This is a genomic window from Bilophila sp. T19-St14 (genome assembly GCF_059728385.1).
This window is the reverse complement of record NZ_BAAGFT010000001.1, coordinates 1037734-1152700: the sequence shown is the minus strand read 5'-3', so window position 1 is coordinate 1152700 and position 114967 is coordinate 1037734. Positions and strand designations below refer to the sequence as shown.

At 55.4% G+C, this 114967-nt stretch carries 99 protein-coding genes, 2 tRNA genes and 1 pseudogene (2 of these 102 running past the window's edge); 59 read left to right on the top strand and 43 right to left on the bottom strand.

The window, feature by feature from the left end:
* The 4 genes from AC6I1V_RS05090 to AC6I1V_RS05075 all read left to right on the top strand — a co-directional run.
* Positions 1-2222 carry the 3' portion of a phage tail tape measure C-terminal domain-containing protein gene (locus tag AC6I1V_RS05090; protein ID WP_497736916.1) on the top strand. It extends 769 nt beyond the left edge of the window, so 2222 of the gene's 2991 nt are visible here — the last part of the coding sequence; the start codon falls outside the window, past its left edge; the stop codon is at positions 2220-2222.
* Between the two features lie 2 nt (positions 2223-2224).
* A complete protein-coding gene (locus tag AC6I1V_RS05085; RefSeq protein WP_497736915.1) occupies positions 2225-4423 on the top strand; it encodes a pyocin knob domain-containing protein in 2199 nt (732 codons plus the stop codon).
* 168 nt (positions 4424-4591) lie between these two features.
* Positions 4592-5194: a phage tail protein gene (locus AC6I1V_RS05080; RefSeq protein WP_497736914.1), complete on the top strand. Its 603-nt coding sequence runs from the start codon at positions 4592-4594 to the stop codon at positions 5192-5194.
* A 312-nt stretch (positions 5195-5506) separates the two neighbouring features.
* On the top strand, positions 5507-6529 hold the full coding sequence (locus AC6I1V_RS05075) for a threonine aldolase family protein (RefSeq protein ID WP_337431551.1): 1023 nt from the start codon (positions 5507-5509) through the stop codon (positions 6527-6529).
* A 914-nt stretch (positions 6530-7443) separates the two neighbouring features.
* Here AC6I1V_RS05075 and AC6I1V_RS05070 read toward each other — a convergent pair.
* The gene (locus AC6I1V_RS05070; RefSeq protein ID WP_486854865.1) at positions 7444-8097 is read right to left on the bottom strand and encodes a YigZ family protein; all 654 of its coding nucleotides are present in this window, start codon (positions 8095-8097) and stop codon (positions 7444-7446) included.
* Between the two features lie 213 nt (positions 8098-8310).
* Between AC6I1V_RS05070 and AC6I1V_RS05065 the strand changes: the two genes are divergently transcribed.
* Positions 8311-8799, top strand: a complete 489-nt coding sequence (locus AC6I1V_RS05065) for a rubrerythrin family protein (protein ID WP_302552509.1) — start codon at positions 8311-8313, stop codon at positions 8797-8799.
* Between the two features lie 1056 nt (positions 8800-9855).
* On the opposite strand, the gene phoU is transcribed toward AC6I1V_RS05065, so the two are convergent.
* From phoU to AC6I1V_RS05045, 4 genes are all read right to left on the bottom strand, one after another.
* Positions 9856-10542: a phosphate signaling complex protein PhoU gene (gene phoU / locus AC6I1V_RS05060; RefSeq protein ID WP_308771537.1), complete on the bottom strand. Its 687-nt coding sequence runs from the start codon at positions 10540-10542 to the stop codon at positions 9856-9858.
* 54 nt (positions 10543-10596) lie between these two features.
* Complete coding sequence (pstB, locus tag AC6I1V_RS05055) at positions 10597-11340, bottom strand: phosphate ABC transporter ATP-binding protein PstB (RefSeq protein WP_308771540.1); 744 nt, start codon at positions 11338-11340, stop codon at positions 10597-10599.
* Between the two features lie 269 nt (positions 11341-11609).
* Positions 11610-13421 (bottom strand): sensor histidine kinase, encoded by a 1812-nt coding sequence (locus AC6I1V_RS05050; RefSeq protein ID WP_486854842.1) that lies wholly within the window; start codon positions 13419-13421, stop codon positions 11610-11612.
* Between the two features lies 1 nt (position 13422).
* Complete coding sequence (locus tag AC6I1V_RS05045) at positions 13423-14109, bottom strand: response regulator (RefSeq protein WP_302552512.1); 687 nt, start codon at positions 14107-14109, stop codon at positions 13423-13425.
* 213 nt (positions 14110-14322) lie between these two features.
* Between AC6I1V_RS05045 and AC6I1V_RS05040 the strand changes: the two genes are divergently transcribed.
* From AC6I1V_RS05040 to pstA, 3 genes are all read left to right on the top strand, one after another.
* Positions 14323-15150 (top strand): phosphate ABC transporter substrate-binding protein, encoded by an 828-nt coding sequence (locus AC6I1V_RS05040; RefSeq protein WP_486854841.1) that lies wholly within the window; start codon positions 14323-14325, stop codon positions 15148-15150.
* 200 nt (positions 15151-15350) lie between these two features.
* The gene (gene pstC / locus AC6I1V_RS05035; RefSeq protein WP_302552514.1) at positions 15351-16238 is read left to right on the top strand and encodes a phosphate ABC transporter permease subunit PstC; all 888 of its coding nucleotides are present in this window, start codon (positions 15351-15353) and stop codon (positions 16236-16238) included.
* A gap of 67 nt (positions 16239-16305) precedes the next feature.
* On the top strand, positions 16306-17124 hold the full coding sequence (gene pstA / locus AC6I1V_RS05030) for a phosphate ABC transporter permease PstA (protein WP_337430367.1): 819 nt from the start codon (positions 16306-16308) through the stop codon (positions 17122-17124).
* Between the two features lie 1227 nt (positions 17125-18351).
* Here the strand turns inward: pstA and AC6I1V_RS05025 are convergent.
* On the bottom strand, positions 18352-20952 hold the full coding sequence (locus AC6I1V_RS05025; RefSeq protein ID WP_486854970.1) for a TIGR03960 family B12-binding radical SAM protein: 2601 nt from the start codon (positions 20950-20952) through the stop codon (positions 18352-18354).
* A gap of 105 nt (positions 20953-21057) precedes the next feature.
* Positions 21058-21378 (bottom strand): hypothetical protein, encoded by a 321-nt coding sequence (locus AC6I1V_RS05020; protein WP_302554600.1) that lies wholly within the window; start codon positions 21376-21378, stop codon positions 21058-21060.
* Between the two features lie 206 nt (positions 21379-21584).
* On the opposite strand from AC6I1V_RS05020, the gene rnc reads away from it, so the two are divergent.
* On the top strand, positions 21585-22286 hold the full coding sequence (rnc, locus tag AC6I1V_RS05015; RefSeq protein ID WP_302554601.1) for a ribonuclease III: 702 nt from the start codon (positions 21585-21587) through the stop codon (positions 22284-22286).
* Between the two features lie 1570 nt (positions 22287-23856).
* Here rnc and AC6I1V_RS05010 read toward each other — a convergent pair.
* The 8 genes from AC6I1V_RS05010 to lptE all read right to left on the bottom strand — a co-directional run bounded on the left by AC6I1V_RS05010 (position 23857) and on the right by lptE (position 29568).
* Positions 23857-24537 (bottom strand): energy-coupling factor ABC transporter ATP-binding protein, encoded by a 681-nt coding sequence (locus tag AC6I1V_RS05010; RefSeq protein WP_497736913.1) that lies wholly within the window; start codon positions 24535-24537, stop codon positions 23857-23859.
* Positions 24534-25229, bottom strand: a complete 696-nt coding sequence (locus AC6I1V_RS05005; protein ID WP_486855076.1) for an ABC transporter permease — start codon at positions 25227-25229, stop codon at positions 24534-24536. The genes AC6I1V_RS05010 and AC6I1V_RS05005 overlap by 4 nt, the downstream gene beginning before the upstream one ends.
* Before the next feature lie 18 nt (positions 25230-25247).
* On the bottom strand, positions 25248-25724 hold the full coding sequence (locus AC6I1V_RS05000) for a hypothetical protein (RefSeq protein ID WP_302553280.1): 477 nt from the start codon (positions 25722-25724) through the stop codon (positions 25248-25250).
* Positions 25725-25782: 58 nt separating this feature from the next.
* Positions 25783-26076, bottom strand: a complete 294-nt coding sequence (locus tag AC6I1V_RS04995) for a hypothetical protein (protein ID WP_497736912.1) — start codon at positions 26074-26076, stop codon at positions 25783-25785.
* Positions 26077-26144: 68 nt separating this feature from the next.
* A complete protein-coding gene (gene purN / locus AC6I1V_RS04990; RefSeq protein WP_482333448.1) occupies positions 26145-26825 on the bottom strand; it encodes a phosphoribosylglycinamide formyltransferase in 681 nt (226 codons plus the stop codon).
* 2 nt (positions 26826-26827) lie between these two features.
* Positions 26828-28354 carry a uroporphyrinogen-III C-methyltransferase gene (gene cobA, locus AC6I1V_RS04985; RefSeq protein ID WP_486850873.1) on the bottom strand — a complete coding sequence of 509 codons (1527 nt, stop codon included), beginning with the start codon at positions 28352-28354 and terminating at the stop codon, positions 26828-26830.
* A gap of 197 nt (positions 28355-28551) precedes the next feature.
* A complete protein-coding gene (locus tag AC6I1V_RS04980) occupies positions 28552-28881 on the bottom strand; it encodes a hypothetical protein (RefSeq protein WP_302553283.1) in 330 nt (109 codons plus the stop codon).
* Positions 28882-28983: 102 nt separating this feature from the next.
* Complete coding sequence (gene lptE, locus AC6I1V_RS04975) at positions 28984-29568, bottom strand: LPS assembly lipoprotein LptE (protein ID WP_308770887.1); 585 nt, start codon at positions 29566-29568, stop codon at positions 28984-28986.
* A 292-nt stretch (positions 29569-29860) separates the two neighbouring features.
* Between lptE and serS the strand changes: the two genes are divergently transcribed.
* From serS to AC6I1V_RS04960, 3 genes are all read left to right on the top strand, one after another.
* Positions 29861-31135: a serine--tRNA ligase gene (serS, locus tag AC6I1V_RS04970; protein WP_337431624.1), complete on the top strand. Its 1275-nt coding sequence runs from the start codon at positions 29861-29863 to the stop codon at positions 31133-31135.
* A gap of 150 nt (positions 31136-31285) precedes the next feature.
* Complete coding sequence (der, locus tag AC6I1V_RS04965; protein WP_302553286.1) at positions 31286-32644, top strand: ribosome biogenesis GTPase Der; 1359 nt, start codon at positions 31286-31288, stop codon at positions 32642-32644.
* A gap of 492 nt (positions 32645-33136) precedes the next feature.
* Positions 33137-33289 carry a hypothetical protein gene (locus tag AC6I1V_RS04960; RefSeq protein WP_486854774.1) on the top strand — a complete coding sequence of 51 codons (153 nt, stop codon included), beginning with the start codon at positions 33137-33139 and terminating at the stop codon, positions 33287-33289.
* 667 nt (positions 33290-33956) lie between these two features.
* On the opposite strand, the gene aroL is transcribed toward AC6I1V_RS04960, so the two are convergent.
* Positions 33957-34469 (bottom strand): shikimate kinase AroL, encoded by a 513-nt coding sequence (gene aroL / locus AC6I1V_RS04955; RefSeq protein ID WP_497736911.1) that lies wholly within the window; start codon positions 34467-34469, stop codon positions 33957-33959.
* A gap of 324 nt (positions 34470-34793) precedes the next feature.
* On the opposite strand from aroL, the gene AC6I1V_RS04950 reads away from it, so the two are divergent.
* A complete protein-coding gene (locus AC6I1V_RS04950) occupies positions 34794-35537 on the top strand; it encodes a basic amino acid ABC transporter substrate-binding protein (RefSeq protein WP_337431626.1) in 744 nt (247 codons plus the stop codon).
* A gap of 194 nt (positions 35538-35731) precedes the next feature.
* Positions 35732-36190 (top strand): IS200/IS605 family transposase, encoded by a 459-nt coding sequence (tnpA, locus tag AC6I1V_RS04945; protein ID WP_486849651.1) that lies wholly within the window; start codon positions 35732-35734, stop codon positions 36188-36190.
* Positions 36191-36634: 444 nt separating this feature from the next.
* On the opposite strand, the gene AC6I1V_RS04940 is transcribed toward tnpA, so the two are convergent.
* Positions 36635-37150: a nitroreductase family protein gene (locus tag AC6I1V_RS04940; protein WP_486854896.1), complete on the bottom strand. Its 516-nt coding sequence runs from the start codon at positions 37148-37150 to the stop codon at positions 36635-36637.
* A gap of 667 nt (positions 37151-37817) precedes the next feature.
* Here AC6I1V_RS04940 and AC6I1V_RS04935 point away from each other — a divergent pair.
* Together AC6I1V_RS04935 and AC6I1V_RS04930 are read left to right on the top strand one after the other, a co-directional pair.
* Positions 37818-39203 (top strand): FAD-linked oxidase C-terminal domain-containing protein, encoded by a 1386-nt coding sequence (locus tag AC6I1V_RS04935; RefSeq protein ID WP_302553290.1) that lies wholly within the window; start codon positions 37818-37820, stop codon positions 39201-39203.
* A 72-nt stretch (positions 39204-39275) separates the two neighbouring features.
* The gene (locus AC6I1V_RS04930) at positions 39276-40571 is read left to right on the top strand and encodes a heterodisulfide reductase-related iron-sulfur binding cluster (protein ID WP_302553291.1); all 1296 of its coding nucleotides are present in this window, start codon (positions 39276-39278) and stop codon (positions 40569-40571) included.
* Positions 40572-41087: 516 nt separating this feature from the next.
* Here the strand turns inward: AC6I1V_RS04930 and AC6I1V_RS04925 are convergent.
* From AC6I1V_RS04925 to AC6I1V_RS04915, 3 genes are read right to left on the bottom strand one after another with little or no spacing between them, the layout of a single operon-like run.
* Complete coding sequence (locus tag AC6I1V_RS04925; RefSeq protein WP_486855070.1) at positions 41088-41429, bottom strand: hypothetical protein; 342 nt, start codon at positions 41427-41429, stop codon at positions 41088-41090.
* On the bottom strand, positions 41426-42754 hold the full coding sequence (locus tag AC6I1V_RS04920; RefSeq protein WP_479859310.1) for a sensor histidine kinase: 1329 nt from the start codon (positions 42752-42754) through the stop codon (positions 41426-41428). The genes AC6I1V_RS04925 and AC6I1V_RS04920 overlap by 4 nt, the downstream gene beginning before the upstream one ends.
* Positions 42754-43458, bottom strand: coding sequence for a response regulator (locus AC6I1V_RS04915; protein WP_486855069.1), 705 nt, complete (start codon positions 43456-43458; stop codon positions 42754-42756). Before AC6I1V_RS04915 ends, AC6I1V_RS04920 begins: the two co-directional genes overlap by 1 nt.
* 341 nt (positions 43459-43799) lie before the next feature.
* On the opposite strand from AC6I1V_RS04915, the gene AC6I1V_RS04910 reads away from it, so the two are divergent.
* The 4 genes from AC6I1V_RS04910 to AC6I1V_RS04895 all read left to right on the top strand — a co-directional run bounded on the left by AC6I1V_RS04910 (position 43800) and on the right by AC6I1V_RS04895 (position 48377).
* A complete protein-coding gene (locus tag AC6I1V_RS04910; protein ID WP_486854943.1) occupies positions 43800-45848 on the top strand; it encodes a TonB-dependent receptor domain-containing protein in 2049 nt (682 codons plus the stop codon).
* Between the two features lie 107 nt (positions 45849-45955).
* Positions 45956-46210: a hypothetical protein gene (locus tag AC6I1V_RS04905; protein WP_302554236.1), complete on the top strand. Its 255-nt coding sequence runs from the start codon at positions 45956-45958 to the stop codon at positions 46208-46210.
* Positions 46207-48051 (top strand): PepSY-associated TM helix domain-containing protein, encoded by a 1845-nt coding sequence (locus AC6I1V_RS04900; protein ID WP_486854944.1) that lies wholly within the window; start codon positions 46207-46209, stop codon positions 48049-48051. The genes AC6I1V_RS04905 and AC6I1V_RS04900 overlap by 4 nt, the downstream gene beginning before the upstream one ends.
* The gene (locus AC6I1V_RS04895; protein ID WP_486854945.1) at positions 48048-48377 is read left to right on the top strand and encodes a DUF3325 family protein; all 330 of its coding nucleotides are present in this window, start codon (positions 48048-48050) and stop codon (positions 48375-48377) included. The genes AC6I1V_RS04900 and AC6I1V_RS04895 overlap by 4 nt, the downstream gene beginning before the upstream one ends.
* Positions 48378-49701: 1324 nt before the next feature.
* Here the strand turns inward: AC6I1V_RS04895 and AC6I1V_RS04890 are convergent.
* From AC6I1V_RS04890 to AC6I1V_RS04870, 5 genes are all read right to left on the bottom strand, one after another.
* A complete protein-coding gene (locus AC6I1V_RS04890) occupies positions 49702-49923 on the bottom strand; it encodes a hypothetical protein (protein WP_302553836.1) in 222 nt (73 codons plus the stop codon).
* Between the two features lie 83 nt (positions 49924-50006).
* Positions 50007-50948, bottom strand: a complete 942-nt coding sequence (locus tag AC6I1V_RS04885) for a YitT family protein (protein WP_479858737.1) — start codon at positions 50946-50948, stop codon at positions 50007-50009.
* Between the two features lie 28 nt (positions 50949-50976).
* Complete coding sequence (locus AC6I1V_RS04880; protein ID WP_302553840.1) at positions 50977-51750, bottom strand: amino acid ABC transporter ATP-binding protein; 774 nt, start codon at positions 51748-51750, stop codon at positions 50977-50979.
* Positions 51751-51775: 25 nt separating this feature from the next.
* On the bottom strand, positions 51776-52480 hold the full coding sequence (locus AC6I1V_RS04875) for an amino acid ABC transporter permease (RefSeq protein ID WP_302553842.1): 705 nt from the start codon (positions 52478-52480) through the stop codon (positions 51776-51778).
* A gap of 80 nt (positions 52481-52560) precedes the next feature.
* Positions 52561-53415: a transporter substrate-binding domain-containing protein gene (locus tag AC6I1V_RS04870; protein ID WP_302553844.1), complete on the bottom strand. Its 855-nt coding sequence runs from the start codon at positions 53413-53415 to the stop codon at positions 52561-52563.
* 629 nt (positions 53416-54044) lie between these two features.
* Here AC6I1V_RS04870 and kdpA point away from each other — a divergent pair.
* From kdpA to kdpC, 3 genes are all read left to right on the top strand, one after another.
* Positions 54045-55736: a potassium-transporting ATPase subunit KdpA gene (gene kdpA / locus AC6I1V_RS04865; RefSeq protein ID WP_337431447.1), complete on the top strand. Its 1692-nt coding sequence runs from the start codon at positions 54045-54047 to the stop codon at positions 55734-55736.
* 30 nt (positions 55737-55766) lie between these two features.
* On the top strand, positions 55767-57830 hold the full coding sequence (gene kdpB / locus AC6I1V_RS04860) for a potassium-transporting ATPase subunit KdpB (RefSeq protein ID WP_302553848.1): 2064 nt from the start codon (positions 55767-55769) through the stop codon (positions 57828-57830).
* A gap of 94 nt (positions 57831-57924) precedes the next feature.
* Entirely contained in the window at positions 57925-58512 is a 588-nt protein-coding gene (gene kdpC, locus AC6I1V_RS04855; protein ID WP_486854215.1) for a potassium-transporting ATPase subunit KdpC, read from the top strand.
* Positions 58513-60180: 1668 nt separating this feature from the next.
* Here the strand turns inward: kdpC and AC6I1V_RS04850 are convergent.
* Complete coding sequence (locus AC6I1V_RS04850; RefSeq protein ID WP_486854216.1) at positions 60181-60786, bottom strand: recombinase family protein; 606 nt, start codon at positions 60784-60786, stop codon at positions 60181-60183.
* A gap of 49 nt (positions 60787-60835) precedes the next feature.
* Between AC6I1V_RS04850 and AC6I1V_RS04845 the strand changes: the two genes are divergently transcribed.
* Positions 60836-61357, top strand: a complete 522-nt coding sequence (locus AC6I1V_RS04845; RefSeq protein WP_486854217.1) for a hypothetical protein — start codon at positions 60836-60838, stop codon at positions 61355-61357.
* A gap of 83 nt (positions 61358-61440) precedes the next feature.
* On the opposite strand, the gene AC6I1V_RS04840 is transcribed toward AC6I1V_RS04845, so the two are convergent.
* The 3 genes from AC6I1V_RS04840 to AC6I1V_RS04830 form a co-directional block, all read right to left on the bottom strand.
* A complete protein-coding gene (locus AC6I1V_RS04840; RefSeq protein ID WP_486854218.1) occupies positions 61441-61773 on the bottom strand; it encodes a hypothetical protein in 333 nt (110 codons plus the stop codon).
* Between the two features lie 922 nt (positions 61774-62695).
* The gene (locus AC6I1V_RS04835; protein WP_497736910.1) at positions 62696-62995 is read right to left on the bottom strand and encodes a hypothetical protein; all 300 of its coding nucleotides are present in this window, start codon (positions 62993-62995) and stop codon (positions 62696-62698) included.
* Between the two features lie 137 nt (positions 62996-63132).
* A complete protein-coding gene (locus AC6I1V_RS04830) occupies positions 63133-63957 on the bottom strand; it encodes a hypothetical protein (RefSeq protein ID WP_497736909.1) in 825 nt (274 codons plus the stop codon).
* Between the two features lie 388 nt (positions 63958-64345).
* Here AC6I1V_RS04830 and pheS point away from each other — a divergent pair, with 388 nt between their 5' ends.
* The 13 genes from pheS (at position 64346) to AC6I1V_RS04765 (ending at position 76178) form a co-directional block, all read left to right on the top strand.
* Positions 64346-65383 (top strand): phenylalanine--tRNA ligase subunit alpha, encoded by a 1038-nt coding sequence (gene pheS, locus AC6I1V_RS04825; protein WP_308772189.1) that lies wholly within the window; start codon positions 64346-64348, stop codon positions 65381-65383.
* A 173-nt stretch (positions 65384-65556) separates the two neighbouring features.
* Positions 65557-67956, top strand: a complete 2400-nt coding sequence (pheT, locus tag AC6I1V_RS04820) for a phenylalanine--tRNA ligase subunit beta (protein WP_486854220.1) — start codon at positions 65557-65559, stop codon at positions 67954-67956.
* 77 nt (positions 67957-68033) lie between these two features.
* Positions 68034-68384, top strand: a complete 351-nt coding sequence (locus tag AC6I1V_RS04815) for a MerR family transcriptional regulator (RefSeq protein ID WP_486854221.1) — start codon at positions 68034-68036, stop codon at positions 68382-68384.
* Between the two features lie 6 nt (positions 68385-68390).
* The gene (gene rpe, locus AC6I1V_RS04810) at positions 68391-69062 is read left to right on the top strand and encodes a ribulose-phosphate 3-epimerase (protein ID WP_302551934.1); all 672 of its coding nucleotides are present in this window, start codon (positions 68391-68393) and stop codon (positions 69060-69062) included.
* A 17-nt stretch (positions 69063-69079) separates the two neighbouring features.
* Positions 69080-71074 (top strand): transketolase, encoded by a 1995-nt coding sequence (gene tkt / locus AC6I1V_RS04805; protein ID WP_486854222.1) that lies wholly within the window; start codon positions 69080-69082, stop codon positions 71072-71074.
* Positions 71075-71404: 330 nt separating this feature from the next.
* Complete coding sequence (trmD, locus tag AC6I1V_RS04800) at positions 71405-72706, top strand: tRNA (guanosine(37)-N1)-methyltransferase TrmD (protein ID WP_486854386.1); 1302 nt, start codon at positions 71405-71407, stop codon at positions 72704-72706.
* A gap of 176 nt (positions 72707-72882) precedes the next feature.
* Positions 72883-73230, top strand: a complete 348-nt coding sequence (rplS, locus tag AC6I1V_RS04795) for a 50S ribosomal protein L19 (protein ID WP_005029482.1) — start codon at positions 72883-72885, stop codon at positions 73228-73230.
* Between the two features lie 133 nt (positions 73231-73363).
* Positions 73364-74077, top strand: coding sequence for a ribonuclease HII (gene rnhB / locus AC6I1V_RS04790; protein WP_302551937.1), 714 nt, complete (start codon positions 73364-73366; stop codon positions 74075-74077).
* Positions 74074-74475 carry a YraN family protein gene (locus AC6I1V_RS04785; RefSeq protein WP_302551938.1) on the top strand — a complete coding sequence of 134 codons (402 nt, stop codon included), beginning with the start codon at positions 74074-74076 and terminating at the stop codon, positions 74473-74475. Before rnhB ends, AC6I1V_RS04785 begins: the two co-directional genes overlap by 4 nt.
* On the top strand, positions 74417-75250 hold the full coding sequence (gene rsmI, locus AC6I1V_RS04780; protein WP_486854387.1) for a 16S rRNA (cytidine(1402)-2'-O)-methyltransferase: 834 nt from the start codon (positions 74417-74419) through the stop codon (positions 75248-75250). Before AC6I1V_RS04785 ends, rsmI begins: the two co-directional genes overlap by 59 nt.
* Before the next feature lie 3 nt (positions 75251-75253).
* Positions 75254-75715, top strand: coding sequence for an SsrA-binding protein SmpB (smpB, locus tag AC6I1V_RS04775; RefSeq protein WP_486854388.1), 462 nt, complete (start codon positions 75254-75256; stop codon positions 75713-75715).
* Between the two features lie 75 nt (positions 75716-75790).
* Entirely contained in the window at positions 75791-75979 is a 189-nt protein-coding gene (locus AC6I1V_RS04770) for a hypothetical protein (protein ID WP_486854389.1), read from the top strand.
* 123 nt (positions 75980-76102) lie between these two features.
* A tRNA-Ala gene (locus AC6I1V_RS04765) sits at positions 76103-76178 on the top strand.
* 313 nt (positions 76179-76491) lie between these two features.
* Here AC6I1V_RS04765 and AC6I1V_RS04760 read toward each other — a convergent pair.
* Complete coding sequence (locus AC6I1V_RS04760) at positions 76492-77718, bottom strand: MFS transporter (RefSeq protein WP_486854390.1); 1227 nt, start codon at positions 77716-77718, stop codon at positions 76492-76494.
* 163 nt (positions 77719-77881) lie between these two features.
* On the opposite strand from AC6I1V_RS04760, the gene AC6I1V_RS04755 reads away from it, so the two are divergent.
* Positions 77882-78346, top strand: coding sequence for a MarR family winged helix-turn-helix transcriptional regulator (locus tag AC6I1V_RS04755; protein WP_308771509.1), 465 nt, complete (start codon positions 77882-77884; stop codon positions 78344-78346).
* An 880-nt stretch (positions 78347-79226) separates the two neighbouring features.
* Here AC6I1V_RS04755 and AC6I1V_RS04750 read toward each other — a convergent pair.
* Positions 79227-79397, bottom strand: coding sequence for a hypothetical protein (locus tag AC6I1V_RS04750; protein WP_308771431.1), 171 nt, complete (start codon positions 79395-79397; stop codon positions 79227-79229).
* A gap of 222 nt (positions 79398-79619) precedes the next feature.
* Between AC6I1V_RS04750 and AC6I1V_RS04745 the strand changes: the two genes are divergently transcribed.
* From AC6I1V_RS04745 to AC6I1V_RS04675, 15 genes are all read left to right on the top strand, one after another.
* Positions 79620-80069: a universal stress protein gene (locus tag AC6I1V_RS04745; protein WP_486854391.1), complete on the top strand. Its 450-nt coding sequence runs from the start codon at positions 79620-79622 to the stop codon at positions 80067-80069.
* Positions 80070-80553: 484 nt separating this feature from the next.
* Positions 80554-81042 carry a PaaI family thioesterase gene (locus AC6I1V_RS04740; RefSeq protein WP_486854392.1) on the top strand — a complete coding sequence of 163 codons (489 nt, stop codon included), beginning with the start codon at positions 80554-80556 and terminating at the stop codon, positions 81040-81042.
* Positions 81043-81104: 62 nt separating this feature from the next.
* On the top strand, positions 81105-81578 hold the full coding sequence (locus AC6I1V_RS04735) for an NfeD family protein (protein ID WP_302551947.1): 474 nt from the start codon (positions 81105-81107) through the stop codon (positions 81576-81578).
* Between the two features lie 23 nt (positions 81579-81601).
* Positions 81602-82534, top strand: a complete 933-nt coding sequence (locus AC6I1V_RS04730) for an SPFH domain-containing protein (RefSeq protein ID WP_479860054.1) — start codon at positions 81602-81604, stop codon at positions 82532-82534.
* Positions 82535-82805: 271 nt separating this feature from the next.
* Positions 82806-83477, top strand: a complete 672-nt coding sequence (ric, locus tag AC6I1V_RS04725) for an iron-sulfur cluster repair di-iron protein (protein ID WP_486854393.1) — start codon at positions 82806-82808, stop codon at positions 83475-83477.
* 216 nt (positions 83478-83693) lie between these two features.
* Positions 83694-83780, top strand: a tRNA-Leu gene (locus AC6I1V_RS04720).
* 265 nt (positions 83781-84045) lie between these two features.
* Entirely contained in the window at positions 84046-85245 is a 1200-nt protein-coding gene (locus AC6I1V_RS04715) for an integrase arm-type DNA-binding domain-containing protein (RefSeq protein ID WP_178639886.1), read from the top strand.
* A 14-nt stretch (positions 85246-85259) separates the two neighbouring features.
* Entirely contained in the window at positions 85260-85448 is a 189-nt protein-coding gene (locus AC6I1V_RS04710; protein ID WP_178639885.1) for a hypothetical protein, read from the top strand.
* A 204-nt stretch (positions 85449-85652) separates the two neighbouring features.
* Complete coding sequence (locus AC6I1V_RS04705) at positions 85653-85898, top strand: hypothetical protein (protein ID WP_178639884.1); 246 nt, start codon at positions 85653-85655, stop codon at positions 85896-85898.
* A complete protein-coding gene (locus AC6I1V_RS04700; RefSeq protein WP_178639883.1) occupies positions 85895-86269 on the top strand; it encodes a type II toxin-antitoxin system death-on-curing family toxin in 375 nt (124 codons plus the stop codon). Before AC6I1V_RS04705 ends, AC6I1V_RS04700 begins: the two co-directional genes overlap by 4 nt.
* A gap of 138 nt (positions 86270-86407) precedes the next feature.
* Positions 86408-87028 carry a hypothetical protein gene (locus AC6I1V_RS04695; protein WP_497736745.1) on the top strand — a complete coding sequence of 207 codons (621 nt, stop codon included), beginning with the start codon at positions 86408-86410 and terminating at the stop codon, positions 87026-87028.
* A gap of 159 nt (positions 87029-87187) precedes the next feature.
* On the top strand, positions 87188-87406 hold the full coding sequence (locus AC6I1V_RS04690; RefSeq protein ID WP_178639881.1) for a helix-turn-helix transcriptional regulator: 219 nt from the start codon (positions 87188-87190) through the stop codon (positions 87404-87406).
* A 33-nt stretch (positions 87407-87439) separates the two neighbouring features.
* The gene (locus AC6I1V_RS04685; protein WP_178639880.1) at positions 87440-90076 is read left to right on the top strand and encodes a DUF927 domain-containing protein; all 2637 of its coding nucleotides are present in this window, start codon (positions 87440-87442) and stop codon (positions 90074-90076) included.
* A gap of 188 nt (positions 90077-90264) precedes the next feature.
* Positions 90265-91512, top strand: a complete 1248-nt coding sequence (gene mobV / locus AC6I1V_RS04680) for a MobV family relaxase (RefSeq protein WP_178639879.1) — start codon at positions 90265-90267, stop codon at positions 91510-91512.
* Between the two features lie 144 nt (positions 91513-91656).
* Positions 91657-92010, top strand: a complete 354-nt coding sequence (locus AC6I1V_RS04675; RefSeq protein ID WP_178640919.1) for a protein MobC — start codon at positions 91657-91659, stop codon at positions 92008-92010.
* 259 nt (positions 92011-92269) lie between these two features.
* Here the strand turns inward: AC6I1V_RS04675 and AC6I1V_RS04670 are convergent, their stop codons facing one another.
* The 8 genes from AC6I1V_RS04670 to AC6I1V_RS04635 all read right to left on the bottom strand — a co-directional run bounded on the left by AC6I1V_RS04670 (position 92270) and on the right by AC6I1V_RS04635 (position 104876).
* The gene (locus AC6I1V_RS04670; protein ID WP_178640916.1) at positions 92270-95086 is read right to left on the bottom strand and encodes a DUF499 family protein; all 2817 of its coding nucleotides are present in this window, start codon (positions 95084-95086) and stop codon (positions 92270-92272) included.
* Positions 95077-95610, bottom strand: a complete 534-nt coding sequence (locus tag AC6I1V_RS04665; RefSeq protein WP_178640913.1) for a hypothetical protein — start codon at positions 95608-95610, stop codon at positions 95077-95079. Before AC6I1V_RS04665 ends, AC6I1V_RS04670 begins: the two co-directional genes overlap by 10 nt.
* Position 95611: 1 nt before the next feature.
* Positions 95612-96649: an AAA family ATPase gene (locus tag AC6I1V_RS04660; protein ID WP_178640910.1), complete on the bottom strand. Its 1038-nt coding sequence runs from the start codon at positions 96647-96649 to the stop codon at positions 95612-95614.
* 8 nt (positions 96650-96657) lie between these two features.
* Positions 96658-99540 (bottom strand): DUF8807 domain-containing protein, encoded by a 2883-nt coding sequence (locus tag AC6I1V_RS04655; RefSeq protein WP_178640907.1) that lies wholly within the window; start codon positions 99538-99540, stop codon positions 96658-96660.
* Between the two features lie 3 nt (positions 99541-99543).
* Positions 99544-99873 (bottom strand): AAA family ATPase, encoded by a 330-nt coding sequence (locus AC6I1V_RS04650; protein WP_178640904.1) that lies wholly within the window; start codon positions 99871-99873, stop codon positions 99544-99546.
* 3 nt (positions 99874-99876) lie between these two features.
* Positions 99877-103371, bottom strand: a complete 3495-nt coding sequence (locus AC6I1V_RS04645; RefSeq protein WP_497736749.1) for a helicase-related protein — start codon at positions 103369-103371, stop codon at positions 99877-99879.
* Positions 103372-103480: 109 nt separating this feature from the next.
* Positions 103481-104581, bottom strand: a complete 1101-nt coding sequence (locus AC6I1V_RS04640) for a Fic family protein (RefSeq protein WP_497736751.1) — start codon at positions 104579-104581, stop codon at positions 103481-103483.
* A gap of 61 nt (positions 104582-104642) precedes the next feature.
* Positions 104643-104876 (bottom strand): antitoxin VbhA family protein, encoded by a 234-nt coding sequence (locus tag AC6I1V_RS04635; protein ID WP_178640898.1) that lies wholly within the window; start codon positions 104874-104876, stop codon positions 104643-104645.
* Between the two features lie 433 nt (positions 104877-105309).
* Between AC6I1V_RS04635 and AC6I1V_RS04630 the strand changes: the two genes are divergently transcribed.
* The 5 genes from AC6I1V_RS04630 to AC6I1V_RS04610 all read left to right on the top strand — a co-directional run bounded on the left by AC6I1V_RS04630 (position 105310) and on the right by AC6I1V_RS04610 (position 108992).
* Positions 105310-106458, top strand: coding sequence for a tyrosine-type recombinase/integrase (locus AC6I1V_RS04630; protein WP_486854394.1), 1149 nt, complete (start codon positions 105310-105312; stop codon positions 106456-106458).
* A gap of 173 nt (positions 106459-106631) precedes the next feature.
* Positions 106632-107180, top strand: coding sequence for a GNAT family N-acetyltransferase (locus AC6I1V_RS04625; RefSeq protein ID WP_486854395.1), 549 nt, complete (start codon positions 106632-106634; stop codon positions 107178-107180).
* A 342-nt stretch (positions 107181-107522) separates the two neighbouring features.
* A complete protein-coding gene (locus AC6I1V_RS04620; protein ID WP_486854396.1) occupies positions 107523-107732 on the top strand; it encodes a helix-turn-helix transcriptional regulator in 210 nt (69 codons plus the stop codon).
* On the top strand, positions 107725-108630 hold the full coding sequence (locus AC6I1V_RS04615; RefSeq protein ID WP_486854397.1) for a toprim domain-containing protein: 906 nt from the start codon (positions 107725-107727) through the stop codon (positions 108628-108630). Before AC6I1V_RS04620 ends, AC6I1V_RS04615 begins: the two co-directional genes overlap by 8 nt.
* Positions 108631-108809: 179 nt before the next feature.
* Positions 108810-108992, top strand: a complete 183-nt coding sequence (locus AC6I1V_RS04610) for a hypothetical protein (protein ID WP_486854398.1) — start codon at positions 108810-108812, stop codon at positions 108990-108992.
* 641 nt (positions 108993-109633) lie between these two features.
* Here the strand turns inward: AC6I1V_RS04610 and AC6I1V_RS04605 are convergent.
* Positions 109634-109879, bottom strand: a complete 246-nt coding sequence (locus tag AC6I1V_RS04605) for a hypothetical protein (RefSeq protein WP_337432085.1) — start codon at positions 109877-109879, stop codon at positions 109634-109636.
* Between the two features lie 72 nt (positions 109880-109951).
* Positions 109952-110218: pseudogene (locus AC6I1V_RS04600) on the bottom strand (phospholipase D-like domain-containing protein); the annotation flags it as partial.
* 365 nt (positions 110219-110583) lie between these two features.
* Here AC6I1V_RS04600 and AC6I1V_RS04595 point away from each other — a divergent pair.
* On the top strand, positions 110584-110829 hold the full coding sequence (locus AC6I1V_RS04595; RefSeq protein ID WP_486854399.1) for a helix-turn-helix domain-containing protein: 246 nt from the start codon (positions 110584-110586) through the stop codon (positions 110827-110829).
* Positions 110830-112278: 1449 nt separating this feature from the next.
* Here the strand turns inward: AC6I1V_RS04595 and AC6I1V_RS04590 are convergent.
* Entirely contained in the window at positions 112279-114369 is a 2091-nt protein-coding gene (locus AC6I1V_RS04590; RefSeq protein WP_497736908.1) for a GmrSD restriction endonuclease domain-containing protein, read from the bottom strand.
* Between the two features lie 75 nt (positions 114370-114444).
* Positions 114445-114967, bottom strand: partial view of a hypothetical protein gene (locus AC6I1V_RS04585; RefSeq protein ID WP_497736907.1) — the 3' portion only. Its footprint extends 41 nt past the window's final position; only the last 523 of its 564 coding nucleotides appear in the window; its start codon lies beyond the right edge, outside the window; the stop codon is at positions 114445-114447.

Genomic DNA, 114967 nt, shown 5'->3' with positions numbered 1-114967 from the left:
GTCTGACGAGTAACCTCGAAGAATATATACAATTTATTTCCCGTGGTGCAGGGGAGGGGCTCTTCGAGAACTTAAAGCAGGCTGTCCGTGAGATTCAGAAGACTCTTGTTACGACCAATGCAAAAACTGGATATGCCGAAATTTCTGGTGACGTTAAAAATCTCGTTGCCGCCTATAAAGAGCTGAACAATTTCATAGGGGAGCGGCTTTTATCTGCGACTCGTTCTTTTTTAAATGCACTGAAAGAACTCAACGATCCTGAACAGCTTAACCAATTGAAAGAGACTCTTTCAAATATATGGGATACAGCAGGTGATATTGGTAGCCGTTTGACCTCTATTATCGGTTGGATAGGAGATGTTGCGGTTAAAGCAGCAGATGGCTGGAACCGTTTACCTGAACCCATCCGTGAAGTAGGGTTGATTACTGCGATCCTAGCTGGCCCAAAAGGTATTGCCGCTGTAGGAGGATTGACTTCACTTTATTCATCTTTCTCCAATTCTCTTTTGGCAATTGAGCTTGTTCAAGCTGGAATTATCGATAATCAGGATGTGATGTTTAAAAATAGCGAAGAGCTTGCAGAATATCTTGATAATCTTCGGGAGCATCCTGAAAAATTATATGAAAAAGAAGCCGAACTCAATAGAGCCATTATTGAAACAGAACAGCAACTAAAGTCGATTTCAGATTATGGAAACCCTTTTATGGAGGTGTATTCTGGTGCTGATGCTCTTCAATCTCGGCTTAGTAGTTTAAACTCCCAATTGAGTACGCTACGAGAATTTTTGGGAACTAATAAAAAGGCAGTACAAATAGAGGAGACTGGGGGAACTCCATACATTCCCAAAAAAGAAATTAAAAATAAACCCAATACAGGTAATAATAAGGCGCTCACTGAAAGTCAAAAAAATCGTATTGAATCTGCAAGAAGAGCCCTTGAAGGATATCGAGCCGAGATTGAACGTCTTAAAGGCAGCGGAGATGATTTCGGAATCAACCTGAATAAAAAACTTGTCGAAATTGCAAAAAATGCCAAGAACGCCGGGCTTTCCATGTCGGAAATGAAGGCGCTCCAAGACGAATATTCTCAAGCAGCTATTGCCAAGCACTATGAGGACATTGCTAAGGCTATTCAAGATGTAGATCTCCAAATTGCCAATATGCGCGGCGATACAGCAAAAGCGCAGATGATGGAACTGAGCAGACAATCTGAGGAATTAAGAAAACGCTTAATTGCCTTGGGGGAAGCGCCAGACCGGGTTGCCGCTAAGGTTGAAGAGTTCAGAAAAGCCTTTAACTTACAATCTCAGATCAAAGACGCTCAGGCAGCAGCCGATTTTTATAAAGAGCTTGCTGAATTATCTGGTGATTATGGGCGGTCTCAGGAATACACCAATACTCTTTTGGCATTGCAGGCCGATAACCTTGTTCGGAATGTAGGCATTACCAGAGAACTTGCTGATGAATGGCTGCGGCTCCAGAAAATCCAGAACAGCCGGGAAGCATGGGCCGGGGCCTATCGTGCAACACAGCAATACTTCTCAGAGGCTACTAACCTCGCGCAAGGGTTTGAGAATGTTACGACAAACGCCTTTTCCGGCATGGAAGACGCGATAGTGGAATTCGCTTCTACCGGGAAGCTATCCTTCTCGGACATGGTGAATTCCATGATTTCCGATCTTATCCGTCTGACGGTGCGGGCTAACATTACCGGGCCATTGGCTGGTGCATTGGGCAGTGGCCTGACGAGTTTGTTCAGTCTTGGAGGTGGCGCTGCCACGGCGTCGGTTATGGATAACCCCATCTCAAGCGGCTGGGCAAATTCCTTTATAGGCAGGAATTCATTCGCTGCTGGCGGGGTTTTCTTCGGCGGCGACCTTTCATCATACCGGAACGGCATCGTTTCCAGTCCGACATTCTTCACCCATGATCGGCATATTTCCCGTTACGCCAAGGGTGCTGGCCTCATGGGCGAGGCCGGGCCGGAGGCCGTCATGCCGCTCGCGCGGATGTCTGGCGGGTATTTGGGCGTTCGGGCGGAAACGGGTACTTCCCCACAGAACATCAACATCACCGTCGAGCTTGAAAACCGTTCAGGGCAACCGCTCCAGGCGTCTCAGGGGGCCGCGCGTTTCGACGGGCGGAAATGGGTGGTGGGCGTCGTCATCGATGCTTACCAGAACAACGAGATGAACATGCGTAACGTGCTCAACATGAGGTAGTCATGGATTACTGGCCGTCATATATACCGAAACCTTCTTCGCTTTCGGAAAGCGTCGATGATCCGTACATCGAGGCCACATCCGAGACCGGCGACGATGCGGCCCGCGTCCGTTATTCGAAAGAGCGGCAAGGGCCGACGAAACTGACGTGGAAGATCATGCGTCTTGGCGATTTTGTGGCCCTCAAGCAATTCTACGCCGACCACCGGGCCATTGAGTTCCTTTGGCTGCACCCCTCCCGTGGGCTGACATACAAGACGCGGTTCGTGTCTTCCCCTATTTCGTCTTCTGAGGATGGAAAGTCTCCGTTTGTGGCGCAGGTTGAGGTCACGCTGCAAATCGTTGAGCTTGCGCCGACCGAACAAGAGCAACCGTCCGTATCCGATCTCATGGATACAATTAATGCGGGGGCTGATAAGGCGGTTCAGGCGGCGATTGACGCGGAACAGGCTCGTGACGATGCGAAGGACTACGCCAAAAAGGCCGCCGCAAGCGCAAAGGAAGCGGCTGATACGGCGGCAGAGATACCCGCCGCCGTGGAAGCGGGCATCGAACGCATTGAGGAGGCGGGGGCGGCACAGGTTGAAGCCGTCAATTCAGCCGGGACTACCCAAGTATCCAAGGTAAACAGCGCCGGGACGAAGCAGACTACAGCCGTCAATTCAGCCGGGACGGCACAGGTATCAAAGGTGAATAGTGCCGGGACGGCACAGGTTAAAGCCGTGGAAGACGCCGGAAGTGAGCAAATAGCGGCGGTTAAGAGCGAGGGGAAAGCTCAGACGGCTGCTGCAAAAAAACAGGCCGATGCGGCAGCAGCATCCGCTGAGGAGGCGGCCGAACGGCTGGCAGAGTTCAAGGATCTTGGCGCTGCGGCAAAGACGCTCGCCGCAGGCTCGAAGGCTACGGCCAGTTTCGATTCGTCAACAGGCATCCTCACCATCGGTGTCCCAGAAGGAAAAAAAGGGGATAAAGGCGATCCCGGAACATTTCTTAAAGACGGGGTGACAGTTATCGCCAATGCCTCTGGAGAAGCTGTAGCGAAAGACCTGGCAATCGGCGGTGATGCGTCGGATCTGGCTTCTGACCGTGGGCAGATTGGCAATATTCCTACGACACGCATCGCGGATTTAAATACTTTTTTGGAATCTGGCGTTTACCGGGTAAAGTGGGGTGATGATAATAATCCCGGCTTGAATACACCTCCAGGCACCGCCGTCAATGGTATAGTCTATGTTGCTTCATGTAAGAATGCCGTCGGTAAAATCATGGAATGTCGTCAGATTGTATACCGGTTAGGTACGCCGGGTAGTAATGACTGGAATATTTTCACTCGTGAGATGATGTCGGGCGGTACGTGGTCGCCGTGGCGTTGGATATTGACGGACGTTTCTCTTGGCGATGGGCTCTATTTCACCAATGGAAAGGTATCAGTCCCGAACTACGAAGGTGCGACGGCATCGACCGCCGGGACGAGCGGCCTTGTACCACCCGCAGCCGCCGGACAGCAGGAAAGCTTTTTGACCGGAGGCGGGGAGTACAAGCCAGCGCTCACGAAGATTTCGGACAGCGTGAACTTGGCGGACTCGAAGACGGCGGCGTCCACTAAGTCTGTAAAAACAGTGTACGACAGCTTGGAAGCCTTACGCCTCTCTTTCCTCGGCGTCCCGCGCTACTGGCGCTCGACGACCCTCCCTGAGAACCATGTCTGGGCGAACGGAGACCTTGTCCTGTTCTCCGACTGGCCTGAACTGAAAAAAGTCTATGATGACGGTGGATTTGCCGGGATGCTGCTCGCTTATAATGCCGACAGTGCAACCATAGCAGCAAACCTTGGCAAGTGGCGTCCCAATGCGGCTAAACCCACGGGATTATATGTCCCTAAGCTGGACGGCCAGTTTTTCCGAGCTTGCACGGGCGCGGGACAAGCTGGTGAGACTGTCACGGATAAAGGACGACACATTTCCGGCACATGGGTGACCGGATGGAATTCGGCGTTCATACCGACAATCGGAACGGGAGGCGCGGTCTATACAATCTCATCCCAAGCGAATGAACCCGTCTACAGTTCAAATATAAAAGTAAGCCGGCCTTTTAATGTAGGATTCGATTCAGCCCTTGTATGGGATGAACATGATGGAGATGAGTTCGTACCGGCCCACGTACATATCCCTTTGATTCTATACATGGGACGGACTGCCTAAATAGAGTATAACATGGAATCCATTTTGTTCAGCAACATAGCCATATCTATGTACATGCGCACGGAACTCATCTGTCTCCCAACTCCCGGCCTCTCTAGCCGTAACAGTAGGCCCCCAAGCTCGGAAAGGCTTCTTTTAAAGCATAACCAACAATAAAAGGAATAAGATATGACCATGCCTCAAATGTATATGTACGATTTGAATACCGGAGAATACACAGGCTGCCGTGATGCAACTCTGCGCCCGAACGGTGAACCAATTCTTGATGCCACCGGCGCGACGCCTGTTGCTCCACCCACCGCTATTCCCGATGGATGCATTGCCCGTTGGAATGGCAATGCGTGGGAGACGGTGGAAGATCACCGCCAACATATGGATGAACGCGGTCGTAAAAAGGGTGGGACGCCGTACTGGCTTCCCGGTGATACGTGGCGTTCAGAGCCCCGGTATATGGAGGAGCTTGGGCCGCTCCCGGAAAGCGCATTGCTTGAGCGCCCGGAGCGTCCGCTCGACGAATATAAGGCAGATAAGCGCCGGGAAATCGCTGCGGGCCATACGGCGGCGTTGACGGCAACCCTGACTATGCCCGCCGAATCCCCGTCCGCGGCGGAAGTGGCGACGGGAGCAGCGCTTTTCGCTGTTGACGACGCCGAGGGGCTTGCCGACGTGCAGACGATCTTGATCGCGAGGAGGGACGAGTTGCTGGCGGCTGTAGAAGCGGCACAACGCCGAGAAACGGTCTCGGAGATCGTGGTCTCTTACCCGGTCTAGCGGTGAAATTTATGCAGAGGCAGGGGGGAGTTATGCAATAATAGGTAACTTATAATTCTACGGCGGGAAGCTGTACCTCGCCAAAGCCGACATGCCCGCCTGTGTCTGGACTCCCGATACAGCCGGACTCTGGCAGTGGGAAGAAGTGCAGGCGTGAGCGTCATGAATACCTTTACCGGAGTGAAGCGATGACGAAACTTTCCCAACTTATCGAGCGCAACCGTCGACATTCAGAATCGCCCTACATCCTGCTTCTGGAGGCCGCATTGCCCATGCCTTTCCAAAGTCCATTTGCCTAAAGGAGGCTGTGAGATGGATTGCACTTTTGCCAGCGACAATACCAGCGGCGTACACCCGAAAGTGATGGAAGCCCTGAACAAGGCCAATGTGGGCGCGGCGGAACCTTACGGAGACGACCCGTGGACTGCCGAAGCCGAGGGCTGTTTCAAGGCGCTGTTCGGCGATGACGTCGACGTGTTCCTTGTCCCGCTCGGTACGGGCGCGAACGTGCTTGGGTTCAACCGTATGATACGCTCGTGGCACTCCGTTCTGTGCAGCGACATGGCCCACACGCACACCTCGGAAAGCGGGGCTGTGGAAGCTATCGTGGGCTGCAAGATGACCCCCATCCCCTCCGTTCACGGCAAGATTTCCGCAGGGGCCCTTTCCGCATATCTGACGGATATGGGCAGCCCGCACCACAACCAGCCCGGCTTGGTGGCGCTCACGCAGTCCACTGAAGTGGCTACGGTGTACACGCCGGAAGAGATCAAGGCCATTGTCGATGTGGCGCACGCGAACGGCTTGTACGTGCACATGGACGGTGCGCGCATCGCCAACGCTGCGGTTGCGCTCGGCTGTGACGTGCGTTCCTTCACCAAGGATCTCGGCGTGGATATGATGTCGTTCGGCGGTACGAAGAACGGCATGATGATGGCTGAATCCGTCGTTGTCTTCAATAAGGATTTCGTGCGGGATTTCGTGACCCTCCGCAAGCAGAACCTTCAGCTTGCCTCCAAGATGCGGTTCCTTGCGGCCCAGTACATCGCGTATTTCAAGGACGGGCTGTGGTTGGAAAACGCCCGGCACGCCAACAATATGGCCCGCCTGCTTGCGGATCTCATTTCCGGTATGCCGCATGTGGAGCTGGCCCATCCCGTGGAAGGCAACGGCGTGTTCGCCAATATGAAGCCTGAGCATATAGCCGCACTGCAGCGGCAGTATTTGTTCTATGAGGTTGATCCGTCCGCGCATACCGTGCGCTGGATGCTCAGCTTCAATACTTCCGAAGAGCAGGTTCGTGCGTTCGCCAAGGCAATCGGCGCATTGGCATAGAATCCGTTTCTGGAGCCGTGCGGAAAGCCTTTCGGAGATGTTCGGAAGGCTTTTTTTGCGGGAAAAGAACCTTTGTGCGAGGCGGTACGGGAACCCAATGCCTGATCCCGTCGCCGGGGAGAAAAGACCCCCGCGCGAGGCGGCTCGATTGTGATCGCCGGTACTGCGCCGGAAGAGAAAAGCCTTGCAAGGAATCAGGGAAAATCGCCTTGAAAACGCATGGAGCTTTGGGGGGAGTTTTTTCTGGAAAAATGCCCTTTCCGCAAAGCTGCCGGTGCGGGGCCGCTTCCCCTTCCATTGCCAAAGGCTGTCGCGTTTATGGAAGCCCTGTCTCAGCCCCTTGGTGAGGCCTTGTCAGAGCAGTTGTTCCACCTTAGGGCCTGTTCATGCAAAACGAGAATAAACATTAAACATAATTTTTACAGATTGTTATCCATATTTTGAGCATGCTGCATTTTTCTTGGCTCTGTTATAGTTTGTGGTTGTTTCATCTCCACAGTGCGGTAAAAATACAGCCTTTTTCTCCGGTTTTCCCCTTGGCGGGATCCACGGCTAAGGCATTTTTCCGATTATCCCTTTGGAGCTTCAAGGAAAAAAGCATCAACCATTTTCTATAACACAGCCTTTTTCTTCAGCCCTCTTCAATCATGGGAAAAATCTAGCACCGTGTGAACACGCCCTAACACAATATTAAAAAATAGGCTCCGACATATACTATGTGGTTGTGTTATCTTCACAGTATGATGAAACTACGGACATTTTCTCCATCTTTTCCGTCGATGGACGTCATGCTTGGGGCCTTTTATTAGTCATTCCTTTGGGCTTTCAAGAAATAAAGCATCAACCGCTTCCCATGACATGGTTTTGGGGAGCTGGATGCCGTCCTGAGCGGTATGTTTTTGCACAAAGCTATGCTAGGGTATTTCCGGCGCAGCTGCGTCGTCGTCAAGCCGGGTGACGAGCACAGCCCCGTCCGTGAGTTCCGTCAACGCGGCTTCGAGGGCAGGGATGTTCTGATCGGGGAGCAGGAGTTCGTAGGTGGCGTCCACGCCGAAGTTTTCCGAGGCGACTGTGGCCCGATAGTCCGGCAACAGGCGGCGGAAGACCGTAATATGGGGATAGTCGAGGACTACCTCAAGGCGCGCGGGGATCATATGCTCGCGTGTGGGCAGGCTTTCCAAGCCCAGTTTGACCATACCCTGATATGCCCTGACGAGGCCTCCCGTGCCGAGCTTGATGCCGCCGAAGTAGCGGGTTACGACCGCGGAAAGCTCGCCGACCCCGCCGTGCAGCAGCATGGTGAGCATGGGGCGGCCCGCCGTGCCGTGCGGTTCGCCGTCGTCGCTGTAGCCGACCTTGCTGGTTTGGCCGGGCGCTCCGGCGGCGTAAGCCCAGCAGTTGTGGGTCGCGTCGGGGAATTCCTGCTTGATCCGCTCAATGAAGGCTTTTGCCGCCTCTGGGGTCGGCGTATGGGCAAGGCTGACGATGAACCGGCTGCGGCGGATGATCTCTTCGCAGCGGTGCATGGCTTCCGGGGCGAGATCCGGGATGAAATAGGAGACAGACATGGAAATAAGGTGTAGCGTCTGATGGGCGGCGGGTCAAGCTCGCGTCCGTCTTCACCGTATTTCTTGCACTTTTTACAGGGGGATATTTTTTTCTGGAAAAAGTACAGATAAGGCTTTACAAGAGGGCTGGATTCTTATAAACAGGAATCGTTCCTGATTGAGAACCCAAGCAACACATTCCACATAACCTCATCATCCTCAAAGGAGACTCCCATGAGCAAGACCGACAAGAATCTGATGGACGCTTTCGCTGGTGAATCTCAGGCTAACCGCAAGTACCTCGCTTTCGCCAAGCAGGCTGACAAGGAAGGCCTGCCTCAGGTTGCCAAGCTGTTCCGCGCCGCCGCCGAAGCTGAAACCATCCACGCCCATGCCCACCTCCGCAATGCCGGAAAGATCGGCGACACCACCGCCAACCTCAAGGCCGCCATCGAAGGCGAAACCTACGAATTCACCAAGATGTATCCCGACATGATCGCCGACGCCAAGGAAGAAGGCCAGGATCGCATCGCCAAGTACTTCGATATGGTCAACAAGGTTGAAGAAGTGCACGCCAACCTCTACAAGAAGGCCCTTGCCGATCCTTCCTCCATCACCGGCGATTTCTATGTCTGTACCGTGTGCGGCTACACGCAGGAAGGCCCCTGTGACAAGTGCCCCATCTGTGGCGCCGTGGCCGCCGCTTTCGCCAAGATCGACTAGTTCCTGCACCTTAATGGAGTGGGCCGGAACTGTTTTTTAAACAGCTTCGGCCCGCTTCAAAGCATTTGGGCTGAAAAGGTGAGCTGACGGAACGCCGTTACGCAAGCCCGTCAAGTACACCCAACCCAGCCGCAAAAGGGCATCTCTCCCGCAAGGAAGAGATGCCCTTTCTCATATCTGTGTCGCAGGAAACGGTTGATGTTTTCTTGAGGCTCCAGTGGATAACCAATAGCCTGTCTCAACTGGAGCGTTTTCACGTTGAAAATGTCCTTTCGGCTGTGGGAAGCAGGCGGTCGATGCGAAGGCATACGCACGATGCATTTGTGCTGTTCAATGCCGGAACGGACGTGTCTTAAACTTTGGCTGTGTTTAAGTTTGTGGTTGATACAAGATTCCAACTGGAAAGGAAGAGTTCTTTGGAAATTATCTGGAGGTCTCGCAACAATTCTTCAAAACTGGATTTCATGTAATGAACAAAAAATGAGAGAGGCCCACATCACCAGACGTGGAATGAACTTTTATCTATTGATTTTCATTGAAAAAAATCATCAACCGTAAAATTGAACACAGCCTAAACTTTAACATGGGAAAAATGTTAACGTTCCTTTGCCCTATGGAGCCCCGCCAACGGACAAACCGGAGAAAAGGATTGGCTGTGCTATAGAAAACGGTTGGTGTTTTTTTCCTTGAAGTTCCAAAGGATTAACCGAGTAAAATGCCTTATCCGTGTATCCCGCCAAGGGGAAAACCGGAGGAAAAGGCTGTATTTTCACCGCACTGTGGAGATGAAACAACCTCATACTATAACAGAGCCAAAGGATTTTCCCGCCATAGTGTGGGGCTGAAACAGCCAAATCCTATGGCGGGATTATTCCCGCCTTTGGCATTTCGCCAACTGAAACGTCAAGAACCAGCCGCCATGACGGGGCCAAAGGGGAAAGCTGGGAAGAGGGATTCGATAAGGGCAAAAGTCTTTGAAAAAGGAGGGGAGGGGGCTTGGGGGAGGGGAGGGAAAAACTTTCTCCAGAAAGTTTTTCCCTCCCCTCCCCCGAATCCCTATTTCTCCCCATCCTGCGGCAACGTCCTGCGGTGCTTGAGGCTGACGCCCTCGACCATAAAATAGGCGTGCTCGGCGATGTTCTCGGCGCGGCGGCAAACGCGATCCAAGGCACGGGTGATCAGCACGATGTGCATGGACTCCCACGGCTCAAGCGTGCGGTCGCCGACGGCCTGCATGAGCTTCTGGAAAATGTTCACCATCATCTGCGCGGTTTCATCATCGTAGCGGCTGACGGCAAGGGCGCTGGGGGCGTCGCCGTTCTGGAAGGCGAGCAGGGCATTGTGGAGCATGGCGCTCGTACGGGTGCACAGCGCCCTGAGATCCTTTTCCACAATGGAGGGGACGGGCTTGTCCGAGAGCGTGACCTGCTCGGCGACGACGACGGATTCATCCCCGATGCGCTCCAGATCCAACACCATGCGCACGACGCTCATAAGGAAGCGCAGATCGCGGGCAACGGGCTGCGTGCGGGCGAGGATGTTGAGCGTGGCTTCATCGATCTCGTTTTCAAGGTCGTCAATATCCGTATCTCCGTCGAGCACGGCGGCGGCGCGGGGAAGATCGTGATTCAACACCGCGATGGCGGCATCGTCGAGGGCCTGCTGCGTCTTGCTCCCCATGATGAGGAGTTTGGCGCGCAGGTTGTCCAAAAGCTGCTGCGTGTAGTGTTCCTGATAGGCCATAAGGCGTCTCCTTGGCGGAATGTGTTCCGCATGTGCGTAATTGGGGCGGGCGGCTTACCCGAAGCGCCCGGTGATGTAGTCCTCGGTCTGCTTCAGTGAGGGGTTGGTGAAAATCTTCTCCGTCAGATCGCACTCGATCAGCTTGCCCATATAGAAAAAGGCGGTGCGGTCGGAGACGCGGGCGGCCTGCTGCATGCTGTGGGTGACGATGACGATGCTGAGCTGGCTCTTGAGCTCGTGGATGCCTTCCTCGATGCGCTGCGTGGCGATGGGGTCGAGGGCGCTGGCGGGTTCGTCCATGAGCAGGACTTCCGGCTCCACGGCAAGGGCGCGGGCGATGCACAGGCGCTGCTGCTGGCCGCCGGAGAGCCCAAGCGCCGAGGTGTGCAGGCGATCCTTCACCTCTTCAAAGATGGCGGCGCGGCGGAGGCTTTCCTCCACCTTGTCGGCGATGAGCGATTCGTCGCGCTCGCCGTTGACGCGCAGGCCGTAGGCCACGTTCTCAAAAATGGTCTTCGGAAACGGCGTCGGCTTCTGGAAGACCATACCCACGCGGCGGCGCAGGTTCACCACGTCGAAGCCGGGGGCGTTGATGTCTTCCTTGTCCAGCGTGAGCAGCCCTTCGGTACGCGTGCCGGGGATAAGGTCATTCATGCGGTTGAGGCAGCGGAGGAACGTGCTCTTGCCGCATCCCGACGGGCCGATGAGGGCCGTGACCTGTTTTTCGGGAAACTCAAGGCTGATGTCGAAGAGCGCCTGGGAACTGCCGTAGAAAAAGTTGACGTTCCGGGCCGCCATTTTGGGCTCCCCGGAAGGTTTCGGAGCCTGGGCGCTGTCGAGGGTGACGGACGGTTCTATGGATTGGGGCATGGTTTTCTCCATGAGTACGCTCACAAATGCCTATGTTGCTCCCCGCCGGTGATGCCGGACGGGGTTTTTTAGTCAAAAAGGGGCCGTGTCCCGTTTGGGGCCGGAAGGCTTGCGGGGCGGTTTTCCGTTCTTTGAATCTGTGCCGTCTGGGGAAGGGCTGCGGGGTTCGGGCCCCTTCTTGGGGAAGGGGCGCTTCGTCACGTCCTTTTTTCCGTTTCCCCAGAGAGGGGAAGCGTGAATTGCAGGCAGCCGCCGGGGCCGGGTTCCGCCCAGATCCGCCCGCCGTGGCGCTCGACGATGTGCTTGCAGATGGCAAGGCCGAGCCCGGTGGAGGCGGGGCTACTGCGGTGCTTCTCCACCCTGTAGAAGCGCTCGAACACGCGGGCGATGTCCGCCTGCGGGATGCCGGGCCCGTCGTCGCGTATCGTGAACAGCGCTTCCGGCAGCCCGTTGCCGTCGAGGTGCTTCCCGCCGGAAACCCTGATGGTGGAGCCTTCAGGGGCGTAGCGGCAGGCGTTTTCGATAAGGTTGCGGAAAACCTGCCCGATGAAGTGGGGATCGGCCCGCACGGCAAGGGCGGGATCGATGTCGGTTTCCAGCTTCAGGCCGTGCGGGGCGGTCTGCGGCTGGCAGGCCGTGGTCACGTCGGAAAGGAGGCCCGCGGCCCTCACCGTTTCCATTTCCATAGGCACCGCGCCGCTCTCGATGCGCGAGAGCTTGAGCAGGTCTTCCACCATCGTCCCCATATGCTGGGCGTTGCGGAGGATGGTTTCCGCAAACTTGGCGCAGATGGAGGGATCTTCGGCGGCGGAATCCCGGAGCGTTTCGGCGTAGCCCGCGATGGCCGTCAAGGGCGTGCGCAGCTCATGGGAGACGTTGGCGACGAATTCCTTCCGTACCCGCATGAGCCGGGCCATTTCGCTGATGTCGTGGAAGACCGCCACGGCGAGCACGTCATGGATGGCTTCGCGGGGCCTGATGAACTGCACGCTCAGGATCATGTCCGGGCGGGGCTCCACTTCCAGCGTGATGAGCCGGGGCTTGTCCTGGGGCGCGGAAAGCAGCTCGTCGAGGGCCTGCTGGATTTCCGCCGCGGGGATGACCTCCACGGGGAACTTGCCTTCCGCGTCCTTGGCCTGCGGGAACAGGCGTACGAGGGCGGGGTTGACCAGCCGGATGCGCCCTTTTTCGCCGATGACGAGCACGCCTTCGTTCATCACGTCGAGGATGGTTTTGAGCTGCGCCTTGTTCTCCGCGATGGTGCGCAAGTGTTCCTCGGTACGGTCGGCCATTTCGTTGACGGCACGGGCCAGCCGCCGGAATTCCCTGCCGGGCAGGATATGGAGACGGCGGCGGCTGCCCTGCCCGGCGGGACCTGTGGCGATGCTTTCCACGACCCGGATCATCTCCTTGAGCGAGCGTTCCAGATGCGTCGAGAGCCCGTAGGCGAAGAGCAGGGCGATCAGCGTCGCCAGCCCGACGATGGCGAGCCACTGGCGTTCCGACTGGGCGATGCGTTCTTCCACGTGCTTGAGCGGCACGGCGACCCGGATGAAGCCGTCCGGCAGGCTTCCGGCGGCGGGGAAGGGGAGGGCCGCATAGACCAGATCCGTATCCAGCGTATTGCTGTGGCGGATGCTGACCCCGAAGCCTTCCCGGACGGCGGCCCCGATTTCTTGGCGATCCGCGTGGTTGTCGAGGTCGTTCAGGCTGATTTGTTCGGAGTCGGATTCCGCAAGGACGGTTCCGTCCGCGCCGATGAAGGTGATGCGGATGCCGAGCTCCGTGCCGATCCGGTCAAAGGCGGCGGAGAGCCCCCGTACGCCGTCCGGGGCCGCTTCCATCTGCATGCGGATGAGCGCGGCTTCGCGCCGGGCATTGCGGATGGTCTCGTCTATGCCGTCTTCCTTGATGTTTTTGCGGACATACAGCCCCGGGAGCACCAGCGTCATGACAATGACGGCCAAGAAGCAGAGGAAGAGGCGTGTCCTGAACTTGGTGTCGCGCATGTTACTCCTTGCAGCGGTAGCCTACGCCGCGCACTGTTTCGATGATTTCGGCCGCGTCCCCGAGCTTGTTGCGCAGGCGGCGGATGTGGGTGTCCACCGTACGGGCGTAGCCTTCAAACTGATAGCCCCAAACCGCCGCGAGCAGTTCTTCGCGCGTGCGGACGCGCCCGGCGTTGCGCAGCAGATCCTCTATGAGGCGGAACTCCGTAGCCGTAAGCTCGACCTCATGGCCGAGCACCGTGACCTTATGGGCGGCGGGATCGACGCTGACCCCGTGGCGCGTGAGCACCGGGTTGCTTTCCACCATGACCTGGCGCCGCAGGATGGCGCGGATGCGGAGCAGCAGTTCCCGGATGTTGAAGGGCTTGACCACATAGTCGTCCGCCCCCAGCTCGAAGCCGAGGATGCGATCCACGTCTTCTCCGCGCGCGGTCAGCATGATGATGGGGATGCGCACCGTGCCGGCGTCGCGTTCGAGTTCGCGGCAGACCGCAAGCCCGTCCATTTTCGGCAGCATGAGGTCAAGCAGGATGAGATCCGGCTTGCGGGAGCGGGCCAGATCCAACCCTTCCTTGCCGTCCGCTGCCTGAACGGTGGCGTAGCCTTCCTTTTCCAGATTGTAGGCGAGCAGTTCGCGGATGTCCTGCTCGTCCTCGACGATGAGAATGGTGGCTGATTCGCTGATCATGGTTGATTCCTTAGTTGCAGTCTCGCTGAATGGTTCTAGTTGCGGCGGGTGACGGGAACATGAAGCGATTGTGACAATTCCGTGGCGATAAATCTTTCTTCGTCACCTGCGTTTCGGTTTTCCGTCATCGTTTTGACACGAAGCCGCCCTATTTTCCAGCTTGTCCGGGCGGTCGTCCCGGCCGTTCGTTGCAAACCGAAAAAAACGGAGTTCATGCAGATGAAACGCATTGTTTTGGCTTCCCTTCTAGCCCTGTCCTGCCTTCTGCCCGCCCAGGCGAAGGCCGCCGACGAAATCGTCGTCAACGGTTCCACCACCGTGCTGCCCATCATGCAGAAGGTGTCCGAAGCCTATATGGCGGCCAACCCCAACGTGCAGATTGCGCTTTCCGGCGGCGGCTCCGGCAACGGCATCAAGGCCCTGCTCGACGGGCTGGCCAACATCGCCATGTCTTCCCGCGACATCAAGGGCAGTGAAAAGGAACTGGCCGCCAAGAAGGGCATCAACCCCGTCCGTACCGCCGTTGCGGTCGATGCGCTCGTTCCGGTCGTGAATCCCAAGAACCCGATCACCGAACTCAGCCTGAGCCAGCTCAAGGACATCTATACCGGCAAGATCACCAACTGGAAGGAAGTGGGCGGCGCCGACGCCAACATTGTGGTCGTGTCCCGCGATACGTCCTCCGGCACCTACGAAACGTGGGAAGAGCTGGTCATGAAGAAGGCCAAGGTCATGCCCAAGGCCCTGCTTCAGGCTTCCAACGGCGCGGTCGAACAGGTTGTCGCCAAGAACCCCAACGCCATCGGCTACGTGGGCCTCGGCTACCTCGCCCCGAGCATCAAGGGCCTGCACATCGGCAAGGTTGCGGCTTCCGCCGAAACCGCGCTTTCCAAGGAATGGCCCCTCAGCCGCGAACTGTATGTGTTCACCAACGGCAAGCCCTCCGGCGCTTCCGGTGCGCTCATAAAGTACATCCTCGACCCCGCCAAGGGCCAGAAGGCCGTGAAGGAAGTCGGTTTCGTGCCGCTGGCGAAGAAGTAGGCCCAGTGGGGAGGAGCCTGAAAAAGGCCCTTCCCCTCTTCCTTTCTCAGCGGGTTACGGCTGGGGAAGGAAGGGTTGCGTGAAGCCAAGAAGAACAGCATGGCGGCTCCTTGATAAGGAAAAGGGGCCCCTGAGCCGCAGCGGACACGCAGCGGCGAGCGGCGCGGAACACAGCGCCCCAGAAGAGAAACGGAGACTCCATGTCCAGAGAACTGAAGGAAAAATCGATCCGGTGGCTGCTGACGGGCGTGGCCTTTGTATCGCTTCTCTCCCTAGCCTGCATCATGCTCTTTCTGTTTATGGAAGGGCTGCCGCTGTTTGCGGACTATCCCCTGTGGGATTTCCTGACGGGCCACTTGTGGTATCCCACGTCCGAGCCGCCGGAATTCGGCATCTTCCCCCTGATTGTGGGTTCGCTGGCGGTAACGGCGTTGGCGTCGTGCATCGCCGTGCCGCTCGGCATCATGACGGCGGCTTATCTGGCGGAGATCGCGGACAGCCGGACGCGGCGCATCGTCAAGCCGTTCATCGAACTGCTGGCGGCGCTGCCCTCGGTCGTCATCGGCTTTTTCGGCATGGTCATCGTCGCCCCGTTCCTGCAGGACTGGTTCGGGGCTGATACCGGCCTCAATCTGCTGAACGCCTCGCTTATGCTGGCGTTCATGAGCGTGCCGACCATCTGTTCCGTGGCCGAGGATGCGTTGTTCGCGGTTCCCCGCACGCTGCGCGAGGCGTCGCTGGCCCTTGGCGCAACCCGCTGGGAAACGCTGATCCGCGTGGTCATCCCCTCCGCGCTGTCCGGCATCGGCACCGCCGTCATGCTCGGCATGTCGCGGGCCATCGGTGAAACCATGGTCGTGCTGATGGTTGCCGGGGGCGCGGCCATCATACCGCTCTCGATTTTCGACCCCGTGCGCCCCATGCCCGCTTCCATCGCCGCTGAAATGGCTGAGGCGCCTTTCCGGGGTGATCACTACTTCGCCTTGTTCGCCACGGGCATTGTGCTGTTCCTGTTTACGCTCCTGTTCAACATGCTGGCGTTCCGCATCGCGGAAAAGCACAAGCAAACCGGTTCCTCCGGCCTGTAAGGGATATGCCATGACGACGATCACCTTTCACAGCGACAATGCGTCGCGCCAGCGGCGGGAGGCAATGATGTTTGGCCTGCTGCGCGTTGCGGCGGGCATCAATATTCTGGCCTTGGTCGGCGTGTGCGTGTTCCTGCTCTGGAACGGGAGCCCGGCGATAAGCTGGGAGTTCCTGACCGAGCCCCCGCGCCGGATGATGACCGCCGGGGGCGTCTGGCCCTGCATCGTGGGGACGTTCCTGCTGGCTTTCGGGGCCATGCTGATAGCATTCCCGCTGGGCGTGGCCTCAGCCGTGTATCTGCATGAATATGGCGGGAAAGGGCGGTATACCCGTTACCTGCGGCTCGGCATCAGCAACCTTGCGGGCGTGCCTTCCGTGGTGTTCGGGCTGTTCGGGCTGGCGTTCTTCGTGACCTTTCTCGGCATGGGGGTGAGCCTGCTTGCCGGCGTGCTGACGCTGGCGGTGCTGACCCTGCCGGTCATCATCAACACGACGGAAGAGGCGTTGAGGCAGGTTCCGGACGCTTGGCGCGAGGCATCCCTAGCCCTCGGCGCAACCCAGAGCCAGACCATCGCCCGCGTAGTCCTGCCCGCCGCCGTCCCCGGCATGTTGACCGGGGCCATTCTCGGCTTGGCCCGCGCTGCCGGTGAAACTGCGGCGATCATGTTCACCGCCGCCGTATTTTACACGCCGAAGATGCCCGATTCCGTTTTCAGTGCGGTCATGTCCCTCCCGTACCATATGTATGTGCTTGCCACAGCCGGGACGGAAATCGAGAAAACCCGTCCCCTCCAGTACGGGACTGCGCTGATACTGCTTGTCCTCGTCCTCGGCATGAACCTCATCGCCATCATCATCCGCGACCGCATGCAGCGGAAGCGGTAGGAGTGTGAAGCTGTAGCATGAAGCAGCATTGGGGAGGGGGAGGAGAAACTTTCTTCAGAAAGTTTCTCCTCCCCCTCCCCAAACCCCACCCCCTTCTCTTCAAAGACTTTCGTGTTTATCGAATCCCTATTCGTGGTTTTCCCGGCGCCGACTGTTGGGTGAAAGAGGCTTTGGGCAGATTGTTTGCACTTCTGAAAAGCCCCTGTCATCGGAAATAAGAGTTTTATTTTTAGGTTGTGTCATAGAAAACGATTGATGCTTTATTTTCTTGAAATTCTGAGAGAATAACCAATAAAATCCCCCAATCACAGAGCCCACCAGCGGAAAATTGGAGAAAAAGCATATATTTTTGATATCTTGCTGAAACAAAACAACCATGTACTATGACACAGCCTAAGAATTTTATTTTTAGGCTGTGTCATAGTACATGGTTGATGCTTTATTTCTTGAAATTTCAAGGGAATAACCAATAAAGTGTCCCAATTATGGAGTCCGTCAGCGAAAAAATTGGAGAAAAAGTCTCTATTTTCAGCATACTGCTGAAATAAAACAACCATATGCTATGGTAGAGCCTATTTTTATAGTGCATTGAAAAAGGCTCTGTTATAGTATTGGGTTGTTTTGTTTTTATAACACTGTTAAAATACAGCCTTTTCCAAGTTTTCCCCTTGGCGGGAACCACGGCTAAGGCATTTTGTCGGTTATTCCTTTGGAGCTTCAAGGAAAAAAGCATCAACCGTTTTCTATAAAACGGCCTTGAAAAACATGGACTTTTTTCTTTTTATGTTGTGTGTCGGCGGCCTCTATGACTGAGGCATTTTTTGTTTCTGGATCTGTTGGAACTTCAGGAAAGAAAATATTAGCAAAGAAAGCATCATCCGTTTCCTATACACAGCCTTCTTTTTGATGAACTTCAAGAGGGAAAAGATCAGTATTTAGTTGTTTGTTATGACGGATGTTTTAAAAAAAGAAACATCATAATAGTATGTGGTTGTTTTTACCTCCACTGTATGGTGAAAATACAGTTTTTTTAGTTTTTCGCTGATGGATTTTATCTAGTTGGAGTATTTGGTATTTTATTGGTTATTCATCTGGAATTTCGAGAAAGAAAGCATCAGCATTCCCTATGGCACAGCCAAAAGAAAAGGACACCTTATTGAGGGTGTCCTTTTGTGGTTCAAGGGGGTGGCTAAGGCCACATTTGTGAGAAGGCCGCCGTGTCGTTTTTTATCCGAACATCTGCGAGAGCTTCATGATTTTCAGTTGATGCGGTTCGGCCCAAGGCGTAATGGCACGGGCGAGCGTCATGGGGGAGATGTAGGTTTCAGACCAGTCGGTCACAAGATAAAGTGTTCCGTGCTCATCCCATTCGATGACCTGAAAGAGCGGGCGGATGTCCGCCGTACGGGGGCCTTTCTTGGTTTCGCGGGTGAACATAAAGGAATCCGTGGCCGTGAAATCGTCCCACGCTTCCATAAACAGCCGTTTGTCGGCTTCCGGGCCCACAAAGCGCAGGGAGAAGGTTTCCTGTACGGAGCCCACGGACTTGTCGTTGACCGGAATTTCTTCCAGCCTGTCGAGGCGCATCCCCCGGAGCATCCGGGGCGCAAGGCGTTCCATGACTTCCTTGGCGGAAAGCGGTTCGCGCAGGACGATGGAGAACCATTCCGCCTGGCTTTCCACGCCCACGGGCAGGGCGCGCCCGAAGGAGATGAGGGGCAGGGGATGGAAGCCCTGCGAAAACGCCATCGGCAGCCCTGCGCGGCGCATGGCGCGTTCAAGCAGGGATTGCAGTTCAAGCTGGCTGATGTAGGCGGCTTCCGCTTCCTTGGTATGCCAGACGCGGTAGCGCACGGCTTTGACGGCCAGCGCGGAGTTGATCGCGGGCGGTTCGGTCGCCTTGGGCGGCTTCGGCGGCATGAGCAGGCGGCCGTTCTCGTCGAGATTCGGCTGATGTTCGAGCTGGTCGCGCTGTTTGAAGTTCAGGCTGTTGTGGTGCGTGCCTTCTTCAAGCCCCGGCGTGCGGGGAAGCAGGGATTTCCCCGCCGCGGTATCGCAGGCCCCGCAGTGGCGGCAGGCCGCATAGCGGCAGTCTTCCGAAATCTTCCCTTCAAAGGCGCGGCGGCGTTCGCGCAGCAGGAACTCGCGGGACACCCCCGCATTGAGATGATCCCACGGCAGGGGCGCGTCGAGGGCGCGGGCCCCGGTGAATTCCTCGGCGCTCAGGCCGCATTCGGCAAGGGATTCCAGCCACGGATCGATGCTGAAGTTTTCCACCCAGCTTGAGAAGATCGCCCCCCTGCGGTACGCCTTTTCCACAACGTCGGCGATGCGGCGGTCGGCGCGGGACAGGATGCCTTCGAGGAAACTCATTTCCGGCTCATGCCAGCGCAGTTTCAGGCATTTTTCGGCCCTGAAAGCGTCGCGCAGATATTGGATGCGCTCGCGCACCTGCTCCAGCGTGATCTGCGGCTCCCACTGGAAGGGCGTGTGTGATTTGGGCACGAACGGCGAGATGGCCGCCGTGACCTGCAGGCGCGGCATCCCCCGCCCTGCGGCGTCGCGGGCCTTGCGGCACAGGTCTACGATGGCTTCAATATCTTCCTGCGTTTCACCGGGCAGGCCGATCATGAAATACAGCTTCACCTGCTGCCAGCCGTGTTCAAACAGCTTGCGGACATGCAGCATCAGCCCCTCTTCGGTGACGCCCTTGTTGATGATGTCGCGCAGGCGCTGGCTGCCCGCTTCAGGGGCAAGGGTCGCCCCGGTGCGCCGGATGCCCGCCAGACGGCGCATGATGTCGTCGTCGATGGAGCCCACGCGCAGGGACGGCAGGGACACGGAAATCTGCTCCGCTTCGCAGCGATCCATTGTGCCGAGGAATAAGGTTTTCAGCGCCGAGAAGTCGCCCGTGCTGAGGGCAAGGAAGGACACGTCGTCGAAACCGGTGTCGTTCAGGCAGTTTTCGAGGATTTTTTCCAGATTCGGCAGGCTGCGTTCGCGGGCGGGGCGGTACAGGACGCCCGCCTGACAGAAACGGCAGCCGCGGGTACACCCGCGGGCGATTTCGAGGCTGAGGCGGTTGTGGACCGCACCGAACGGGACAACCTGCTTTTCGGGATAGGCGGCCCTGTCGAAATCCGCCACGATACGGCGTCCGGGCGTCGGCAAATCCGGCTTCAGCGGCGCGAGAACGCCGTTGGCGTCATGCGTGTACAGCGATGGCGCATAGACGCCGGGAATGTTGACGGCTTCCCCGATGAGGCGCGAGCGGCTCCAGCCTTCTTCGCGGGCCTTGATGATGAGGTCGCACAATTCAGGAACCATCTCTTCGCCTTCGCCGAGGAGCATGAGATCCATGAACGGGGCGAGCGGTTCCGAGGCGATGGCGCATCCGCCGCCCGCGACGATGAGGGGCCAGCGGAACAGATCGTCCCCGCGCTCGGCGGCACGGAGGGGGATGCCGGACAGTTCCAGCATGTACAGCACGTTGGTGAAGCACAGTTCGTGCGTGATCGCGAACGCAAACATATGCGTCTTCACGATGTCCGTATCGCTTTCCAGCGTGGCGAGGCTGACGCCGTGCTCGCGGAGGAGCCTGCCGGTTTCCCGGCAGGGGGCGTATACGCGCTCGGCAAAGATGTCTTCCCGGTTGTTGAGGATGGCATACAGGATTTTATGTCCGAGGTAGGACATGCCCACTTCGTACAGATCAGGGAAGGCAAGGGCGCAGTGCAGGCGAACGGACGCGGGCTCCTTGTGGACGGAACCTTCCTCGGTACCGATGTAGTGACTGGGCCGGGGCAGCAGGGAGAGGAGTTCTTTCATAAGGAGGGGTTCCGCAGGCGGCGGGGTTGAGGGAACACTTCGCCCCCACCATCCCGGAACAAGCCGGGCAGGATGGGGGCGTTTTCATCCGAAGCGGGGACAAGGCTACTTGATGAGCGGAGACTTGCCCGCGGCGCCGGCGAGGCCGCCCGTGGACAGGGTCAGGTTGGTGCAGGCTTCCAGATACTTGGTTTCGAGATCGTCGGGAAGCTTCTTGTATTCATACATGAAGTGCTTGCCGGAAATGCTGCCCTTGAATTCCTGTTCAAAAGGATAGCCATAGGGAAGCATCATCATCTGGACACCCTGCTGGGTGGGAACGACCTGAATGATCGCCACGTCTTCAAGCATGTTGGCTTCTTCGTCAAACTTGCCGAGAACCAGTTCGCCGGTGACGAGTTTGAACAGCCGGATCGGTTTGGACATTGTGAGCTCCTTAAAATTGTGTATCGCCCAAAGTAGGGGCTCTCCCATACGCTGTCAAGAAGTGATTGGCGGATGTCCGGTTCCGCGGCATCCGCGTCGTCGCCGTGCGGCTCCGGTTGCCTTGCCCCGGTGTGCGTGATAGGTGAGACACATCTGTGGACAAGTAAGGTTTATGAAAGGCTTGTGAATCGAAATAAGGTCATGCCATGACGCTGGATGTGTTGCAGGACAGGATAGGGTACCGTTTCAAGGATGAATCGCTGCTGCTGCTCGCGGTGACGCACAGTTCGTGGGCCAACGAGCATGCGGCGGGCAATGCGCACAATGAGCGTTTGGAGTTCCTCGGCGACGCCGTGCTGGAGATTGCCGTTTCCGCGCAGCTTTTCGCCCGGTTCCCCGATGCAAGGGAAGGCGAGCTGACGCGCCTGCGTTCCAGCCTCGTCAATGAGGCTACGCTGGCGGCCGTTGCGCGCAAGCTGCATCTTGACGGCTGCCTGCGCCTTGCCCGCGGCGAGGAGAATCAGGGAGGGCGCCAGCGCGATTCCCTGCTTTCGGACGCGATGGAGGCTGTTTTCGGCGGCGTATTTGTGGACGGCGGGATTGAGGAGGCGCGCGCGGTCGTGGAGCGGCTGTATGCCGATCTCTGGCCGAAGAGTGCTGCGAAGGTGCGGCGCAAGGACTTCAAGACGAAGCTGCAGGAGGCCACGCAGCGCATCAGCAAAGGGCTTCCCGTATATACGCTTGAGGACAGTTGTGGTCCCGAACACGCCAAGATTTTTTCCGTCCGCGTGGATCTGCCCGACGGGAGGCAGTTCCGCGCCTCCGGCCCCGGCCTCAAGCGGGCCGAGCAGGAAGCCGCCCATGTCGCGCTGGTTGCGCTGGGTGAGGATGATGGAGAGGAAAAGTAGAGAAACAGAGGGAAGGAATAAAGGAGGGGGAAGGGAACCTTTCTGGAGAAAGGCTCCCTTCCCCCTCCCTTAAACCCTCCCCCTTCCCTCCAAAGACTTTCGGCTTTATCGAATCCCTCTTGCTGGTTTTCCATGCGGATGAAAAGCCCTTCCACCGAGATGGCTGGAAGGGCTTTTTATCTATGCCGTCTCATAGGATATATTTTCGTTGGCTGTGTCATAGGAAACGGTTGATGCTTTATTTTATTGAAATTCCAAATAAATAACCAATAAAATGCCCCAATCATGGAGCCCATTAGCGGAAAATCAGATAAAATATATATTTTCAGTGTATTACGGAAATAAAACAACCATATATTATGATAGGGCCTTTTATTTTTTGTAATATGCTAAAAAATAGTTTTTATCCTGTGTTCGTCGGTTGACTTCATGCTTGGGGTATTCTTTGGGGGCCGCTGTTATTTTAAGAGATAAATCATCAGCTATTTTCTGTGACATAGCCTTTACTTGTTCTGTCTGTATCAGAGAGGAAATTTTTATTTCAGAGAGCATAAAATTTATTTGAAGAGATTATTTTTGTTATAAATATGGCTGGTGTATTTATTTAATATAGTAACGCTCTGTTATAGTATACGGTTGTTTCATCTCCACAGTGAGGTGAAAAATACGGCCTTCTTTCCAGTTTTTACCTTGTCTGGATCCACGGCTAAAGCATTTTTCCAATTGTATCTTTTGAGATTCAAGAAAAAACATCAACTATTTCTTTAGCACAATCTATAGTAGATTTTAGTATATATTTTGTTATATTTTTTATAACTGAAATGTTTAATCTATTATTTATAATTTCAATAAATATGAATACATTACTATGGTATAGGTTTTAAGAATACATAGATCTATCATCATCATCTTCTTCATCATCATCATCATCATCATCATCATCTTCTTCTTCTTCTTCTTCTTCTTCTTCTTCTTCTTCTTCTCTTTTGAGTAAAGCAACTTTAAAATTTTACAATATTAGCGTTTAAGACACATTCACTTCGGCATTGAACAACACAAATACATTGTGCTTATGCCTTCGCAGCGACCGTCTGCTTCCCGCAGTCGGGAGAGTATTTTTAACGTGAAAGTGTTTGGCTCTGTTATAGTATATAGTTGTTTCATCTCCACAGTGGGGTGAAAATACAGCCTTTTTTCCAGTTTTCCCCTTGGTGGGATCCACGGCTAAGGCCTTTTTTTCGGTTATCCCTTTGGAATTTCAAGGAATAAAGCATCAACCATTTTCTTTAACATAGCCAAGTGTTTTAGGTTGTGTCGTTATTTATATATAATTATTTGAAATTATTATATAAATTTTTTTGATTTAAAAAATAGTTAGATAATTCAATGGATTATATCTGATTGACGACGCTACATAGAAGAAAAAGAGTGCCAATACATGGCAAAAGCAGGAAAAACCACCATGAGGGATTCGATAAAGAGGAAAAGTTTAGGGGGAAGAGGGGAGGGGGTTCGGGGGAGGGGAGAAGGGGGCCTTTTCAAAGGCCCCCTTCTCCCCTCCCCCGATTCTTCACTCCACCAGCCTCCCCTCACGTAACGTGACGAGGCGGTCGGAGAGCGGCGTGATCCACTCGTGGTCATGGGAAACGACGACGACGGCGGAACCGGAGTCCGCAACATGGCGCGCGGCGAGGGCAATGCGCTCGGCGCTCTGCTGGTCTACGCTGGCGGTGGGCTCGTCCATCAAAAGGACTCTGGGACAGAGGGCCAGACGGGCGGCGAGGGCCACACGCTGGCATTCCCCGCCGGAAAGCTCATGGCGGCGGCGATGCAGGAAGACGGCTGGATCGAGTCCCACGGCAAGGAGTGCGGCGGCGATCCGGCTTTGAAGCTCGGAGGCGCTGCGGATGCCCCGGACGCGCAAACCGTAAGCCACGTTTGAGGCTACGGAACGCGAGAGCAGATACGGCGTCTGGAGCAGGAGGGTAACCTGACGGCGCAGATGCAGATCGCCGGCTCCGGCGGGCTTGCCTTCAAAAAGCAGGGTGCCGCTGTCCGGCGGCTCAAGCAGGGCGATGATGCGGAGCAGGGTGGATTTGCCGCTCCCGTTGTGGCCCCGGATGCCCAGAACTTCCCCGGCGCGGATGTCCAGTTCGGAAAGGTTCAGGACGGTGCGGACGGCATGGGGATCGCGGCTTGCGGGATCGGGGTAGGCCCGGACGATGTTTTCCAGATGGAAGAGCGGGGTCATGGGCCCATCCTCCGGCGCAGGGCGGCAAGGCCCATATTCAGGACGAACGCCAGCGCCACGAGCACGATGCCGAGCGCAATGCTGCGGGCATAATCGCCTTTGCCCGTTTCGAGCGTGATCGCGGTGGTGATGGTCCGGGTGGCCCATTTGATGTTGCCGCCGACCAGCATGGAGATGCCCACCTCCGAAACCACGCGCCCGAAAGCCGTGATGCAGGCCGTGAGCAGGTGGAAACGCAGCTCCCGGACTGTGGAGAACAGCAATTGCCACGGCCCCGCGCCGAGCGTGCGGAGCGTGGGGGCAAGCAGCCTGTCGGCCTGCTCCACCGCGAGGCAGGTGTGGGCGATGACGATGGGGAGGCCGAGCAGGGCCAGCCCGATGGCGATGCCGGGCACGGTGAACAGCAGCTCGAAATCCGCGAACGGCCCTTGCCGGGCAAGCAGGAGATAAACCAGCAGGCCGAGCACGACGGTGGGGAAGGAGAGGGCCGTATCCACAAGGATGCGGAGTATGTTGCGGCCCGGAAAGCGGGTATAGCCGAGCAGAAAGCCCAGCGGCACGCCGGGGATGATGCAGCCGAGCATGGCGAGCCCAGAGGTGGACAGCGTGGCCTGAACCGCGGCGAATGTTTCTTCGTCGCCGCCCGCAAGAAGCAGGAAGGCGTCGCTGAATGCCTGCGTGATGACGCTCATGCCCGGCGTATGCCCCGACTACTGGAACAGGTACCCGTAGCGGGTGGCGAGGCTGTCGGTTTCTTCAACAAGCTTGGCGGCCAGCCCGTTGATTTCATCCGGCGTGACGACGCCGACTTCGCGGGTCAGATAATGGCGCAGGATGTTCTCCGACTGGGAGAAGACCCAGACGACGGCATAGGCTGAGCCTACGCCCGGGCGGTCTTTGAATTCAGGCTGGGTGGCGATGAGGATGCGGATTTTGGGCGTATCCTTATCGGTAAGCGAAAACAGGTTGCTGGAGTTGAGGGTTTCCTTGACGCGCGTGGCGAGGCGGGAGCCGATGCTGTCGTTGCCTTCGTATTCCACGGCCACCGGCGTATTGCGTTCGGTGATGCGCGTAGGCTTGTTGGGGATGGCGGCGTCGGTTTTGGCCGGAGCGTCGGCGGCGAAGGCGGGGACGGCGGGCAGCAGCAGGGCGAGGCCCAGAGCCAGCGAGCGGAGATAGGCGTGCATACGAGTGCCTCCTGAGGGCTTGAATATGGAGGTTCTTTAACGTGTTCCTTGTGCTGCATCAAGCCTTGGCGGGCGCGTGGAGCCTTATTTCTCTGCGGATCGGAAAGGCTCCGGCGTCCTGCATATCTGGAGGATGGAGCTTCCATACGAAAGCCTTGGGATAGGGAAGGGCCGTTTGAAGGCGGAGGGGAGGGGCGCTTTTTTGAAAGGCTGTGCCATAGAAAACGGTTGATGCTTTTTCCTTGAAGTTCCAAAGGAATAACCAGCCAAATGCCTTAGCCGTGGATTCCTTCAATGGGAAACCTGGATAAAAGGCCGTATGTTCACCGCGCTCTGGAGATGAAACAACCATGTACTATGACAGAACCTTTTGAAAAGACTCCTTCTCCCCTCCGCATCATGTCAATGTTCCCTCATCCCTTAAAAGCCTTCCTCAAGCGGCGGGCTGACGAGCACGCCGGGGGAGGGGGCGGCGAGGGGGCGGGAGCCGGGCAGGAGATGCAGTGAGCGCCCGTCTTCGTCCATTTTGATCCGGTTTTCGGCAAGCCACTGGAGCGCCTGCGGATAGATGCGGTGTTCCTGCTCGTGGATGCGGTTCTGGAGATCGTCGAGCGGCTCGCCCGCGATGGCGGGCACGGCGGCCTGTATGATCACCTCGCCGTGATCCATGATCTCATCGACAAGATGCACGGTGCAGCCTGTAATCTTCACGCCCCATGCCTGCGCGTCCGCCGCGCCGTGGATGCCGGGGAAGGAGGGCAGCAGGGCGGGATGGATGTTGACCACGCGATGCGGGAACGCATTCAGGAAACCCGGCGTCAGCATACGCATGTACCCGGCAAGGGCTACGGTATCCGCCCCCGATTTCAGGATGGCGTCCGCCACCGCGAGATCATAGGCTTCGCGGCTCGGCCACAGCTTGTGATCCATCACGGCGCAGATGATCCCGGCGGCCTTGGCGCGCTCGATAACCTTTGCGCCGGGCCGGTTGCAGATCACAAGGCGGATGTCGGCGTCCAGCGCGCCGCGCCGGACGGCGTCGACCATCGCCTGAAAGTTCGTGCCGCTGCCTGAGGCGAGGACGGCGAGTTTCAAGGACATGGCTAGGCCCCCCGCTTTTCGTAATAGGCCGCCAGCGCCTTGACCAGCGCGGGGATGGTGAAATCATCGGGCTGGATGTCGCAGGCAAAGCCGTACTTGGCGAGCGTCCTGGTGGTCACGGGGCCGATGCTGGCGAACTTCACGCGCTTGCCTTCAGGCTGGTTCCTGATGGTGTCGGCGGGGATCTGGGCAAAGAAGTTGTCCACCGTGGACGAGGAGCCGAAGGTCACCGCGTCGAGGGTTCCGGCTTCAAGGCGCTGGAGCACTTCGTCACGGCGCGCGGCGGCGGGCACGGTTTCGTAGACGGGCAGCACGTCGACCTGCGCCCCGGCCTTGCGGAGCTCTTCGGGCAGCACTTCGCGGGCTTCGCGGGCGCGGGGCAGGAGGATTTTCTTGCCGTCCATGCCCAGTTGGATAAGCCCCTCGGCGACGCTTTCCGCAATGTAGGCTTCGGGCACGAAGTCGGGCGCGATGCCGTGGTCGCGCACGGCCTGCGCCGTAGCCGGGCCGATGGCCGCCACGCGCAGGCCGTACAGGGCGCGGGCGTCGAGGCCCTGCGCTTCAAGGCGCTCCCAGAAACATTTGACGCCGTTGGCGGAGGTGAAGATGAGCCAGTCGTACGCGCCGAGGCTGCGGACGGCGGCATCGACGCCGGAATAGTCTTCGAGCGGCTTGATGTCGATGGTGGGGAACTGGATGACCTCGGCGCCGAGATCGGCAAGCTGCGCGGCGAGCCCGCTGGCCTGTTCGCGGGCGCGGGTCACGACCACGCTGCGGCCGAGCAGGGGCTTCTGTTCAAACCAGTTCAGGCGGTCGCGCAGGGTGACGACCTTGCCCACGATGATGACGGAGGGGTTGGTGAAGCCCTGCCTGACCCCTTCCTCATGGAGCGTCCCAAGGGTGGCGGCGAGGCTGCGGTGCTTCGCCGTGGTGCCCCAGTGCACGAGGGCCGCCGGGGTGTCGGGGGAGAGGCCCGCTTCAATGAGGTTCCGGGCGATGTCGGGCAGGTTCTTCATGCCCATGACGAACACGAGGGTGTTCGCGCTGGCGGCGAGGGCCTTCCAGTTGTGGACGGAGCCGGGCTTGTCGGGGTTTTCGTGCCCGGTGATGAGCGTTACGGACGAGGAAAAATTGCGGTGCGTCAAAGGGATGCCCGCATAGGCCGGGCCCGCGATGGTGCTGGAGATGCCGGGGACTTCCTCGAACGGCACGCCCGCGTCCAGCAGTTCCTCGGCCTCTTCTCCGCCCCGGCCGAAGATGTAGGGGTCGCCGCCCTTGAGCCGGGCGACGGTTTTGCCTTCTTTGGCTTTTTCTATGATGAGCCTGTTGATGCCGTCCTGCGGGAGCGCGTGGTTCCCGGCGACCTTGCCGACGTAAATGCGTTCCGCGTCGGGGCGGGCATAGCCGAGCAGGGCATCGTTGGCGAGGTAGTCATACACGACCACATCGGCCTTTTCGAGAATGTCCTTGCCCTTGATGGTCAGCAGGCCGGGGTCGCCGGGGCCGGCGCCGATGAGATAGACTTTCATGCGATCCTCGTTGTTTTCCTGATCCGGCCGGGCGCATGCCGCGTGATCCGGGAGGCAGGATTGATGAATATGTGTTCCTGATGAAAGCGGGACGGCTGTATTCCGTTGCAGCCCGTGCGTCTTGCGGCGCGTCATGCCGGAAGAAAGGAATCCGCGCCGACAAGGTATAGGCAAACGCCGCTGATGAAAAGGGGCCGTCAGTGGCCGGAATAGGCCAGCACATGGTTGAGGCCCACGGTTTTGGCCGTTATTTCCGTGCCGGAAAAGGTCGCGCGCGTCAGTGTCCATGCTTCCATGTCGATCAGGTCGATTTTACCGGAACTTTCCGCGCAAAGCAAAGGGCGCAGGGCGTCCAGCACATCGTCCAGGGGGAAAAAGACGCCCTCGAAGCTGATGCGGAAAATATCGCCTTCCAGCTCGGTGCATTCGGGGATGTTCCAATCGGACAGCACGGCGCCCACGGCGTCCGCGGTGCGCTGATCGGCAGGGAAAAGATGGCCGTAGGTCTTGCAGGGTTCCTCTCGCATGGCGTCACCGTGACGGGCGGCCCGTCGGCAGGGTTGGAAACGGAAAAGGGAGAGGAAACGGTTTTCCTCTCCCCTTGTCTTTCATCGATAAAGCCTCAGGGCTTAATGGATTTGGCTCTGGATCTTCTTGGCGGCCGGAACCAGCAGGTCTTTGAGCGTGTCGGACAGCAGGCTTTCGACGGCGGAGGAGGACGGGATGAACTGGCGCTCCTGCGAGGAGCTCAGGTTTTCGGAATAGAGCACGCCCTTCTTGTTGGAGAGGGATACCTTGGCCTTGATGGTGCACTGCACGCGGGTCGCGCTCTGTTCCTGCAGCCAGACATCGGTGATGGTGCCGGTCACGATGTACGTGGGGTTGGCGGCGCGGGCCTGTTCCAGCGTGGAGGCGAAAGAAACCTGCACGCCCTGGCGTCCGAGTTCGTCGGCGAGCGAACGGCTGAACCAGTCGGCGATGGTGGAGCTGGCGGTGAACACCGAGCCGTCCTTGCGTTCCCCGATGTACTGGCGGGCCCTTTCGTCATTGAACATGACTACGGCGACGCTGGGCGAACCGGGCAGGGGGAGGACGGCGCTCGTATTCGTGTTGTAGATGAGGCGCACGTTGTTGCTCGGGCCGCAGGCGGCGAGGAGCGTCAGCGTGACCAGCGTCAGTGCAAGCAAGGCAAAGCGACGGATCAGTATGGACATGATGAACCTCCGAAAGGACTGTCTGATGAATGGAAGACAATACCCTGTTTGCGGGCGGGATGCAATCCGAAGCGGCTGGGCCGGGCGGCATGCCTCCATTCGGTTGACGGCATATACCAACTTGTCTAGACTGGAAGATTCAAAACGCCGGAGCGGAAAGCCTTCCGACGCGGGGTATCGCGGCGGAGGGGAGCCCCGCCGTGGGTTTGCCGTGTTTTGGTTCCCCATCCCCGGACGCCGTGTGCGGGCCGGCGGTTTTTCCCTTCATATAGGAAGACAAGGAGCGCTGAAAGTGCTGGATCTCAAACTGTTGCAGAAAAATCCCGAAGTGGTGGCCGCCGCTCTTGCGAAGCGCCATTCTCCCTTGAGCATGCGTACTTTTGAAGAACTCGACAATAAGCGCCGCGAGCTGCTCGCGCAGGTGGAGGCGCTCAAGGCCGAACGCAACCGCGCCTCCGCTGAAGTGGCCCGCCTGAAGCGCAATGGGGAAGACGCCGAAGCCTTCATCGCCAGCCTCTCCGATCTTTCCTCCCGCATCAGCGCGCTGGACGGCGCCACCGAAGCGGTGAAGGCCGAACTTGCGGACTGGATGCTTACCGTGCCGAATATCCCTGACGCCTCCGTCCCCGACGGTGTGGATGAGAATGACAATGTGGAAGTGCACCGCTGGGGTACGCCGCGCGAATTTGATTTTGAAGTGAAGAACCACTGGGATCTGAGCAACGATAACGGCGGCCTCGACTTCGAGCGCGGGGCCAAGCTCGCCGGCAGCCGCTTCACCGTGTCGTGGGGCTGGGCCGCCCGCCTCGAACGCGCGCTCGTAAACTTCTATCTTGATTTCCACCATGAGCAGGGCCGCACCGAAATCCTGCCCCCGCTCATGGTCAACCGCAAGACCATGCAGGGCACGGGCCAGCTTCCCAAGTTCGAGGAAGATCTTTTCAAGGTTGCGGATTGGGGATATTATCTGATCCCCACCGCCGAAGTGCCGGTGACCAACCTGCACGCCGACGAGATCCTTGACGAGGACGCCCTGCCGAAGCGGTATTGTTCCCAGACGCCTTGCTTCCGTTCGGAAGCGGGTTCGGCGGGCAAGGACACGCGCGGCTACATCCGCCAGCACCAGTTCACCAAGGTCGAAATGGTGTACATCACGCACCCCGACGACTCCTTCAAGTATCTTGAGGAAATGCGCCGCAGCGCCGAAACCCTGCTGGAGCGCCTCGAATTGCCGTACCGCACCATCACGCTCTGCGCCGGGGACATGGGCTTCTCCGCCTGCAAGACCTACGACGTGGAAGTGTGGCTGCCCGGCCAGCGGACGTACCGCGAGATTTCGTCCTGCTCGAACTGCGTCGATTTTCAGGCCCGCCGCGCCAACATCCGTTTCCGTCCCAAGGGCGGCAAGCCGGAGTGGGTGCATACGCTGAACGGTTCCGGCCTGCCCACCGGCCGCTCGCTGGTGGCCATCATGGAAAATTACCAGCAGAAGGACGGCTCCATTGTGGTTCCCAAGGTTCTTGTGCCCTACATGGGCGGCCAGGAAATCATTGAGCCGACGAAATAGCTGTTGTGCCGCGTGCGGGGGGAAGGGGAAAAGGCTTCCCCCCGCACCCCACCCATCCCATAGAGCTTTATGTTTGAGGGCGGTTTCCGCGCCTCACGTTGCCCTTGCCCGTTGTTGCGGGCGTCACCCGATATTTGATGAGGAAGTCGCATGCTCCCCAAAATCGCTTTGCTTGGCCGTCCCAACGTGGGCAAGTCCACGCTGTTCAATCGGCTTATTCGCAGTAACCGGGCCATCACCCATGACCGTCCGGGCGTCACCCGCGACCGTATGGAAGGCGTGGTGCGTTCTCGGAGCGGGCGTTCCTTCACCCTGATTGACACCGGGGGCGTGACGCTCGACAGCCATTATTCCGTAGCCGACGGCCCCGAAGGGCTGCGCGGGTTCGAGGCGGAAATCCTCCAGCAGACGCAGGCCGCCATGGACGAGGCTTCGGTGTTCTGCCTCGTGGTGGACGGGCGCGACGGGCTGATGCCCTTCGACGAGCACCTTGCCTCGTTCGTGCGCCGGGCCGGGAAGCCGACCCTGCTGGTAGTCAACAAGGTGGACGGCATGGAGCATGAGGATACCATGCTGGCCGAATTCCACGCCCTCGGCTTCCCCATGCTGGCCCTCTCCGCCGAGCACGGCCACAACATCCGGGCTCTCGAAGAGGAAATGGTGGATTTGCTGCCCGCTGAAGACCCCGATGCCGAAGCGAAGCCGGAAAACGTGCTGCGCCTCGCCATGCTTGGGCGTCCCAACGCGGGCAAGTCCTCGCTGGTGAACGCCATGATCGGCGAAGACCGCATGATCGTCAGCAATGTGGCGGGGACGACGCGCGACAGCGTGGACATCCCCTTTGTGAGCGACGGGCGGGCCTGCGTGTTCGTGGATACGGCCGGGGTACGCCGCCGCACGCGCATTACGGACACTGTAGAGCGTTTTTCGGTCAACTCCTCGCTCAAGACCACGACCAAGGCGGACGTGACGCTGTACGTCATTGACGCGCTTGAGGGCGTGACCGCGCAGGACAAGCGGCTCATCGATCTGCTGGACGAGCGCAAGACGCCATTCATGATTCTGGTGAACAAGATCGACCTTGTGGGCCGCAAGGAACAGGCCGCGCTGGAAAAGAGCTTTAAGGAAGTGCTCCAGTTCTGCCCGCATGTGCCGGTGCTGATGGTGTCGGCCATGAAGCAGGTTGGCCTTGGGCGCATCATCCCGCTTGCCGGGCAGATCCGTGAAGAGTGCAACATCCGCATCGGGACGGGCGCGCTCAACCGGGCTATGGAGGAAGTGCTTGCGAAGCACCAGCCCCCGGTGGTCAAGCGTTCGCGCCCGAAGTTCTTCTACCTGACGCAGGCGGAAATAGCCCCGCCGACGTTCGTGTTTTTCGTGAGCGACGCGGAGCGTGTCTCCGAAACCTATGCCCGTTATCTCGACCGTTCCCTCCGCAAGATTTTCCGCATTGAGCACGCCCCCATGCGCGTCCGCCTGCGCTCTTCGCATAAGAAGAGGAGCGAATAGCCGGTAGGGGAGGGGCTCCGCGAGGGGCCTTGGTACTCTTTTTTAGCCTGCGTCGTTGATGATGAGGGTGCGGGCGGGGAGTCCCCCGCATTGCTCTGGCGGAGAGCGCCTTTCAACGGACGGCACAAGCCCTCGGAAGTGTTTCCGGGGGCTTTTCATATATGAAGGCGGCGTTTTCCTTTGGCTATGCCCTAGGTTGTGTCGTCGTTTGATATATAACTATATGAAATTATTTAAATGTTTTTACAGCCTAAAAATAATTTAACAATTTCAATATATTAATTGAAGATACGGCCTAGAAAATGGTTGATGTTTTTGGCTGTGTCATAGGAAGCGGTCGATGCTTTCTTGAAATCCTAAGGCTCTGTTCAAGGTTACGGTTGATAAAGAGAAGTATGCTCCTTTAACCGCCGGAGGCGCGAGCGTCAGCGAGCTTTGAGGACGTCCCCCGCCGCATGGCAATGCGGCATGGAGGGGGCGAGGAGCGGCCAAATGTCCCGCGAAGCGCGGTCGAGAGCGGCGAAACTGCGCGAGACGAAGCGCCGTCAGCCGCTGCCGGAGGATGCCTTTCACCGCGCTGGAAGTGCGTCCGCCTTCACGGCAGTGAATGTTCCGCTGAAACAGGGGAAGATAAACGACCTCTGATTGCTGTATCAGCCGGAAACTTTAACATAGCCGATCCTAAAGGGATAACCAATAAAATATCCCAATCATGGAGTCCAGCAGCGAAAAATAGGAGAAAAATTTTATATTTTAATATATTAAAAAAATAAGGCTCTGTCATAGTACATGGTTGTTCTGTTTTAGCAGTATACTGATATATGCTCTTTCTCCAAGTTTTCCGCTGGTGGGCTCTGTGATTAGGGGATTTTATTGGTTATTCCTTTGGAATTTCAAGGAAATAAAGCATCAACCGTTTTCTATGACACAGCCATGTTTTTTCCTTGAAGTGCCAAAGGAATAGCCAACAAAATGCCTTAGCCGTGAATCCCGCCAAAGGGAAAGCTGGAGAAAAAGCCTGTATTTTCACCGCACTGTGGAGGTGAAACAACCACATGCTATGACAGGGCCTTTCCTTTCATGGCTTGAGGGCGGCGGGAAAAAACGCCGTTTTCCCCGGAGGGCGCAGAAAAAGGAAAGGCCCCGTCACGGCATTTTGGGATGCGTTGTTACGGCAAGTGCTTTTGTTGGGGCTCCCAAGGCTGTTGCCGTGGTGGGCCCAGCGGCGGAAAATCCCCGGCATCTGCCTTGAATGGCATGAAACAACAGTCAATCCTTTGCCATGACAGCGCCAAAGGGAAGAGGCGCGCGGTTACGCCTTCAAAAGCGCCAAGGCCTCGGCCAAGAGCGCTTTGGGCGTGGCGGCGGCATTGAGGATGTGTGTGGCGGTTTCACGGTAGAGCGGTTCGCGGACGGCGAGCACCTCGGCCACTTCTTCCGCAATGGATTTCCCGGTGAGCGTGGGGCGCTGCGCGGCGTTGGGGTTGGCTTGCAGGCGGGCCGCAAGGACTTCTGCCGGGGCGGAAAGATAGAGCACGATGCCGTTTTCACGCATGAAGCGGCGGTTTTCCTCGGCAAGCACCATGCCGCCCCCGGTGGCGATGACGGTCGCGGGAGCGGTGACTTCCCGGAGGACGGCGCTTTCCCGTTTGCGGAAACCGTCCCAGCCTTCGCGGGATACGATGTCCGCTACTGTTTCTCCTGTCGTTTCACGCAAATGGATGTCGGTATCCACATAATTGCAGCCGAGCTGCCGCGCCAGCGCGCCGCCAAAGGTCGTTTTGCCGGCGGCGCGTGCGCCGATGAGATAAATCGTATGAGCCATCAGTGTATCCTTGGGAAAGGGGAAAGAGGTGCGAATCGGCTTGAAAACATAGATGAACGCTTCCCGGCTGGCAACCTGCGCGGGCGGCATCCGTGGAATTTTGTCTTTTGGCAGGGAAACGGGCGCGGTGGCGCAGGCCGTGTGCCCAAAGCCCGTTAGGGGGAATATGTGAAGAGCACCGGTATAAGGGCGGGGATGGCGGATTGTACGGGTTACATCTTTCCTTGAAACATGCTAAATCGGGGCCCATATTGTAAAGGGCGCTTCTGTCCAGCCGGCATTGCGGCATTGCCGGACTGTAATGTCAACACCTTGGAGGAAAATATGTTCCGTACTTTGGCTGTCTCCCTGTTGTCCCTGCTGTTGTGCGCTTCGGTCGCCTTTGCCGAAAAGCCTCTTGTCGTGGCCTCGGATCCCACGTTCCCGCCGAACGAAATGCTGAATAAGGACAAGGAAATCGTCGGGTTCTCCATTGACTACATCAAAGCCGTGGGCAAGGAAGCCGGTTTTGACGTACAGGTCAAAAACATTGCATGGGACGGCATTTTCGCGGCGCTCGCCTCGAATCAGGTGGACGTGATCGCCGCGTCCGTGAGCATTACCGACAAGCGCAAGAAGGCCATGCTGTTCACTGAGCCTTATTATGAACTGCATCAGGCCGTAGTCCTGCCGCTCGGCAAGGAAATCAAGAATCTTGAAGAACTCGCCGGAAAGCGGGTCGGCGGGCAGATCGGCACGACCGCCATGGTTCAGACCATCCCCGCTTCCAAGATCAAGATGGTTGTGAAGACCTACGACGAAGTGGGCCTTGCCTTTGAAGACCTCGCCAAGGGCAACCTTGACGCCGTGATGTGTGATGACCCGGTCGCCAAGTATTACGCCAACACCAAGGACGAATACCGTGACAAGTTCCACATCGGCCTCGTGACCGGCGAGCCTGAATTCTACGGCTTCGCGCTCCGCAAGAACGATAAGGAACTGGCCCAGAAGCTGAACGCCGGCATCAAGGCCGTTCGGGAAAAGGGCATCGAAAAGCAGATCCTTGAAAAGTGGTTCGGCGCCAACTAACCCGCTGGCGCAGCAAAAACGGGGAGGCTCCTTCCGTGGAAGGGGCCTCCTTTTTTGTATGGAGACCCCCCCCCCGCTGGGCGGGGGGTTCCAAAAAGCTTACAGCTTTGCCCATGTCAGTAAAACTCCTTTTGATTTGTTAAAAAGTCTCACGGTCTGGCAACTGCGAGTCAACAAATCAAAAGGAGGTCACGATGGGTGACGCCAAAAGTTTAGCCCACACAAGGTGGAACTGCAAATATCACATTGTTTTTGCGCCTAAATATCGCCGCCAGGTGTTCTATGGTGAAAAGAAGCGCGCCATTGGCGAAATTCTACGCAAGTTGTGCGAATGGAAGGATGTGAAAATAGTGGAGGCAGAATGTTGCCCAGACCACATCCACATGCTGCTTGAGATTCCCCCAAAAATGAGTGTGTCGAGTTTTATGGGCTATCTGAAGGGTAAGAGTAGTCTCATGATCTATGAACAATTTGGGGATTTGAAGTTCAAATACCGCAATCGAGAATTTTGGTGTCGTGGGTATTACGTCGATACAGTAGGCAAGAATAAGGCCAAGATTCAGGATTACATTAAGCATCAGCTGGAGTCGGATAAACTTGGCGAACAGTTGAGCCTACCATACCCAGGGAGCCCGTTTACGGGCCGCAAGTAACAGAAATGCAAATGTCAGATCGCAAGAGCGCCTGTTAGGGCGCAGCTGGTAAGAAAGCCTTACAGGCGCATATGAAGAACCCCCGGCTAGGCCGGGGGGTTCCTTTTTTATGGTTTGGCATGGGGAGCTTTTTGTGGCGCTCGGACGGGTTCGATGCCCTTTTTGGGATAGCCGGGGAATTTTTCGCCTCAGGCGGGAGCGTAGGGCGTGCCGTCCGGCGGGAGGGCAGGGCGCGTTGGTATACGGAAGGAATCTGGCATGAACAAGGAAAACGTGGATCTATCCAGTATGGTGCGCTGGTGCACGGATTGAACCGGCTGACCGGCGGGCATGAACCTGACAGGCAGGGCACGTTGGTTCATGCGTTGAACCATTTGAATTATAAAGGAGCTTCATCAGTAAGGGCAGGGCGATTCGGGCAGGGAATCCCCTGCCCCGGCGTCCTCAGAACCTCTCATGGTGGATCTTGGTGAAATCAAGATCCGTATCGGTATACGGTTTCTTCCGCTCGTTCTTGTGTCCGATGGCGATGACGCTGAGGACGCCATAATGCTCAGGGATGCCAAGTTCCTGCTGGAAAGCCTCTTCGGAAGGCCCGCTGTCGCCTTCGCGCCTCCGAAGCTGGATCCACGTGGAACCGAGTCCGATCTTTTCCGCCTCAAGCTGGATGAGGATGGAGACGATGGAGGCATCCTCCACCCACACGTCGGATTTCTGGCTGTCGGCAATCACCACAATGGCGAGGGGAGCTGTTTCGAGAGGCGTGGTGCCGTGTTTTTTGTAGGTCTTGAGGCGGGCTATGGTTTCCTTGTTCTGGACAACGATACATTCGACGGGTTTCTTGCCCATCGACGAAGGGGCGAGCAGGGCGGCCTTGAGCAGGCTGTCGATGTCTTCCTGCGAGACGGGCTCGTCGGTGAAGGTGCGGATGCTGCGGCGGTGTTGCAACAGTTCAAGCATGGCTGCCTCCTTGCGGATAGGGAAAAGGTTTTTGGCATGGCTGTGTCGTAGAAAATGGTTGATGCTTTTTCCTTGAAGTTTCAAAGGAATAACCGGCAAAATGCCTCAGCCGGGGATTCCGCCGAGGGGAAAGCTGGAGAAAAAGGCTGTATGTTCACCGTGCTGTGGAGATGGAACAACCAGCTATTCTGACAGAGCCTTCGGCATCATAGCGCAGAGGAGCCTGCAAGGGAATTGCTTTCAGGCCGGATGCGCCGGGAGGCGGAAGGCGGACGGGAGGCGGATGAGGCATATCGGGACGCCCTCTTCGTGTCTCGTGCGAAATGACGTGAAAAAAAGAACAAAGATATTGAACAGAGCATGCGTGAAAAATGGAGGGCCGGGCGAGGATTCATATTATCTATGTTTATTGAAAGAAAAAAGAAATATTTCTTTGTCAACCGTAAAATATAAAGAGCAAAATAGATTTTTTCAGATAAGAAACGTCACTCGGTAATGCAATAAATAAAAAGGGTTGAGCATTCAATGAATGAAAAGGCATGGGTTTTGGGCTATCCTGTCTGAACTGACTATTCCGTGTTGCCTCAGGGGGAAGGCCGGAACGCAAGCGTGCTTCCGGCTTTGTTCGCGCCATCGGGTGTCCACGTTTCATGCTGCGGAGAGACGTATGCTAAGCCTTTCGTTCATTAGGGAAATCGAAAAGATCATCGGCCGGGAGAATGTATTGACGGGCGAGGCGGATCGCCAGAATTACGCGTATGACGCGGCGGTCCTGCCTCCCGTCGTTCCAGGCCTTGTCGTCCGTCCCACACGCACGGACCAGCTTGGGCCGCTGATCCAGAAATGCTATGAGGAAGGCATTCCCATCACTATCCGCGGTTCCGGGACGAACCTGAGCGGCGGGACCATCCCCGACAGCACCGACGCCGTCATTATCCTGACCAACAGTTTGGACAGGATTCTCGAAATCAATGAGGAAGAGATGTACGCGGTGGTTGAGCCCGGCGTGATAACCTGCGACCTTGCGGCGGCGGTGGCGGCCCGCGGGCTGTTTTATCCGCCCGATCCCGGCTCCATGTCCGTGTCCACCATGGGCGGCAACATCGCTGAAAACTCCGGCGGGCTGCGCGGCCTGAAGTACGGCACCACGAAAAAGTATGTCATGGGCCTCGAAGTCCTGACCGAAACCGGCGAGCTCATGAAGACCGGGGTTTGCGGCCGGGGATGCGAATACGGCTACAACCTCACCGAACTGCTTGTCGCCTCGGAAGGTACGCTGGCCCTTACCAGCAAGGCCGTCCTCAAGCTGGTGACGCCGCCCAAAGCCTCCAAAGCCATGATGGCCATTTTTTCCGAAGTGAAGCGCGCTTCGCAGGCCGTCGCCGGGATCATCGCCGCGCATGTCGTCCCTTGTACGCTGGAATTCATGGACAACGCGACCATCAACTATGTTGAGGACTACGTGAACATCGGCCTGCCGCGCGACGCTGCGGCCATCCTGCTCATCGAAGTGGACGGCCATCCGGCGCAGGTTGCCGACGAAGCCGTGAGCGTGGAAAAAGTCCTCAAGGATTCCGGTGCGCTGGAAGTTGTGGTTGCCAAGGACGCTGCGGAGAAGACGCGGATCTGGGAAGCCCGCCGCGTGGCGATCCCCGCCTTGGCCCGCTGCCGCCCCACGCTGATGCTTGAAGACGCGACCGTACCGCGCTCCAAGATCCCCGCCATGCTTGAGGCGCTCGACAGGATCGCCGCGCGCCATCATGTGACCATCGGCACCTTCGGCCACGCCGGGGACGGCAACCTGCACCCGTCCATCCTCTGCGACAAGCGCGACAAGGAAGAATTCTCCCGTGTGGAGCGGGCCGTGGACGATCTGTTCAACATGGCTCTGGAGCTTGGGGGGACGTTGTCGGGCGAACACGGCATCGGCACCGCCAAAAAGAAGTGGCTTGAACTGGAAACCTCAAAGGGGACTCTTGGGTACATGCGGCGTATGCGCTCCGCTTTCGATCCGAAGAAGCTGCTCAACGCTTCAAAGATCGTTTCCCTCTAGGGCTTCCATGACGGCGGAAGGCGGCTTCTGCGGCCGACAGGTTTTGACTTTTTATTCGGGAAGGAATGGTTCATGGACGAGCTTACCCAACTTGCCAATGCCCTGATGTCTCTGGACGACAAACTGGCGGCCTGCATGAAATGCGGGTTCTGTCAGGCGTTTTGCCCCATGTATATGACGACGCGTATCGAAGGCGACCTCACCCGCGGGAAGATCGCCCTTGTCGAAAACCTTGCCCATCGCATCATTGAAGACCCTGAGGCCGTGAACGAGAAGCTGTCGCGGTGCCTCCTCTGCGGCTCGTGCCAGGCGAACTGCCCCTCAGGTGTGAAGACGACCGACATTTTCCTTGAGGCGCGGGCTATTGTGGCGACATATTTGGGGCTTTCGGCCATCAAGAAGGCCGCGTTTCGGATGCTGCTCCCCAATCCGCGCCTGTTCGGTACGCTGCTGCGTCTGAGCGCGCCGTTCCAGAACCTCGTCCTCAAGGATGAGGCCAAGCCGCAGAATACGGTATGTGCGCCCTTGCTGAAGCCCATGCTCGGCGATCGCCATATGCCCAAGCTGGCGGCAAAGCCCCTGCACAGTACGGTCGGCAACGTGAATACGCCCGTGGGCAAAAGCCGCATCAAAGCAGCTTTCTTCCCCGGCTGCCTTGGGGACAAGGTTTACGTCAACGTCTCCGAAGCCTGCCTTAAAGTGTTTGACTACCATGAGATCGGCGTTTTCCTGTCCGACAACTATGCCTGCTGCGGCATGCCCGCTCTGGCTTCCGGCGATCGGCAGGGATTTGAAAAAATGGTCATGCACAATGTGGATATCCTGAAGGATCAGAATTTCGACTACATCGTCACGCCGTGTTCGTCGTGTACGGTGGCTATCCGCGAGTTCTGGGCGCAGTTCTCCAACAACCTGCCGCCGCGCTACCGTGACGCGATCAACGCGCTGGCGCCCAAGGCCATCGACATCAATGCGCTGCTCGTGGATGTGCTGCACATCAGCCCCAAGGCGCAGGCCAAGGGGCAGACGAAGGTGACGTATCACGAATCCTGCCACCTCCAGAAGTCCCTTGGCGTGAGCAGGCAGCCCCGCGATCTCATCCGCATGAACCCGGAATACAACCTCGTGGAAATGGCCGAAGCCAACCGTTGCTGCGGTTGCGGCGGTTCGTTCACGCTGACCCACTATGACCTGTCTCTCAAGATGGGCCAGCGCAAGCGCGACAACGTAATCGCCAGCGGTGCGGAAGTCGTGGCGACGGGATGCCCGGCCTGCATGATGCAGCTTTCGGATATGCTGGCCCGGAACAATGATCCCGTTCAGGTCAAGCACACCATTGAGATCTATGCGGAGTCCCTGCCGCGTTAAAATGTTCCGCGCCTTCCAATGATGGCGGGGCGGGAATGCCCCGTGCTGGCTGTACAGACGGCAACGGGGGCGGCTCATCAAGTGCCGTTCCCGTTTTCTTTTTTTGGGGGGGGCGGAAGAGGGCCGCCGCTCTGGGCGTGCCGGGTAGCCTGCCGAGCAATCCGCCGTCCGGTTCCGTTCCAAGGCGCTGAGGTTCAGGCCAATGCCGCCTCCGTTCCACGGGCGCATCTTCCTTTGGCGGCTGGGGCGTCTTTCGGCAGGGAAATGCGGGTAATCTCAAGCATGGCATCCTCCCTTGGCGGCAGGGGTGCCTCCGAGCCGGTATTCACGGTTGAACAGGCGGGGCGGTGATGCCGGGAATGCCCCGTGCTGGCTGCACAGACGGCAACGGGACGGCCCAGCAATGCCGTTCCCGTTTTCTTTTTTTGGGGGGGGCGGAAGAGGGCCGCCGCTCTGGGCGTGCCGGGTAGCCTGCCGAGCAATCCGCCGTCCGGTTCCGTTCCAAGGCGCTGAGGTTCAGGCCAATGCCGCCTCCGCTCTACGGGCGCATCTCCCCTTGGCGGCAGGGGCGTCTCCGAGCCGGTATTCGCGGCTGAACCGATGGGCGGTGATGTACGGCAGCGGCGTGTCCGCTTGCCCAAAACAGCCGGACGGTGCCGGGCACCGCTTGCGTCTTGCCTTGGTGGGCTGGTGGGAGACGGGGAGGGGACGGCATATGTGGCGGGGCGCGGAGTTATACTTGCCGTTTTTTAGGCCGCGCCGGAGGGGGCATATGTGGCGCGGCGCATTGTCCGGCGTCCGTGTTCTCGTGCGGCAGGAACCTGCCGGTTCAGGGGGCATGGGGCGGAGGGAAGTCATTCCGCCGCCGCTTTCGGAATATCCAGCCGCAGCACGCAGGGGCTGGACGAAATGAAGGCGACGCTGCCTCCGGCATTGCGGGCCGTCTGCCGTGCAATGGCAAGGCCCAATCCAGAGCCGGGGGAGTTGCTTTCCCTTTTACGGAACCGTTCAAACATGGATTCACGCAGCATTTCGGGCACCCCTTCCCCTTCATCCGACACGTCCATGAGTATGCGCCCGTTTTTCTGGAGCACGCTGACCCGTACCGTCCCCTTGCCGTGCAGCAGCGCGTTTTCAAGCAGGTTGATCACGAGTTCACGCATGGTGATGGGATCGCAGCGGCAGTGGAGGCCGTCCATGATGAAGGCTTCCAGCATCCTCCCCTGTTTTTCAAAGAGTGGGAACAGGGCCGCCGCGGTTTCCCTAACCAGCCGGGAAAAGTTGACCGGCTTGGGGGGCGCGTGCAGGGCCATCCCTTCGCTTTTGGCCAGCCGCCCAAGCTGCTGCACCATGCGTTCCATATGCCGGAACTCCCGCCGGATCCCCTCCCAGTCCGGCCGCCCTTCGTTCTTGCCTTCTTCCAGCATGAGCCCAAGGACGGTCAAAGGCGTGCGGAGCTGATGCGCGGCATCGGATACGAAATGCTTTTCCCTCTGATAGGCTGCCGAGAGGCGTTTGAGCACCTCGTTGGCGGCCTCCACAAGCTCGCGCATTTCGGAAGGGACGCCTGCCAGAGGTATGCTTTGCCCCGGCTCGTCGGGTTTGATCCGGCGGGTCAGGGCGGCGGCCCTGTAAACGGGGCGCATGGTCCACCGCAGCAGGAACGTGACCAGCAGCACTGCGAGCGTTCCGTATGTCATCAGCAGGAAGAGGCTTTTTTCCAAACGGCTCCCCAGAAGCCTGTCAAGCACCTCGCGTTCCTTTTCGTCGCGTTTGGACACCATAAGGATGTTGCCGTCAGGGAGGCGCACCGGAACGCTGATTTCCGCCCCGGCGTAGGCCGAATACCAGCCGTTGAAGCGTTTCCTCTCGTCCAGAAGCGCGGGCCGGAACATACGCGGGCGACCGGCGTTTGGGGAGTGCCAGAGCAGTTCCCCTTCCGGCGTATAGAGCGTGTAATACATCTCTTCGCCGTTTTTGGACGTAAGGGGCAGTTGATCCACGGTGTCGGCGCGGATGCCCCGCGATACCTTTTCGGCCTGGAAGAGCAGTATGTTGCGCCGCAGATCGTCCCGTGTGCCATAGACATGGATCATCGGCAAGACGATGGCCGGCACCAGAACGATCACCAAGGCCACGAGGATGCGCGAACGCAGGCTGAACTCTATGGGGCGGCAGGGCATCAGCCGCGCCTTTGAGAGGGTGCCCTCTCGCCGGAGGATTCTGATGGAACGATGCGGTACCCCAGCCCCCGCGCCGTCTCCATGCGGCAGTCCGCGCCCGCGCTGAGCAGCTTGCGGCGCAGGCGGGAAGCGACAGCCTCCACCGCGTTCGGGGTGACGTCCTCTTCATAGTTGTAAAGGCGTTCCTCAAGCAGCTCCTTGATCACAACGCGGGAGGACTGGCGCAACAGTTCCTCCAACAGCATCCCCTCCCGGCGCGATAGGGGCAGCGCCCGCCCTTCGACCGAGGCGTGCCGGGCGCGCGCGTCGAAATGCAGCCTCCCGCAGGACAATATCCCCGAAGAGATGCTTCCCGGACGGCGCAGCACGGCCCGGACGCGGGCGTCAAGCTCCGCCATGGCGAACGGCTTCAGGACATAGTCGTCCGCGCCGAGATCCAGCCCGCGCACCCGATCCTCCAGCGCATCCCGCGCCGTCAGGATAACGCAGCGCTGCATGCCCCCGTTCCGGCGGGCGAGTAGGTCGATCCCGTCCATGTCCGGCAGGCCAAGATCAAGGATTACAACGTCATACATCCTGTTATCCAAATAGTCCCGCGCACTTGCACCGTCGGGTGCGGCATCCGCGGCAAACCCCGCGCGGGTGAAATGTTCCATCAGCCGGGAACGCAATACGGGGTGATCTTCAATAACCAGCAGGGTCATGACTCCTCCAGAAAACAAAGGCTGTGTCCTAGAAAACGGTTGATGCTTTATTTCCTTGAAATTCCAAGGAAATAACCAATAAAATCCTCCAATCACAGAACCCACTGGCGGAAAATTTGGAGAAAAAGCATATATTTTCAGTGTATTGCTGAAGCAAAACAACCATATACCATGACAGAGCCAAAACAAAAATCCTGCGCATGGCCCGAAAAAAATGGGGCTGTCAGTTTGCTGTCAGGACTCCTTTTTATTTTCCCTCGCATTAGTGATGTTGATTTTCATAATCACAATCTAACGTATCATGGCCCGTTTGACAATAAGGCCAAGGAGGAATGAGAGGTATGTCTGCCGCCTTGAAGAGTGTATCGGCCAAAATCGGGAAGCCGGCCCCGGCTCTCGGTGTTTTCGCCATGCTTTGCGCATTGGGGGCGGCCCCGGCCCATGCCGCGGATGTGATCGACTCGTCCGAAGTCGTCGTGACCGCAGCGGGCTATGCGCAGGAAGTCAAAGATGCCCCGGCCTCTGTGACCGTCATCACTCGGCAGGAGCTTGAAAACAAGGCCGTCAATTCTTTGTCGGACGCGCTGCGTGACGTGGAGGGCGTATCCATGCTCGGCGGGGATACCGGCACCATTTCCATCCGCGGCATGGAATCCGACAAGGTGTTGATCTTGGTGGACGGGCGCCGCCAGAATACGACGGGCACCACTCAGAAGGGAGGCATCAACCAGGGCATGGAAACCAGATGGATGCCCCCGATGGAAGCCATAGAGCGCATCGAAGTCATCCGCGGCCCCATGTCCACGCTGTACGGCTCCGAAGCCATGGGCGGCGTGATCAACGTCATCACCCGCAAGGTGGGCGACAAGTGGACGGGGGCGTTCTCCACCAGCTCCACCATCCGGCAGGGATCGGGCGGCGATGCGCTGGCGGGGGATATTTACCTGACGGGCCCCATCATCCCCGGAAAGCTGGGCGTCCAGATCTGGGGTGACGCCTCGGCCAGACAGGAAGACCATGTCCTTGACGGCGTGGCCCGGCACAAGAAGCTGAACGGCACCACGCGGTTGTGGTTCACCCCTGTGGAGGGGCAGGAATTCATGCTCGGCATCACCGAACAGGAGCAGACGTTCAACACGACGGGCGGCAAGACCCTGGCCCCCGATGCGGATTCCAAAGAAACCATCTATGACCGCACGCAGTACGACTTTTCCTATGCCGGGAACATCCTTTCGGGCAGAATGGAATTTGACGCCTACCGTGAGGAGATCAGCAGCGAAGGCAGTCAGAGCGGCCGCCCGGAAGTGACCAACACCACGCTGGAAGGCACCTATAACCTGCCGCTGGGCGACCATATCCTGCTTGTCGGCGGGCAGTACAAAAAGGGAGAGCTCAAGGATTCGGGGTATTATTCCACCATTACCTCGAATGGCTACGTCAAGAATACGACGTCTTCCATGGAAGAATTTTCAGCCTTCATCGAGGACGAATGGTGGTTGCTGGACAACTTCAGCCTGACCGGGGGCGTCCGCTACGATCATAACGACTACTTCGGCGGGCACTGGTCGCCGCGTGCCTACGCCGTATGGAATTTCCTGCCCGACTGGACGCTGAAGGGCGGCGTCGCTTGGGGCTTCAAGTCCCCTTCCATCATCCAGCTTGATCCCTCGTTCGGCCTGCCGCAGCGGGGTGGTTCCATCACCCGCGGCAACCCCTCTCTTGATCCTGAAAAGAGCGTCAACTACGAACTGGGCATCCTTTATGACGATTCGCGCTTGAGCGGCGGCGTCACCGCATTCTACACCGACTACGAAAACAAGATCGTCAACACGGGGAGCAACGGCATCCTTGGGCCTGACGGCGAGCCCATCATCGATCAGGATACGGGGGTGGGGCTCAGCACCTACTACAACGTCACCGGGGCCCATGTCTACGGCGTGGAATTCAGCTTGGGCTACAAGTTCACGGAAGCCCTTTCCGCCAAGGCCAACTACACCTACACCCACTCCAAGATTACGGACGGGGCGACCAACCTGCCCTATGAATTTCATAAGTATGACGGACTTGTTGGGGCTCCCCTTGTGGCCACGCCCAAGCATATGGCCAACCTCACCGTCGACTGGATGCCCATTGAGGACGTAAGCACGTTCGCCACGCTCCAGTACAGGGGCAAGGAATATTATCCGAACTTCGGTCAGGGCGGCACGCTGGACGAAAATGAAGACACCACGCTCACCACGGATATCGGCATCACTTGGGAAGCCTACGAGAACCTCAAGCTCAGCGCCGTGATCTACAACCTCTTCAACGACAAGCGCGACACCGGCGATACCTACAGCTATGCGCAGGATGGCCGCCGCCTGTGGCTCAAGGTAGCCTATACCTTCTAAACCGTTACGCCGACAATCCGCCCTTTATGGGGCGGCAGGATGGCATGCGGGCCTCCAATCCCGCATGCCATCCCTCCTGTTTTTTGACTATTCCTGAGGATGCCGAAATGAATCGCCTACTGTCCATCCATCCGCGGCTCCTGCCGTGGCTCCGCGCCGCAGGTGCGCTCGCGGCCGGCTATCTTGGTATCTGGCTGTTGGCCCCTGGCCTGTCTTCCGTATTGCCGCTGCCTCCTTTTGAGGCGACGGCCGCAGCTTTCCTTATCGTCCTCGTTTTGTTTACGCCGCTTGTGATGTTGGCGTACTTTGGAATGTCCCTGCTTACGCAGCCGCCCTGCCGGGACAAGGAGGTTCAGCCATGAGCGTTTCCTTCCGCAGCAGCCTGCGCGAGCTGCACTCTTCCGTGGGGCTCGTCATCGGATGGATCGGCTTTTTCCTGTTCCTTTTCGGCTCGCTGGCGCTGTACCGTTCCGAAATTACCTTCTGGCTTCAGCCGGAAACGCATGAGGCGGCCTTGCCCCATACCGGCATTGAGGAAAAGGTGCGGGCCGCCCGTTCAGGGTTGGACTATCTCGCCAGCCGGGCCCCCGGTGAAAGCATGTGGCGCATCGTCCTGCCTACGGAACGGATGCCCCTGCCCGCAGCGGCATGGGCCTCTGGAGAGGAAGTGCATGCCCACCACGGCATGGCCCCCGAATATTTCGATCCTGAAGACGGCGGCAAGGTGGAGGCGCGCCTTACGCGCGGCGGGACATTCCTGTATCGGCTCCACGTCGACCTTTTTGGGGTGGACCGGGGTACGGGCCGCAGCCTGATCGGTATGGCAACGCTGGCGATGCTGGTGGTGCTCGTCAGCGGGGTTTGCCTGCGTTCGCATTTTTTCCGCGATTTTTTCCTGTTCCATCCCCGGCCTGGAAAACTCGCCTGGCGTGACTCCCACTGTGTCCTTGGCGGGCTGATCCTTCCCTTCTGCCTCTTGTTTTCCATATCCGGGCTTGTGCTGCTCGCGCAGTCGCTCCTGCCTTCCGCACTGTACCCTTTCTACCGTGAGGATGCGCGTTCCTTCGTCATGGAATCGAAGCGGCCCCCCCTGCTGCCCAGCGGCAATGGGGCCGAGAAGACATACAGCCCCGGCGGGCATACGCCTTGGAAGGACTATGGCATACCCGACCCGGAGCGCCTGCTTCGGATTGCGGATGCGCGGTGGCCGGAATGCGGTGCGGGGGAACTGGTCATCTCTTTCCAGGATGATCGCGCGGTTTCTGTTGAAGCCGTCCAGTCGCGCGGTGGGCTGCTGGCGCGCCGGGCCACTCCGGAACGGCTTACCCTCGTTCCCGATACGGGCAAAATCTATGAATCCACGCAAGAGGAATCGCCTTCCCTCGTGCGTTCCGTCTGGTACGCCGCCAGCGCAATCCATCTTGGGCGTTTTGCCGGCCCGCTTCCGCGCGCCTTGCTGTTCCTTTCCGGGCTGCTGACTGCGGGCATGATCGCCGCTGGGCTTATCCTGTGGGAACGTATGCGGGAAAAGGTGGGGACGCCCCCGTCTTCCCTCCGTGCGGTATCCGCCGTGAACACGGCGCTGATCGCGGGGCTGCCCCTTTCCGTAGCCTCATTCTTCTGGGGGAACCGCCTGCTTTCCGCCGACCTGATCCAGCGCGACGTGTGGGAAATGCTCACATTCTTTTTTGTGTGGGCTTGCTGTTTCACGCACGCTTGGGCGCGTCCGTGGCCTTTGGCCCGCGGCGAACAGCTTGTGGTGGGGGGCGCGGCCCTCGCATTGCTCCCGGTGCTCAACGGCATGACCGGAGGGATAGCCCTGCCGGGTTCCCTTATGAGCGGCCCCTGGCAGCTTGCGGGCATCGATTGTGCGGCCCTTGCCGTGGGCCTTGGGCTGCTGACCGCCGGCATACGTGAGCACCGCCGGGCGCGGGCCTTCCTGCCTTCCTCCGGGGCGCATTCCTTCCGGGCTTGGCTGCACGACCGGATTGGAAAACTTCACAGCGCCCTCGCCTTTTGGAAAAAAGGGCCGTTTGCCCGCAGCAAGGCGGAATCGACCCCACCCGCATACGGCGGCCCATCGGAAGTGCCCTCCATTGGGGAAGAAACATCGTCGGAAAAAAACGGCTCCAGCTTTCCCGGCACTGACGCGGACGCTGAAAAATCTGGCCAGCCCACCCGCACGGGAGGTACCGAATCATGAGCTTTTGCGCCTTCCTTTTGTTGTTGGCGGGGTGCTGCCTGCTTGGGATCAAAGATCCGGACGGGCAAGCCCCCATCCCTGACCATCCCTTGTTCCGCTGGCATGAGGGCTGGCTGCCGCTGGGGTTGGCCTTGTTGTTCACCTGCCATGCCTATGGGCCGGGCGTGGGGACGCTGGTATGGTTCGGCCTGTTCGCGCCATCGGGAGCGCTTGCAGTCCTCTTTCTCGCTTTCGCTTCCTCCTCCCTCCGGGAGTGGGCTTCAAAAAAGGCCGTCACGCTAACCCGGCTATTGTTTTTCCCTGCCGTACTGCTCAGTGTTTTGTAATACCATAGCTTGCCGGTTTTGCCGTCCCATCTTCGCCTGTGCGGACGGCTTAACCGCTTTGGTATGCAATAAGGTACGCCACACATGGAAGCCTTGTGCGATGGGGACGGCAACCATTTGTTTCTCAAGTTAATGCGCATAAAAACTGTTGCCGTGCCCGGATAAGATAACGAACTGTACAGTCCTCCGGGCACACTTCACCAATTGATGGCCTAACACGCGGCGCACCAAAACCAGGCCGTGTCGTCAATTAGATATAATATATTGAAACTATTGAACTGTTTTGGATTGTAAATTATTATTTCAATAATTTTAAATAATTATATATTAAATGACGACACGGCCTAGAGCAAATCTGATAGACTCTCCCCTTCGCTCCGGCATTTTCTGAAGGCAAAAACGCTCCACTTGCTCCTCTTTGGTATCGTGCCCAGCCCGGCCATCGCCTGCAACCGTTCCCGATATTGTCCTCATTCCCTAAAGCCGCCCAAGGCCAGAGCTGCTGTGCGTCACAGCCCCATAAGGGAGTGCCCATCTGGGGCCGTGGGCGTGCTCAAAATCCCTCTCGGTGATGGGGTACACTCCTGCCGACGGAAGAGGCCGGTTCTGAGCAGGCCGAATGAAGCATAAATACATAGGCTCTGTCATAGTATGCGGTTGTTTCATCCCATAGCATGGTGAAAATACAGCCTTTTTCTCCAGTTTTCCCCTTGGTGAAACCTATGGCTAAGGTATTTTTCTGGTTATTCCTTTGAAACTTCAAGGAAAAAAGCATCAACCATTTTTAGGACACAGCCAATACATAACATCTCAATATGATGAGGCAATAGAAGACAGTTTTTGGAGATATTTGGGGATAATATGTTTACATCCGACGCATTGAAACGAGGCTGTGTCATAGAAAATGGTTGATGCTTTTTTTGAAGTTCCAAAGGGATAACCAACAAAATGTTTTGGCTGTGGATTCCGCCAATGGGAAAACCGGATAAAAAAGCTGTAGTTTCAGCATGCTGTGGAGATGAAACAACCACATGCCATGACAGAGCCTAAAATGATAAGAACCGCAAACCCTCTCGCACCCGCGCCCATGACCAGCACGTCTCCCTTGGGCGGGGCCTGCTTTCTTTCTTTCTTTCTTTCTTTCTTTCTCTCTCTCTCTCTCTCTCTCTCTCTCTCTCTCTTCCTTACTTTTATAGTAATAAATTGGACAGCTTTCCATCTATTCGAGCTAATTTTTTTATTGATGCAATGCCGAATGCAATGATGATATTGCCATAAGATATGGACAAATATATTTAGCCTGTTTGTCCGTTTTCAGTAAAATTTATAGCTGTGACAATTTTTTTACTTGTTGTTTGCCCTGTGTCCGCTTAAGCGAGGCATAATATCCATCTAGGAATCCGCGCTGGCGGGCATGTTTTATTTCATTGGAAAGGCGTTTAAGATACATGGATCTTACACGGTATTTTTCATTGTATCTGCCTATAAAATAGCCTATGGAATAACCTAATATACCGATAAAGCCCATAAGGAACAATTTTTCCATATAGCACTCCTTTTTGAGCTTGCTGCCATATTGAATAAAAAGAACCGCTGTATTTGCATATTCGGATAATTATTGCGTTCTATCTAGTATGAAGGCGTTGATGACGGCAGTCGGTACTTACGTCTTTTGTTCTTCCTGTTGCGTACGGGAAGCGCTTGCGAGTTAACGCTCCCTTCAATAAATCCCCTGCCAAAGACCTCACTCGTTTCGGTGACCATGACAAAGACCCCCTGATCGATTTCTTTTGCAGCTGAACAGATGGTATAGATTTCCGTTCTTGTGCAGGCACAGAGGAGTACATGCCTGGATGTTCCTGTATATGTGCCTATGCCGTTTAATAATGTGGAGCCGCGCTTGGATATCTCGGCAATCCGCTTGGCGATGGCATGCCCTTGATTGGTGACGATCACCACCAGCTTTCCCGCGCCGATGCCATACATAATCTTGTCAATGACCAATGATGTAAGCGCAGTAGAAGCCAAACCATAAAGTACCGAGTCGATGCTTCCGAAAACGGGCCAGCCGAGAAGGATGACGAGAAGATCAAAGACAAGGGTTACGAACCCAATGGAGAAATGCGGGTAGAGGACTTTTATCGTCAGGGTAAGGAAATCCGTCCCTCCCGACGACGCTCCCCGCATATACAGAAGCGCCAGCCCCACCCCGATAAACACGCCGGAATAAAGGGCTGCCAGAAAGGGGTCCCCTTCATAGACAGGGAATAAAGGAAAGATTACGTCTAAAAAGAGAGTACACAGCCCCATTGCTATAAGCGATTTGAACAGGAAGCCCCGCCCCAGGACATTGTAGCTGATAAGGATGGCCGGTATATTGAACAGCAATGTCATGGTGCCGATAGGCAGGTTCCAAAGATGGTTGCAAATCAGAGCGATTCCGGAAAAGCCTCCGGGAGCGAAGCCAGCATCTTTGGCAAAAGAATAGATCCCAATGGAATAGCATAGGCTTCCGCTGAGGTAGTATATTATGTCATACCAAATCTGTTTGTAATCTTTGACAAGCGTCATGGTAGTAATCCGTTTTTGCCACTTGATGTCAGCGATCGAGAAAACGCTTCAAAAAGTCCGCTGTCTGAGGAGAGGCAGGCCTTTCAAAAATATCTTGCGGCGTTCCCTCTTCTAAAATGACCCCATTGTGCATGAACGCCACACGGCTGGAAATATCGCGTGCAAACTGCATTTCATGCGTAACGATAAGCATAGTCATGCCTTCTTGGGCCAGAGAGCGTATCGTCTCCAAAACTTCCCCCACCATTTGAGGGTCTAGGGCTGACGTCGGCTCATCGAAGAGCATGACGGAAGGGTGCATGCAAAGGGCGCGCGCAATGGCAACCCGCTGCTTCTGCCCCCCGGAAAGCTGTTTCGGAAGGGCATCCGCGTAAGCTTCCATTCCAACTTTCTTCAGGTAGCCCAGAGCATCGCTGCATGCCTCCTCTTTGTTCCTATGCATGACGTTTATTGGGCCAACCACGCAATTTTGCAGCACATTCAGGTTATTGAACAGGTTGAAATGCTGAAACACCATTCCAACCCGCGTTCGGTACTGGGCCAAATCGAACCCCTTGCGGCCCACACGTTTTCTTTCAAAATAAATTTTCCCGGAAGTTTGGGTTTCAAGCTGGTTGATGCATCTCAACAGCGTTGATTTCCCTGAGCCTGATGCCCCGATCAGGCTTACAACTTCACAGGGATAAATATTCATGGTTATATCACGCAGGATAACACGTTCTCCATACTGCTTGCTCAGTTGTTTGATATAAAGGATCGGCTCCTTTTGGAGAACCATGGATTGCATTCGTTCCTTATGCATTTTTTATTTCCTTACCTATACGGGGTCAGCGGGTCAGCACCCGCTCAAAACGATTGAGAAGAAGCGTCATGATGCTCGTCAAGATGAGATAAATGGCGCAGACAATAAAAAATGCTTCAAAGTACCTAAAATAATTTCCGGCGGCTTCACGTCCGCTATAAAAAAGCTCATTGACCGTGATGATGCTTAAAACGGATGTATCTTTAATGTTGCTGATAAGAAAATTTCCTATTTGCGGGATGATATTGCGAAAGGCCTGCGGCAGGATGATGAGGCGCATGGCTTGAAAATAGCCCATGCCAATGGCCTTTGCCCCTTCCATTTGGCCGGGGTCCACGGATTGGATGCCTCCGCGCATGGTTTCCACCATATAGGCGCCTGTATTGATGGAAACGACGAAGAGCCCTGCGCTTATAGGATTGAGGTCCCACTGGAACAGTGCGGAAGCCCCGTAATAAATGACCATCGCCTGCACCATCATGGGGGTTCCCCGCAGCAGCCATACATAGGCGGCGACCAGCCAGCGTACCGCGTGCAGGGCCAGCCTTTTTATGCGCTTGTCTTCAGGAAGGCTCGGAATGGCGGCCAGAACGCACCCACAGCTTCCAATCAGGGTTCCGAGCAATGTTCCCATGACGGCCAGAAAAAGGGCAATTCCCGCGCCATTCAGAAAAACCGTTCCATACTCTTGGGTGAGAAAATAAACCCATCCCCAAAATCCCATATCCATAACTACGCCTCGCTAAAAAATATTATTCGGCTGAACGGACAGCTTTCTGAGCTGTCCTTCTCAATTTTTCAGTCAGCGTATCAGGGGAGTTTCGTCAGAGGCTGGTTGCGGCATGCATCCCGGATCATTTCGTCCACATCCGATTTGGAGATCTTGGACATCGCCGACTCCAGCATTTTTTGCAGTTCCGCATTTCCCTTCGGCAGGGCGATGGCGCACGCCGTCTCTTCTTTTGAGATATTGAAACTCCCTTCCCCGGAGAAGGGCAGTATGCGGAGATCGGGGTTGGCGATGACAATGGCTTCCGCCGTGGGGCGGTCAAGCAGGATCATATCCGCCTTGCCGGACTGCAGGGCCACGACCAGGGCCGGGACATTTTCCAAGGCGGGGAGTTTTTCCACATTGGGCAACCGGTCGATCTGCTCGGTATACCACAGGGTGTTGAGCATGGAGGTCACGCGGGCGCCGCGCAATTCCGCTACGGACTTGGCGGCGGCATAAGCGCTGTCTTTTTGAGCCAGCCCCACTGTTTCCCCGTAATAATATGGAACAGTGAAATCTATGGACAGCTTCCGATCCGGCGTTGGCACAATCATCGAGACGGCACAGTCCACCTTCCCTGTGGCCACAGCCATGAGCATGCCGTCCCAGTCGAACTTGTAGGCTTCGAGCTTATAGCCCGCCAGTTCGCAAAGCCGTTTCATATAGTCAATTTCAAAACCGCATAGGAATTGCTTGGAACCCTGAATCCGCACGGCTCCATGAATATCCGTGTCCTGTGTCCAGTTGCAGGGGACGGTCATCCCCTCGAAACCAACTTTCAAAACCTTTTGTTCGGCTGATGTCTGCGCATGCTCTTCCGAGTTGTCGCATCCGCCGGCAATAAAAGAAAAAAGGCAGATCATGGCAACAGCCAAACATCGAAGTGCGTTCATAGCATTCCCTGAATCTTTTGGTTTTAGATGTGTTGTTCGCATGGGTAGCCCAAGGTTTTTTTATTTTTCAGCAAAAAACATTCCATGAATATAACATTCCTAAATTAATATATATTTTATAAAAACAGGAAGTTCCGCCCATTACAAATTAAAACAAACGGCGAGAAGCTTTTGCATTTTGCAATATGAAGCGGGAAAACGGCGGATCGTGCAAAATGCAATGGCTGAAAGGCCGCGGTATTGCGGAATGCAATAAAAAAGTGCGTATGCCGGGCGGGTAACTCTTTTTTATTTCAGGCAAATAAGATCTGGCACGGGTGTTGCTAAAGGGTGGTGTTCTTTTTGGGGGCTGTGCGTGTGAGAAGGCACTTTGCCGTTCGGCATGCCCCGGAGGTTCACACCCCCCTTCATAAAGAACATATTTTCTGGATTTGGAGGATCTATGTTTGTAGGAATGCTGCTTCTTGGCCTAGTCACATTCGTGTGCATGTTTGGTCTTGTCTATTTATGTGACAGGATATGAGGAGAGGGAACGTATGTTGTATATTGCTGGTATCGCGCTGGCTTACTGCGCCTGCTATCTCGTTTATGTGATTTTGTATACAAAACAAAAATAATGGAAGTCCGCTATGCAGTCTCTTTTATATCCTGCACTCGTTATATTTCTCTCAGTGCTTGTCTCGTGGTACATCGGCAAGCTGGCTACATGGGGGATGTGTGATCCTCAGCAGAAAGGCGGTTTCCGCTACGCTCTTGACGCTCTTTTCGTTAAAATCGGCGGGCGTTCCGTCACTGTGGAGCAGGATTGGAAACAATACACGTTTTCCATGCTGCTGTTCAATACGATCATCTTTACGGTAGCGTTCATCATTCTGGGCCTGCAGCAGGTGCTGCCGCTCAACCCCGACGGCAAGGGGGTTCTGGAACCGAGCCTGATCTTCAACACGGTCGCCTCGTTTACCTCGAATACCAACCTGCAGCATTACTCTGGGGAACAGGCTCTCAGCTATTTTTCCCAACTGTTCAGCATCATGTGGCTTCAGTATGTCACGCCCGCAACCGGCCTTTGTGTTCTTACGGCCATTGCCCGTGGGTTGAGCGGAAAAACCGTGTTCGGCAACTTCTACATGGATTTGATGCGCTCCACCTTCCTTGTGCTGATCCCCATTTGCGTGATCACGGCCACCATGCTGGTGCTCGGCGGCCTTGTCATGACGTTTGATGGGTCTGTCGTGGCCACCACCTTGGAAGGGGCGAAGCAGACCATCGCCCGTGGCCCCGTGGCGGCTTTCCTGACCATTAAGGACCTCGGCACCAACGGGGGCGGCTTCTTCGGCCCCAACGGCACGCATCCTTTTGAAAACGCCAACTTCTTCACCAACATGATCGAAACGATGTGCCTCGTCGTGATCCCGATGGGGTGCGTGTGGATGTTCGGCCGTATCACCAAGCGTATGAAGCATGCCGCCGTCATTTTCGCCGTCATGCTCGCCTTCATGATCCTTAAAATCGGCTTCTCCGTCTATTTCGAGAGCGCTCCTTCCGCCGCGTTCCATGATCTGCCTGTGGCGGAAAGCTCCAACCTTGAAGGGAAGGAACTGCGCTTCGGCGTATCCGCCGGGCCGACGTACAGCGTGTTCACGACCTGCTCCAGCAACGGTTCGGTCAACTGCATGCACGACAGCCTCAATCCTCTGGCCGGGCTCGTGCCTATGGTCGGCATGTGGCTGAACACCACTTTCGGCGGCGTGGGCGTCGGTTTTGTCAACATGTTCCTGTACATCGTCATCGGCGTGTTCATCAGCGGCATGATGGTGGGGCGTACTCCCGAATATCTGGGCAAGAAAGTGGAAACCCGCGAAATGAAGTTCGCCCTTCTTGGCGTACTGGCCCACCCGCTGTTCATCCTTGGCGGCACGGCCCTGTTCGCCGCTACCTCGTGGGGCACGGATACCGTCCTGAACAGCGGCTTCCACGGCTTTTCGGAAATCCTGTACGAGTTCACCTCCTCGTCGGCCAACAACGGTTCCGGCTTTGAGGGGCTTGGCGACAACACCGTGCCGTGGAACGTGGCTACCGGCCTCGTGATGCTGCTTAACCGCTTCATCCCCATTGTATTCCCCATGGCCATCGTGGGCTCCCTGGCCTCCAAGAAGGCCAGCCCCGAAACTGCCGGTACCCTGCGCACGGATACCCCGTTGTTCGGCTGCGTGCTGTTCGGCTGCGTGCTCTTCGTCGGCGCGCTGCTCTTCATGCCCGCCGCCGTGCTCGGCCCCATCGCCGACCACCTTGTCAATGTTGCCGGCATTGCCGCGAACTGATTCTCTGATCGTACATAAGGAATGGAACATATGAATGTTACGAGTGTATTAAGGGATCGCCAAGCGAGCCGCCGCCCCTCCCTGTTTGAGGGCGAACTGGTCAGGATCGCCTTTTTCCGGTCCTTCGCCATGCTTAACCCGAAGATTATGATGCGCAACCCCGTCATGTTCGTGACGGAAATCGGCGCGCTGCTGACGACCCTGACCTTTGTGATGGATGCGCTGGGCAGCAGCCCTTCCATGGCCTATACGCTGGCGGTGACCGTCATCCTGTGGGCTACGGTGCTGTTCGCCAATTTTGCCGAGGCGCTGGCGGAGGCCCGCGGCAAGGCGCAGGCCAACACCCTGAAGCGTACCCGTTCCAAGACCGTCGCCAAGAAGCTTGTGGACGGAAAGCCCGTTGAGGTCATGTCCGACATGCTCAAGCAGGGCGACCTCGTGGTTGTCAGCGCTGGGGAATTTATCCCCACCGACGGCGAAGTGGTGGAAGGCGCGGCCAGCGTGGATGAATCCGCCATCACCGGCGAATCCGCGCCCGTGGTCCGCGAGGCCGGCGGCGACCGTTCCGGCGTTACCGGCGGCACCCGCGTACTGTCCGACTCGATCACCGTCCGCATCACTGCCGCGCCCGGCGATTCCTTCCTTGACCGCATGATCGCGCTGGTCGAAGGCGCCGTGCGCCAGAAGACCCCCAACGAATGCGCGTTGACCGTTACCCTCGCCGGGCTGACCCTCGCCTTCCTGCTTGTGACCGGGACGCTGTATCCGATGGGGCTCTACTTTGATGTCGAGCTGCCCATCCCGACGCTGATCGCGCTCCTCGTGTGCCTTATCCCGACCACCATCGGCGCGCTGCTGGCCGCCATCGGGCTGGCCGGCATGGACCGCGCCCTCGCCGCCAACGTGCTGGCGAAGAGCGGTAAGGCTGTGGAACTGGCCGGTGACATCGATACCCTGCTTCTTGACAAGACCGGTACGATCACGATGGGGAACCGCCATGCCATGAGCTTTCACCCTGTGCAGGGCGTGAGCGAGGCTGAACTGGCTGAAGCGGCTATGTTCGCCTCCTTCGGGGATGCCACCCCGGAAGGGAAGTCCATCGTAGAGCTGGCGCGTAAAGTCCTCGGCGCTTCGGCTCCGCATGAAGTGCCTGACTCCAAGGTGATTCCCTTCACCGCGCAGTCCCGCCTCAGCGGTCTGGAGCTGCCTGACGGCACCCTTTACCGCAAGGGGGCTTCGGATTCCATTTGCAACTGCGTCAAACGGATGAACGCTTCGCTTCCTGAAGGGCTCGGCAAAACCGTTGACGACATCGCCAGCCAGGGGAGCACCCCCATTGTGGTCATTCGCAACGAACGTGTGCTCGGCGTTGTCGCGTTGGCCGACGTGCTCAAGCCCGGCATCAAGGAACGCTTTGCCCGTCTGCGGGCTATGGGTATCCGCATCGTCATGGTGACCGGCGACAACCCGCTGACCGCTTCGGCCATAGCCAAGCAGGCGGGTGTGGATGACTTCATCGCCGAGGCTCGGCCTGAGGACAAGCTGGCCTATATCCGTAAGGAGCAGGCTTCCGGCCATCTGATCGCCATGATGGGCGACGGCACCAACGACGCGCCCGCTCTGGCCCAGGCAGATATCGGCGTGGCCATGAACTCCGGTACGCAGGCCGCCAAAGAAGCCGGCAACATGGTTGACCTCGACAGCGACCCGACCAAGCTCATCGAAGTCATCGAAATCGGCAAGCAGCTCATCATGACCCGCGGCGCGCTGACGACCTTCTCCATCGCCAACGATGTGGCGAAGTACTTCGCCATTATCCCGGCCATGTTCATGCTCGCCATCCCGCAGTTGTCCGCCTTGAACATCATGGGCCTCGGCACTCCGCAGAGCGCTATCCTCTCTGCCCTGATCTTCAATGCGATCATCATCCCGCTGCTGATCCCCATCGCCATTAAGGGCGTAAAGTACCGTCCGATGCGGGCTGACAGCGTCCTGCGGCATAACCTGCTGGTTTACGGGCTCGGCGGCGTGCTCATCCCCTTTGCCGGCATCAAGTTGATCGACATTGTGCTGTGCGGCATCGGCTTGTTTTAGCCAATACGCAGGCGCATCGGATGCCCGGTGCGCCTGCCCAAGACACCATCTACCCAACGCCTTCCGCATTCGGCTGGCTCGGAGTCTATAAACAATGACGACTACACCTTCCATCAAGCTCGCAACCCAGCTTTTGACGAACTTCCGTTTGGTCATCGCGACTATGTTTGTCTGCTGCGTGCTCTATACGCTGCTCATCTTTGGCATCGGGCAAACCTTCGTCCCGTTCTCGGCTAACGGCTATCTGCTGCATAACGACAAGGGAGAGGTTATCGGCAGCTCTCAGATTGCTCAGTCCTTTACGAAACCCGAATACTTCTGGCCGCGTCCGTCCGCTGTGGATTACAACGCCGCTGCGACCGGAGGCAGCAACCTTTCCCCTGCGAGCAAGGAGTTGCGTGAACGGGCCCAAGAAACCATTTCCCTATACGGCGCCACGGCCGGCAACAAAATTCCGGCTGATCTCGTGACCGCTTCGGGGGCTGGTATGGATCCTCATATCACGCTTGCCGCTGCAGAATACCAGCTTGACCGTGTAGCTGCTGCGCGTGGCATTGATAAGGATACCGTCAAGAAACTTATTGCAGAACATACGACCACACCGGGTGGTTTTTTGACCAATTCGCCCCTTGTGAACGTATTGGAACTTAATATTGCACTGGACAAGCTGAATAAAAACTGATTGTTCTTCTTGCATGCTGCATAGGTAAGAGAAGGAGGCCCCCTCAAGGAAGAAGGGGCCTCCTTCTTTTGGCATATGGCGCGTTTCGCAGCAGCCGATTGATGTTTTATTTCTTGAAGAGCCGGGCAGGTAATCGGCAGCATATCTCAGATAGAGCCTTCCGGTGAGAAAAGTAGATAAAAAACGTAGGCTGTGTCCTAGAAAATGGTTGATGCTTTTTTCCTTGAAGTTCCAAAGGAATAACCAGCAAAATGCCTTGGCTATGGATTCAGCCAAAGGGGAAAGCTGTATAAAAAGGCTGCATTTTCACCGTGTTATGGATATGAAGCAACCACATACTATGACAGAACCAAAACGTATAATTATTATGTGTGGAATGAGTCATTCATATCTGCATATGGCCTTATACGTTTATCTTGATGCGCTATAAAAATCAGCAAAGAGATACAATGCTTCATATACATTATTGAACGAAATATATTAAATGTATAATTGTATATATAGCTCTGTTATAGGGTGCGGCTGTTTCATCTCCACAGTATCGTGAAAATAGCGCCTTTTTCTTCAGTTTTTCCGTTGGATGACCCCAATGGCTAAGGTGTTTTCTATCCCGTAAGAACTCCAAGAAAAAGCATCAGCCGCCTCCTATGCCATAGCCAAGATATAAAGAAAGGCGATCCGAAAAGATCGCCTTTTGGGGACGGCGTAATCACTACACTACGCCTAGGGGATTTGAGAGTGCCACATATTGGAGCTTGTGGACTTTATTCCGTTGCACGCTGAAACGGCTACATGGATAAGTCACCGTTTCCTAGACGGAACAGCTAGCAACTTCACGCGATCATGAGGAGAATGATCGTACGAAAAGAAATGCAGTAACTATGCCAAGAAAAGATAGCTTTGTATTATATTGAAATATAATCATATTTATATGATCGCCTGCCTTGTTCCTTATGTAAATATTGCATTTTGCAATAATTGCACAGTATATCCATACATTATGTAATATTTATATCACCCGGCACCATGACAGCATGGGCACCATTTTTCCACATCGGATTTCAATACGGTTCACCTAACGGATTATAAACACAGAATCTGGTAAGATGCATAACCATGTACTGCTCCTGATTATGCCCAGCCATGCCACCCTCTTATTGGCGATACCTTACTCCACAATGGGGCAAAGAGCCTGACTTTATTTTCATCAATACTTCAAGACAGAAAGGAAAAATTTGGCTGTACCATAGTATGCGGTTGTTTTATCTCCACAGTGTGGTGAAAATACAGCCTTGTTCTCCAGCCTTTCGTTGGCGGAATCCACGGCTAAGGCATTTTGTCGGTTATTCCTTTGGAGCTTCAAGGGAAAAAGCATCAACCATTTTCTATAACACAGCCAAAAATTTTTCAGTTTTTCGTATTCCACTTCCTTTTCCAAGCCCATACACGGGGACGAACCGTGCGGTGGGTTCCGGTGAAATGATGAGCGCAGCGGATCATTTGCGAACGGATGGGCATGGCTATGAGGCGGAGGCCGCAGCGATGGCGAGCATTTCATATGGATAGTTATGTGGTTAGCGAACAAGAGGGGGAGATCAGGGGCTTATGGGATGCTTCCTTTTGGGGGAAGAAAGAACCCACGGCCCAGCCGTAGACTTCTCTATCCGCCTATGGATAAGTTTTTCCGTATGATTTTACCTTCTTACGGAAAGTGGAGCGGGCCATGCCCGTGCGTTTCGCGGCCTCCGTCATGGAGATATTTCCCTGTTTCCAGAGCAGAAAGATTTCCGAGAAATTTTTTGGCAATGGTTGCGGCTTTGGGCCAAATCTTACGCCATTTCGTTTGGCCACGGCGATCCCTTCAGCCTGCCGTTTGCGGATATTCTCCCGTTCGTTCTGAGCCACAAAGGAAAGTACCTGCAAGACAAGGTCAGCAATAAAGGTGCCGAGCAGATCTTTGTCGTGCCTCGTGTCGAGCAGGGGCATATCCAGGACGAGGATGTCAACCTGTTTTTCTTTGGTAAGAAAGCGCCATTGTTGCTGAATCTCCTCGTAATTGCGCCCGAGCCGATCAATGCTGATAATGCAGAGCTGATCGCCGGGTTTAAGGCGTTTTAGCAATTCCTGATATTGAGGACGCTGAAAGTCCTTGCCTGATAGTTTGTCCATAAAAATATGGTCGGCGGGAATGGCTTTTTGTTCAAAGGCCATGCGTTGGCGTCCCTCATTCTGATCCGTGCTGGAGACGCGGATATATCCGTATGTCTGTTCCATACTATTCCCTGCGTGTTGATGTTACGGTTCCTCAAGCGGTCTGTCAGAGTTGAAGGAAGAGACGTATCGGCTTTCAGTGGCGGTGCGCGCCGCAATGACGGGGGCTTTGGCTGCGGCGGATTGGGTTGGGGGATCATCTTTTTATCTTTGGCCGCCTGAGTCCATTGCGGTATTTTGGCAAGGGGCGGCGGTTTTACGTGGATTCTTTTCCCGTGCAGGTGTCCGGCAATTTCCTGCATTGCGAAACTTCGTTTTTTCATCCGATCCAGCTCAGGGACAAGGTAAAAACAGCCTCCTTCATAGGCGTCATCCGATTTCCGCCCAAAGCGGCGGCGGTAGGTTTGAGCTTGGCAAATTCATGTCCGATTTTTTGAGCTGGGCCGTGGTGATGGCAAAGTATTTCCCCTGTCTTGGGTGGAGCGGCGTCCCGGATTGGCTTTGTGTCTTTCCAGTTGAACGGGACAGCCGCCCATGCTTCAAGAAGCATAGTGGCTATATCCTCGGCCTGCGCGAAACTCTTCCTCCGACGCCTTGCGTTATCCTTATGCTGCTGGCAGACCGTGGTTACTGACGTTTCTTCTTCTTCTTTCCTCCTCCTCTTGCTGACGCGTCCCTTTTTCTAACGGTGCTGAAGCTGTTCAGCCTTCTTGCCCTCTACAACGTCGAGATGTTGCGGGCGGAATCGTCGATTGCAGTAAAAACTGCCGATTCCCTGCCATTGGGCACCTTCATTTTTTGTAGGTGTGCTTCCAGCCCCGTTTTTTCCCACAACGTTGCCTCGGCAAGCCGTACATTCCACTTCCAGCCATGTTTATTTTTGTGCACGTTTCCATTTCCCGTTGCACTTGAGCAAAATATTTGCGGTAAGCGTCTTTTGCAGCCCGTCAAGAAAGAGGGCTGTTTTTCCAGTATGGATAGTTGAAAATGAAGACTTCGGGAGAAAGGGGGACTAAAGAAATGTTCCACTTCCTCAGCTTTGCCGCCCATACTTCTCAATGTTCTTTTTCCGCCTCCCCCCACACGCCTCCCAATCAATAATGGCGTGGAGTGCATTTTTGATAAGATTAAGGGTTTTCAAGGACAACCTGCTTAAAGCGGTCTGTTGTTTTTGAACTCGCGGGTAATGATGCCGTTTTCCATCCGCTATGATCCCAGAGGGGAACAATCCATTGCCGTTCAAAATACCCTGAGAGGATTGCAGGAGGTTACCGCATGATTTTCCCCTTGACTGCTCAGGCTTTCCATGAATATGTCAATGGTTTCCTTAGATGTTGCGATTATTTCGGGCTTGGGATAGCGCCCGCTGAGATAAGTTTCCTTCCATGCGTTCTTGTTTATGGGGATCATATTGAAAAGTTGGGGTAGACAGAGAAGACCGTGGGGATGGGACGGTTGATGTTGTTTCACAAAAAAAACTCCTGAATCCGTTTGGATTTCAGGAGGGCTGGTACACGTCAAAAGCCCCGGTGAGGGGATCGGACGGGAACATAACGGGAAATTTAAACAAGATGGGAAAACGGCAGGCTGGTTATGCCTTGCGTATAGGGTATGCATCCGCTTCTTGGGGGAGCATATCCCTCAGATTGCGGTAGGCTTTTTTACCCTTGTGCTCTTTTTTCGTAAACAGGCGGCCTCAACATGCATCTTTCGGCCTTACAGGGACGGCGAATCGAATTTTGGAGGTTCGTACCAGATAGCAGAACATGGGTGAATACGTGAGAGAGTGGTTTCCTTTCATGGCGTCACGGACAGCCGCAGCCCTTCTTTCCAGATGGATTCGGGAATACGAAAAACGGGTTTTTCATCCTGTGGCGACCTTTCATATGAAGAAGTACCGCCGTTTATCAATAATTGAACCCGACGGTGTTGCCCATAAAACAGACTCCACAAGGGCGTGGGTGGATGCCTTTCACTTTCCGGCACAGTGGATAATGAAGGGATGCTCGATGGCGTCTCTCTCTCTCTCTCTCTCTCTCTCTCTCTCTCTCTCTCTCTCTCTCTCTCCGTCTAACGGCCCCAGCCTCCTTCCCGTAACCTCCCCTCTCTCCCCCTCTGTGTCCCCCGGTTCCAATGCCTTTAAGAAACCCCCTGTCGAGGGCGTGATATCCTTCCTTAACGCATGACAGGCATACCGTTTTTTCTCTGTTTTTCCACTTGGTAGAATCTGTGGATGAGGGCTTTTACTGGCTGTCACTTGGAACTTCAACATGGCGCGTAGAAAGCTCCCTTACCGAAGCATTAAGGTATTCGTGTTGCTTTCAAGTGGAAAAGAAATGAGCGAAGGTACAATATAAGATGGGAAGTCGTACGGATTTCCCCACTATGATATAGACTATGCAAGCGAAACTAATGCAGGAAGGCTATTCCCAGAGCGGCAAGTGTTGTCAGTATGAGGCAAACGCCCAGGCAGCCTTTTTCTTTTCGCTTTTTTTCAGGCTGTACTTTTTTTGTGGGGGCTGCGGGTTGATATTGGGGCTTCCGCTGGCTCGGCAAGGCTGTTTTTTCAACCAAGTCTTTTTTGCTGAAAAGTTCTTGCAGCTCGTGCGTAACGCGTTGCCTCCAATCTTCAAACCAATGTTCGGGGTGCTGGCGCTTGTATTCCCGTTCAAGGTGTTTTGTGAGGTCGTCCAGATCAGAAATATCCGCGGGAATGGATGACGTATCCAGAGGATAGAAAGAGCGCGTGATTTCCCGCGCGATCTGAATGAAATAGTTCATGCTGTGTTTGTCATCAAGCATGACGCCGGAAAGGTAGAGGAGTTTGGCGCAGACCTCGATGTTTCTCTTGTTTAAATGGCACTGGGTAAGGTTCACATAGAAATTGCCGGAATTCAGCTCAATGAACGATCCTAAGTATTGGCAGCAGCCGGCTACCCATGTGGAAAACTCTTTGTTGAACTCCTTTTTGATCTGGATGAAGGTCGCAACGGGGTGCTCATCCAACTCATCCAGAAAACTGCCGGGAAGGGAGTAGGGCGCAGGGAAGGACGGAAGCTTGGCTGGGGTGCGCTTCATGACGCCGGCGGCGTCCAAGGACGCTTGGGCCATTTTTTTGATGGCCTCAGGATCAATAAGCGTTTGTTTATAGTCGTGTGGCAACGAATCGAACGCTTCCCTTTTCTTTTCGGGGAGGCTGTTTCGGAATTCTTCAATCCGTTCGTCCAGATCCATGCGTACACCGCGTACACCTTGTTTGCTTGGAGTGGGGCCACCGCGGTATGGGGCCGTGGGGAGCGCCGCAGGTATTCCATGCGGGAGAATATGGTTCCAGCAGCATAACTGAGAATCATTTCCGTGACAACAGATGTCTTGAAAAGGTGCGTTGCTTGGGAATGTTTTCCCACGCGCTCACTGAAAAGGCGATATGGAAAAGGGCGGGCAGAGCCGGGGTAGGCGCCCAAACGGCAGGAAAGTACACGCCGCCATGTGCAACCGGGGCATCGGCATTGCGGATTTACAAGGCATTCCCGGTATGCTAAGACTGAAGTCCTTATTGTTCGGCGTCGTATCCGGCCGTATGTAATCACACAAAGTGTAACGAAATTATTAGGTTGTCTAGATGGACCTTCTCACGGAACTTGAAAGCCTGATCCCGGAACTTGAAAAGGGTTTGGATCAGGCTTCTTCGTTGCAGGAAATGGAAGCGCTCCGGGTTGAATTCCTCGGACGCAAGGGCCGCATTGCCCGTATCATGTCTCGCCTCCCCGAACTTGAACCTGCGCAGCGGCCTTTGCTGGGGCAAACCGCCAACCGGGTGAAGGAAAGCCTGACCGCTCAGTTTGAAGCCAAGAAGACGGCTCTCGACAACGCCGAAGAAGCCGCTGCACTGGCGCGCTTTGACGCCGGCCTGCCCGGACGCCTGCCGTGGCGCGGTTCGCTGCATCCGGTGACCATGGTGATGGAAGAAATCTGCGCCATCTTCAAGGGGCTAGGCTACGACATCGTATCCGGCCCGGAAGTGGAGACGGACTACTATTGTTTTGAGGCGCTGAACATTCCGCCGGAACACCCCGCGCGCGACATGCAGGATACCCTGTACGTGTCCGACGGCATTGTGCTGCGTACGCATACGTCCCCGCTTCAGGTGCGGACCATGCTCAAGCAGAAGCCTCCCGTTGCCGTGGTTGCGCCCGGACGCGTCTACCGCCGCGACTCGGACATCACGCACACGCCGATGTTCCATCAGGTCGAAGGCCTGCTCGTGGACAAGCACGTGACTATGGCTGACCTGCGCGGGACGCTTACCGCGTTCATGCGTGAAGTGTTCGGTTCCGATACCCGCATTCGTTTCCGTCCGAGCTTCTTCCCGTTTACGGAACCCAGCGCCGAGGCCGACATTTCCTGCTGCATGTGCGGCGGGAAGGGGCACGTCGGCGGCACCACGTGCCGCGTGTGCAAGGGGACCGGCTGGCTGGAAATCCTCGGCTGCGGCATGGTCGATCCCGAAGTCTTCAAGGCCGTTGGCTACGACCCGGAAGAGGTGACCGGTTTCGCCTTTGGCCTTGGCGTGGAACGTATCGCCATGCTGAAGTACGGCATTGGGGATCTGCGCATGTTCTTTGAGAACGACGTGCGTTTCCTCGGCCAGTTTGCCTAGGGTATCCCCTCCTTCGGACAGGGAATCGGGATCGGTTTCAGCTTTTTCTTGCAGGCGGTTTCCGGTTCATTCGGAAAAATGCCTTTGCGATCCCGATCAAGAGAAGAATGCGCCGTCTTGTGGGAAGGCTTTCCTTGGCGGTTTTTGGGGCGATGCCCCGAAAGGATTGAGCAATGCTGTTAAGTCTGAAATGGTTGCGCGAATTTGTCCCGGTGGAAGCCGGGGCTCAGGAAGTCGGCGATCGCCTGACGATGCTTGGGCTGGAACTGGAAGACATCATCCATCCGTATGATGCCATCAAGGACATCGTCGTCGGGCACGTCCTGACGAAAGAGGCCCATCCCGACTCGGATCATCTGGCCGTATGCACGGTGGATGTCGGACAGGAAGAAGTGCTGAACATCGTGTGCGGTGCGCCCAATGTGGCCGCCGGGCAGAAGGTCCCGGTGGCGCTGGTGGGTACGACGATGCCCGGCGGTATGGTCATCAAGAAGGCCAAGCTGCGCGGCGTGCCCTCGTTCGGCATGATCTGCTCCGAGCGAGAGCTGGGGCTTTCCGAAGATCATAACGGCATCATGGTGCTGCCCGAAGGCTTCAAAGTCGGCACCCGCCTCATCGACGCACTGGATCTGGATACGGAGATTCTGGAAATCGGCATCACCCCGAACCGCGGCGACTGCCTGTCCGTACTCGGCCTTGCCCGCGAAGCGGCGTTGGCTTTCAAGCTGCCTCTGACGCTGCCCAAGGTGCATGTGGAGGCACAGGGGGCGGATTGGGCTTCGGAGTGGGCGGTGAACATCCCGAATCCCGACTTGTGCCCGTTCTACCAGCTGCGCCTTGTGGAAGGCGTGACCATCAGGCAGTCGCCCATGTGGATGCGCCACCGTCTGCATGCAGTGGGTATCCGTCCCATTTCCAACATTGTGGACGTCACCAACTATATTTTGATGGAGCTGGGGCAGCCGCTGCACGCCTTTGACCGCGACAAGCTGGAAGGCGGACGCACGGAAATCTCCGTGGCCCGTGACGGCGAGCGCCTTGTGACCCTTGACGGTCAGGAGCGTGTGCTGACCTCCGCCGACCTGCTGATCCGCGACGGCATGAAGCCTGTTGCTCTCGCCGGGGTCATGGGCGGGCTTAATACGGAAATTTCCGACGCCAGCCGCAACGTCGTGGTTGAGAGCGCCGTATTCCGTCCCGAAACCATCCGCAAGACGGCCCGGCGTCTCGCCCTGTCCAGCGAAGCCTCCTACCGCTTCGAGCGCGGCGTGGATCAGGTCAATTCCCGGTTCGCTATGGACAGGGCCGTCAGCCTGATGGCGGAGCTTTCCGGCGGCGTGGTTCGTACGGGGGCCTGCACGCAGGAGCCCAAGCTGTGGGCGGCCCCGCAACCGCGTTTCCGTGTCCAGCGTGCCGTCGATCTGCTCGGCATGGATGTCGAGCCCGCATTCTGCGCGGATACGCTGGAACGTCTGGGCTGCGGCCTTGACCGTTCCGACGGGGCGGACTGGAAGGTCACGACCCCAAGCTGGCGTTCCGACCTGAGCCGCGAAGTGGATCTTATCGAAGAAATCGCGCGTGTGAAGGGCATGGACACCATCCCGGAAACCCTGCCCGCCGTTTCCCGTCCCCTCGATCGTTTCGGGCAGCCGGAATCCAGATACGGCTTCCTGTCCCGCATCAAGGCGTGGGGGCGCGGCCTCGGCCTGAACGAAGCCGAGAACTACAGCTTCGTCGGGCATAAGGATCTCGATCACCTTGGCCTTCCCAAGGAAGGCCGCATTGACATCATCAACCCGCTGACCGAAGAACAGAACGTGCTCCGCACCGAGATCGCCCCAAGCCTGCTCCAGAACGTGCGCACCAACATCGCGCACGGCAACATGGGCGTCCGCCTGTTTGAAGTGGCCAACGTATTTGAGGCCGATCCCGCTTCCCAGACCACGGCGAAGGAAAGCGCCCGCCTCGGCATGGTGATGTACGGTTCCTTGTACGACACGGCATGGCCGAATGCGGAAATCGACGCCGGATATGCGGACATCCGCGGTTTGGTGGAGCATCTCGCGGCGTTCCTGAATCTTCCCGCGCCTGTGTTCACCCGTGACGAAAACGCCCATCCCTTCCTTGCGCCGTGCGTGCGCGTGGCCGTCGATGGGAAGACCGTCGGTGTGGTGGGCCAAGTCAAGGCGCAGCTCGCCGACGCCTACCATGCCCGCAAGCGCATCTGGCTGGCGGAACTGGATCTGGAAACCTTGTGGGATCTGCACCGGGCGGCCCGCATCGTGTTCAAGGCGCTGGCCGTGTTCCCGGCGTCCAGCCGCGACGTGACGGTCATCGCGCCGCTTACCCTGTCCGTGGCCGCCGTTGAGAAGCACATCCGCGACATGCGGATCGCCATCCTTGAAGACGTGACCCTCATCGACCTGTATGAGCCCAAGGATAAGGAAGAACGCAACCTGACCTTCCGGCTCACGTTCCGCAAGGCCGATCGGACTCTTAAAGATGCCGAGGTGGACAAGGAGCGGGAAAAGGTGGCACAATCGCTTATCAAGAATCTGGGCGTCCGTATCTGATCGCGGGCGCATCACTGGCGAGGCATGTCTTTTTGTCTGTAATCAATGGAGCATGACGCGTTCCGCATGGGAACTCTATGACTGGACGGACGTATCGCATTGGGGAAGCGGCTCGGATGCTGAAGCTGGAAGGCTACGTATTGCGTTTCTGGGAAACGGAATTCGAGCAGCTGCGCCCTTTGCGTACGCCGAAAGGCCAGAGGTTGTATTCCGATGCGGATCTCGTCGTGCTCCGGCGCATCCGCACCTTGCTGCACGAGCAGGGGATGACCATCGAAGGGGCCAAGCGCGTCCTCAGCCGGGAATGCGCCGAGTCCGGGGACGGAAAGGCCCAGGCAAGCGCGGAAGACATGCTCCGCCATGTGGAAAGCGAACTGATGGCCCTGCAGGCATTGTTGGGACGGCAGCGTCTTAAACCGACAAGGTAAGCTCCGATGATTCTTTCTCCTTCCCTTCTTTCCGCTGACGTGGGCAACCTTGCGGCGGAGCTTTCGGCTTTGGAGGCCGCCGGTCTCCGGTGGGTGCACTGGGATGTCATGGACGGGCGGTTTGTGCCGAACATTACCTTCGGGCAGCACGTCATCAGGCAGTTGCGCAAGCGCAGCGGCCTGTTTTTTGATGTGCATCTGATGATCGTGGAGCCCGAAAACTATCTTTCCGAATTTCAGGCCGCGGGTGCCGACATGCTGGTCGTGCACGCCGAGGCCACCCGGCATCTGCAGCGCACGCTCGCCGAAATCCGGCGTCTGGGCATGAAGGCCGGCGTCGCGCTCAACCCCGCCACCCCGTTGTCCGCATTGGAATACGTGCTGGAGGATGCCGATATGATCCTCCTCATGAGCGTGAACCCGGGATTCGGCGGCCAGAAATTTTTGCCGATCACCTATGAGAAGATCCGCCGCCTTCGCCGGATGCTGGACGATCGCCGCCTTGAGGCGCTTATCCAGATCGACGGCGGCGTCACGCCCGACAACACCGCCGATCTCGTGCGCGCGGGTGCGGACGTGCTGGTGTCCGGTTCGGCGTTTTTCTCGGTTCCACCCTATGAGGCCCGTCGTCTGGCGTTTGAGAGCAAGGCGGGGGAAGCCCGTTCACTGACTTTGTAAGCTGACGGAGAGTAACCATGCGTTCCCGTAAAGAACTTGCCGATGCCGTTCGTATCCTTTCCATGGACGCCGTAGACAAGGCCAAGTCCGGCCACCCCGGCGCGCCCATGGGCATGGCCGACATGGCGGAAGCCCTGTGGCGCGGCGTGTTGCGCCATAACCCCGCCAATCCCCAGTGGGCCAACCGTGACCGGTTCGTCCTGTCAAACGGCCATGCCTCCATGCTGCTCTACAGCGTGCTGCATCTCACCGGCTATGACCTGAGCATGGACGATATCAAGAATTTCCGTCAGCTCGGCTCCCGTACGCCCGGCCACCCCGAAAAGGGCGTGACCCCCGGCGTGGAAACCACCACCGGGCCGCTCGGACAGGGCTTTGCCACCGCCGTGGGCATGGCTGTGGCTGAAAAACTGCTCGCCGCCGAGTTCAACCGCGACGGCTTCCCCATTGTCGATCACCACACATACGTGTTCCTCGGCGACGGCTGCCTCATGGAAGGGCTGTCGCAGGAGGCCTGTTCCCTCGCCGGGACTCTCGGCCTCGGCAAGCTCATCGTCATGTATGACGACAACGGCATTTCCATCGACGGCGACGTCCGCCAGTGGTTCGGCGACGATACGCCCGCCCGTTTTGAAGCGTGCGGCTGGCACGTCATTTCCGGCGTGGACGGCCACGATGCCGCCATGCTCGACGCGGCGCTGGTTCTCGCCCGCAAGGAAACCGAGCGTCCGACCCTGATTTGCTGCAAGACGACCATCGGCTACGGTTCCCCCAAGAAGGGCGGGACGGCATCGAGCCACGGCTCGCCGATGGGTGCGGAAGAAAACGCCGCCGTGCGTGCCGCGCTCGGCTGGAAGGATGAACCCTTCGTCATGCCGCAGGACATTAAGGACGCGTGGGACGCCCGCGAGCGCGGTGCGGCGCTTGAAGGCGAGTGGAAGGCCCTGTTCGCCGCCTACGCAAAAGCCTACCCCGATCTTGCCGCCGAATTTGAACGCCGGATGAGCGGCGCGTTGCCCGCCGACTGGGAAAGCGTCTCTTCCGCCGCCATCGCCCGTTTTGACGCGGACAAGCCGAAGGTCGCCACCCGTATCGCCAACCGCGACGTCCTGAACGCCATCGCTCCGCATCTGCCGGAACTGTTCGGCGGTTCCGCCGACCTGACCGGTTCCGTGGGCACATGGCACGAAAAGGCTTCCCGCATCGGCCGCGACGACTGGAGCGGCAACTATCTGTCCTACGGCGTGCGTGAATTCGTTATGGGCACGGTCATGAACGGCCTTGCGCTGCATGGCGGGTTCATCCCCTACGGCGGCACGTTCCTTGTGTTCTCGGATTATGCCAGAAACGCCATCCGCCTGTCCGCGCTCATGAAGCAGCGCCTCGTCTGGGTATTGACGCATGATTCCATCGGCGTCGGTGAGGACGGCCCCACGCACCAGCCCATCGAGCATGTGAGCAGCCTGCGCCTCATTCCCGATCTGTTCGTGTGGCGTCCCTGCGATGCGGTGGAAACCGCCGTGGCGTGGAAGGTGGCCCTTGAGTCCGCCGAACCGTCCTGCATGGTGCTGACCCGTCAGGGCCTGACGCCCCAGACCCGCACGGCGGAACAGCTTGAAGCCGTGAAGCGCGGCGCGTACATCCTCAAGGACTGCGAAGGCACGCCCGATGTCATCCTTATCGCCACGGGTTCCGAGGTGCAGCTTGCCGTTTCCGCCGCCGAAGCGCTGGCCGGGAAAGGCCGCAAGGCGCGTGTGGTTTCCATGCCCTGCGCCGAGCTTTTTGACGCCCAGCCTGCCGAGTACAAGGAAAACGTGCTGCCCCGCGCCGTGCGTGCGCGCGTGGCGGTCGAAGCGGCCTCCGTGGACGGCTGGTGGAAGTATGTGGGGCTCGACGGCGCTGTGGTCGGCATGTCCGGCTTTGGCGAGTCCGCTCCCGGCGATGTACTGTTCAAGCACTTCGGGTTCACCGTCGAGCATGTCGTTGACGTTGCCGAAAGCTTGTTGAAGTAGGAACGGCTGGGGGAGGGGAGAGGAAACCCTTCTGGAGAAGGGCTTTCCTCTCCCCTCCCCCAGACCCCCGCCCCTCTCCTTCCTAAGACTTTTGATTTGTGGGGAGGTTGTGCGGCGGGAGAGCATCTTTTTTATGTGGCTGTTTTCATCCCTAACTGAAGCGGCATCTGTTCCCCTTCTCTTTTGATAAAGAGGGAAACCTGCGAACAGGGATTCGATAAGGGCGAAAGTCTTGGGAAGAGAGGGGATGGGGTTTGGGGAAGGGGGGAGAAACCTTTCTTCAGAAAGGTTTCTCCCCCCTTCCCCAATCTGTATCTCCACACGACAACTATGAAAATCAACATACTGACCCTGTTTCCCGAATGGTTTGAGTCCCCGCTGGATACGGCCCTGCTCGGCAAGGCGCGCGAGGCGGGGCTTGTCGAATTCGACATCCTGAACCCCCGCGACAGGACGGAAGACCGCCACCATATCGTGGACGACCGTCCATACGGCGGCGGGCCCGGCATGGTCATGATGCTGGAACCGCTGGTAAAGACCTTGCGGGAACTGGAAGCGGAGCGGGGTGGGGCGGGGCGGATCATCATGCTCGCCGCCGCCGGTAAGCCGCTCACGCAGTCGCTGGCCCGCGAACTGGCGCGGGAAGAGACGCTGACGCTGGTGTGCGGCCGGTATGAAGGCATCGACGCCCGGCTTATGGACATTCTTCCGGTCGAACAGGTCAGCGTGGGCGAGGCCGTGCTCAACGGCGGTGAGGCCGCCGCCATGATGCTGGTGGAGGCCGCGACCCGGCTCATCCCCGGCTTCATGGGGAAAGAGGAATCCGGCGACGACGAAAGTTTTTCGGCGGGCCTGCTGGAGTATCCGCACTTTACGCGCCCGGAGGTGTTTGAGGATGTGCCCGTGCCGGATGTCCTGCGTTCGGGGGATCACGGGCGCATAGCCAAGTGGCGGCGCGAGCAGTCGCTGCGGACGACGCTTCGGGTTCGGCCCGATATGCTGGACGAAGCGCCGCTGACATCGGATGATATGGCGTACCTGCGGGAAACGGCGGAGGCCGCCGGACGGCTCCGCCTTGGCCGGAACCTCCATTGCGCGTTGGTGCATTATCCCGTTTTCCTTGGTGATCGCAAAACCGGCGCAACCTCTTTGACAAACCTCGACGTTCACGATATAGCACGGTGTTCTCGCACATATGGGCTGGGGAGTTTCACGGTTGTGACTTCCCTGAAGGATCAGCAGGCCATTCTGAAAACGTTGATCCGCCATTGGACGGAAGGGCCCGGAGGCGCCTCCAACCCGGATCGCGCCGAAGCGTTCAGCCTCGTCCGTATGGCTTCCGATGTGCAGGGAGCCGTTGATTTTGTGGAAGCACGCACGGGACAGCGCCCGGTTCTGCTGGGAACCAGCGCGCGGGACAACGGCGTCATGACGCCTCAGGCTGTGCGGGATCTGCTTGCGGATCGTCCTGTTCTGCTCCTTTTCGGGACAGGGCACGGGATGGCCCCGGAGATTCTGGACGCCTGTGACGGCGTACTGAGGCCGCTGCGGTGGATGGATGCGTACAACCATCTCCCGGTGCGTGGGGCGGTCGCCATTACCCTTGATCGGGTGCTCGGCGACTGTTGCTAGAGCCTCTTCACGGCCGCGCCTTTGCGGTACGGTGCAATGCTCTGTGTTGATACCTCCCCCGGCGACGGGGCGAGAGAGCGTAAGCGACAGCCCGTTTCGGGAGTCATTGACAAACGAAGCGACATAACTTCAGGTTGCCCGCCAGACGGGGCAACGACTTCTTTGAGGAGAAGGACATGACCATTATCGAAAAGATCGAACGCGAACAGATGCGCCTTGATATTCCCGCTTTCAAGCCCGGCGACGCCGTGAAAGTGCACTTCCGTATCGTCGAAGGTGAAAAGGAACGTATCCAGGTGTTCCAGGGCAACGTGATCCGTATGCACCGCGGCACCGTGGGCGCTACCGTGACCGTTCGCAAGGTCTCCGACGGCGTGGGCGTGGAACGTATCTTCCCCCTGCACTCCCCCTTCATCGACCACATCGAGCTGGTGACCGAAGGCTCCGTGCGCCGCAGCCGTCTGTACTACCTCCGCGATCTCAAGGGTAAGGCTGCCCGCATCAAGCCCAAGAAGCGCTACTAGTCCCCCATCAGGGAAAAGGGGCGTTTTTCCCCACAGTGAGGCGTTTCCCGCCCGGCGACGGGCGTTCTGGAAAAAGGGATCTTTACAGGAAAGATCCCTTTTTCCCTTTTTGGCCTTTTGTTACGGAGAGTGTATGGCTGGCCGCAAAAAATCCGTGTCCGTGCAGGAAGAGCTGCTTTTGTGCCCTTCTGCAAAATCGGGCGACTGGTTCCCCGGCATACCCCTTTCGGCGGTTGCCGGGATCGACGAGGCCGGGAGGGGCTGCCTTGCCGGGCCCGTGGTGGCGGCGGCGGTGGTTTTGCCCGAAGGCGCGGTTATTCCCGGCCTTGCGGATTCCAAGGTATTGTCGCCCACCCGCCGGGACGGTCTGGCCGCCGAGATCGGGGCCGTGGCGCTGGCTTGGGGGCTTGGCGTCGTCTGGCCTCCCGAAATCGATCGCATCAATATTTTGCAGGCGACGCTCAAGGCCATGTGCCACGCCGCCAGCGTGTTGAAAGTCCGGCCCAAAGGGTTGCTCATCGACGGCAACCAGACGATCCCCGAACCGCTGTTCCGGCAGCGCGCGGCGTACTGGCCGTCATCCCCGCGCCAGAAATCCATTGTGGACGGCGATGCGCTGGTTCCGGTCATTTCGGCGGCGTCCATCATCGCCAAGACCTTCCGGGATATGCTCATGGACAAGCTCGACAGCCGCTATCCCGGCTATGGTTTCGCCAAGCACAAGGGTTACGGCTCTAAAGAGCATTTTGCCGCCCTGCGTGAGCTTGGGCCGTGCCCCATGCACAGGAAGACGTTCCGGGGCGTTTTGCCCGAACAGCAGACGGCGCGGCAGGGGTCGCTTTTGTGACCTTGCGGCAGGAAAAGGGGCGCGCCGGGGAGGATGCCGCCGCGGATTGGCTGGAAAAGGCCGGGATGCGGATACTCGCCCGCAATTGGCGCAGCGGTTCGTATGAACTGGATATTGTCTGCGGCGACGGGGACGAGCTGGTTTTCGTCGAAGTCCGTCTGCGCGGCAAAGGGGGGCTTGTTTCGCCCGAAGCGAGCATGACGCCCGCCAAATGCCGCAGCGTGGTCAAAGCCGCCCAAGCCTATTTGTCCGCAAGCGGGGAATGGGATGTCCCTTGCCGATTCGATCTTGTCTGCGTCCGTGACGCGGGCGGAACCTTTGAACTGGATTATTACCGCCATGTCTTTGACATCTCCGAAATTATGGGTAGTGGCGACGCCGCTTGGCAACCCTGGTGATCTTTCTCCCCGCGCGCGGGAAGTCTTGGAAGGCGCGGATACGGTTCTTGCGGAGGACACCCGCCGGGCGGGGCTGCTGTGCCAGCGCTGCGGGGTGAAAGCCAAGCGGTTCATGAGCTTTCATGACCATAACGAAGAGAGCAAGCTGGACGAAGTGCTGGGCCTGCTGGACGAAGGCCGGACGCTTGCGCTCATTTCCGACGCCGGGCTGCCGCTGGTGGCCGACCCCGGCTATCGGCTGGTTCGGGCCTGCCGCGCGGCGGGGATTCCCGTATCGGTGGTTCCGGGGCCGAGTGCGCCCGTGACGGCGCTCGCCGGGAGCGGCATTGCGCCGCAGCCGTTCGCGTTTTTGGGGTTCCTCCCCCGCAGCCGCTCGGATCAGGAAAAGACGCTGGCGCCCTTTGCCAATCTGGCATTGACGCTTATCTTCTTTGAACGTAAGGATCGACTGGGCGAAACCCTTTCTGCGGCCCATGCCGTGCTCGGCCCGCGGGAACTTTGCATTGCCCGCGAACTGACCAAAACGCATGAGGAATATATCCTTGGGCGGCTGGAGGACGGCGTCCCGGCTGGGGTTGAGCTGCTTGGCGAGATCACGGTGGTGGTCGGGCCGGCGGAAGCCGGAGGCGTGACGGACAGGGAGGAGGTGTTGAGCCTCATTGCCGAGGAGCGGGAACTGGGCGGTTCGCCACGGGATGTCGCGCGCCGGGTGCAGACCCGGACGACCGGATGGACGGTCAAGAGCATTTACGCGCTGCTGTCCGCAAGGAGGTAAGCTATGAGCGCCAAGAAATCGGGCGGTTCCCTCATTGGGGACAACCGTAAGGCCCGTCATATTTATGAATATCTGGAAACCATCGAAGCGGGCATTTCCCTGACCGGGCCTGAGGTGAAAAGCCTTCGCGCCGGGCAGGTGAATTTCACGGACAGCTATGTGGAGTTTAAGCGCGGTGAAGCGTGGCTGATCGGCCTGCACATTGCCCCGTATACGAATGCCGGGTACGTGGAGCAAAACGCGGACAGGCCCCGCAAGCTGCTGATGCACACACAGGAAATCGCATCGTTTGCCGCGAAAGTGGAGCAGAAGGGCCTGACCATCGTTCCGGCGAAGCTGTACCTCAAACACGGGAAGATCAAGGTGGAGCTGGCTCTTGGGCGGGGCCGCAAGCTGCACGATCACCGCATGGAACTGAAGCGCCGTGCCGAGACGCGGGATATGCAGCGCGAATTGCGCGGATAGCGGCGCCATCGGGATGCAGCCGGGAAGGGGCTTTCGGAGCGATCCGCCAGCCGAGTCCTTTGGGAAAGCTCTGTCATGGAATGTGATTGTTTTATTTTTTTACAATATGGTGAAAATACAGGCTTTTTCTCTAGTTTTTTAGTTGATGGTTCCATAATTGCGGCACGTTATGGGCTGTCCCCTTGGAGTTTCAAGAAAGAAAACATCAACCATTTCTATGGCACAGCCTTTGGAAATGCCCGCCGGATGGAAGGCATACGGTGAAGGCGGCGCTTGGGAATGCCCCGTTCGTTTTCCGCCAAAGGAAAAGTTTGGATGTGTGGGCCGTTTTGCTTGACAGCGTGAAGGTGATCCCGTATAGAGGATTCCGTTGCTGCGGCAACCTTTGGGGATGTAGCTCAGCTGGGAGAGCGCAGCGTTCGCATCGCTGAGGCCAGGGGTTCAATCCCCCTCATCTCCACCAGATTTCGTCTTTTACAGACACAAAAGTCTCAAGCCTGTTGGCTTGAGACTTTTTGTTATGGGCTTTCATCTGTTGTGGGCATGAAGCGGCCGAAACACTAAACCACCCGCTGTGCGGGTGGTTGTTATTTGTGCTGTGTTTTTGTAGGGATCTTTTCTATAGTATGTGGTTGTTTCATCTCCACAGTGCGGTGAAAAATACGGCCTTTTTTCCAGTTTTCCCCTTGTCGGGATCCACGGCCAAGGTATTTTTCCGGTTATCCCTTTGGAGCTTCAAGGAAAAAAGCATCAACCATTTTCTATAAAACGGCCTTCTACTTTATCCCGGCCGCATGTTTCCCGTGCAGGATGTAGTAGATGGCCAGCGCACAGATCACTGTGCCGGAAAGGGTGAGGTACATGCCGCTGTAGCCGATGATCGGCACAAGGAAACCAAAGAGATAGGGGCCGAGCCCTATGCCGAAGTCAAAGAAGATGAAGAATGTTGTGGTGGCCTGAGCGAAGCGCGAGCGGGAAACCAGGGAGAGCGATACGGCTTGCCCCACAGACTGGAAGTTGCCGAAACCCACGCCGAGGGTGAAGCCGGAAAGGAGCAGCATCCAGCCGTATTCCGCATGGGCCAGCAGAACGAGGGACAGGGCCGTCAAGAGAAAGATAGGGAAGAAGATGACGTTTTCGCCGTGGGTGTCGTACAGCCGTCCGGTTATGGGGCGGGTGGCCAGCGCTGCCAAGGCGTACAGCAGGAAGAACAGGCTTGCGGGGCCGGAAAGGCCCCTTTCGGCAGCGAACGAAGTCATGAAGGCCTGCACGCATCCGTAACCCAGGCACGTTATCAGTGCTACAAGGGAAAAACGCACCACACGAGGATCGATATAGCTGTTGAGGCTCAAGAGCGGGCGATGGCGGCGCTGCATCGCCGGGAGGGTTCCCAGTCCGAAAAAGATGGCGAGACAGCCCAGCGCGATGCCGACGTTGATTTGCATCAAGGTCGCATACTCCATATGGCCGCTCAGGGTAATGCCGAGGAACGGCCCCAAAGCCAGAGCCAACGCCGTGCTCATGCTGAACAAGCTGATGCCGAAACCATGATGCTGCTGTGGGACCACATAGGCCACGATGGTTCCGGTAGCCGTGCCGATAACCCCGACGCCGATGCCGGCCAGAAGCCTCTGGACGAACAGCAGCGGCAGGGAATCCGCCAGAAAGAAGCTTGCTATGCTGGCCGTGTACAGCAGCAGCCCGGCGCACAGGATGCTCCGGCAGCCGAAAAACGACAGAAGGTTTCCGGTGACGAAACGACCGACTAGGCAACCTATGACCATGATGCCCGCGGTGAAGCCCGCTGTGCTGAGGCTCACGGCATAGGCTTGCCGTGCATACGTGGTGCTGGTGACGAATATCAGGTAATAGGCCGTCATGACCAGCAGATTGATGAGGGTTACCACATTGAAGTTACGGTTGCATATCTCCCTCAGCGTTTCCCTCGTTCCCCGTTTGGGTGCGTTTTCCGTCCTGTTGCGTCGGATGCGGCGATTCGGCATCGCAGGTTTCTCCTCTATAAAAAATCGTTGCGTCCGCAACGACTATGTGTTTTCTTTCATGCTGTCAAGCGGGGGGCGAATTTTTTTCCGCTTCCCGCTCAAGGCGTTGGAGGCCCTTTTACAGCCCGTGCTTCCGGAGGCATAGGGAATCAACAGGGAGGGAATGTTGGAACTGACTTGCAAGTGGATCACCTTGGCCAATCGCTACTATTATATGTACCTCAGCAAAGCGCTTGCCCCGTATGGCATCAACACGAGCCAGTATCTTTTTATTGCCGTGCTGTGCAAGGAGCCGGGCATTACGCAGGACAAGCTGCCGGAGCGGATCGGCATCAACAAGAGCAACGTGACGCGAGGGCTGGCGCAATTGGAACAGGCGGGCTTTATCCGGCGGGAAACCAACCCGCAGGATAAACGTACGACTACGGTGTATCCGACGCAGCGGGCCCTTGATATTTATCCGCAGCTCATGCGGCTGATTTCGGAGTGGGATTCCGCCGTCACCAGTTTGTTTTCCGATGAAGAGAAGCGGACTCTTCAGGTCTTGCTGCAACGCCTGACGGATTCCGCCAAAGCTTTCGGCAAGGAGGCCGGGGCATCGCCCTCTGACGGGGAGGAGCAGGCCTGAAAGGAACGCTGTTTTTCCTCTGGCTGTGCCATAGAAAATGGCTGATGTTTTTTTCTTTGAAGTTCCAGAGGATTAACCGGCAAAATGCGTTAGCCGTGGATCCCGCCAAGGGGAAAACTGGAAAAAAGGCTGCATTTTCATCGCGCTGTGAAGATGAAGCAACCACATACTATGGCAGCGCCTTGTAAAAAAGAGTCTTCCCCATACACATGGGGAAACCGCCGAATGAAGGCCGCAGCCTCCGGCAATCCGGTGCCTTCCTATATAAATGGGGAAAACGATCCAAGGAAACCGTTCCGCCGCCGTCCACGGGTGCCTTCCCCATATAGATGAAGAAACCTCACGGGCCAGCGTCGTCAGCATCTGGGAATTGGTGCCTTCCCCATATACATGGAGAACCCCCTGTCGCTGTCTTTCGGCGGGTTCGACATGCCGTGCCTTCCCCACGCACATGGGGCCGCCGAGCGCCCCGCCGCCCGTGCCGTGGTGAGTAGTGCCTTTTCCCCACACACATGGAGGCAGCCCCTTCAGTCCAGCCCCACGCTGGTCATGATGGCCTTCCCTAGGTTGTGTCGTTGTTTTATATAATTATTTGAAATTATTAAGAATAATATTTTGTAACTTGAAAAATAATCTAATAATTTCAATATATTATATTTAATTGGCGACACGGCCTAGGCATGTGGGGGAAGGCACGGGCAGGGAGGGCCCTATACGGTTTGTTAGGGTTTAACCTAAAGGGGAAACACTGCGCGGGCAAAGGAATGGCCGCCGGAGGGGAGGCGGGGGAGGGGGCAGAAAGAGGGCGTCCGGGCACCGAGAGCGCTCCGCAGGGGGCGGATAAAGCGAAAGCCCCGGAACCCCGGCTTTAGGGGCGGATCTATCTGTGAGCCTTGCGCCAGCCGTCAAAGCGTTCCTGAAATATTTTTGAATCTTGTCTTGTCCGTGTGGACACCATCCAGAGAAAGACGCAAATTGTGAGGGCCACAAAGCCCACAAGAGCGAACAGGATATATACGATGACCGTCAGAATGGCAAAAAGCGTTTCCATAGTGCTGCCTCCGTGTCCAAGCTTAACAGAGAACGGCTCCGCGTCAAAGAGGGTACGGAGGGGCGGGCTGGGGAGGTGTGGGGAAGGGAGGTTTCGGATAGGCCGCCGGAATGTGGGAAGGCGCCCCGCCGGGGGCTCGCATCCTTGACTTTAGCGAGTTCCGGGCTATTGTGAAGACAGAGGAAAGGCGTTTCCTATCACTTCATTACGGAGGCATCATCTATGGAAATGAAGAAGATTCTCTGCGCGGTGGACTTGGAAGATACAATCACCCCTTCCGTCGAATACGCAAAGATGATGGCGTCCATGGCCGGGGCCTCCATTTTGGTCGCTTATGTCATCCCGTCCCACACGCCGTATGAGGATGTGTATCTTTCCGCCAACAACCATCCGAATGAAGTGAATAATCCCAATGAAACCATCCAGAAGTCCATGAACGCTCTCTTGACGGGACAGTTCGCCGGGATGGGCGCCACGGGCGTCATTCTCGTGGGCCGGCCTTCCGAAGAGCTGGTCAAGCTGGCTGAAGAAAAGGGGATCGACCTCATTATTATGGGCACGCACGGACGGGCGGGGTTTGATCGCCTGCTGTTCGGATCCGTTGCGCATGAAGTGGTTCGGGCCGCGCCATGCCCTGTGATGACCATCCGGCCCCCTATGCCGAAGAAGTAAGCGATAAGGGCGCCCTTCTGATTGGGAGGGCGCCTTTTTTATAGGCTCTGTTATGGAAAATGGTTGATGCTTTTTTTCTTGAAGCTCCAAAGGGATAACCGGAAAATACCTTGGCCGTGGATCCCGCCAAGGGGAAAACCGGAAAAAAGGCCGTGTTTTTCACCTCACTGTGGAGATGAAACAACCACATGCTCTAACAGAGCCTTTTTATAGGCTCATCCGTCCACGGTCAAAATGCCGGGAAGTGATGCCTCGCGCTGCATTGAGGTGTGTTTCAGGAAGGGCGGGCCCCTTCCGCTTCACGTTGTGGTTTTCAGCGGACTGGTTGGCGAGCATGGGACGGTGGGCGGGGAGTGAAGCGTTCGCCAAGGCCGATGTCGCCTTGCCCTGCGCGAGGCCGGGCGGACGGGATCGTTTCGTCTTATCGGTAACGTTCCGATATCGGAAGGAAAACGGGCGGGCTGTTGACAGGGTTGGTGCGAGTATGGAAAATTGGCCTATTGCTGGGGCCAGCCGTCCGGGGCTGGCTGATAAGTTGTTGCCGGGAGGCAGGATGTTGACGCTGGAAGAGATTCGCGCGCACTTTCGACGGCATGATCCCGTTTCATCTTCGCTGGGCATTGAGGTGCTGGAAGTGGGAAGGGGATACAGCCTCGTCGGGATGCCGACGCACGGATGCCAGCTCAACGGCATGGGAACGGTGCATGACGGGGCCATTTTTGTTCTGGCGGACGTGGCGTTTGCGGCGCTTTCCAATGCGGACGGCCTGTACTGCACGAATGCCCAGACCTCCATTTCGTTTATGCGCTCAAGACGCGAGGGGCCTTTACGGGGGGAAGCGCGTGCGCTCCGTTCAGGAAAGCCGCTTTCCACATATGAGATTCGGGTAACCGATGCCGAAGGGGATCTTGTAGCCGTGGCGACCATAACGGGCTATGGCGTCGGCACGCGGCTGCCGCTGGGGGATGCGTAGCGTTTGCGGGGCCGCATCGGGCGTTTTGTTGCGGAAAGTACTCAAAGAAGGAGGAGGCCGTCGTGTCTGTCGCCACCATGTGGTTTATTCTGGGGATCGTTTTGCTGGCCGTGGAGCTGGTGTCTCCCGCATTCGTACTGTTCTTTTTCGGCTTTGGCGCATGGGCGGCGGGGGTGACGGCATTGTTCGTGGATGATCTGACCATTGAAGTGATCGTCTTCGGGGCCTCGTCCATTGTATTCCTCCTTTCGCTGCGGCGGCTGTTTGTCCGCAGCTTCCGCGGGAAGACGCAGGTTTCATCGGACGCCGCATCCGCGGGGCTGCCGAATCTGCACGTCGGGAAAATGGGTACGGTAACCCGGCCTATCCCGGTAAATGGGGTAGGGGAGATTTCGGTGGGCGGCAGTTTTTGGCGCGCGGTGTCCCCGGAAGCGCAGCCGGAGGGGGCGCAGGTGCGTATCTTGGGGCATATCCCTGATGACGAGTTGACGCTTGAAGTGGTTTCCGGAGGGGAAAACTCCCGGAAGCCTGTGTAGCCTTCAAACATGGAGAGTATGGCATGCTTGATTTCATCGATCCCTCGTTGGCGGTTTTCGTTTTTTTGGCTTTGCTGGTTGTCTTCGTCCTGTTTAAGACGGTGCTTATCGTGCCGAACCAGCAGGCGGTGGTGATCGAGCGGCTCGGCAAGTTTCATGCCGTCCTGTTTGCGGGTTTCCATATCCTTATCCCCTTCATTGACGCCGTGGCCTACCGCCGCTCCCTGAAAGAAGACGTTTTGGACGTGCCCAAGCAGACCTGCATCACGAGAGACAACGTGAGCGTAGAAATCGACGGCGTGCTTTACCTCCAAGTCGTGAACCCTGAAAAGTCCGCCTACGGCATCAGCGATTATATGTTCGGTTCCGTGCAGCTTGCCCAGACGGCCTTGCGTTGCGCCATCGGCAAGCTGGAACTGGACAGGACTTTTGAGGAGCGCAGCACCATCAATCAGGAGGTCATCTCCGCGCTGGACGCCGCCACCGCGCCGTGGGGCATCAAGGTGTTGCGGTATGAGATCCGCGACATCACGCCGCCTTCCGGGGTTATGGAGGCGATGGAAAAGCAGATGCGCGCCGAACGTGAAAAGCGCGCGCTTATCGCGCAGTCCGAGGGCGAGATGCAGGCGCGGATCAATATGGCGGAAGGCGCGAAGGCCGCCGCCATCGCCGAATCCGAGGGCAAGCTGCAGGCGATGAAGAATCAGGCCGAGGGCGACGCGGTGCTGATCCGGGCGGTTGCGCAGGCCACCGCCGACGGCCTTGCCACCGTTGCCGAGCAGATGGAAAGGCCGGGCGGCACGCAGGCGGCGAACCTGCGCGTTGCGGAAAACTATCTGGAACAGTTCGGCAAGCTCGCCAAGGAGGGCAACACCATGATCCTGCCCGCGGATCTGGCGAACATTTCCGGCCTCGTCAGCAGCCTCACATCGGTAATCAAGCAAGCCAAGGCGTAAGAATTCACGAAAAGGGCGGCTTCGGCCGCCCCTTTTTGTGTTGTTTCCGGGGCTACCCTGCGGGCAGGCTCCGCCGAAACGGTGCATCCGGGCATCCGTGACGAGGCGGCGGCTCCTCCTGTGGGCGGGCTGCGCAGGCCTCAAGGGGCTTACAAGATGGAGCCGCGGGCCCGGATCGGCAGTATTGTTTGGATTATAGCCAGTTATACTCAAAGGTTTTTCCCGCGCCTCATGCTACGGTTCTCCCATACCAAAGCATTGGAGGCTTATTATGCAGAATAAATGGCACGAACACTCCGTCGGCAACATCGTGGTGAATTTCCCTCTATCTTCCGCCATATTCCGTGCTGCTGGCATCGACTACTGTTGCGGCGGCGGGCGTCTGCTCGGCGAAGTCATCAAGGAACAGCGTCTTGTCGACAGCAACATTTATAAGGCGCTGGATGAACTTGCCGCCCGTACGGAAAAGCCTGCTGAGCCTTTTTCTGAAATGAGCGCAGAACGGCTCGTGGAGTTTATCCTGACGAAGCACCACAGCTATCTGTGGGGAGCGCTTCCAGAAGCGCATGAACTGATTGTGAAAGTGCTCAAGGCCCACGGAAAGCGCCATCCCGAGCTGTACGACGTGTACAAGCTGTTTGGTCAGTTGTCGCATGAGATGGAACCGCACCTGATCCGCGAAGAGACGGAACTTTTCCCGGCCATCGCCAACAGTGAGGCGAAGGAACATTGCCAAGCGCTGGTGCATATTCTGGAAGAGGAGCACGAAGCCGCGGGGACTCTGCTCAAAAAGCTCCGCCATGCCACAAACGACTACAGCGTCCCCTGCGACGGGTGCGGCACCTTCCGTGAGCTGTACAAGAAACTTGCTGAAATCGAGGAAGATACCTTGCAGCACTACCATCTTGAAAACAATATCCTTTTCAAGAAGATCCTTGCGTAGCCCGCTGTAATCGTGGGAATTGTATTCCTACGGCGGGCAGCCCTCCCATCCCGTACTTTGCCATGATTCAGAGGGGAATATCCCCAGTTGCGGGATGGAGCCGAGCGAAAATCAGGCAGGGGAACTGAGGGGAGGATGCCCTTTGCTGAAATTTCTTCCGAAAGGGCGTTTTTTCGCTTGCCAGCTCTGAATGTTTTGGGTATATCTCCCTTCCATGCCGAAGTGGTGGAATTGGTAGACACGCTAGGTTCAGGGTCTAGTGGGGGTTCCCCCGTGGGAGTTCAAATCTCCCCTTCGGCACCATCAAAAAGTCCAAAATGGTCCATAGAAGGCCGAAATCACTAAGAAAAAACGTGGTTTCGGCCTTCTCTTTTTGTCCAGTAAAAACCAAGTACCCACGTGGACACCCACAAAAATCGTTGGTAGATTCGCAGGTACCAATACCACGACGCCATTTCGGCACGGCGAAATACCAGCAAGCTACAAATCTTCTTTGAATTCAAATGGATGGAGGTGGATTTTTCTGGTTTTCGCCGCACACTTCCGGACTGTTTTGGAGGATACCAACATGAAACTTTCCGATGCCGCTGTGCGGAACGCCAGGGCCAACGGCAAGGTGCAAAAACTTTCTGACGGCGGCGGCCTGTACCTTCATGTGACGGCGACAGGCAGCAAATTGTGGCGGCTTGCCTACAGATTTGAGGGCAAGCAGAAACTGTTGAGTTTTGGCGCGTATCCGGCGGTTTCCCTGAAAGATGCCCGCCATCGGCGTGATGACGCCAGAGAGTCGCTTGCCAAAGGGATTGATCCCGGTGAGGAAAAAAAGCAGGCCAGAGAAGAAAAACTCGCCAAAGAGCGGGAAGAACGGGACACCTTTGAATTTGTGGCGCGGGAGTGGTTCGCCAAGTACGAGCCGACGCTCTCCGAAAAGCACGCCAAGAAATTGCGCCGCTATCTGGAAAACACGATTTTCCCGGTCATTGGCGGAAAGCCTGTCACCCAGCTTGAGCCTGCCGACTTTTTGCAGCTCGTTCAGCCATCGGAGCGTCTCGGCCATCACGAAACAGCCCACAAGCTCATGCGCCTGTGCGGACAGGTGACGCGCTATGCCCGCATCACCGGCCGCGTGAAATACGATGTGGCTGCGGGATTGACCGAAGCGTTGACGCCGGTGCAGACAACGCATTTTGCCGCCGTCACCCTGCCGGACGACATCGGCCAGCTCTTGCGGGATATTGATGCCTATGTCGGCTATACCTCTGTGGTCTATTGCCTGAAAATCCTGCCCTACGTTTTCACTCGCCCCTCGGAATTGCGACTGGCGCACTGGAGCGAGTTTGACTGCAAAAACGCCATCTGGCTCATCCCGGCTTCGCGCATGAAGATGCGGCGCGAGCATGTGGTGCCGCTGTCAAAACAGGTTCTGGCCTTGCTGAAAGAGCTTCACACCTATACCGGCAACGGTGAACTGCTGTTCCCCAGCGCCCGCGCGCTTACCACTCCCATCAGCGATGCCGCTCCCCTGGCCGCGTTGCGGCGCATGGGCTACGGCAAGGAAACCATGACCCTGCACGGCTTCCGGGCAATGGCCAGCACCCGCCTCAACGAGCTTGGCTTCCGGGCGGATGTCATTGAAGCACAGCTTGCCCACAAGGAGCCGGATACCGTGCGCCTTGCCTACAACCGCGCGGAATACATGGAAGAACGTCGGCAGCTTATGCAGAAATGGGCCAATTATCTGGACGAATTACGCGCCACTAAACGATAAGCATGGAGGCAACCATGACCGATACCATTCATTCCGTGAAATCGCCTCAATCCCCGGAACAGGATACGTTCGTCACCATCGGCAACATACCTGAAGATGACCAGATTACCGTTGCCGATACCGGCTGGAGTGAAGAAACCAGAGAACGCATGAGGCTGGCTGGGTATGACGATATGGACATGATCCGGGCGTGGTATAGCTGAAAAAATACCCCTTTGCTCAAGCAGGCGGCACGAATATTTGCATCGACATTCCCATGCGATGCCCTCACAAAATCCGCGCCGCCTGTTTTCATGTTGTCCGAACTCGGCGGCTTACTCTTTTTCCCAGCTTTTCATATAATAATCGTCAAGATACATCTTGACATTTCATGAAGACTTGCCATCATCTGGATACAGGAGATCGCCATGCAACAGGCTCAGATAGAAAAAACGGCAAAGGTCAAATTCGCCACGCAGGCTGATCCGGCAGTGCTGCAAACCCTGAAAAGCATCGCGGCGAGCGAAGGCCGTCAGATTCAAGCCTTGGTGGATGAAGCCCTGCGCGACTACATTGAGCGCAAAACCGGCAATACTCCCCGCAGGCATGTGATGGATGCATTCAGGAACAGCATGGAGCAATACGACAGCCTGTACCGGGAACTGGCGAAATGATGGATTACCCGACTCTGCATGAAGTTCTGGCCATCCATGCCGAAGCCATCAAAGTATATGGCGGCTCCAATGGTGTGCGCGACCTCGGAGCCATTGAAGCGGCATTGTTTCGGCCGCAAAGCGGCTATTATGCAGACATCATCGAAGAAGCCGCCGCGCTCATGGAAAGCCTGCTCATCAACCATCCGTTTGTTGACGGCAACAAACGGGTAGCCTTTGCGAGCTGTCATGTCTTTCTGGATATCAACGGATACCGTCTGGATGCGGATCCGCAATGGCTGTACGACAGAATTTTGCATTGGCTTGGAGAAAAAGAAGGACGATTTGAAACTATGGTACAGGATCTGCGTTGCTGCATCAGCAAACGCTGACCGCAAAACAACCTGATTACGCAAGGCCTCCGGGGGGAGGTCTTTTTTGCAGTCGGCATTTTTGCGCAATGCCTCACAAAATCCGCGCCGCCTGTTTTCATATTGTCCGAATTCGGCGTTTGAGCTACGCTTTCCTCCATGTTGGACCAGCAAAAAATATCCCTCGGCAGGGTACGGCAGGCATACTGGCTGACCTCGAACGAAGTCGAAACCGTCATTCAGGCAATGTGGCCTCATGCCGTTTTTCCTGCGGAATTATGGCGCAGAGCGCATGAAGCGTACTGGAAAGACTTCGCTGACAGCAATCAGACCGTCTATAACATAGAAAGTCCTGCTTTACCGCAACCCTGTCTGTCAGACAAACGGATCCACACCCATTTGTTTGGGTGTGACATCATGGATTTTTTTAAAAAACTTTCATGGAATATTCATGCCAATGCCTTGGAACTGGGTCTCAAGTACATTCTGGAAGAAACCTATGATGAAATTGACAACGTATTTCCTGAGGAACGAGAGTTTTTGTTCCATACTCTGAAAAATCTTAAAACAGAAGATTTCTTTGACCAATACTCGCCAGACTCTCCCCTGTTTGAAGAATCGATGTTCACGATACCTACTGTTTTACTGGTGCAGTGCCGACAAGCCCGAAACAGGACACAAAACCCAGATGGGCAGAAAAACGCAGCTTGGCCGCCTGTTCACGGAAAAAGAATATGGCGATCCCAAGTCGTACCGAAACCTGATGAACCGCCTTCTTGAAGAAGCTGACGCATACACCATCATTCAGGGGTGATTTTTTAGCTCCATTTTCCCGTATTCCCGCGTTTTCCCGTCTTTTTCCCGCCAAATTCCCTCACGGGATTTTTTCCAAACGTGCCAGACTCTCCTGAAGACCAATACCCTTCAGGAGATTTTTTTATGGCACAGCAAAAAACATCATTCCCCGAATTCGGCTTTGTACGTCTACCCCAGATTCTGGCCTGCATCCCCATTTGTGAAAGCGCATGGTGGGAAGGCTGCCGAACCGGTCGTTATCCCAAGCCTGTAAAACTTGGCCCCCGCACCACAGCCTGGCGTGTTGAGGACATCAGGGAGCTTATTGAACGCCTGAGCAACGGTGAAGACAATGTCAGGTAGCGCAAGCCTTCATCTCTATACTTGGAGGCCGAAATGAGCGCCGACATTCTGCACAACTTTGCCGAGTGTCTGCGTGCAGCCGGGCTGGAGGTCGAGGCCGTTCTGACCGATGGCCTCCTGCATCGCTGCGGCACAACGGACAGGCCCCATCGCAAGGACGGCGCGTACAAGGCGTTTCTGGACGCTCCGGCCTCCATCTGGTGGAAGAACTGGCGCACCGGCGATGAGGGAACATGGACGGCCAGGCCGGAAAGGGAATTCAGCGCCGCCCAGCGCAAGGCTCTGCAAGAGCGCCTTGCCGCTGCCAAAGCCGACACAAAGGCCGAACAGGAGCGCCGCTGGAAGGCAGCCGCAAAGCTGGCCGCGAGCATCTGGAACCGTTCCCGAACCGCCGGGGACGACCATCCCTATCTGCAAAGAAAGGAAGTTCCGGCCATCGGCCTGCGACAGACGGAGGACGGGCGACTCATTGTTCCCGTGCTGAACCCGTTCGGTCGGATACAGAGCCTGCAATTCATCCTGCCGGACAAGCCCACCGAGGGGACGGACAAATTCTTTCTCAAGGGTGGCAAAACGTCCGGCGGATTCTGCTCCATTCCTGCAAAAAACGAATCCAGGGACGGCCCGTTGCTCATTGCCGAAGGCTACGCCACAGGAGCAAGTCTGCATCTGGCTACAGGATACGCCGTGCTGATCGCCTTCAATGCCGGAAATCTGGAAGCCGTGGCCCGCATGGCACGGCAATCCTATCCAGACAGAGAGCTGGTACTTTGTGCGGACAACGACTGTGAAACCGTCAAACCCGATGGAACGCCGTGGAATCCCGGCAAAGAAGCAGCTTCCAGAGCGGCGCGGCCTATAAACGGCAAGTTGGCTGTCTGTCCGGCCCATGGCGGCAAGGCAACGGACTTCAACGATCTGCATCGGCAGCGTTCCCTTGAGGCTGTCCGTTCTGTTGTGGAAGCGGCACGAAAACAGGATGTTGATTGCCCCATGCCGGAGAGCTTCTTTCTGGTACCGGAAGGCAAACGCGCCGGACTGTACAAACTGGAAACCAAACCGGACGGCGAGCTGAAGGAAGTCCGCATCGGGCCTCCGCTCGCCGTGAAAGGTATGACCCGCGACAGCGAGGGCAACGAATGGGGTCTCATGCTCGAATGGGCTGACCCGGACGGCAAAAAGCACACCTGGCCCATGCCCATTGAGCTGCTCTTCCGGCAGGGCACGGACTGGTACAGCGCCCTGGCTTCCGGCGGCTGGTTCGGCAATCCTGTTGCCAGAAAAAAGCTGGTGGATTTTCTGGCCACCGTCCGGCCCGCCCGGCGTATCCGCTGTGTGCCCCGCACCGGCTGGGACAGGGCCGCCTACATTCTGCCGGATGCCGTGTATGGCGATACCTCCGGCGAAAGCGTGGTTCTGCAATCCGCACATCACGGTGATCTGTACCGAACCGCCGGAACTCTGGACGGCTGGAAGGAAATAGCCGCACTCTCCATCGGCAATTCCCGTCTGAGCTTTGCCCTGTGCGTGTCCTTCGCCGGGCCGTTGCTGCGTCTGGCTGGTCTGGAGGGTGGCGGATTCAGCTTTGAGGGAGGTTCGTCATCGGGCAAGACAACGGCCCTCCAGATTGCCGCGTCCGTCTGGGGCGGTCCGGAACACGTCCGAAGCTGGCGCGCCACGGACAACGGCCTTGAGAACATTGCTGTCCTGCACAACGACAATGTGCTGATTTTGGATGAAGTCGGACAGGTCAACGGCAAGGTTCTGGCCGAATGCGCCTACATGCTGGCCAACGGTCAGGGCAAGGGACGCTCCAGCCGCGAGGGCAATCTGCGCAAATCCCTTTCCTGGCGTCTGCTCTTTCTCTCCAGCGGCGAACTTGGTCTTGCCGACAAACTGGCTGAAAACGGGTTGAAATCCAGAGGCGGCCAAGAGGTGCGTTTTGTGGGCTTGCCTGTGGATACGTCCATGCTCATCGAACTGCACGGTTTCCCTCATGCAGGGGCAGTGGTGAATCGCCTCAAAGAATTGACCGCTCTACATTACGGCCACGCGGGCCGCGCCTTCCTGCACAAATTGACCGAACCTGACACCATGACCACGGTTCTGTCCGAGCTGCAACCGGCTCTTGCCAATACGGTCAGTCGTCTTGTGCCTGTCGGAGCGGACGGACAGGTGCGGCGCGTGGCCCAACGCTTCGCGCTCTGCGGACTGGCCGGAGGTCTGGCCGTGCAGATGGGAATTCTGCCCCCTGATTTTGAAGCTCCAGGCTGCGCCGAACGCTGTTTCCATGACTGGCTGACAGCTCGCGGAGGAATCGGCGCTTCCGAGGATACCGCCATCCTCGCGGCCGTGCGCCTGTTCATCGAACAGCACGGAGCAAGCCGCTTTCAGGACTTGGATACTCAAATGGCCACCTGCGTCAACCGTGTGGGCTTTAGACGCAACGTCCGGGGCGTCACTGAATATATCGTATTGCCGGAATCGTTCAGGGCCGAGATCATCAAAGGTTTCTCGCCTCGACGCGCGGCGGCGGTTCTCCGCAACGCGGGGTGGCTGCACCTGAGCGACGACAAGAACACGACAAAACGTGAACTGCCCGGCATGGGCAGAGTCAGGGCCTACGTCCTCGTTTTGCCCGATGAAAGCGGCAATGATGAATCATCATAACGGTATCCAAAACGCGTGGGCATGGTGGGCAGGTGGGCAAATGCCCATGCGACGCCTGTTTGTTACGCCCACCCATGAAAAAATCAAAAGTGGGCACGGGGAAAAAAGTGGGCGCGTTTTCTTCCCGTTATCCCTTGCTTCGCCCCTGTGCCCACGTTGCCCCCCAAAAAACAATGAAGGAGAAAACAATGTCACTCCTTGTCTTGCATATGGATAAATTCAAGAAAGACGCCATTCGTGGCATTCAATCGCACAACCGGCGCGAACGCGAGAGCCATTCCAACCCCGACATTGATTACAGCCGAAGCGCGGGAAACTACGATCTGCATGAATCCGCCTCAGACAACTACGCGCAGGCCATCCAAAACCGCATTGACGACCTGCTCATGGTCAAGGCCGTGCGCAAGGACGCCGTGCATCTGTGCGGTCTGATTGTCAGTTCGGATAAATCGTTCTTTACCCGCATCGGCAAAGACGAAACCAGGCGCTTTTTTGAGGAAGCCGCAACGTACCTCACCGATTTTGTCGGCAAGGAAAACGTCATCTCGGCCATGGTTCATATGGATGAAAAGACGCCGCACATGCACTTCCTTCATGTGCCTGTGACGCCGGACGGGCGGCTCAACGCCAACAGCATCTATACCCGTGCCAGTCTGAAAAAGCTGCAAACCGACTTGCCCATCTATCTGCAAAGCCGTGGCTTCGACATTCAGCGTGGCGTTGAACAGAAGCCGGGAGCAGCCAAAAAGCATCTGGATACGCGGGAGTTCAAGCAGCAAAAGGAGGCTCTCGCCGGTCTGCGGAGCGAGGCCTATGCCGTAGCGCATGAAGCCTTGCTCCTCATCGGAGAAATGGCTGAAAGACGGAAGCAGGAGGAAGTCTTGCAGGAACGTCTGCAATCCATGGAACAGCAGGCCCGTGAGGCGGAAAACATTTTATCGAACATGCCGGAACTCCCACAGGCGTCCTTGCTCAATTACAAATCCGTGCTGAAACAGGCGCAGACGATCATGACGCAGCAGCAAAAAGCCCTTGCCGAAAAAAGCATGATCGCGGCCGCCAGAGACAAATTACAGGGCGAAAATGAGACGCTGCAAAAGCGGCTGCAAGAGCTTTCAAAACAGCATTCTCTGCTCAAAGCGCAGTATGCGCAGGAACGGGACGCCAACGCCCACAACATGCGCAGCCTGATGCAACGGGAGCGGGAGCTTCGGGATGAGCTGGAGGAATATCAGGAGTTCACCCTCCAGCCGGAAATCAAGCCTCTCCATGCCGCATTCCTTCAGGAAAAGGAGAAACAGCGGCAGCGGGAGGAAGAGGCACAGCAAGAGCGAGAGCGTCAGGAAGAGGAAGCTCGCCAGCAGTCCGAGCGTGAACGACAAATCCGACAGGAGCCGGAGGCCATGCCGCAGCGCCATCGCTCAAGGATGCGCTGACCATCCGCCGGGAATCTCGACTCGAAGGCGAGTCATAGCCCACTAGGGTTTACTGCGTAAACCAGTGGGCAAGCGTGCCGCTTGACCGCCAAAGACAAAAGGCAAAACCGGGGACATGCCCCGCCACCCACAGGAGAAAACACCATGACCATCACAGTCAGCCAACTGAAGGAAATCCGACAGGAGTTCGCCAGACTCAAGCCCGCCACCGTCACGCTGGACGGAAACCGCGCCATGACCGTGAAGCAGGCCATTTTTACCCTTGCCCCGACGCTAGAGAGGATGAAGAAGCGCGGCTTCGATACATTGGAGATTGTCGAAAAGTTGCATGAGAAAGGGGTTGAGGTGAAGCCCCAAACCCTGACCAAATATCTGACCGAAGCCAGACGGCAGCGGGAAAGCCGAAAAACCAAGAAGAGAGACACACCCCCGCCGCCTCCGAGACACGAACAACGCGGCAGCTTCATTGTTGCTGACATCCCGGGTGATGAACTGTGAGAAAAAACACTCAGGGGAGAAACCGTCATGGCAAAAACGTACGGATACATCCGCGTATCCAGCACCGATCAAAACGAGAGCCGCCAGAGCATTGCTCTTGAGCTGTGTGATTCATAGACATCGTTTGAACTGGTTTTGGCTTGATCTGGTAGTAGCTCCTTTCCCTTTCAAGGGCTTACTCTCAGAGCATGCCAAAAGCCAGTTTAATACCCTATCTTCTTTGACAGCAGCATATTTGGTATTATTATTCGATAACACATTAGTTTTGTTCAAATTCTACGATAGTGAAATTTAATTGTTTACTGTTTTCCTTAACTATTCGTTGAATGCTGGAATCAAACCCTGATGGATTTTCGGTAACAGCCTCTATTTCAAGAGTAATTTTAATACTGGTTCCTGTATATTCATATAGGTGCTGTATAACTTCATCAAAAATGGCCTGACTGTCCATCTTGCCCATCATGGGATCAATCTTCACATTTCCCATAAAGCGGTGAACCACGTTTTCAGAACCATCTGTTCCCGAAGAATCGGGGGGTTCCAACGTTCCGCCTCCAGAGAGAGTATCGCCTCCCGATTGGCCAGTTTGTCCTGCTGAAGAAGGCTTACGGGATTCAGCTGCAAGAAGAGCCTCTTCATATTGCTTTGCCTTTTCAGGGGAAACCAGCAAGGCAGATGAATCCAGAATAGCCAGCCCTGCCTTGCCGAAGGAAAAGCCGAGAAATTTTTCTTCCTCCAGCCCCTGGGCAATGGCGAAAAAGTCACGAGAGGGCAGTCCATCGCTTATGGTTTGCGTAAATACGCTCTTGCTGCCTAGGCGGGGCAGATACAAGTAGCGGCATGTTGCCTGCCATACGTCCATGGCCTTCCTGTAGGGCGCGTTGTTATTCCAAAACCACTGATCCAGCGCATGTTTGAGATGAACGGGAGCCCAGCGTTCGATGACCATTTCATTTTCACGAAGCTGCCGCTCAATCTCGGAAATGAGGTTTGTCGTTCCGCCGGGAATGGGGAGTCTCTCCCATACTGTTTCGGTAAGGTTTCTTTCCCCGCAGTAAGGGACAAGAAGCCATTTGAAGGCTTCCTCGACTGAACGGGCTGCAATCTGTCTCGTCTTCTCTGCTGCTGTACGGGCATTTTTTATCTGGAGAGTATCCAAAACCAGCTTGTCTTCCGCGCTGTCGGAAAGAATGGACTGCCAAGCAAGGAAGGATTTGATCTGATCAACAAGCCGGGAGATATTATCGTGCTCCGGCGCAAGAAACACCAGACGGTTCCTGTTCTGGCGAGGCACATCTCCCCTGTTTTCCAGTATGCCTTGCGCGGCAGATAGCGCGCCGTTGTCCAAGGTTTTGCTGTAGGCTTCCCGAGGAGGGAGAACAACAAGGCGAAGCTGCTCGTCATCGGGAATGTCGCTGCCGGGAGCAAAAATATGCACGGCAGAAAACATCCCCTGTTTCAGAGTATGACGCAGGCGGTCCTTCATGAAAGGAAGCGCCTGTTCCATGCCGTATCTGGCCTTGCGGTCTTCCATCTCTCTGCGCAGATTGGGGCGCACATTGAACCAGAATTTATCATTTTCCATGTTCAGGTAATAAAGCTTGTCCTGCAGGCGCTGGAGGGAATCCCGGAAAACGGCCAGAGCGCAAGACGGGAGAGCCGCTCCTAGGAGGATGCGCTTCTCATCAATGCCCCGGTACACATTGCTTCCACCCAAGTTGCCTGCCGGTGCAGACCCCAGAAAGATGGTACGCGCCACACGACGGCAGGATTGAATATTGCCGAAACGCGGCATGCTCATATCCAGTTGCGTTGGCTGCGCGTTTTCTCCGTCAATATCCTTATCGACGACAGGATCCCATCCCTGAGGAAGATAATAGATAATGTCGGCTCGTGTTCCCCCATCGTAGAACGGCAGGCTGCCGGGCATGATGAGCGGGTCGGTGCTGTTGTCTTTCCACAGACGATGAATGACCTTGGCCATAAATTTCAACACGCCTCGCGTCCGCTGGAAATTATCCAGGGAGGACCAGTCTTCATACAAGCGATCAAACACTTCCGGATGTATGGGATAGGCGGCCTTCAAGCGGGCAAGATAGTGACTTTCCTGCGTTTCCTGAGGGAAACCGGAGGCATTTTCAATATAGAAGCCGGCAAAGGCCCTGCATACGTCATCGGCGCTTTTTCTGTCTGTTACCGGAGCAAAAAGCCTGCGTCTCACGACCTCAAAGGCTTCTTCCGCACCGACAGGTTTCCAGAGTGCCTGAATGCGTCCAAAGGTATGCGAAAGCGTTTCCAGGGCGCGTTGACCGTTCCTGTCACCGGCTTCAGCCTTGGATTCCGGAAGAGAGGCCAGCAGCACGGCATTGGAAACGCCTTTTATGGCTTCCGTAAGGGCCTGCATGAAGCTCAGATTGGAAGAAAAGGTGCCTCCGGTCAAAGGCGTTTCGGAGAACTGACGGATATAGGCCACCAGCTCATCCATAAGAATAATGCACGGTGCGGCGTTCTTCAGTAGCTTTTCCAGAACAGCCTTTCCCGGCGAAGTTCCGGCCCTGTCCGAATCGGCCACCATGGCGTAGCCTTCCGCTCCGCCGAGCTGCCAGGCAAGTTCTCCCCATATGGTACGGACGGACAGCTCTCCGTGAACAAGCGGCTGGTTGGGAGACATGCCTATGCCGTCAATAACGGCGATACGGGCACGCGGCAGTTCCGTAAGACCGGCATCGTCCAGAAGAGCAGGAACCCCCGGCATATCACTGGGAGGGCATGTGGCGGCAGCCAGGTGATACACGGCCAGAAGCGTATGGGTCTTGCCGCCGCCGAACGCCGTCTGGAGCTGAATGACGGGATCGCCGCCTCTGCCGGAAAGGCGCTCCAGAACAGAGTGAAGCAGGTGTTTCATGCCTTCGGTGATGAAGGTACGTTGAAAGAACAGCGCGGGATTCTGATATTCTTCCGTAGCCGTTCCGGCATGGACGCGGGATATATCGGCCGCAAATTCCGACTGCTGGAAGGCGCCCCGCAGGACATCGGCATGGGGCGTGACAAGTTCGCGCCAGGGCTTTAATTGCATGACAACACCTCAGCTTTCCACGAGCAATGGGAGGAGAGAGTTTGAGAATCAACAACACGAACGGCAAAGCCCATAGGGGTAAAACGTTGTTTCAACCTGTTCAGGATATGAGCCATGACTTCGCGCTTATCCATGCCTGATGTTATATTTTCAAGCTCAAGAAAGAGAATCAATTTTACAGACGCATCAGACTCTTCTGAAAATACTGCGCTATAATAGGGCTCCAATTCTAGGTTATTGCTTATTTTTGCAATGGAAATTCCACAAATAGTATCACGAAATTGCCATCCAACTTTATCAATAAAATTTGATAAATTTTCTCCTGTGTCATTAAATGGTTTTTCTGTATATCGTTTTACTTCAAGAATCATTGTTTTTACACCATTACAACACAAAAAATCAGAGGCATGGGTATGTTGCAAAGGCATCATCTTTTTTTCATGAAATTCGGAGTGTTCATATCGCATGATATGCCATTGTTCAGGAAATGAAAATTTGATATCACGCTCTGTTTCTTCATGCATGCTACATTTCTCCATCAGCTTGCAAATAGCGCGTAGCCTGCTCAATACTGGCATCCAGAGCGGCGATGTCTCCAATGTCATTGGAAGACTTGCCCTGCCTGACTTCAACGCCGTTGCCGGTAAAGTGCAGACCGAAGTAACGGGCATTGGAGCGCTTTTTTTCCTCCTGAAGAATTTCCAGCTCTCGCAAAAGGAAAAGACTGTGCGTGGCGATAGTGACCTGCATGACCTTGCTGAGCTTCACCAGAATTTGTGCGAGCTTCACCAGAAGCTTGGGGTTCAGATTGGCTTCCGGCTCATCCCAGAACAACGAAGACTTGTTGCGCAGTTCCCCGTTCAATATCAGATAGGCCAGCATACCGAGCTTGCGATGCCCTTCCGCCGCAAGAGGGGCTTCAAACTGCCCGCCGGTACTTTTGGAAAGAAAATAAAACCTGTTGTCTTTTTTTACCACTGATGCGTTCAGCACTTCTTCCAGCGACTCAACAAGCTTTGCTGTGTCGGCAGGCCGCTTTCCTTTCAGAGGCGCAGGATTCAGGGCTTTGGCCAGAGCGAGGTACGTTCCGTCGAAGGCAAGTTCTCTCTTTTCCAGAGCGCCCTGAAAGCCCTCGAACACGGAAAGTATTTCTTTGGGAGGAAGAAACAGCGTAGAAGAACCTAGAGACTCATACTGTGGAGATGGCCATATATCCACCTTTTCCGTTTTTCTTGTGGAAAAGGAAAAACCAAGACTGCCTTTGCGGTCCCATGTTGCGGAAACAGAGGAGGCTGCGCTGCCCTGAACACGGGAAGCGAGCCTGCCCAGGCTTTCAGGGCGGAAGATATCCACAAGATTCTGGGCGAACTCGCGCTCTGCCACATCTTTGGCAGGGGCTTTGTCGCCAAACGATTCCAGCGTCTTCAGGACAGTATAGCCCAGTTTCAGCAAGTGACTTTTGCCGGTACCGTTTTCCCCTATGACGACATTGAGACCGGGAGAGAACTGAAGCTCGGCCTTTCTGAAAACCGTAAAATTTTCGATATGTAATGTTCTGAGCATATTCCCTCCTACAGCAGCGAGGTCTGTTCCTGCTGCCTGACAGGAACCTGCAATGAGGCCTGTTCAATGTTGGGCCAGGCGACGACCAGTTCGTTATAGGCGCGGGCATCTTCGGCCCAGCCCTTGCGTTCACAGAGCGTGTACAGCCGATAGGCAAGGGAGCGGATGGCTCCGCTCTGCGTTCCACACTGAGCAAGCAGAGTTCCTGTCGGGCCTTCTCCATGCAGGTTCAGGCTGCGGATAAGCTGATGCAACGATTCCCATACCGGTTTTCTGGTATCCTGCAAAGGATCCCAGCCTTCCGGCATATCCTGCCAGCGCAAGAGGCGCACTTCCCCTCCGCCGGAAGCTACCACACCGGCTTCGGCAAGGCCTGATGCACTGGTGCCCTTGGCTCTGGCCAGCACGTCGGCATCGCCGAACTTTCCTGCCGCCCAGCCGTTGCTTTCAAACCAGCTCAGGCAGAACATGGTGTCGTTGTCAAAATCGTCTTCTCCACCGAAAAAGCGGTTGATGATGCGCAGGGCATTTTTCACGCTCATGGGGGAGCCGTCGGCTTCCAGCACGGCCTTGTATTTGCTGAATACCGCCATGCCGGGGCCGATGATGGCCTGAGAAAGGTCCACAGGAGCCACGGGCGAGTTCACGCCGCCTCGCGTCATTTCATCAAAGGCCGTGGGCAGCACGTCGTTCAGTTCCCGCAGAAATTCCCTGCGGCTGATGCTGGGAGCATCCTCCGGGCGCTTCCGGCAGACAAGAACGATGGAAGAGGCAAGGGCGTTGGTGCCCGAACTGATCATACGATTGCCAAGTTCTGTGCGCATGGGCCATGTACCACAAATGGCAAATCCGGCGCTCAGCACCGCCTCCAGAAAGGTTTCCCAACCGGTATTGGAAGTGCCTTTTTCAGCTTTTGTTTCCGATTGCTTGAAGGCATAATAGATGGTCACAGGGAAGGCAGGATGGGATTGAGCAGCCAAGTTACGGATAGCCTCCGTCATGCCGTGCAGAAAGAAAATTTCCGCAGCTTCTTTGCCTCCATGTCGGTAGGGAGTAGCTACCAGTTCTTCTGCTTTGGGCACAGACATGGTAGCATACAAAGAAGGAAAAACTTTGCGCAATGAACGACGAAGCCATATATAGAAAAAATCTGACAGATCAGCATACCCTATATTATCATAATACGGAGGATCTGTTGATATTATTTTATTAAAACTTATATTTTCACCTTGTGCTTCAATTTGATAAACATTTCCATTTTTATAAGTTGAAAAATATAAAATAGATTCAAATATCCATGCTACCATAGAAGTGAAATTACCAGTTGAAAAACTAAATGGATTTCCTTCTGTATAGTCCCATACCATTGGAATAGCCTGTCGTCCAAAGGTATTTCTAATTTTTGTATACCCTGTATCCCATCCACAAATAGAAGAACTTCTATCTGCCAGTCTATCCACAGCAAAGGCCAAATACACCCCCACAGCCTCCGCATAGGCCTGTGCGCCTGTGCCTCCGGCTTCAAGGCCCAGTCCGTCGTCCGACATGCCGGATGCCAGAGCATCGTTGCGGCATTTGGTTATGGCTTCCTGCACCAGATCGGAAAACGTGGTCAGCGCCACAAGCTGACGAGGCGTGAAGAGATCGCCATAGGTGGTTAAGCCATAATTAGGAGTTTTAAAATCTCGTGGATTGTCTGGTAGTTGTATAGAGGGGTTCCATGTCGGCTTTGCCAGCTGTGCTATAGCCACCTGTTCTTCACTGGGAGACAAATAAACTCGTCCCCTTGTTCCTTCGGCTACGATAGCCATGAGCCGTTGCCCCATATGACCGTTTTGTCCTTCTTTTCGGATATGGTGATAGGAAATAGGCGTATGTGAAAACAGACAGACAAACGCTTTTCTTTTGCCTGCGGTTGTTCCTGATGCGGCTTCCTTAGGCGGCTTGCCCATGCGAACGGTAAAGCGGTAGCTGTCGCCTTCCACCACAGGCTGAACCCAGGCTTCCTTTCCTGCCTTGCTGGAAAGCACGAAGGTAGAGGCCAGCGGCACATCCACATGCGAAAAAGCAGGGTTGGGACTTTTGACGGTGCGCGCCCATATCCAGGCAATGACGGTCAGTTTCTGGCCGACATAGTCCTGCAAATCGGGGCGTTCGGAAGCCATCTCTTCCGTGATTTTTATCTGCGGATACAAATGACCGATGCGTTTCTGCGCTTCCTCCCGCATCCAGTGGCCATAACGACGCACATCTTCGGCCAGCCCCTGTGCTCCTTTCCACTCGCTCAGGGGCAGCGCATCCTTTGTGGACGGGGGAATGGGGCCAACCGGAGCACGTCCCGCAAATTTGGGCGGAATTTCGATCATGGCCTTGTTGATGGTGACGGCCACGGGATTGAGATCAGAAGCCCATGCCTCCAGCCCAAGGCGCTGCGCTTCCAAAGGCAAGGCTCCGCCTCCGGCGAAGGGATCGTGAAAGGCTGGGAGCTTGTCGGGATTGAACAGCTCGGCAGCCTGCGGATGATCCTTGTTGAGCTTGCACGTTTCCCGCCAGGATTTGCGAATCTCCTCGCGCGCCCGCTCCAGAACATCTTCGTTGGTGGTGTTTTCCCACTTCACCAGATCTTCAATAATCTTGAACAGGCGTTCCCTTTCTCTGGATGCGGCTTCCTTGTTCATGCCCCGCTGATACTGACGTTCATACCCCGGATCATTGACCATCTGAGCAAAAATGACAGCCCTCGCCGCGGCAAGCGGACGACGCGCCCACCACAGATGCAGCGTGCTGGGATGACCATGCCGTATGGACTTTTCACGCGCTGCCGCGGCATTGATGGCGTCCAGCGGCAAGGCTACTTCAATGAGTTTCTTCGGGGTTTTGATGGCAGGCATGGGTTATCCTTGAATCAGTTCCGGCAAATCAAAAACAGTTTCTCCATTCAGGCAGATGCTGGCATTAATAGAAGAAGGGAGGACGGGTTCCATGTTTTCCGTTTCTGCTTTCAGTCGGAACACATCGCTTACTTCAATGCCCGTGGGCAGATTGGTCTGCTTGCCCAGGTCAAAACCGGAAACATAAGGCCACAGAGCGATTTTGGTGGCGTCCAGAATGGAGCTTTTCCCCTGACCGTTTTTGGCGACGAACACGGTGAGATCCTCTTCGAACGTCGAACTTATTTGTTTGAAGCAGCGGAAATTCTTTATTTCCAAGGATTGAATATTCATCGCTCACATCCCAAGGAGGTCTTTGATATTGTAATTCACGCTGGCCACGCTCATTTCCGGTTCCTGGGCAAAGGGCTGATGCGCATAATACGGCCCGTCCACACTGTCGCCGTCCACAAACACGACCGCCAGCCAGAACTTGTCCTTCTGGTTCAGGGCGGCACAGATTTCGTTGTGGCTTGCCGTGATGGTAGTCTGCCCGGCGGCTCGACCTTTCACCTCTATGTGCCTGTCTTCCGGCATGGCATCCTCGCCCTTTCCGGGGGGAGTGCTCGTGATGTCCCAGCCGCAGTTCTGGGCAGAAACATCGACACATGTGCAACCCTGTGCCTGTTCTGCCTGAATGACCGCCCTCATGGCAAGTGTTTCTATGTGCTTTCGCGCGGCAGCATCAGCAGAAAATGCTTCTGCGCCTGTGCCTGCCTTGCGTGCTTCCAGCAGACCGGCGGGAATGACAAGCGCTCCGCCCACAACGACAGGGGAAGTGGAGACGACATGTTTCATGGCATCAAGTTCCGCTTCTCTCAGCGTACGCCTTCCCCGCAGGTCTTCAAGGATTTTACGGGTCTGGTCAATTTTCAGCCGCATATCCCGCCCCTGTTTTGCCATTTTCTGATACTTCAGCAGCAGATCCTGCTGGTAGCTGGCTTCCTTGGCCAGACGAACACGCACAGCGTCGCGGATTTTGTCTGCCTGAACGGCTCTGCGTCGGCTTACCTCTTTAAAATGCTGCGGAGCCATGTATTCGGAAGCATGGCTGACGGCGCGTTTTTCCAGATCGTGACTGAGCCATGGGGAAGTCAGAATATCGTTTATGAGCGGAAGGTCGGCTTCTGGAAATGGTTCATAGGAAAGATACGGCGCCCAGCCGGGATTTTTTTCTTCTCCTGTCTGTAACAGTTCCACGAACTGAACACGCTGGGAAACGATGGCGTTCTGATTTTTTTCTTCCCGTATGGCATGGCTGAGAAAAAGAAGGATGCGGGGCGTCAGTCCGTTGTCTGCCGGGTCAAGAAGTATGGTTCCCTGTTTGAGCTGAGCGCGTCCTTTTTCCAGCACAATATCCAGTACGGCTTTCATGAGAGGATGGCCGGGATGCATGAGTTCCGCCATGGGGGCCGATATTCTGAAGGGAAGCTGTATCTGCTCCTTTTCAAAGCAGATACGTTGATACCGCGGGAGAATGCGGCTGTTTTTCTGGCGCAGGGCATCGCCTCTGGAACGGAGTAGTTCCGGCACATAGGTGATTTCATAGCGCCGCTCTTCCCTGTGGTGTATCGTCCCTTTTAAATGCTGGAAGGCTTCAAGGAAAAACGCGCGCATATAGTGGGGCTGCAACTTTCGCGCTTCGGCTCTGTCCATTTCCTCCTTGACGGCAAAGAGCCGTTCGGGCGTCATCATTTCCTTGCAAAGGGCATTTCTGCTCAGAATGGAGCGCAGTCGCTCCGTATCCAGAGCCCCTTCCACACGTTTGCGGAGATAGTCCATCGTTTCGGGTTGTTCCCCATAGCGGATGGCTTCAATGAGCAGGTCTTTCAGGCTTTTTTCTTCAAACACTTCTCCGAGGATGTCAAAGACACGTCCGCCAAGAGCCTGTTTTTCCACTTCGAGTTTTTCAAAGAGCTTCTGGAAGACTTCACCTTCCCGTGTGCCGCAGGCGATGAGGTTCCACAGATGGCATGTCTGCTGCTGGCCGATGCGATGGATACGCCCGAATCGCTGTTCCAGACGATTGGGATTCCAGGGCAGGTCATAGTTCACCATAAGATTGGCATTCTGAAGGTTGACGCCTTCACCAGCGGCATCCGTCGCCACCAGAACCTTCACGGCTTTGTCGTTACGGAACAAGTCCTGCACATGACGGCGTTCCTCCCTGTTCACTGCGCCGTGAATGGTGACTACGGCGTCCGCCCCCCCCAGAAGATTGCGGATGCGCTCGGCAAGATAGATCAGCGTATCCTTGTATTCCGTAAAAATAATGAGCTTGCGCTGGAACCCTTCGCTGTCGCGCATGAGCTCGTTTTGCTGAAGCAGTTGAGAGAGTTCATCCCATTTTTTGTCCTTGCCGGAAAGCACCACTTCTTTTGCCTGTGCCTCCAGCGCCTTCAGAACTTCAATTTCCGCCTGCAACTCCAGGCGTGTTTGTGACGCCGTTGCCTGATCCACAAGCTTTTCTTCCGCCTGTTCGAACTCTGCGGCGTCAAGCGCTTCTTCCAGTTCCCAAGCATCTTCCGGGAGTTCGGAAAAATTCCATGACAGCGTTGTTTCGTGCTTGTGAGCCAGTTCTTCCAGTCTGTTTTCCAGTCTTTTCTTACGGCGGCACAACGTCTGGCAGATAGCTTCAGGACTGGAAGCGAGACGCCGCTGCAGACCGGTCAGGGCAAAACCTACCCGTCCGCGGTGACTGCCCTGCAGGTGATCGGCTTTTCCCATTTCTTCTTTCACATAACGGGTGACCGCCTCATAAAGGTTATGCTCCAGCTCCGACAGATGATAATTCAAAGCGTAAGCCTTGCGTTCAGGAAAGAGCGGCGTGCCGTCAAATTTAACAAGGTCTTCCTTGACCATGCGCCGCATGATGTCGCTGACATCCACTTTCGCGGTTTTTCCTTCACGAAACTTTCCATAAAAGCGTTCCGTATCCAGAAGAGAAAGGAAGAGCTGAAAGTCCTCCTCCTTGCCATTGTGAGGTGTGGCCGTCATGAGCAGAAGATGCCGTGTGCGTTTGCCCAGCATCTTGCCCAGCTTGAAGCGCTGTGTCTCATTGATCCTGTTGCCGAAAAAAGAAGCCGACATTTTGTGGGCTTCATCCACAATGACCATATCCCAGGAGGACAGCTCAAGTTTTTCCTGTAGATCCCTGGCTCTGGCAAGCTGGTCAAGCCGGGCGATAAGCAGATCGTGATCGTCAAAAGGATTGCCGCTGTGGGAAAGGTTCAGCATACTGCGGTCAAAGAGATCGAACTGAAGGCCGAACTTCGACGACATTTCATCATACCACTGCTCGCTCAGGCTGCCGGGGGAAACAATGAGTATGCGTCTGGCATCGGCTCGCATGATAAGCTCACGGATGAGCAGGCCTGCCATGATGGTTTTACCGGAACCCGGGTCATCGGCAAGAACAAAACGCAGAGGCTGCCGGGAAAGCATGGACTCATAGACCGCAGTAATCTGATGGGGGAGAGGTTGCACATTGGAGGTATGGACAGCCATCATCGGATCGAAGAGGTATGCAAGGCTGATACGGTAAGCCTCTGCCGCACGTTTGAAATCCTGTGCGGAAACATCAAAGTTCCAAGGGCGTTCCGACTCTGCAATGGAGATGTTTGCTTCGTCTTCCCGCGTCAACAAACGTTCCCGTAAGCTCCCGTCATCGTTTTTATAGAAAAGAGTTGCGGAATTTACGCTGATAATTTGCAGCATTATGACTTCACTGCATTTTCCCTGTTCCACTCCCGTCAGAATCTGTCCGGTTGCAATATCTTCGAAGCGCAGCATGATGTTCCCCTCTTAATGACATCAGTAAGGAAAGGCAATCTTCCGCCATTCATGACAGCAAGAATGAGAAGTTATTCCCTCAAAGCGGGATTTGACCTGCCTACCAGCATTAGATTCGCGTATATGCATACCACGCTCCACGACCCTTCCCTTGCATGGCAAGTTGTCCACTGGCCAGCAGCTTGCGAAAATGCTCTTTCAGTGTATTCCGACTCACTCCAGTAAGAGTGACCATGTCCTTCACCGTCACACGTCCATGCTCACGGGCATAGTCCAGAATTTTCAAAGAAAGTTCCGGCAGGGCGGCCATAACAATATGCTCCTGCTCCATCTTCCTTTCAAGACGCTTCATCTGCTGGTGCAAGGCCCGGAGGAAGAAAAGCAGCCAAGGCTGCCAGTCTGGCGAATCCGTTCGGAGGCTCGTCTGTGTTTGTCGCAAGGCGAGATAATAGCCCTCTTTGCTGTTCTCTATGACGCTTTCCAATGAACTGTAGGGCGTATAGACATACCCGCACCGAAGCAGCAAAAGTGTGGTCAGAATGCGGGAGAGTCTGCCGTTGCCGTCCTGAAAGGGATGAATGGCCAAGAAGCATACGGCAAACATGCCGATAATGAGCAAGGGGTGAAGCTCCCGTGCGTCAAACGCGGCATTTGTCCACTCCACAAGCTCCTGCATGAGCCGGGGCGTGTCAAAGGGCGAGGCGGTTTCAAAGACAATGCCTATTTGTCGCCCGTGAGCATCGAAAGCGGCCACACTGTTGGGAGCATGTTTATACTGACCCCGGTGGCGCTCGTCTTTGTCGCTGTGGCGGAGCAAGTCCCGGTGAAGTTGGTGGATATGATTTTCTGTCAAGGGAATATGCTCCCACGACTGAAAAATCTGCTCCATGGTTTCCGCGTACCCAGCCACTTCCTGCTCATCGCGCGAGGCAAAGGTATGGATGGAGAGCCTCGCCAGCAGGCTTTCCACCTGGCGGTCAGAAAGTTTGCTGCCTTCAATACGCGTGGAGGATCCTACGCTTTCGATGGTGGCCACCCGGCGCAACGCGGTAAGCCGTTCCGGAGCCAGAGTGCCCAACGCCTTCCATGCGCCCTTGAATTCGTCAATCTGGGCGATAAGCCGGAGCATCTCCGGGGTGATGTTCAGGGTATCCACCGTAAGCATATCCACAAATTCACCCAAAAACATCCATTTCGTCAAGCCGATCATTCATCCAATTTCATCCGAAGCAAGGAGAGGCTGTGGTAACCCCTGTTTCTGGCTGCTTCGTTCAATGCTCTTCCGCATACGCTTTATCCACTGCCGCTCGAATAAACGTATCAAAGCTGATTTTATCGGTCATATAGACGCTGATGATCTCAATACCCCGCCTGGTTGGCTCATAGCCCTCGAACATATTTGAACCGATGGCCGCCGCCGCACTTTCCCAAGCTTCCAGTGAGGGAAAGGGGACGCCCATAATAGTCAGGGCTTCACGGTCTATGAATATGGGAGTATAAGACATTTTTACAGCTTCCTGGCGCTTGTTCCCCATCATAACAGGCGGAATTTGAGGCGACAAGAGAGAGACAAAGCCCTGTAGCGCAAGACTCTGAACAAGGGGGCTCAGACCAGAACTCCGATAATAATTCCAGTTTGTTGGTATGGACGTTGGTATGAAAAATTTTTATATTTTTTACTTCAATAAAAACAAATAAATACATTCATAATCTGTTCTCCCCTTCGCACCAAGTAAGAATCCAATCAAGTCCCGTAAGGTGCAAAACGCCTTGCGGGACTTCGCTTTTTTGGCAATGGTATGTCCAGCGAGGTGTCGTGAAAAACGGGGAGAACTAACAAAAATGATGGTATTTGCAGCTGTATGAGCCGACATGGAGGAAACAAGACCCGAAAAATACCATCACCCTGCAACCCATTGCCAACAAAGGATTTTAGTCATGCCACTGACTGACACCATGCTCAGAAATTTGAAGTCCGACGGTACTCCGGCAAAACTGGCCGACTCTGAAGGCTTGTATCTCTACCTCTCCGCTTTCGGCGGAAAATTATGGCGCATGGATTACCGCTATGCCGGAAAAAGAAAAACGCTCAGCTTTGGCGCGTACCCCGCCGTCTCCCTGAAAGATGCCCGCCGCAAGCGCGACAAGGCCAAGGAACTGCTTGCCAACGACATTGACCCCGGCGCTCAGAAAAAGGCTGTCAAGGAAGAAGCCGAAGCGGCGGCGCGTGAACAGGCGCTGACCTTTGCCGTTGTCGCTCAGGAATGGTTCGCCACCAGGCAGGATTCCTACGCGGCAGCCAATATTAAGAAAAAACAGTGGCTCATTTCCCTGCTCAATGAACGGATTGGCGATAAGCCCATCAGCAAACTTGTGCCAACCGATATTCTCGGCGCAATCAGGCCGGTGGAAGCCGCAGGTCATTCGGTCACAGCACACAAGCTGGCCGAAACCGCCGGACAGATCTGCCGTTTTGCCCGCACCTGTGGCTATATCGTCTTCAACCCGGCTGACGGCCTCAAGGAAGTCCTCAAGCCAATCCAGACAAAGCATTACGCCACCATCACCGATCCCGTCGCTGTCGGTCATCTCCTGCGCTGCATCGACGAATATCAGGGCGGAGCCGTTGTCGGTTATGCACTCAAGATTCTGCCCTATCTGGCATTGCGGAGTGCCGAGCTTCGCGGCGGACGCTGGTCTGAGATTGATCTGGACAAGGCGCTCTGGATTGTGCCAGCCGCCAGAAGGGAAAATGCCAAAGACGGCGGCGGCATGAAGATGCGCATTGCCCATGCCGTGCCCTTGCCCACTCAGGCGGTCAGACTTTTCCGGGAACTGCACCTGCTTACCGGCACCGGCGAACTGTGCTTTCCCGGACGTCATTCAGCTTCACAGTGCATTTCCGACATGGCGCTGTTGAACGGTATCCGCCGAATGGGCTTCAGCAAGGAAGAAATGACCATTCACGGTTTCCGCGCCATGTTCTCCACCATCCTGAATGAAAAGAAACTGGAATGGGGCTTTGACGGCGACATCATTGAGGCCCAGCTTGCCCACAAGGAACAAAATACCGTTCGTGATGCGTAAACCATGCGTCATATCTGGATAAACGCCGAGAATTACTTCAGAGATGGGCTGATTATCTGGACGAATTGCGCGAAGGTGTCGTGAACTAAACGACTATAGATATAGTGTTGTTTAGCCCCCGGACCTGGGCCGGGGGCTTGAAGTCAAATAAAATATATTTTTGAGGCTCTATAATGGTGGATAATTATATAAGTGAAATGAATGGTTATATATTAAGAATGGCTGAAATTGATGATATTGAAAAATATTATATCAATTATACTCCATTGGATAAAGAATTAATACGCCTCACAGGATGTAAAGATAAAATTACAAAAAATGAAATATGTAGTTTTGTTAAAAGTTATATAGAATCTAATGATAAATATTTATTTTTTATACTATCCCAAGATAATAGTATTATAGGTGAAACTGTAATAAATGAAATTGATTTCTATCATAAACATGCAAATTTTAGGATTGCAATTTTTAAAGATAATTATCGTAATCAGGGGTTAGGGGCATGGGCTATTAAACAGGCATGTGCTTTCGCATTCAACAATTTGATGCTTCATCGTTTATCGCTTGAGGTTTTTTCATTTAATTTAAGAGCCAAAGCTGCATATATAAAATGTGGATTCAAGCAGGAAGGGGTTTTACGAGAAGCGATAAAATCTGAAAACGGCTACAATGATATTATTTTAATGTCGATCTTATCACATGAATGGTTCAATTCATATTAAGTTTACTTTTGATATACCCCATAATTTATGTATAGTTATATAATTAATTCCTCATGCTATTGATGGTCTAAACGGTACCGATTGTTATCCTACTGTTCTCTTTGAGTGGTAGGGAATTTGGGCACTTCACTGCTTGAAGCCAAGAACTATTCAATTTGTCTCAAAAAATTGGCTACCATAAAATTTTTCTGAAAATTTCCCCTTTTTCATACATCCATATCAAACTGTATTGGACTGTATCGAACTGCATCACACGGTATCGTACTGTATCAACATTGTGGATTAATTGAATAAATGTGCTATAGCACTCCGTAATCACCAACTACATACGGAGTTATCGCTATGGCGACTGATATTCCTTCCACTGGTTTTCTTCGGCTTCCGCAAGTTCTGGAACTCTTTCCCATCAGCAAGAGTGCATGGTGGAAAGGCTGCGCAACCAGACGCTATCCCAAGCCTGTAAAAATCGGTCTGCGCACCACAGTATGGCGCGCCGAGGACATCAGGGCATTTATTGAACGTATCGGAAAGGAAGGAGAAGACCATGAATGATCTTCTCCATACTTTCCATGACGTGCTTGCTCAGCATGGTCTTATCCCTGAAGCAATCCTCGCGGACGGCACTCTTCACCGCTGTCCCACAGAAGGCAAGCCCCGCAAGCAGAACGGCGCGTACATTGCCCATCTGGACAAATCGGCCACTCTCTGGTGGTGCAACTGGGAAACCGACGATCAAGGCACGTTCTGCGCTGAAGAAAAGCAGACGCTTTCGGTTGAGGAAATGTCCGCATGGCGGGAACGTCAACAGTCCATACAGCGGCAACGCGAAACGGAATGTACCAAACGTCACGTTGAAGCAGCTCAACAGGCCAGACAGGAGTGGAGTTCGGCACGAGTGTGCGATGCCAACCATCCCTATCTGCGTCGCAAGGGCATTACAGCTTTTGAAGGTATACGGCAGGCGCGGGACGGTGTGTTGCTTGTTCCTGTTCTGGATACCGCAAATAATTTGCAAAGCCTGCAACGCATCTATCCTGATGGAACAAAGCGTTTTCTCGTGGGCGGCAAGGTATCTGGAGGACAATTCATCATTCAGGGACAGCCGGAAAAGCTCGTTGCTGTTTACGAGGGCTTTGTCACTGGTGCAAGCATCCATCTTGCCACAGGCTGGGTGGTCTATGTAGCTTTCTCCGTAAACAATCTTGCAACAGTTGCCAAGACCACAAAAGAACGGTTTCCGGACAAGACAATCATTATTTGCGGCGACAATGACGAAGCCGGGAGCAAGAAAAGCGAGGAAGCAGCTCAGGCCGAAAACGCACAACTTGTGTTTCCCAACTTCACCAATGACAACGGCACTGACTTCAATGCTCTTCACCAGATTGAAGGCATTGAAGCCGTTCGCAAAAGGCTCGTAAACAGAGTATTGGAGGCTAGCCTGTTGTCCTGATCGTCAAAGACATCTACTGACAAAAAGAGCTTTTCAACGTTGGTTGCGCTTTCAAAGAAAACTCCCTGACCGTCAAAGGTCAGTTGGTAGGAGTACATTCCTTGCGTCCAACCTGTATTGAAGTGCCAGAGAAGGATAGGGGCTGCGCTTGCTGATTGTACCGCGCTACCTGCGGAATTATGGTTGGAAGATTGAGGTTGCGCTGGACTGTCGGGAATCCGAACTCCTACAACCTGCCCAATATGGCTGATGCGCTGATATACGGTATCACATTCTTCCGCGCCCAATTTTTGCTGTTCGGCAACCCCGGCATGAAGACCGTTATCGAACATGGAAACGGGAACCTTCATGTCGATGCCTAGGTTGTTGGCCTAATACCAACGAATATAGGCATCAGTGAATGTGCGCCCGAAGATTACTGATCCCGGTAAAGCAAACGGAAAATCTTCCGAACAGAACTCCTTCCTCCCACATGACCCTGTTTAGGTCTTGGGCTACGGCAGAACCGCACGATAAAAATACAACAACCGAAACAATTATGCAGCGGAAAAGACGCTTCATACCATTCTCCCTTACATCATGATTGTAGCTGCCGTGGCTTGAATGACAGTCCGTATCTCGGATCGCTCCATTCCTTGTTGTCGGTACACACTCTGTCCCCGAACCGTTCACCGAAATTATTACGGGGAGCTTTTCGAGGGGAGTGCATGGAGCCGTTAAGGTTGTATGTTCCCATGATTTCATAGTTATTGTTGAACTCAACTCCTGACAGTCCGGATGTTATTGTGTTGATGACGCTCTCGGCGCTGTCGGATAGGGAATTTCCGGCACGGATGCGTAAGGTGTAGCAATTTGACGTTTCATCGATGCAGACAGAGAGAATGTACCTGTCACCGTCGCGCCTGTGTGATTTAACGACAACCTCATTTCTGAACAAAGGCGTGAAACCGCAAATTGCATTGTTGTTCAGCAGAAATGTTCCCTCCGGTGGGTAAGTGGCTTTTTACGTTTTTTGGATGAACAACAGCGTAGCGTTATATTCTGGCGCATTCTTAGGTATGAGATATTCCATGATGCCGCCGCTGGCCAGATGTTCAATACGATACCCTTCCGACATTTTCTCCGCGCTTTCCAACTCTCCGGTAAAATAGGAATCAAACCAGCATGAAAACGGTTCCGCCGCCTTCACAGGCACGCAGAATAACAATAACACGCATAGTGCCAGGATACTTTTCGCAATAGTCTTCATGGGATGTTCTTCCTCAAAAAATCAATATGACGGTGGTAAGGACATAGCTTCTTTCCATAATCGTTGCCATTCCTACGCATATACTTGAGCAAGTTCGGACATATTCCAGAGCATCAAGACATTTTCCGCATTTCGTGAGACAGTCGCCGCGCTGTAGTTGAAGCTGACCGTCTGCACATGCTTGTTGTCGATAACCATGAATTTGTGGTGCATGATGGCGTAATTGCCGTTTTTCCTCACAGGTATATTATGATTGGCAAGAAAGAGTGCCGTTGAGTACCTTCTGCTGTTGCTTTTCGCGTCTACCACCACGAGCACAGCCACTCCGTACTTGTACGCAGTCTGTAAGGCCCCGCTATTGGCTTGCTAGTAAAGGAGTATCCGGCTCTACCTGTATCTCGGTTTATGCGGAATCTATGCCTTTCAAAATGAGATGAAGAGCTTCTCCGTGTGGGGAAAAGCTACTTCTGGGTGGGAATCCGTTTTGGCATTCGCGTTTGACACTATGATGAAACACAGCCCCAAAAGCGGTAGCACTATCCGGTAGAGAGTTCTCTTATAGCTACGCACGGTTGTCATCCTCCCGCATGCAGGATGACAGCTTACATAAATAAGACTTTTAAATCGATAAATCTAATAGTTTGTTCGGGCCCAATCCAATTCATGAGATTATACAGGGTTGCAGAAACTCATGAGAGGATTTGATGGTCGAAAACAAACTTGCTTTGATTGTTGGTGAAAATATACCCGATAGGCGACGGAGGCTTGGCCTCAGTCAGAAGGAACTCGCGGAGCGGTTGGAGATAAGCCAAGATGCAATGGCAAGAATGGAGAAAGGCCGAATCGCGCCGAAGATGGGGCGACTACAAGATATCGCTGATACTCTACAATGTAGCCCTACCTGTTTCGCACTCACAATGAAGCTACAGAAGAGCGGGTGGTTACTATAGCCGACATATTAAAAACGCTTTCTGTGGACGGGCAAGAAGCGCTTGTGGAACTGGCCGCTAATACGGTGAGAGTGATGCAGGCAAACGTCAACTCCAAGTGAAACAAATGATAGATTTATGGCAAATTAACGCCGATCTTGAAGCATTAAAAAATCCTGTACCAGAGCAGAGCTTGAGAGATATCGTTCTGTCATTAGTGTATTTGGCATTTTGAATGATCTTGAGGATCATAATACTAACATCAAATTTATTACAATTTGGAATCTTTTCAAGAGACAATATTTTAGAACTCTGTTTCATTTTTGCTTATTCAAGATTGAACCATATTGAAACAAACATAAATAAAAAGTTTATTTCTGAACTATTTTTGTACTGCAGTATTAATAAATTTCAGAAATTGTCACCCATATCCTATGATCAAGAAGTATATACTCTTTATCGGAGTACTGCAGAATGCGAAGATGAGGAAAATGTGTATTGGTAATCTTGGACTGACAGCTATAATTCAGCTCTTGGGTTTGCCTTAAAGTACAACACTCATTTAAATATAAAGATGTAAAAGTATACAGGATTAATGTAAGAAAAGGGAATATTCTTTTCTATACCGATGCAAATCATGAGCATGAACTTTTCATTTCAACCGATGATGAATTCGGTAAGAAATCTATTTCACCTGAAATTTATATTGAACTGAGTGATGATCCATTGGTCGACCGATTCGAAAAGAACCAATTTTTCATTTTGATTTTATCCCACTGGTATTATAGAAATCAGCAAGAATGTTATATTGAGAACAAGGACTACCATGGGCTTTAAAAATTTTTCCTGAGCGGCAATTTGAATTTTTAAGCATTAATGAATATTATTACTGTTAACATAACTATTCTTCAAAAGAATAGTGTATATAAAGAATACATTGTTGCAGTATTTTGGGGATTTAATTCAAAAAAGGAAGAATGAACTACACATGGATATATCCAAATTTATTTTATATTGATAGGAATCGTCTTAAAGGATTGGCTCCACCCCCAGACAATAAAGTTATCTACACGCTATACCGTGGAGCGGTAATAAAAGCTTCGTATTCATCAACCAAAGAGGATGATGACCATAACATTGATTCACCTTCATGGACTGACAGTTATGAGATTGCTCATGACTATGCCCTAATACACATTAAACAGTAGCTGAGGAATCTCTGTTGTATATTCTGTACAAATTGCAGCTTGTTGTATACTCTATTTTCTTAAAGGCGAAACGGATCGTGAGTTTCTTGTAGACTTAGCTTCGGGACCATGCGGACAGCTTTATAAGACTTTGGACATTAACGATGACTTTTGAGTTTTTGGCACTAAATCATAATAAAATGTTACAGGATTCTTCCAATCTTGCTCTACCTGAATGGCAGAGTAAGATTGGAAGAGTCCCAATAGGTAAACTGGCGCTGATCTAATTATTTTCTCCCATCTGCACCTCAAAAGCCTGTCTTATCAGACTCATAATGTAAGGCAGCTCTTCGGGATTGGAGAAGAAAACCTCCACGTCCCCATTACCCCAGCGGCCGACATTTGTGATATCCCGGCACATTTCTCGGGGATCGATGAGGTCGTGATACTTCATATTTAATGAAAGACGGAGGCGCTTGGCCTGTGGGACCACATCCACAAAATTGGTTTCGGCCTTGAACGCGATGTATCGCTTCAATATTTCTTCGGAAACAACTGAATCCAGTGCAAGGACTTCTCGACGCAGCATTTCAAAAAGCTCTCTGGCCTCAGAATTTTGTAGATAGGAGTAATCTTCGAGAGAGTAGCCAGTGGCTGTCTGCAAAACTTGCGGCCGATAGCGCTCCAGGGTATCAGGTTCAAGTTTGGGATACGCCCATACTTTTGAAGCCAAATCAGAAAGTTTCGTTGCTCGCCTTTTTATCGCATCTTCATTCCAAACGACTTCCGCTCCCAGTCCCGCATTCAGGCGCAGAGGGCTTTCCCTGAAGCCTCCAGCCATATCCCTTTTTTCTTCAAACGGCCTGTCACTGTATTCGGAATTATAGCCGGTCAGCGTTAAATTGCCCAATGTATGCAGCCATTGTTCTTGGATGCGTTGCCAGTCTTCCCCCAAAGCTTCACGCCATTTTGCAGAAAGGTCCTTGTTCTGAGGCATGATGTGTTCAATGGTGTATTCTTCCACCGGCACCCGCTCTTTTCGGTCGTAATTTTCCATGCGCCGGGGCCAGTAACTGCGTAAGCGATTGGTATACAGATTTCGCACTTGGAGTTCGCGCTTAAACTCCTCATCATCAGGAAAACGCCGATACGAGGTAAGTAGCGCGAAGGTTGCTTTGACGCTTTCCAAGTATCGCTCTTTGTTCACGCTCCGAGAAAAAGTAGTAAAAGTCTTGTTCAATGAGTTCGTTGGTATTGCGCAGGCTGCCCGTCGGAAAACATAGCTTTCAATAAGACGGGTTGCCGCAAGCAGATCCTCTTTGCCCCACAAACCGGTTGCGTAGTCATGATACCACTCCAAAAGGAGAGGATAAGCGACATCCGCCTTGAGTTCCCGCAGGTCAATAAAGGCTTGGCGCAAGGCCTTATCTGGCTCTCCTCCCAAAACCATATTGCAGTAATAGCCCGCGTAGGCGTATAAATCGGCAACGAGGAACTCAATGCCTCTCTCAGCCATAGACGCTTGCTGGGCATATTTCTTAAAAGCAGTATACACTTGGTCAAAACGGGGAATATCGCCTGTTTTTGTGGTCAGGTAATGCCGCATAAATCCATCAAAATGTTCCTGATAGGCAGCTTGGCCAAAAGAGAGTTCCATGGGGCGCCAATATCTTTCATATAAGTCGCTTTGTTGCACTGTCCCCAATCCCATGAGTAAATAATTCCGGATGAGATCCGCCTGGCTGAGCGCGAGGCCAGTGGAATTCATGCTTTCAAAGATCAGCTGGGGGTTATCATGATCGCGGTTGAGGGCAATATCTACAACAAGGAGCTTTGTCATGCCTTTGCATACGACGGTAAGGTCGGTGCAACTTGCCAGTAGCTCTTTAAAAAGCTTAGAATTTTCCGTAATGGCTAACGACGGTTCCTGGGGGGCCGGCGCTCCAAGAATATGGAGCAGGCTGTTTCTATCGGTTTGTGACAATAACAGTTTATAATGCCTGTCTCCTTTTTCCAGGTGATTCAGCAGGTAATAATAGAGAATTTTTTCTTTGCTGAAGCCTTCTACAGGCTCTTCATCGCCCAGTGTATCCGCCAGAGCTGCCAGCAACAAGGTTACCGTGGTGAGCCGTTGTTGGCCGTCAATAACCAATAGAGGTGACTTGAGGGATACATTGGAGAGCCCTTCCTCTACGTAGACAATGGAACCAATGAAGTGCCCAGTGATATCCTCACTGCTACCGGCTCGGAGAATGTCATTCCATAGCTGGCGGCATTGCTGCTCAGTCCAGGAATAATTTCGCTGGTATATGGGAATAACGAACTGTGGGGCATTGTTAATGAAATCCAAAACGCGTGTTTCTTTTGCCTTCATGGAGCACACTCTCCCGGAAATTTTCTGTTAGCAGATTGCAGATACACTCCCAAAAGGAACCACTGCCTAGAGCTCTTAATAATACTGTTTCACATACCCATAAGCTTTATCGAACAGCTCTTGATCTTTGATTTGATACTTAACGTAGATAACTTTACGCAGTGCTTTCTGCACTTCGCGTTCACCCGCCGTTCCCTGCCAGCCAAGGAACCTAACCAGGCGCACGATTTTATCAATCTCAGTCACAATACGTTCAACAATGGTGGGGGTATCGCCGTTTTTGACTTCAGAAAAAAGCTCGGTCAGGGCCACCTTGGCTTTGTTCTGTTCATCAGCAGGATCAACTTCTTTTTCGGTCATCACCGTTTCTCTGGCCAAATCAAGCAGTACTTTCAGGAAATCGATACTGTGTAGAAGTCCTTGTTCGTGGCGTGTTTTCAGTTGTTCAAGCCGTTCACTGAGAGCGATAAAAACAAGATTGTGCTGGTGTTTACGTAGGCGAACCACAAGCTTGATTTCAATTTCCTTGGACTTTTTATTGGGATCTCGATCCCTTGTTAACACTTCCAGAACATCAGTATCTATCACCAGAGTTTCA

Bases quoted from the DNA above. Each gene is read 5' to 3' on its own strand.
- AC6I1V_RS05085 (WP_497736915.1), top strand. From the start codon at position 2,225: ATGGATTACTGGCCGTCATATATACCGAAACCTTCTTCGCTTTCGGAA.
- AC6I1V_RS05080 (WP_497736914.1), top strand. From the start codon at position 4,592: ATGACCATGCCTCAAATGTATATGTACGATTTGAATACCGGAGAATAC.
- AC6I1V_RS05075 (WP_337431551.1), top strand. From the start codon at position 5,507: ATGGATTGCACTTTTGCCAGCGACAATACCAGCGGCGTACACCCGAAA.
- AC6I1V_RS05070 (WP_486854865.1), bottom strand. From the start codon at position 8,097: ATGTCTGTCTCCTATTTCATCCCGGATCTCGCCCCGGAAGCCATGCAC.
- AC6I1V_RS05065 (WP_302552509.1), top strand. From the start codon at position 8,311: ATGAGCAAGACCGACAAGAATCTGATGGACGCTTTCGCTGGTGAATCT.
- phoU (WP_308771537.1), bottom strand. From the start codon at position 10,542: ATGGCCTATCAGGAACACTACACGCAGCAGCTTTTGGACAACCTGCGC.
- pstB (WP_308771540.1), bottom strand. From the start codon at position 11,340: ATGGCGGCCCGGAACGTCAACTTTTTCTACGGCAGTTCCCAGGCGCTC.
- AC6I1V_RS05050 (WP_486854842.1), bottom strand. From the start codon at position 13,421: ATGCGCGACACCAAGTTCAGGACACGCCTCTTCCTCTGCTTCTTGGCC.
- AC6I1V_RS05045 (WP_302552512.1), bottom strand. From the start codon at position 14,109: ATGATCAGCGAATCAGCCACCATTCTCATCGTCGAGGACGAGCAGGAC.
- AC6I1V_RS05040 (WP_486854841.1), top strand. From the start codon at position 14,323: ATGCAGATGAAACGCATTGTTTTGGCTTCCCTTCTAGCCCTGTCCTGC.
- pstC (WP_302552514.1), top strand. From the start codon at position 15,351: ATGTCCAGAGAACTGAAGGAAAAATCGATCCGGTGGCTGCTGACGGGC.
- pstA (WP_337430367.1), top strand. From the start codon at position 16,306: ATGTTTGGCCTGCTGCGCGTTGCGGCGGGCATCAATATTCTGGCCTTG.
- AC6I1V_RS05025 (WP_486854970.1), bottom strand. From the start codon at position 20,952: ATGAAAGAACTCCTCTCCCTGCTGCCCCGGCCCAGTCACTACATCGGT.
- AC6I1V_RS05020 (WP_302554600.1), bottom strand. From the start codon at position 21,378: ATGTCCAAACCGATCCGGCTGTTCAAACTCGTCACCGGCGAACTGGTT.
- rnc (WP_302554601.1), top strand. From the start codon at position 21,585: ATGACGCTGGATGTGTTGCAGGACAGGATAGGGTACCGTTTCAAGGAT.
- AC6I1V_RS05010 (WP_497736913.1), bottom strand. From the start codon at position 24,537: ATGACCCCGCTCTTCCATCTGGAAAACATCGTCCGGGCCTACCCCGAT.
- AC6I1V_RS05005 (WP_486855076.1), bottom strand. From the start codon at position 25,229: ATGAGCGTCATCACGCAGGCATTCAGCGACGCCTTCCTGCTTCTTGCG.
- AC6I1V_RS05000 (WP_302553280.1), bottom strand. From the start codon at position 25,724: ATGCACGCCTATCTCCGCTCGCTGGCTCTGGGCCTCGCCCTGCTGCTG.
- AC6I1V_RS04995 (WP_497736912.1), bottom strand. From the start codon at position 26,076: ATGGTTGTTTCATCTCCAGAGCGCGGTGAACATACGGCCTTTTATCCA.
- purN (WP_482333448.1), bottom strand. From the start codon at position 26,825: ATGTCCTTGAAACTCGCCGTCCTCGCCTCAGGCAGCGGCACGAACTTT.
- cobA (WP_486850873.1), bottom strand. From the start codon at position 28,354: ATGAAAGTCTATCTCATCGGCGCCGGCCCCGGCGACCCCGGCCTGCTG.
- AC6I1V_RS04980 (WP_302553283.1), bottom strand. From the start codon at position 28,881: ATGCGAGAGGAACCCTGCAAGACCTACGGCCATCTTTTCCCTGCCGAT.
- lptE (WP_308770887.1), bottom strand. From the start codon at position 29,568: ATGTCCATACTGATCCGTCGCTTTGCCTTGCTTGCACTGACGCTGGTC.
- der (WP_302553286.1), top strand. From the start codon at position 31,286: ATGCTCCCCAAAATCGCTTTGCTTGGCCGTCCCAACGTGGGCAAGTCC.
- AC6I1V_RS04960 (WP_486854774.1), top strand. From the start codon at position 33,137: ATGTCCCGCGAAGCGCGGTCGAGAGCGGCGAAACTGCGCGAGACGAAG.
- aroL (WP_497736911.1), bottom strand. From the start codon at position 34,469: ATGGCTCATACGATTTATCTCATCGGCGCACGCGCCGCCGGCAAAACG.
- AC6I1V_RS04950 (WP_337431626.1), top strand. From the start codon at position 34,794: ATGTTCCGTACTTTGGCTGTCTCCCTGTTGTCCCTGCTGTTGTGCGCT.
- tnpA (WP_486849651.1), top strand. From the start codon at position 35,732: ATGGGTGACGCCAAAAGTTTAGCCCACACAAGGTGGAACTGCAAATAT.
- AC6I1V_RS04940 (WP_486854896.1), bottom strand. From the start codon at position 37,150: ATGCTTGAACTGTTGCAACACCGCCGCAGCATCCGCACCTTCACCGAC.
- AC6I1V_RS04935 (WP_302553290.1), top strand. From the start codon at position 37,818: ATGCTAAGCCTTTCGTTCATTAGGGAAATCGAAAAGATCATCGGCCGG.
- AC6I1V_RS04930 (WP_302553291.1), top strand. From the start codon at position 39,276: ATGGACGAGCTTACCCAACTTGCCAATGCCCTGATGTCTCTGGACGAC.
- AC6I1V_RS04925 (WP_486855070.1), bottom strand. From the start codon at position 41,429: ATGACTTCCCTCCGCCCCATGCCCCCTGAACCGGCAGGTTCCTGCCGC.
- AC6I1V_RS04920 (WP_479859310.1), bottom strand. From the start codon at position 42,754: ATGCCCTGCCGCCCCATAGAGTTCAGCCTGCGTTCGCGCATCCTCGTG.
- AC6I1V_RS04915 (WP_486855069.1), bottom strand. From the start codon at position 43,458: ATGACCCTGCTGGTTATTGAAGATCACCCCGTATTGCGTTCCCGGCTG.
- AC6I1V_RS04910 (WP_486854943.1), top strand. From the start codon at position 43,800: ATGTCTGCCGCCTTGAAGAGTGTATCGGCCAAAATCGGGAAGCCGGCC.
- AC6I1V_RS04905 (WP_302554236.1), top strand. From the start codon at position 45,956: ATGAATCGCCTACTGTCCATCCATCCGCGGCTCCTGCCGTGGCTCCGC.
- AC6I1V_RS04900 (WP_486854944.1), top strand. From the start codon at position 46,207: ATGAGCGTTTCCTTCCGCAGCAGCCTGCGCGAGCTGCACTCTTCCGTG.
- AC6I1V_RS04895 (WP_486854945.1), top strand. From the start codon at position 48,048: ATGAGCTTTTGCGCCTTCCTTTTGTTGTTGGCGGGGTGCTGCCTGCTT.
- AC6I1V_RS04890 (WP_302553836.1), bottom strand. From the start codon at position 49,923: ATGGAAAAATTGTTCCTTATGGGCTTTATCGGTATATTAGGTTATTCC.
- AC6I1V_RS04885 (WP_479858737.1), bottom strand. From the start codon at position 50,948: ATGACGCTTGTCAAAGATTACAAACAGATTTGGTATGACATAATATAC.
- AC6I1V_RS04880 (WP_302553840.1), bottom strand. From the start codon at position 51,750: ATGCATAAGGAACGAATGCAATCCATGGTTCTCCAAAAGGAGCCGATC.
- AC6I1V_RS04875 (WP_302553842.1), bottom strand. From the start codon at position 52,480: ATGGATATGGGATTTTGGGGATGGGTTTATTTTCTCACCCAAGAGTAT.
- AC6I1V_RS04870 (WP_302553844.1), bottom strand. From the start codon at position 53,415: ATGAACGCACTTCGATGTTTGGCTGTTGCCATGATCTGCCTTTTTTCT.
- kdpA (WP_337431447.1), top strand. From the start codon at position 54,045: ATGCAGTCTCTTTTATATCCTGCACTCGTTATATTTCTCTCAGTGCTT.
- kdpB (WP_302553848.1), top strand. From the start codon at position 55,767: ATGAATGTTACGAGTGTATTAAGGGATCGCCAAGCGAGCCGCCGCCCC.
- kdpC (WP_486854215.1), top strand. From the start codon at position 57,925: ATGACGACTACACCTTCCATCAAGCTCGCAACCCAGCTTTTGACGAAC.
- AC6I1V_RS04850 (WP_486854216.1), bottom strand. From the start codon at position 60,786: ATGGAACAGACATACGGATATATCCGCGTCTCCAGCACGGATCAGAAT.
- AC6I1V_RS04840 (WP_486854218.1), bottom strand. From the start codon at position 61,773: ATGGGCGGCAAAGCTGAGGAAGTGGAACATTTCTTTAGTCCCCCTTTC.
- AC6I1V_RS04835 (WP_497736910.1), bottom strand. From the start codon at position 62,995: ATGTTGAAGTTCCAAGTGACAGCCAGTAAAAGCCCTCATCCACAGATT.
- AC6I1V_RS04830 (WP_497736909.1), bottom strand. From the start codon at position 63,957: ATGGATCTGGACGAACGGATTGAAGAATTCCGAAACAGCCTCCCCGAA.
- pheS (WP_308772189.1), top strand. From the start codon at position 64,346: ATGGACCTTCTCACGGAACTTGAAAGCCTGATCCCGGAACTTGAAAAG.
- pheT (WP_486854220.1), top strand. From the start codon at position 65,557: ATGCTGTTAAGTCTGAAATGGTTGCGCGAATTTGTCCCGGTGGAAGCC.
- AC6I1V_RS04815 (WP_486854221.1), top strand. From the start codon at position 68,034: ATGACTGGACGGACGTATCGCATTGGGGAAGCGGCTCGGATGCTGAAG.
- rpe (WP_302551934.1), top strand. From the start codon at position 68,391: ATGATTCTTTCTCCTTCCCTTCTTTCCGCTGACGTGGGCAACCTTGCG.
- tkt (WP_486854222.1), top strand. From the start codon at position 69,080: ATGCGTTCCCGTAAAGAACTTGCCGATGCCGTTCGTATCCTTTCCATG.
- trmD (WP_486854386.1), top strand. From the start codon at position 71,405: ATGAAAATCAACATACTGACCCTGTTTCCCGAATGGTTTGAGTCCCCG.
- rplS (WP_005029482.1), top strand. From the start codon at position 72,883: ATGACCATTATCGAAAAGATCGAACGCGAACAGATGCGCCTTGATATT.
- rnhB (WP_302551937.1), top strand. From the start codon at position 73,364: ATGGCTGGCCGCAAAAAATCCGTGTCCGTGCAGGAAGAGCTGCTTTTG.
- rsmI (WP_486854387.1), top strand. From the start codon at position 74,417: ATGTCTTTGACATCTCCGAAATTATGGGTAGTGGCGACGCCGCTTGGC.
- smpB (WP_486854388.1), top strand. From the start codon at position 75,254: ATGAGCGCCAAGAAATCGGGCGGTTCCCTCATTGGGGACAACCGTAAG.
- AC6I1V_RS04770 (WP_486854389.1), top strand. From the start codon at position 75,791: ATGGAATGTGATTGTTTTATTTTTTTACAATATGGTGAAAATACAGGC.
- AC6I1V_RS04760 (WP_486854390.1), bottom strand. From the start codon at position 77,718: ATGCCGAATCGCCGCATCCGACGCAACAGGACGGAAAACGCACCCAAA.
- AC6I1V_RS04755 (WP_308771509.1), top strand. From the start codon at position 77,882: ATGTTGGAACTGACTTGCAAGTGGATCACCTTGGCCAATCGCTACTAT.
- AC6I1V_RS04750 (WP_308771431.1), bottom strand. From the start codon at position 79,397: ATGGAAACGCTTTTTGCCATTCTGACGGTCATCGTATATATCCTGTTC.
- AC6I1V_RS04745 (WP_486854391.1), top strand. From the start codon at position 79,620: ATGGAAATGAAGAAGATTCTCTGCGCGGTGGACTTGGAAGATACAATC.
- AC6I1V_RS04740 (WP_486854392.1), top strand. From the start codon at position 80,554: ATGGAAAATTGGCCTATTGCTGGGGCCAGCCGTCCGGGGCTGGCTGAT.
- AC6I1V_RS04730 (WP_479860054.1), top strand. From the start codon at position 81,602: ATGCTTGATTTCATCGATCCCTCGTTGGCGGTTTTCGTTTTTTTGGCT.
- ric (WP_486854393.1), top strand. From the start codon at position 82,806: ATGCAGAATAAATGGCACGAACACTCCGTCGGCAACATCGTGGTGAAT.
- AC6I1V_RS04715 (WP_178639886.1), top strand. From the start codon at position 84,046: ATGAAACTTTCCGATGCCGCTGTGCGGAACGCCAGGGCCAACGGCAAG.
- AC6I1V_RS04710 (WP_178639885.1), top strand. From the start codon at position 85,260: ATGACCGATACCATTCATTCCGTGAAATCGCCTCAATCCCCGGAACAG.
- AC6I1V_RS04705 (WP_178639884.1), top strand. From the start codon at position 85,653: ATGCAACAGGCTCAGATAGAAAAAACGGCAAAGGTCAAATTCGCCACG.
- AC6I1V_RS04700 (WP_178639883.1), top strand. From the start codon at position 85,895: ATGATGGATTACCCGACTCTGCATGAAGTTCTGGCCATCCATGCCGAA.
- AC6I1V_RS04695 (WP_497736745.1), top strand. From the start codon at position 86,408: ATGTTGGACCAGCAAAAAATATCCCTCGGCAGGGTACGGCAGGCATAC.
- AC6I1V_RS04690 (WP_178639881.1), top strand. From the start codon at position 87,188: ATGGCACAGCAAAAAACATCATTCCCCGAATTCGGCTTTGTACGTCTA.
- AC6I1V_RS04685 (WP_178639880.1), top strand. From the start codon at position 87,440: ATGAGCGCCGACATTCTGCACAACTTTGCCGAGTGTCTGCGTGCAGCC.
- mobV (WP_178639879.1), top strand. From the start codon at position 90,265: ATGTCACTCCTTGTCTTGCATATGGATAAATTCAAGAAAGACGCCATT.
- AC6I1V_RS04675 (WP_178640919.1), top strand. From the start codon at position 91,657: ATGACCATCACAGTCAGCCAACTGAAGGAAATCCGACAGGAGTTCGCC.
- AC6I1V_RS04670 (WP_178640916.1), bottom strand. From the start codon at position 95,086: ATGCAATTAAAGCCCTGGCGCGAACTTGTCACGCCCCATGCCGATGTC.
- AC6I1V_RS04665 (WP_178640913.1), bottom strand. From the start codon at position 95,610: ATGCATGAAGAAACAGAGCGTGATATCAAATTTTCATTTCCTGAACAA.
- AC6I1V_RS04660 (WP_178640910.1), bottom strand. From the start codon at position 96,649: ATGCTCAGAACATTACATATCGAAAATTTTACGGTTTTCAGAAAGGCC.
- AC6I1V_RS04655 (WP_178640907.1), bottom strand. From the start codon at position 99,540: ATGCCTGCCATCAAAACCCCGAAGAAACTCATTGAAGTAGCCTTGCCG.
- AC6I1V_RS04650 (WP_178640904.1), bottom strand. From the start codon at position 99,873: ATGAATATTCAATCCTTGGAAATAAAGAATTTCCGCTGCTTCAAACAA.
- AC6I1V_RS04645 (WP_497736749.1), bottom strand. From the start codon at position 103,371: ATGCTGCGCTTCGAAGATATTGCAACCGGACAGATTCTGACGGGAGTG.
- AC6I1V_RS04640 (WP_497736751.1), bottom strand. From the start codon at position 104,581: ATGATCGGCTTGACGAAATGGATGTTTTTGGGTGAATTTGTGGATATG.
- AC6I1V_RS04635 (WP_178640898.1), bottom strand. From the start codon at position 104,876: ATGTCTTATACTCCCATATTCATAGACCGTGAAGCCCTGACTATTATG.
- AC6I1V_RS04630 (WP_486854394.1), top strand. From the start codon at position 105,310: ATGCCACTGACTGACACCATGCTCAGAAATTTGAAGTCCGACGGTACT.
- AC6I1V_RS04625 (WP_486854395.1), top strand. From the start codon at position 106,632: ATGGTGGATAATTATATAAGTGAAATGAATGGTTATATATTAAGAATG.
- AC6I1V_RS04620 (WP_486854396.1), top strand. From the start codon at position 107,523: ATGGCGACTGATATTCCTTCCACTGGTTTTCTTCGGCTTCCGCAAGTT.
- AC6I1V_RS04615 (WP_486854397.1), top strand. From the start codon at position 107,725: ATGAATGATCTTCTCCATACTTTCCATGACGTGCTTGCTCAGCATGGT.
- AC6I1V_RS04610 (WP_486854398.1), top strand. From the start codon at position 108,810: ATGGTTGGAAGATTGAGGTTGCGCTGGACTGTCGGGAATCCGAACTCC.
- AC6I1V_RS04605 (WP_337432085.1), bottom strand. From the start codon at position 109,879: ATGAAGACTATTGCGAAAAGTATCCTGGCACTATGCGTGTTATTGTTA.
- AC6I1V_RS04595 (WP_486854399.1), top strand. From the start codon at position 110,584: ATGGTCGAAAACAAACTTGCTTTGATTGTTGGTGAAAATATACCCGAT.
- AC6I1V_RS04590 (WP_497736908.1), bottom strand. From the start codon at position 114,369: ATGAAGGCAAAAGAAACACGCGTTTTGGATTTCATTAACAATGCCCCA.